Origin of the sequence: Methylobacterium hispanicum (assembly GCF_022179285.1) — a bacterium.
Lineage (GTDB): Bacteria > Pseudomonadota > Alphaproteobacteria > Rhizobiales > Beijerinckiaceae > Methylobacterium > Methylobacterium hispanicum.
In genome coordinates, this window is sequence record NZ_BPQO01000016.1 from 54044 (window position 1) to 145936 (window position 91893).

At 72.5% G+C, this 91893-nt stretch carries 88 protein-coding genes and 1 pseudogene (1 of these 89 running past the window's edge); 46 read left to right on the forward strand and 43 right to left on the reverse strand.

The genetic code is table 11. The features are described from left to right. The 3 genes in view from MFF56_RS18190 to MFF56_RS18200 are tightly spaced (at most 40 nt apart) and all read right to left on the reverse strand, a layout consistent with a single transcriptional unit that may run on beyond the window. On the reverse strand, positions 1-545 hold the 5' portion of the coding sequence (locus MFF56_RS18190; protein ID WP_066927048.1) for a rhodanese-like domain-containing protein. It extends 40 nt beyond the left edge of the window; only the first 545 of its 585 coding nucleotides appear in the window; its start codon is at positions 543-545; its stop codon lies beyond the left edge, outside the window. Between the two features lie 3 nt (positions 546-548). Further along, on the reverse strand, positions 549-1361 hold the full coding sequence (locus MFF56_RS18195; protein ID WP_066927047.1) for a quinoprotein dehydrogenase-associated SoxYZ-like carrier: 813 nt from the start codon (positions 1359-1361) through the stop codon (positions 549-551). 40 nt (positions 1362-1401) lie between these two features. After that, positions 1402-2376 (reverse strand): quinoprotein relay system zinc metallohydrolase 2, encoded by a 975-nt coding sequence (locus MFF56_RS18200; RefSeq protein WP_238230542.1) that lies wholly within the window; start codon positions 2374-2376, stop codon positions 1402-1404. A gap of 301 nt (positions 2377-2677) precedes the next feature. Between MFF56_RS18200 and MFF56_RS18205 the strand changes: the two genes are divergently transcribed. Beyond that, positions 2678-4375 carry a methyl-accepting chemotaxis protein gene (locus tag MFF56_RS18205; protein ID WP_066927045.1) on the forward strand — a complete coding sequence of 566 codons (1698 nt, stop codon included), beginning with the start codon at positions 2678-2680 and terminating at the stop codon, positions 4373-4375. A 58-nt stretch (positions 4376-4433) separates the two neighbouring features. Here the strand turns inward: MFF56_RS18205 and queC are convergent, their stop codons facing one another. From queC to cobT, 3 genes are all read right to left on the reverse strand, one after another. Beyond that, positions 4434-5198, reverse strand: coding sequence for a 7-cyano-7-deazaguanine synthase QueC (queC, locus tag MFF56_RS18210; protein ID WP_238230543.1), 765 nt, complete (start codon positions 5196-5198; stop codon positions 4434-4436). Continuing rightward, entirely contained in the window at positions 5191-5547 is a 357-nt protein-coding gene (queD, locus tag MFF56_RS18215) for a 6-carboxytetrahydropterin synthase QueD (protein ID WP_066927049.1), read from the reverse strand. The genes queC and queD overlap by 8 nt, the downstream gene beginning before the upstream one ends. An 89-nt stretch (positions 5548-5636) precedes the next feature. Beyond that, positions 5637-6656: a nicotinate-nucleotide--dimethylbenzimidazole phosphoribosyltransferase gene (cobT, locus tag MFF56_RS18220; protein WP_066927041.1), complete on the reverse strand. Its 1020-nt coding sequence runs from the start codon at positions 6654-6656 to the stop codon at positions 5637-5639. A gap of 138 nt (positions 6657-6794) precedes the next feature. Here cobT and cobS point away from each other — a divergent pair, with 138 nt between their 5' ends. The 3 genes from cobS (at position 6795) to MFF56_RS18235 (ending at position 8741) form a co-directional block, all read left to right on the forward strand. Continuing rightward, complete coding sequence (gene cobS / locus MFF56_RS18225; protein ID WP_238230544.1) at positions 6795-7616, forward strand: adenosylcobinamide-GDP ribazoletransferase; 822 nt, start codon at positions 6795-6797, stop codon at positions 7614-7616. A gap of 229 nt (positions 7617-7845) precedes the next feature. Beyond that, positions 7846-8055: a DUF1289 domain-containing protein gene (locus tag MFF56_RS18230; protein WP_066924506.1), complete on the forward strand. Its 210-nt coding sequence runs from the start codon at positions 7846-7848 to the stop codon at positions 8053-8055. Beyond that, a complete protein-coding gene (locus tag MFF56_RS18235) occupies positions 8052-8741 on the forward strand; it encodes a retropepsin-like aspartic protease family protein (RefSeq protein ID WP_373324119.1) in 690 nt (229 codons plus the stop codon). The genes MFF56_RS18230 and MFF56_RS18235 overlap by 4 nt, the downstream gene beginning before the upstream one ends. A 5-nt stretch (positions 8742-8746) precedes the next feature. Here the strand turns inward: MFF56_RS18235 and map are convergent, their stop codons facing one another. Then, entirely contained in the window at positions 8747-9499 is a 753-nt protein-coding gene (gene map, locus MFF56_RS18240) for a type I methionyl aminopeptidase (RefSeq protein ID WP_066924504.1), read from the reverse strand. 175 nt (positions 9500-9674) lie between these two features. Here map and panB point away from each other — a divergent pair, with 175 nt between their 5' ends. Both panB and MFF56_RS18250 read left to right on the forward strand, forming a co-directional pair. Then, positions 9675-10499 carry a 3-methyl-2-oxobutanoate hydroxymethyltransferase gene (gene panB / locus MFF56_RS18245; protein ID WP_066924502.1) on the forward strand — a complete coding sequence of 275 codons (825 nt, stop codon included), beginning with the start codon at positions 9675-9677 and terminating at the stop codon, positions 10497-10499. A 136-nt stretch (positions 10500-10635) separates the two neighbouring features. Beyond that, positions 10636-13722, forward strand: coding sequence for a PAS domain-containing protein (locus tag MFF56_RS18250; protein WP_238230545.1), 3087 nt, complete (start codon positions 10636-10638; stop codon positions 13720-13722). Positions 13723-13770: 48 nt separating this feature from the next. Here MFF56_RS18250 and MFF56_RS18255 read toward each other — a convergent pair whose 3' ends face one another. After that, positions 13771-14772 (reverse strand): NUDIX hydrolase, encoded by a 1002-nt coding sequence (locus tag MFF56_RS18255; RefSeq protein WP_238230546.1) that lies wholly within the window; start codon positions 14770-14772, stop codon positions 13771-13773. A 184-nt stretch (positions 14773-14956) separates the two neighbouring features. On the opposite strand from MFF56_RS18255, the gene thiE reads away from it, so the two are divergent. From thiE to MFF56_RS18270, 3 genes are all read left to right on the forward strand, one after another. Further along, positions 14957-15640: a thiamine phosphate synthase gene (gene thiE, locus MFF56_RS18260; protein ID WP_066921411.1), complete on the forward strand. Its 684-nt coding sequence runs from the start codon at positions 14957-14959 to the stop codon at positions 15638-15640. Then, on the forward strand, positions 15637-16434 hold the full coding sequence (gene thiD, locus MFF56_RS18265) for a bifunctional hydroxymethylpyrimidine kinase/phosphomethylpyrimidine kinase (protein ID WP_066921412.1): 798 nt from the start codon (positions 15637-15639) through the stop codon (positions 16432-16434). The genes thiE and thiD overlap by 4 nt, the downstream gene beginning before the upstream one ends. Positions 16435-16524: 90 nt before the next feature. Next, a complete protein-coding gene (locus tag MFF56_RS18270) occupies positions 16525-17154 on the forward strand; it encodes a helix-turn-helix domain-containing protein (protein WP_066921425.1) in 630 nt (209 codons plus the stop codon). Between the two features lie 25 nt (positions 17155-17179). On the opposite strand, the gene MFF56_RS18275 is transcribed toward MFF56_RS18270, so the two are convergent. The 5 genes from MFF56_RS18275 to MFF56_RS18295 form a co-directional block, all read right to left on the reverse strand. Then, positions 17180-17767, reverse strand: coding sequence for an ABC-type transport auxiliary lipoprotein family protein (locus MFF56_RS18275; protein WP_066921415.1), 588 nt, complete (start codon positions 17765-17767; stop codon positions 17180-17182). A gap of 132 nt (positions 17768-17899) precedes the next feature. Then, positions 17900-18982 (reverse strand): MlaD family protein, encoded by a 1083-nt coding sequence (locus tag MFF56_RS18280; protein WP_066921417.1) that lies wholly within the window; start codon positions 18980-18982, stop codon positions 17900-17902. A gap of 69 nt (positions 18983-19051) precedes the next feature. Then, positions 19052-19846 carry an ABC transporter ATP-binding protein gene (locus MFF56_RS18285; protein ID WP_238230547.1) on the reverse strand — a complete coding sequence of 265 codons (795 nt, stop codon included), beginning with the start codon at positions 19844-19846 and terminating at the stop codon, positions 19052-19054. Between the two features lie 7 nt (positions 19847-19853). Continuing rightward, a complete protein-coding gene (locus tag MFF56_RS18290) occupies positions 19854-21005 on the reverse strand; it encodes an ABC transporter permease (protein WP_066921427.1) in 1152 nt (383 codons plus the stop codon). 85 nt (positions 21006-21090) lie between these two features. Continuing rightward, on the reverse strand, positions 21091-22293 hold the full coding sequence (locus MFF56_RS18295) for an MFS transporter (protein ID WP_238230548.1): 1203 nt from the start codon (positions 22291-22293) through the stop codon (positions 21091-21093). 130 nt (positions 22294-22423) lie between these two features. Between MFF56_RS18295 and MFF56_RS18300 the strand changes: the two genes are divergently transcribed. Together MFF56_RS18300 and MFF56_RS18305 are read left to right on the forward strand one after the other, a co-directional pair. After that, a complete protein-coding gene (locus tag MFF56_RS18300) occupies positions 22424-23593 on the forward strand; it encodes a hypothetical protein (RefSeq protein WP_066922313.1) in 1170 nt (389 codons plus the stop codon). A gap of 97 nt (positions 23594-23690) precedes the next feature. Next, a complete protein-coding gene (locus MFF56_RS18305; RefSeq protein WP_238230549.1) occupies positions 23691-24152 on the forward strand; it encodes a DUF1489 family protein in 462 nt (153 codons plus the stop codon). Between the two features lie 69 nt (positions 24153-24221). Here MFF56_RS18305 and MFF56_RS18310 read toward each other — a convergent pair whose 3' ends face one another. Next, complete coding sequence (locus MFF56_RS18310; RefSeq protein ID WP_238230550.1) at positions 24222-32360, reverse strand: apolipoprotein A-IV repeat region-like domain-containing protein; 8139 nt, start codon at positions 32358-32360, stop codon at positions 24222-24224. A gap of 276 nt (positions 32361-32636) precedes the next feature. Here MFF56_RS18310 and MFF56_RS18315 point away from each other — a divergent pair, with 276 nt between their 5' ends. Beyond that, the gene (locus MFF56_RS18315) at positions 32637-32969 is read left to right on the forward strand and encodes an Hpt domain-containing protein (protein ID WP_066919776.1); all 333 of its coding nucleotides are present in this window, start codon (positions 32637-32639) and stop codon (positions 32967-32969) included. A 167-nt stretch (positions 32970-33136) separates the two neighbouring features. Beyond that, entirely contained in the window at positions 33137-33457 is a 321-nt protein-coding gene (locus MFF56_RS18320) for a 2Fe-2S iron-sulfur cluster-binding protein (RefSeq protein WP_066919778.1), read from the forward strand. 91 nt (positions 33458-33548) lie between these two features. Here MFF56_RS18320 and MFF56_RS18325 read toward each other — a convergent pair whose 3' ends face one another. After that, positions 33549-34724: a vWA domain-containing protein gene (locus tag MFF56_RS18325; RefSeq protein ID WP_066919779.1), complete on the reverse strand. Its 1176-nt coding sequence runs from the start codon at positions 34722-34724 to the stop codon at positions 33549-33551. Between the two features lie 220 nt (positions 34725-34944). Here MFF56_RS18325 and MFF56_RS18330 point away from each other — a divergent pair, with 220 nt between their 5' ends. Beyond that, positions 34945-35358: a hypothetical protein gene (locus MFF56_RS18330; protein WP_066919781.1), complete on the forward strand. Its 414-nt coding sequence runs from the start codon at positions 34945-34947 to the stop codon at positions 35356-35358. Between the two features lie 52 nt (positions 35359-35410). Here the strand turns inward: MFF56_RS18330 and MFF56_RS18335 are convergent, their stop codons facing one another. Further along, on the reverse strand, positions 35411-37261 hold the full coding sequence (locus MFF56_RS18335; RefSeq protein ID WP_066919783.1) for a cation:proton antiporter domain-containing protein: 1851 nt from the start codon (positions 37259-37261) through the stop codon (positions 35411-35413). 309 nt (positions 37262-37570) lie between these two features. Here MFF56_RS18335 and MFF56_RS18340 point away from each other — a divergent pair, with 309 nt between their 5' ends. The 6 genes from MFF56_RS18340 to MFF56_RS18365 all read left to right on the forward strand — a co-directional run bounded on the left by MFF56_RS18340 (position 37571) and on the right by MFF56_RS18365 (position 42282). Beyond that, positions 37571-38788 (forward strand): GumC domain-containing protein, encoded by a 1218-nt coding sequence (locus MFF56_RS18340; protein ID WP_066919785.1) that lies wholly within the window; start codon positions 37571-37573, stop codon positions 38786-38788. Further along, a complete protein-coding gene (locus MFF56_RS18345) occupies positions 38785-39432 on the forward strand; it encodes a hypothetical protein (protein ID WP_066919787.1) in 648 nt (215 codons plus the stop codon). The genes MFF56_RS18340 and MFF56_RS18345 overlap by 4 nt, the downstream gene beginning before the upstream one ends. A 199-nt stretch (positions 39433-39631) precedes the next feature. Continuing rightward, positions 39632-39769 (forward strand): hypothetical protein, encoded by a 138-nt coding sequence (locus MFF56_RS18350; protein ID WP_156453554.1) that lies wholly within the window; start codon positions 39632-39634, stop codon positions 39767-39769. 90 nt (positions 39770-39859) lie between these two features. After that, positions 39860-40711, forward strand: a complete 852-nt coding sequence (locus tag MFF56_RS18355; protein ID WP_066919789.1) for an AAA family ATPase — start codon at positions 39860-39862, stop codon at positions 40709-40711. A gap of 66 nt (positions 40712-40777) precedes the next feature. Further along, positions 40778-41758, forward strand: coding sequence for an aldo/keto reductase (locus tag MFF56_RS18360; protein ID WP_066919791.1), 981 nt, complete (start codon positions 40778-40780; stop codon positions 41756-41758). After that, positions 41758-42282 (forward strand): SixA phosphatase family protein, encoded by a 525-nt coding sequence (locus MFF56_RS18365; protein WP_066919793.1) that lies wholly within the window; start codon positions 41758-41760, stop codon positions 42280-42282. The genes MFF56_RS18360 and MFF56_RS18365 overlap by 1 nt, the downstream gene beginning before the upstream one ends. A 174-nt stretch (positions 42283-42456) precedes the next feature. On the opposite strand, the gene MFF56_RS18370 is transcribed toward MFF56_RS18365, so the two are convergent. Next, the gene (locus tag MFF56_RS18370; RefSeq protein ID WP_066919795.1) at positions 42457-43524 is read right to left on the reverse strand and encodes an alpha/beta fold hydrolase; all 1068 of its coding nucleotides are present in this window, start codon (positions 43522-43524) and stop codon (positions 42457-42459) included. A gap of 197 nt (positions 43525-43721) precedes the next feature. Between MFF56_RS18370 and MFF56_RS18375 the strand changes: the two genes are divergently transcribed. Next, positions 43722-44189, forward strand: a complete 468-nt coding sequence (locus tag MFF56_RS18375) for an Hsp20 family protein (protein ID WP_066919797.1) — start codon at positions 43722-43724, stop codon at positions 44187-44189. A gap of 59 nt (positions 44190-44248) precedes the next feature. On the opposite strand, the gene MFF56_RS18380 is transcribed toward MFF56_RS18375, so the two are convergent. Both MFF56_RS18380 and MFF56_RS18385 read right to left on the reverse strand, forming a co-directional pair. Continuing rightward, on the reverse strand, positions 44249-44548 hold the full coding sequence (locus tag MFF56_RS18380; RefSeq protein ID WP_066919798.1) for a hypothetical protein: 300 nt from the start codon (positions 44546-44548) through the stop codon (positions 44249-44251). A 70-nt stretch (positions 44549-44618) separates the two neighbouring features. Next, positions 44619-45077 (reverse strand): RNA polymerase subunit sigma-70, encoded by a 459-nt coding sequence (locus MFF56_RS18385; protein WP_066919799.1) that lies wholly within the window; start codon positions 45075-45077, stop codon positions 44619-44621. 227 nt (positions 45078-45304) lie between these two features. Between MFF56_RS18385 and kdoO the strand changes: the two genes are divergently transcribed. Genes kdoO through hemC form a run of 3 tightly spaced genes read left to right on the forward strand, consistent with a single transcriptional unit; the run spans position 45305 to position 47407 of the window. Then, entirely contained in the window at positions 45305-46162 is an 858-nt protein-coding gene (gene kdoO / locus MFF56_RS18390) for a Kdo hydroxylase KdoO (RefSeq protein ID WP_066919800.1), read from the forward strand. 12 nt (positions 46163-46174) lie between these two features. Further along, on the forward strand, positions 46175-46474 hold the full coding sequence (locus tag MFF56_RS18395) for an antibiotic biosynthesis monooxygenase family protein (protein ID WP_066919801.1): 300 nt from the start codon (positions 46175-46177) through the stop codon (positions 46472-46474). Positions 46475-46483: 9 nt separating this feature from the next. Next, positions 46484-47407: a hydroxymethylbilane synthase gene (hemC, locus tag MFF56_RS18400; RefSeq protein ID WP_066919803.1), complete on the forward strand. Its 924-nt coding sequence runs from the start codon at positions 46484-46486 to the stop codon at positions 47405-47407. Between the two features lie 275 nt (positions 47408-47682). Here the strand turns inward: hemC and MFF56_RS18405 are convergent, their stop codons facing one another. After that, entirely contained in the window at positions 47683-48021 is a 339-nt protein-coding gene (locus MFF56_RS18405; protein ID WP_066919805.1) for a DUF6460 domain-containing protein, read from the reverse strand. Positions 48022-48279: 258 nt separating this feature from the next. Between MFF56_RS18405 and MFF56_RS18410 the strand changes: the two genes are divergently transcribed. The 3 genes from MFF56_RS18410 to pdeM are packed head-to-tail and all read left to right on the forward strand — an operon-like array spanning position 48280 to position 52535. Continuing rightward, positions 48280-49236: an alpha/beta hydrolase gene (locus MFF56_RS18410; RefSeq protein WP_066919807.1), complete on the forward strand. Its 957-nt coding sequence runs from the start codon at positions 48280-48282 to the stop codon at positions 49234-49236. After that, complete coding sequence (locus MFF56_RS18415) at positions 49233-51779, forward strand: ligase-associated DNA damage response DEXH box helicase (protein ID WP_066919809.1); 2547 nt, start codon at positions 49233-49235, stop codon at positions 51777-51779. The genes MFF56_RS18410 and MFF56_RS18415 overlap by 4 nt, the downstream gene beginning before the upstream one ends. Positions 51780-51821: 42 nt before the next feature. Next, complete coding sequence (pdeM, locus tag MFF56_RS18420; RefSeq protein ID WP_066919821.1) at positions 51822-52535, forward strand: ligase-associated DNA damage response endonuclease PdeM; 714 nt, start codon at positions 51822-51824, stop codon at positions 52533-52535. A gap of 64 nt (positions 52536-52599) precedes the next feature. Here the strand turns inward: pdeM and MFF56_RS18425 are convergent, their stop codons facing one another. The 3 genes from MFF56_RS18425 to MFF56_RS18435 form a co-directional block, all read right to left on the reverse strand. Next, entirely contained in the window at positions 52600-53187 is a 588-nt protein-coding gene (locus MFF56_RS18425) for a histidine phosphatase family protein (RefSeq protein WP_066919811.1), read from the reverse strand. Between the two features lie 56 nt (positions 53188-53243). Continuing rightward, a complete protein-coding gene (locus tag MFF56_RS18430; protein ID WP_066919813.1) occupies positions 53244-53639 on the reverse strand; it encodes a VOC family protein in 396 nt (131 codons plus the stop codon). 123 nt (positions 53640-53762) lie between these two features. Next, complete coding sequence (locus tag MFF56_RS18435) at positions 53763-54827, reverse strand: GSCFA domain-containing protein (protein ID WP_066919815.1); 1065 nt, start codon at positions 54825-54827, stop codon at positions 53763-53765. 81 nt (positions 54828-54908) lie between these two features. On the opposite strand from MFF56_RS18435, the gene MFF56_RS18440 reads away from it, so the two are divergent. Then, entirely contained in the window at positions 54909-55934 is a 1026-nt protein-coding gene (locus MFF56_RS18440) for a WcbI family polysaccharide biosynthesis putative acetyltransferase (RefSeq protein ID WP_082772906.1), read from the forward strand. 105 nt (positions 55935-56039) lie between these two features. Here MFF56_RS18440 and MFF56_RS18445 read toward each other — a convergent pair whose 3' ends face one another. Further along, positions 56040-56435 (reverse strand): response regulator, encoded by a 396-nt coding sequence (locus tag MFF56_RS18445; protein ID WP_066919817.1) that lies wholly within the window; start codon positions 56433-56435, stop codon positions 56040-56042. A gap of 407 nt (positions 56436-56842) precedes the next feature. Between MFF56_RS18445 and pal the strand changes: the two genes are divergently transcribed. From pal to glmM, 5 genes are all read left to right on the forward strand, one after another. Continuing rightward, positions 56843-57361, forward strand: a complete 519-nt coding sequence (gene pal, locus MFF56_RS18450) for a peptidoglycan-associated lipoprotein Pal (protein ID WP_066919819.1) — start codon at positions 56843-56845, stop codon at positions 57359-57361. A 124-nt stretch (positions 57362-57485) separates the two neighbouring features. Next, positions 57486-58454 (forward strand): tol-pal system protein YbgF, encoded by a 969-nt coding sequence (gene ybgF / locus MFF56_RS18455; protein ID WP_066919574.1) that lies wholly within the window; start codon positions 57486-57488, stop codon positions 58452-58454. Then, positions 58451-59461, forward strand: a complete 1011-nt coding sequence (gene tilS / locus MFF56_RS18460; protein ID WP_373324124.1) for a tRNA lysidine(34) synthetase TilS — start codon at positions 58451-58453, stop codon at positions 59459-59461. The genes ybgF and tilS overlap by 4 nt, the downstream gene beginning before the upstream one ends. 81 nt (positions 59462-59542) lie before the next feature. Next, entirely contained in the window at positions 59543-61465 is a 1923-nt protein-coding gene (ftsH, locus tag MFF56_RS18465; RefSeq protein WP_066919570.1) for an ATP-dependent zinc metalloprotease FtsH, read from the forward strand. A 182-nt stretch (positions 61466-61647) separates the two neighbouring features. Continuing rightward, positions 61648-62988: a phosphoglucosamine mutase gene (gene glmM / locus MFF56_RS18470; RefSeq protein WP_066919568.1), complete on the forward strand. Its 1341-nt coding sequence runs from the start codon at positions 61648-61650 to the stop codon at positions 62986-62988. A 157-nt stretch (positions 62989-63145) separates the two neighbouring features. On the opposite strand, the gene MFF56_RS18475 is transcribed toward glmM, so the two are convergent. The 6 genes from MFF56_RS18475 to MFF56_RS18500 all read right to left on the reverse strand — a co-directional run bounded on the left by MFF56_RS18475 (position 63146) and on the right by MFF56_RS18500 (position 69049). Further along, the gene (locus MFF56_RS18475; protein ID WP_066919576.1) at positions 63146-63772 is read right to left on the reverse strand and encodes a TPM domain-containing protein; all 627 of its coding nucleotides are present in this window, start codon (positions 63770-63772) and stop codon (positions 63146-63148) included. Continuing rightward, the gene (locus MFF56_RS18480) at positions 63762-64562 is read right to left on the reverse strand and encodes a TPM domain-containing protein (RefSeq protein ID WP_373324125.1); all 801 of its coding nucleotides are present in this window, start codon (positions 64560-64562) and stop codon (positions 63762-63764) included. Before MFF56_RS18480 ends, MFF56_RS18475 begins: the two co-directional genes overlap by 11 nt. Before the next feature lie 13 nt (positions 64563-64575). Beyond that, on the reverse strand, positions 64576-65205 hold the full coding sequence (locus tag MFF56_RS18485) for a LemA family protein (protein ID WP_066920226.1): 630 nt from the start codon (positions 65203-65205) through the stop codon (positions 64576-64578). 95 nt (positions 65206-65300) lie between these two features. After that, positions 65301-67580: a xanthine dehydrogenase family protein molybdopterin-binding subunit gene (locus MFF56_RS18490; RefSeq protein ID WP_066920228.1), complete on the reverse strand. Its 2280-nt coding sequence runs from the start codon at positions 67578-67580 to the stop codon at positions 65301-65303. Positions 67581-67796: 216 nt separating this feature from the next. Next, on the reverse strand, positions 67797-68336 hold the full coding sequence (locus MFF56_RS18495) for a GcrA family cell cycle regulator (protein WP_066920230.1): 540 nt from the start codon (positions 68334-68336) through the stop codon (positions 67797-67799). A gap of 299 nt (positions 68337-68635) precedes the next feature. Beyond that, positions 68636-69049: a hypothetical protein gene (locus MFF56_RS18500; protein WP_066920232.1), complete on the reverse strand. Its 414-nt coding sequence runs from the start codon at positions 69047-69049 to the stop codon at positions 68636-68638. 326 nt (positions 69050-69375) lie between these two features. On the opposite strand from MFF56_RS18500, the gene MFF56_RS18505 reads away from it, so the two are divergent. The 3 genes from MFF56_RS18505 (at position 69376) to MFF56_RS18515 (ending at position 73390) form a co-directional block, all read left to right on the forward strand. Next, positions 69376-70065 (forward strand): PRC-barrel domain-containing protein, encoded by a 690-nt coding sequence (locus MFF56_RS18505; RefSeq protein WP_373324126.1) that lies wholly within the window; start codon positions 69376-69378, stop codon positions 70063-70065. Then, entirely contained in the window at positions 70062-71411 is a 1350-nt protein-coding gene (locus MFF56_RS18510; protein ID WP_238230551.1) for an MFS transporter, read from the forward strand. The genes MFF56_RS18505 and MFF56_RS18510 overlap by 4 nt, the downstream gene beginning before the upstream one ends. A 215-nt stretch (positions 71412-71626) precedes the next feature. Then, positions 71627-73390, forward strand: coding sequence for an ABC transporter ATP-binding protein (locus tag MFF56_RS18515; protein WP_066922758.1), 1764 nt, complete (start codon positions 71627-71629; stop codon positions 73388-73390). Positions 73391-73515: 125 nt separating this feature from the next. Here MFF56_RS18515 and MFF56_RS18520 read toward each other — a convergent pair whose 3' ends face one another. After that, positions 73516-73911: a response regulator gene (locus MFF56_RS18520; RefSeq protein ID WP_066922760.1), complete on the reverse strand. Its 396-nt coding sequence runs from the start codon at positions 73909-73911 to the stop codon at positions 73516-73518. 430 nt (positions 73912-74341) lie between these two features. On the opposite strand from MFF56_RS18520, the gene MFF56_RS18525 reads away from it, so the two are divergent. Together MFF56_RS18525 and MFF56_RS18530 are read left to right on the forward strand one after the other, a co-directional pair. Continuing rightward, entirely contained in the window at positions 74342-75145 is an 804-nt protein-coding gene (locus MFF56_RS18525; RefSeq protein ID WP_066922762.1) for a class II glutamine amidotransferase, read from the forward strand. Positions 75146-75231: 86 nt separating this feature from the next. Beyond that, the gene (locus tag MFF56_RS18530; RefSeq protein ID WP_197430596.1) at positions 75232-75393 is read left to right on the forward strand and encodes a hypothetical protein; all 162 of its coding nucleotides are present in this window, start codon (positions 75232-75234) and stop codon (positions 75391-75393) included. Positions 75394-75426: 33 nt separating this feature from the next. Here the strand turns inward: MFF56_RS18530 and MFF56_RS18535 are convergent, their stop codons facing one another. Both MFF56_RS18535 and MFF56_RS18540 read right to left on the reverse strand, forming a co-directional pair. Further along, the gene (locus MFF56_RS18535; RefSeq protein WP_238230552.1) at positions 75427-76878 is read right to left on the reverse strand and encodes a DEAD/DEAH box helicase family protein; all 1452 of its coding nucleotides are present in this window, start codon (positions 76876-76878) and stop codon (positions 75427-75429) included. Positions 76879-76884: 6 nt separating this feature from the next. Further along, positions 76885-79677 (reverse strand): ATP-binding protein, encoded by a 2793-nt coding sequence (locus MFF56_RS18540; RefSeq protein ID WP_066922671.1) that lies wholly within the window; start codon positions 79675-79677, stop codon positions 76885-76887. Positions 79678-79941: 264 nt separating this feature from the next. Here MFF56_RS18540 and MFF56_RS18545 point away from each other — a divergent pair, with 264 nt between their 5' ends. After that, complete coding sequence (locus MFF56_RS18545; protein ID WP_082773065.1) at positions 79942-80568, forward strand: metallophosphoesterase; 627 nt, start codon at positions 79942-79944, stop codon at positions 80566-80568. 32 nt (positions 80569-80600) lie between these two features. Next, the gene (locus MFF56_RS18550; RefSeq protein ID WP_066922669.1) at positions 80601-81341 is read left to right on the forward strand and encodes a Crp/Fnr family transcriptional regulator; all 741 of its coding nucleotides are present in this window, start codon (positions 80601-80603) and stop codon (positions 81339-81341) included. Between the two features lie 9 nt (positions 81342-81350). Here the strand turns inward: MFF56_RS18550 and MFF56_RS32135 are convergent, their stop codons facing one another. Both MFF56_RS32135 and MFF56_RS18555 read right to left on the reverse strand, forming a co-directional pair. Continuing rightward, entirely contained in the window at positions 81351-81473 is a 123-nt protein-coding gene (locus tag MFF56_RS32135) for a hypothetical protein (protein WP_280949079.1), read from the reverse strand. Continuing rightward, entirely contained in the window at positions 81421-82254 is an 834-nt protein-coding gene (locus MFF56_RS18555; RefSeq protein WP_238230553.1) for an NAD(P)H-hydrate dehydratase, read from the reverse strand. The genes MFF56_RS32135 and MFF56_RS18555 overlap by 53 nt, the downstream gene beginning before the upstream one ends. A gap of 191 nt (positions 82255-82445) precedes the next feature. Between MFF56_RS18555 and MFF56_RS18560 the strand changes: the two genes are divergently transcribed. Beyond that, positions 82446-82604, forward strand: a complete 159-nt coding sequence (locus tag MFF56_RS18560) for a hypothetical protein (RefSeq protein ID WP_197430594.1) — start codon at positions 82446-82448, stop codon at positions 82602-82604. A 9-nt stretch (positions 82605-82613) separates the two neighbouring features. On the opposite strand, the gene MFF56_RS18565 is transcribed toward MFF56_RS18560, so the two are convergent. The 4 genes from MFF56_RS18565 to MFF56_RS18580 all read right to left on the reverse strand — a co-directional run bounded on the left by MFF56_RS18565 (position 82614) and on the right by MFF56_RS18580 (position 85292). Then, positions 82614-82973 carry a DUF1476 domain-containing protein gene (locus tag MFF56_RS18565; protein WP_066922667.1) on the reverse strand — a complete coding sequence of 120 codons (360 nt, stop codon included), beginning with the start codon at positions 82971-82973 and terminating at the stop codon, positions 82614-82616. 380 nt (positions 82974-83353) lie between these two features. Continuing rightward, complete coding sequence (locus tag MFF56_RS18570; protein WP_066928152.1) at positions 83354-84139, reverse strand: N-acetylmuramoyl-L-alanine amidase; 786 nt, start codon at positions 84137-84139, stop codon at positions 83354-83356. Further along, positions 84136-84861, reverse strand: a complete 726-nt coding sequence (locus MFF56_RS18575; protein ID WP_238230554.1) for a TerB family tellurite resistance protein — start codon at positions 84859-84861, stop codon at positions 84136-84138. The genes MFF56_RS18570 and MFF56_RS18575 overlap by 4 nt, the downstream gene beginning before the upstream one ends. 161 nt (positions 84862-85022) lie before the next feature. Beyond that, positions 85023-85292: a YMGG-like glycine zipper-containing protein gene (locus MFF56_RS18580; RefSeq protein WP_066922238.1), complete on the reverse strand. Its 270-nt coding sequence runs from the start codon at positions 85290-85292 to the stop codon at positions 85023-85025. 269 nt (positions 85293-85561) lie between these two features. Between MFF56_RS18580 and MFF56_RS18585 the strand changes: the two genes are divergently transcribed. From MFF56_RS18585 to MFF56_RS18600, 4 genes are all read left to right on the forward strand, one after another. After that, the gene (locus MFF56_RS18585; protein WP_238230555.1) at positions 85562-86197 is read left to right on the forward strand and encodes an urease accessory protein UreE; all 636 of its coding nucleotides are present in this window, start codon (positions 85562-85564) and stop codon (positions 86195-86197) included. A 113-nt stretch (positions 86198-86310) separates the two neighbouring features. Continuing rightward, on the forward strand, positions 86311-87789 hold the full coding sequence (locus MFF56_RS18590) for a protein adenylyltransferase SelO (protein WP_066922232.1): 1479 nt from the start codon (positions 86311-86313) through the stop codon (positions 87787-87789). A gap of 137 nt (positions 87790-87926) precedes the next feature. Further along, a complete protein-coding gene (locus MFF56_RS18595; protein ID WP_066922234.1) occupies positions 87927-88232 on the forward strand; it encodes a hypothetical protein in 306 nt (101 codons plus the stop codon). Positions 88233-88306: 74 nt separating this feature from the next. Beyond that, positions 88307-88594 (forward strand): MTH1187 family thiamine-binding protein, encoded by a 288-nt coding sequence (locus MFF56_RS18600; RefSeq protein ID WP_066922236.1) that lies wholly within the window; start codon positions 88307-88309, stop codon positions 88592-88594. A 9-nt stretch (positions 88595-88603) separates the two neighbouring features. Here the strand turns inward: MFF56_RS18600 and MFF56_RS18605 are convergent, their stop codons facing one another. Then, the gene (locus MFF56_RS18605) at positions 88604-89089 is read right to left on the reverse strand and encodes a Ros/MucR family transcriptional regulator (RefSeq protein WP_238230556.1); all 486 of its coding nucleotides are present in this window, start codon (positions 89087-89089) and stop codon (positions 88604-88606) included. Positions 89090-89410: 321 nt separating this feature from the next. Here MFF56_RS18605 and MFF56_RS18610 point away from each other — a divergent pair, with 321 nt between their 5' ends. Continuing rightward, a complete protein-coding gene (locus tag MFF56_RS18610) occupies positions 89411-89959 on the forward strand; it encodes a PAS domain-containing protein (protein ID WP_197430598.1) in 549 nt (182 codons plus the stop codon). A gap of 29 nt (positions 89960-89988) precedes the next feature. On the opposite strand, the gene MFF56_RS18615 is transcribed toward MFF56_RS18610, so the two are convergent. The 3 genes and pseudogenes from MFF56_RS18615 to MFF56_RS18625 all read right to left on the reverse strand — a co-directional run. Continuing rightward, positions 89989-90492 (reverse strand): YciE/YciF ferroxidase family protein, encoded by a 504-nt coding sequence (locus MFF56_RS18615; protein ID WP_066922794.1) that lies wholly within the window; start codon positions 90490-90492, stop codon positions 89989-89991. A 623-nt stretch (positions 90493-91115) separates the two neighbouring features. Beyond that, positions 91116-91367: a hypothetical protein gene (locus MFF56_RS18620; protein WP_066921071.1), complete on the reverse strand. Its 252-nt coding sequence runs from the start codon at positions 91365-91367 to the stop codon at positions 91116-91118. Positions 91368-91638: 271 nt separating this feature from the next. Beyond that, positions 91639-91893 (reverse strand): annotated as a pseudogene (locus tag MFF56_RS18625) (porin family protein); the annotation flags it as partial.

The window sequence follows — 91893 nt, forward strand, 5'->3', positions numbered from 1 at the left end:
GGATCGGGCTTGGCGACCGCGGTCTCGTGGTCGTCCTGCCAGCCCTCGACGCCCTCGGGAAACCAGTAGACCCGGCTGTACCCGGCCAGGACGAGACGGCGGCCGGCGTTCCAGCTGCCCCAGCATTCGGGACGGCAGAAGGTGACGACGGGCCTGGTGCGGTCGCCGCCGGTCAGCTCCGCCACGCGCCGCAGGAACACGGCCTCGCGCTCCGGGCTGAGCGGCGCGACGCCGGCGCCCGGCATCCAGACGGCGCCCGGAAGCGAGCGGTGGGTCGGCAACCAGGGCCGGTCGGGGGGGAAGTTTGCGGGCTTGCGGTCGGCCAGCACGACGTCGAGGAGCACCGGCTTGTCCGGCAGCAGCGCGGCAAGCCGCCCGGCGTCGAGGACCGTGGCGCCGGTCAGCGTGGCGGGGGTGTAGCCGCGCTGCGGCCCGGTCCAGAGGCCGTCCGGTTCCGGGACGCCGACCGGCGAATCCGCGGGCCCGGCCGCCGCCAGCAGGACCAGAGCGGCAAGGGCCGCCGCGCCTCTGTGCGGGAGCCGCACCGCCTAATTGCTCGCGCTCGGCACGGTGAAGCTGTGCTCCCAGCGCCCGCCCTGATTGTCGGTGGCCGTCACCTTGACCGGGCCCGCCGGCAGGAAGGCGAAGTTGATCACCGGGTTCGAGGCGATCGAGATATCGCCGTCCATTACGAACACGTTGCGGTTGCCGGTATCGACCGTGACCGTGTTGATGTAACGCGCAGGTGTATAGTCGCGGGTGACCTGGTTCATCTGCATCCCGGAGAAGTTCGGGTGGCGGATCATCAGGGTCGCCTCGACGGGCTTGCCAGCCTGCGCCTCGCCCGCAAACTTCATCCGCATCTCGCCCATGCCCTTCATGGCCTCCTCGTCGCTCATCCCCATCGGGGCCGAGCAGCCGCCGGAGGCCTTGACGAACTTCGTGGCCTCGTAGAGCGCGCCGTCCTTCGTCTCGGCGACCGCGTGGATGTTGGTGTAGTTGTTCACCCGCACCCGCAGGCGCAATTCACTCGGGTCGGCGGCCGGACCGAAGCGGAAATGGGCGGCGTAGGGCGAGGGGTTGTCGTCGATCACGAGGTGGACCGCCTGCACCCGGTCCTTCTCGGGCATGGTCAGGGTGATCGGCACGAGCGCGGCGTCCTCCGCGCGCTTCGGGGCCTCGACTTTCACGAGGGTCTCGGTCGGCTGGATCGTCCGGTCCTTGAAGATCGAGGCGGCGACGTCACGCCAGCGCGCCTCGCGCTCGGCATCGCTGTCGGAGGAGCCGGCGGCGTGGGCCACGCCGGAGGCGGCGAGCGCCACACTGACGGCGAGGGGGGCGAGCTTCGTTGCGAGCGTCATGGCGTTCCTCCTGAGTAGACTTATGTAAGCTCTCTTCCGGCTATTCCCACTCCAGTTCCTTGTAGGCGACGGTCACGTTTCGGGCATTGTAGTCGTCGAACAGGTCCCACTTGGCCCTCTCCGACTGCGCCACGGTGCCGACGGCCTTCTCGATCGGGACGTCGGCGGCGATCGCCCGGCGGGTCTCGTCGCGCAACGTGCCGAGGTAGCGGGCGAGATCGGCCAGCGCCGGTGCGAGATCGACGCTGACGGGGCCGTGACCGGGCACGGCGCGCGCTGCCCCGAACCCCTTCAGCCGGTCGATCTCCTTCAGCCAGCCGTTGAGGCTGCCGTCGAGGGAGGGGATGCGCCCGACCGAGAGCAGGTCCCCGGTGAAGAGGAGACCGCTGCCGCTGTCGATCATCGAGAGGTCCGTCGGCGTATGCGCGCTCGGATGGGCGGTGAAGCGCAGGGTGCGGTCGCCGAGGTCGATCACCGCGCCCTCCGTCACGCCCAGCGTCGGGTAGACGACGGAGCCGGCCTTGTCGGCTCCGAGCACGTCCGCCAAGCGCTTGCGGTAATACTCGCCCCGCGCCTCCAGCGCCGCCCCGAGGGCGTGGTGACCGATGAAGGTCGGCCCATCCTCCGCGAAGGCCGCCGCGCCGAAGCAGTGGTCCGGGTGGACGTGGCTCATCACCACGTGGCGGATCGGCTTGTCCGTGCGCTTGCGGATCTCGCTGCGCAGCCACTGACCGTCCGCGAGGCTGCCGCCCGATTCCGTCACCAGCACGCCGTCGCGGCCGACGATGAAGCCCGTGTTGGCGATGGCGTCGGCGTTGTCGGGAGAGGCCTCAGCGTTCGGCCCGCGTCGCACGAAGACGCCCGGGCCGACCTCCTCCAGCGCAAGGGCCTCGGCGCGCGGCCGACCCGGCAGGCAACAGAGGCAGAATCCGCCGAAGGCAGTCAGAAGGGCCCGGCGACGCGAGAGCGCGGCACGCGCCTCGAGCCCCGGGGCGGCGGCATCGCCCGCGCGCATGCGTGACCTCCCTGATCGTTGCCGACCATTGAGCCGCAAGCCCCCGCGGCGTCAAGCGACGGGCCGCGAGGCGCGCCGAGCGCTCGACGAGGCGATCGGCGCGCGAACCGGCCGGTCCGAACGCCGTTCGAAACGCACCGGGCCCGGCCCAAACCACGCCAGCCTTGAAACCCCTGATTACAAAGCAAAAAACCACAACTCTTAGTTGATAATATTTCACAGACTCTGGAATTTACCCGGCTTTAGTGCACGCCAGGAGATGAATTCGAAATAGGCACTGTGCCCGCCATCGAGGACGACGATGCGATTCCTGGACGACCGATCCTTCCTCTTCAAGCTTGCGATGCCATTCGTGCTGGTCGTGCTGGTCGGAGCTGGCCTGATTCTGTACGCCCAGGACGTGATGCAGCGCATCTCCGTTCGCAGCGCCGGGCTGATCGACGTTCAGGTCGCCCGGCAGGAAAGCCTCGCCCGCATCCGGTTCGGCCTCGCGGAGGCTGCGGCGATGGACCGCAACATGCTGCTCGAGCCGGATCCGCAGAAGAAGGTGCGGTTCAAGGCTCCGCAGGACGCGGCGATGCAGGCGGCGAACGGCGCGGTCGAGAAGCTGCTCGCGATGTCGGAGACGCCCGAACGCCGCACGATGAATCTGTCGATGCAGCGCGACATCGAGGCCTTCTTCTCGGTCCTGCGCCGGACGACGGCCCTCGGCCTCGAGGGTCGCCGCGACGAGGCGTTCCAGATCGCGCGCGACGTCGGCATGGTGAACCGCCACAAGCTCAACGCCTGGCTCGAGGAACGCGAGGCCCGTGTCGCGACGGAGCTTCAGGCGGCCAAGCTGATGACCGCCGAAGAGGTGACGGACGCGACGCGCACGTTGGTCGCGACCGGGCTCGCGGGGCTCGCGCTCATCCTCGCCCTCGCGGCGGCGATCGTGGTTGTGTCGATCGCCCGGCCGCTCGCCCGGCTCGTCGCGGTGCTGCGGCGCATGGCGGCGGGCGAGATCGACGCGGAGATCCGCGAGGCCGCGCGCGGCGACGAGATCGGCGCCGTGGGCAGGGCGGTCGAGGGCATCAAGGCGATGGTGGCGCGCAAGGCCGCCGAGCAGGCCGAGATCGCGCGTGTCGCCGACGCGGCCGCCGCGGCCGAGCGGCGGCGCACGATGATCGATCTGGCCGACAGTTTCGAGCACGCGGTCGGCGGCATCGTCGGCTCCGTTTCCGCCTCGGCCACCGAGTTGCAGGCCACCGCCCAGCAGATGACGTCGACGGCGAACGAGACGGCGGGCCGCTCGAGCACGGTCGCGGCCGCCGCCGGCCAGGCGGCCTCGAACGTGCGGACCGTCGCGGCCGCGTCGGAGGAACTGGGCTCCTCGGTGCGGGAGATCGGCCGGCAGGTCGCGGGCTCGGCCGGGCTCGCCCGCTCGGCGGTCGGCGAGGCGGAGGAGACCGCCGATCTGGTGAACACGCTGAGCCGCGCGGCCGCGCGCATCGGTGACGTGGTCGGGCTGATCTCGACCATCGCGGGCCAGACCAACCTGCTCGCGCTCAACGCCACGATCGAGGCGGCGCGCGCTGGCGAGGCCGGCCGCGGCTTCGCGGTGGTGGCCAGCGAGGTCAAGGAGCTGGCCTCCCAGACCGCCCGGGCGACCGACGAGATCGCGGCGCAGATCCAGCAGATCCAGGGCTCCACGCACGGGGCCGTGCGGGCGATCGAGGGCATCACGGATCGGATCCGCGAGATCGACGCGGTGGCGGCCCAGATCGCGGCGGCCGTCGAGGAGCAGGGCGCCGCGACCCAGGAGATCGTCCGCAACGTCGCCCACGCCTCGGCGGGGACCGGCGAGGTCACGGCGAACATCGCGGGGGTCGCGGGCGCGGTCGAGGAGACCGGTGCGGCGGCCGCCCAGGTGCTAGCGTCCGCCTCCGAGCTGTCGCGTCAGTCCGAGCATCTCGGCGCCGAGGTGCACCGCTTCCTCGCGACGGTGCGGGCGGCCTAAGCCGGCCTGACCGGGGGCCCTGGACGCCCTCGCCTCCCGGCGCGGGTGGAGGCCGGCCTCAGGCTGGTTGGTCCGGGCCCGGTCCGGCGGTCTCGGCCGCGACGAAGCGGGCGTGACCCTCCGCGCGCAGGCGGCAGGCCGGGCAGGTGCCGCAGCCGTAGCCCCAGGCGTGCCGGGCGCCGCGCTCCCCGAGATAGCAGGTGTGGCTCTCCTCCACGATCAGCTCGACGAGCCCGCGCCCGCCGAGGTTCTGCGCGAGCGACCAGGTCCGCGCCTTGTCGATCCACATCAGGGGCGTGTGCAGCACGAAGCGGCGGTCCATGCCGAGGTTGAGCGCCACCTGCATGGCCTTGATCGCGTCGTCGCGGCAGTCGGGATAGCCCGAGAAATCCGTCTCGCACATGCCGCCGACGATATGGCGGATGCCGCGCCGGTAGGCGAGCGTCGCCGCGAAGGTGAGGAAGACGAGGTTGCGGCCCGGCACGAAGGTGTTGGGCAGGCCCGAGGCCGCGTAGCCGATCTCGGCCTCGCGGGTCAGCGCCGTCTCGGAGACCTGGCCGAGCGCGTCGAGGGCGAGCGTGTGGTCCTCGCCCAGGCGGCGGGCCCAGGCCGGCACGAGGTGGGCGAGGCCGGCGCGCAGGCGGGCGCGGGCGTCGAGCTCGATCCGGTGGCGCTGGCCGTAATCGAAGCCCAGCGTCTCGACGCGGGCGAAGCGGTCGAGCGCCCAGGCGAGACAGGTGGCCGAGTCCTGTCCGCCCGAGAACAGCACCAGCGCCCGGTCGCCGCCGCTCTCGTTCCCGCGTCCTCGGCCGCCCTCACTCACCCGCATACTCCGCCCAGGACAACGGGGTCTCGTAGACCCGCACCGCCGCCAGGCCCGGCAGGCCCGCCTTCGCCCGATGCCAGATCCAGGCCGCGATGTGCTCGGCGGTCGGGTTCTCCAGCCCCTCGATGTCGTTGAGGGTGTGGTGGTCGAGGCGCTCCAGCAGGGGCCGGAAGATCTCCTCGATGTCGTAGAAGTCGATCACCCAGCCGGTCCGGGGATCGATGTCGCCCGCCACCGTCAGCTCGACCCGGTAGGAATGGCCGTGCATCCGGTGGCAGCGATGCGTCGCGGGCACGTTCGGCAGGCGGTGGGCCGCCTCGAAGGTGAAGGCCTGGGTGATCTTCATGGGGTTCGTCTTCGTCAGCGATGCCGGTTCGGGGCCGGCCTCCGGTCGGCCCCCATAGCGCGTTCAAGCCCTTCCGGGCAAAGCACGTTTCAGGACGCTGCCCTGCCCGAGACGCCGGCCTGCGCGAAGGTCGCCATGTCGCGGTGGCAGGCGAGCGCCCCCTTCAGGAGGCCGATCGCCAGGGCGGCGCCCGAGCCCTCGCCGAGGCGCATGCCGAGCGCGAGGAGCGGTTTCAGGCCGAGCCGCTCCAGCACCTCCGCGTGCGCGCCCTCCGCCGAGACGTGGCCCGCGAGGCAGTGGTCGAGGGCGCTCGGGTCGAGGGCATGCAGCACGGCCGCCGCCGCGGTCGAGACGTAGCCGTCGATCACCACCGGGACCCGCTGCATGCGCGCGGCCAGGATCGCGCCCGCCATCGCGGCGACCTCGCGCCCGCCGAGCCGGCGCAGGACCTCGAGCGGGTCGTCGAGATGCCCGGCATGGTGGGCGAGCGCCGCCTCGACCGCCGCGACCTTGCGGGCGTAGCCCCCCTCGTCGACTCCCGTGCCGCGCCCGACCCAGTGCGCGGGCTCTCCACCGAACAGGGCGGCGTAGATCGCCGCCGCGATGGTGGTGTTGCCGATGCCCATCTCGCCGACCCCGAGGCAGTCGGTCCCGGCCGCGATCGATTCCATGCCGAACGCCATGGTGGCGACGCAGCCGCGCTCGTCCAGCGCCGGGCCCTCGCAGATGTCGCCGGTCGGCACGTCGAGGGCGAGGTCGAAGACCTTGAAGCCGAGGCCGTAGGTCGCGCAGATCTGGTTGATCGCCGCTCCCCCGGCAGCGAAGTTGTCGAGCATCTGCCGGTTGACCGCGTCAGGAAAGGCCGAGACGCCCCGCCGCGTCACGCCGTGGCTCGCCGCGAACACGCAGACGAGCGGCCGGTCGAGGGAGGGCGGCGCCTTGCCCTGCCAGGCGGCGAGCCAGGCGACCAGACCCTCCAGCCGTCCGAGTGCGCCCGCGGGCTTCGTCAACTCGGCGTCGCGCGCCGCGACCGCGCCTGCGGCCTCCGCGTCGGCCTCGGGCATCGCGGCGACGAGGCGGCGGATGTCGTCGAAGGGGCTCTCGGTCATCTGTGCAATCCTGTGGGCGGCCCGCGCGGGGGCTGCGGCGGCGCCCGGTCCGCACGCTATAGTGCCGCCGGGGCAGGGGGTGAAGGCGCCGGCAGCGGTGGGGCCGGCTGACGGCACTCTGGCGAAGGGACGCGGGCTATGAACGGGCGACCCTCGGGCGGCGAGGCCGACTGGCCGGGCCGCTTCCTGCTGCGGGATCTCGCCGCCTGCCTGCGCTTCTACTCGCGCCTGCCGGTGCCGCATCTCGGCGGCGGCGATCCGCACGCGGCGCCCGATTTCACGACCGTGCCGCGGGTGCTGCCGGTCGCGGGCGTGATCCTGGCGCTCCCTTCGGCGGCCGCGCTGCTAGCCGCCTGGGGCCTCGGCCTCGGGCCCTTTCTCTCGGCGGTGCTGGCGCTCGCCGTCTCGGTCGGGGTGACGGGGGCCCTTCACGAGGACGGGCTCGCCGACGTCGCCGACGGGTTCGGGGGTGCGACCCCGGAGAGGCGCCTCGAGATCATGCGCGACAGCCGCATCGGCGCCTACGGGGCGACGGCGCTCGTTCTGGCGCTGGCCCTGCGGATCGGTGCCCTCGCGACCATGCTCGACCGGGCGGCGGCCTCGGCCGCGATCGCGCTGCTGCTGGCCGCCGCGCTCTCGCGGGTGGCGGCGCTCCTGCCGATGGTACTGCTCGGGCCGGCACGGCCGGGTGGCCTCAGCGCCTCGGTCGGCCGACCGACCCGGGGCACGCTCGGCACCGCGGCCGGCTTCGGCCTCGCGCTGGCCCTGCTTGCCCTGCCACTCGGACTCCCGGCGCACGGCGTCCTCGCGATGGTTCTGTCGTCCGGCCTCGCCGCCCTGGCCCTGACCCGGCTCGCCGACCGGAAGATCGGCGGGCAAACCGGCGACGTGGTCGGCGCCTGCCAGCAGGTCGCCGAGATCGCGGGCCTCCTCGGCCTCGTCGCCTGCCTGCCGGCCTGACGACCGGTGGCGGCCTGACGACCGGTGGCGGCCTGACGACCGGTGCCGGCCTGACGCACAGCAAGGAAAGCGCGGACCTCGGCCTTTCACCGCCATGATCCCGGGCTCGGCTGTGCGGCCGCGGGATGACGGGATCGGGAACGACACCGGACGGACCATCCGGAACCGACGCGCGCCCCTGGCCCGATCCGCCCTTGATCTCCCGGCCGATCGGCGGACAAGTGGGGCCATGTCACAGAAGCCGTCGAGTCCCTGTACCAAGGTCTGCATCCTCGATGCCGGGACCGGCCTCTGCCAGGGCTGCGGTCGCACCCGCGACGAGATCGCCGCATGGGGCGGCCTCGGCGAGGCGCAGCGGCGCGCGATCATGGCGCGGCTCGAGGCACGGCTGCAGGCGGCCTACCCGGCCCCCGGGGCCGGGCGGGCGACCTCGCGATGATCCCGTACCTCGCGATCGCCGCGATCGTCGCCGTCGTGGCGCTCCTCGTCCTTACGGACGGGAGCGGCAGCGTGGGCGGCGTCGAGCCGGACACCCTGGCGGGCGTCGCATTCGGCGTCGGCACCCTGGTGCTCGTCACCGCCGGCTACTGGCGCCGCTTCGGCAGCGGCCTCGGCGTCAGCCTCCGCCACGCGCTCGTCTGGCTGGCGCTCGGCCTCGCCTGCGTCGTCGGCTACAGCTACCGCGAGGAGATCCAGGGCGTTAGTTCCCGGGTCGTCGGCGAGTTGCGGCCCGGCAGCGCCGTGGTCTCGGGCCAGACCGTCACGATCGTCCGGCGGCAGGACGGGGATTTCGAGGTCGAGGCCGAGGTGAACGGGCGCGTCCAGGCCTTCGCCTTCGACACCGGCGCCAGCGCGGTGGTGCTCACCGCCGAGAACGCCGCCGCGCTCGGCATCCGGCCGGCCGAGGCCGCCTTCACCGCCCGGGTCTCCACCGCCAACGGCACGGCCTACGCGGCACCGATCCTCCTCGACGCGATCGGCATCGGCCCCATCACCGAGCGGCGCGTCCCGGCCCTCGTCGCCCGCACCGGGGCCCTCGGCCAGAACCTGCTCGGGCAGAGCTTCCTCACCCGGCTGCCCGGCTACGAGGTGCGCGGCGACCGGCTGATCCTGCAGGGACGCTGAGCCGCCTACTGGCCCGGCATGGTCAGGACCAGCGGCCCGTTGCGGGTGGCGACGACCGTGTGCTCGTACTGCACCGTGAGGGCGCGCGGGCGGCTGTAGAGCGTCCAGGGATCGTCCCCGTCCTCGGCGAAATCGGCCCCAAGCGACAGGAAGGGCTCCACGGTGAGGACCAGCCCCTCGCCCATGATCCGGCGTTCCGAGGCGTCCGGCCAGGTCGCGATCGCCTTGGGCTCCTCGTGCAGCGACAGGCCGACGCCGTGGCTCGCGAGGTTGCGCACCAGGGTGTAGCCGTTCTTGCGGGCGAAGGCGCCCACCGCTCGGCCGATGCCCGCCAGCGGCTTGCCGGCGCCGACCTCGCGCAGGCCGGCCCACATCGCCCGCCGGCCGTCCTTGCAGAGGCGCTCGACCCGGCGCGTCGCGGGCGGCACGGCGAAGGAGGCGCCCGTGTCGGCGAAGTAGCCGTCCTTCTCGGCGGAGACGTCGACGTTGACGAGGTCGCCCGGCCGGATCGCGCGATCGCCGGGAATGCCGTGCGCGATCTCCTCGTTGACGCTGATGCAGGTCGCGCCGGGAAAGCCGTAGACCATCTCGGGCGCGGGGCGCGCGCCCGCATCCTCCATGACACGCCGCCCGATGCCGTCGAGCTCGCGGGTCGTCATGCCGGGCTCGATGGCACGTCCCATCGCCTCGAGCGCGTCGGCGACGATGCGCCCGATCATTTTGAGGGCCGTGAGGTCGTCCTCGCTCGACACCGTCATGTCCGCTCCTCCCGTGCGAAGATCTCAGCGCCGCGATGCCCGGAGACGGGCGACAAAACCAGGGCTTTCTCGGCCGCCCGGGTTTCCACGCCCGCGCGCGCTCTATAAGCCGCGCCTCACGCCGCGAGGCGGGCGCGGACCCGCCTCGGGAAGCCGTGCCAAGGACACCGTGCCAATGTCGCAGGTCGTGCAGTCCCGCCGCCTCCGGGCCACCGACATCGCCAAGGCCAAGGCCGAGGGGCGCAAGATCATCTCGCTCACCGCCTACCACGCTCACACCGCCTCGATCCTGGACGCGTACTGCGACTTCATCCTGGTCGGCGATTCGCTCGGCATGGTCATGCACGGGATGGAATCGACCCTGCCCGTCACCCTGGAGATGATGATCCTGCAGGCGCAGGCGGTGATGCGGGGCACGAGCCGCGCTCTCGTCGTCGTCGACATGCCGTTCGGCTCCTACGAGGCGAGCCGCGAGCAGGCCTTCATGAGCGCGGCGCGGATCCTGAAGGAGACCGGCGCCGGCGCGGTGAAGCTCGAGGGCGGCGCGCGCTTCGCCGAGACCGTCGCCTTCCTGACCCAGCGCGGCGTGCCGGTGATGGGCCATATCGGGCTCACCCCCCAGTCGGTGAACACGATGGGCGGCTTCCGGGTGCAAGGCAGGGGGCCGGACGGCGAGCGGCTCCTCCTCGAGGACGCCCGCGCGATCAGCGAGGCGGGCGCCTTCGCGATCGTGCTTGAGGGCATCGTCGAGCCGGTGGCCCGCGCCATCGCGGCCGCGCCCGAGGTGACCGCCGCGACCATCGGCATCGGCGCCTCCTCGACCTGCGACGGGCAGATCCTGGTCCTGGAGGACATGCTGGGCCTCTCCGAGCGCACACCGAAATTCGTCAAGCAGTTCGGTTCGCTGCGCGCCCATATCGAGGGGGCGGTGAAGACCTACGCCGAGGAGGTCCGCGCCGGTCGCTTCCCCGAGGACGCGCACACCTACGGGGATACCTGACGCCTCTAGCGATCCGATCGGGCCAGCCCGGCATTCCGCGGGCCCTTCTCCGCAAGCCTCCACGTCCGACGGTCGGCGGAAACGTGATAGGGTATCGCGCCGCGCGGGCCGATCGGCTGCGATCGACCGCTGCGTCATGGGCGCACGGACGCGCCGTCCGAATCCCATCGAGCAGTGCCGGGACGTGATGTACGGGAGATCCACCGCGACGACGTGCGTCCCAGGCTTCCTCCTCGGCGGCGGCGAGATGGGCTCCCTCATCCGTGCGCACGATTGGGACACCTCGGCGCTCGGGGCCCCCTCGACGTGGCCGCAATCCCTGGCGACGCTCGCGGGCGTCATGCTGGGCTCGGAACAGCCGGTCTGCGTGATCTGGGGTCCGGACCGACGATTGCTGTACAACGATCCTTACGCCCGCCTCCTCGGCGACCGGCATCCCGCCGCGCTCGGCCGAGACTACCTGGATGTCTGGCACGACCTCAGGGACGTCCTCGAACCCGTCCTGGACGCAGCCCGGGCGGGTCACGCCGTCCGGAGTGTCGATGTCGAGCACGTCCTGGGGCGGGGCGACGGCGGGCACGAGGCCCGGTTCCGGCCCGCCTACGCGCCCGTACGCGATGCGGCCGGAGATGTGGACGGGCTGTACGGCACCTGCACCGGTATCCCGGATCGGGCGCCGGCGGCGCACGACCGGGTCGAGCCGGACCTGTCGTTCCGCCCCAACGAGGAGAGGCAGTCGTTCCTGCTCGATCTCAGCGACCGGCTCCGGCCGCTGACCTCGTCGGCCGAGATCGTCGAGATGGCCTCACGTCGACTCGGTGAGCGCGTCGGCGCGAGCCGCGTCTTCTACGCCGAGATCGGCGGCTCTCTGATGAAGGTCGAGCAAGAGTACGTCCACGGCGTCGACTCGATCGTGGGCGAGCACTCGCTGGCGGCCTTCGGTCCCGACCTGCTCGCCGCCTATCGCGACGATGCGGTCGTCGCCGTCGAGGACGTGGCCTCGGATCCCCGCTTCAACGTCGAGGCCAGGGCCGGCCTGCGGTCGCGACAGGTCGGCGCCTTCGTCGACGTCGTGCTGTTCCGCGGGGAGGAATGGGTCGGCCTGCTCGCCGTGCAGAGCGCGGTGGCGCGCGCCTGGACCTCGAGCGAGGGGAACCTGATCCGGGAGGTCGGAGAGCGGGTCAAGGCGGCGATCGAGCGGGCTCGCGCGGAGTCCGCCCTGCGCCAGAGCGAGGAGCATCTCGCCGCGATCTTCGCCGGCGCCACCGTCGGCCTGTCCGAAGTGGATGCGGACGGTCGCTTCGTGCGGGTCAACACCGAGTTGTGCCGCATCCTGGGACGGCCGGCCGACGCGCTGCTGCGGCTCGGCATCGCGGATGTGACCGATCCCGCCCATGTCCGGCAGAGCCTGGAGACGATCGCCCAGGTCGTCGATGCGGGGCAGACCTCGGCGCTCGACAAGCTCTACCGTCGTCCCGACGGCACGCCGGTCTGGGCGAACAGCAGTATCCGGCGCCTGGACGACGCGCAGGGCCGGTTCAAGACCCTGCTCGTCGTCACCGTGGACCTCAGCCAGCGCCGGGAGGCCGAGCAGCGGCTGGCCGAGAGCGAGCGCCGCCTCCAGCATCTCAACGAGACCCTGGAACTGCAGGTCTCGGAGCGCACGGCGGAGCGCAACCTGTTCGCCACGATCGTCGAGAGAACCGACGTCATGGTGATGGCTGCCGATCTCGACTACAACATCCTGGCCATCAACAAGGCCAACGCGGACGAGTTCGAGCGCATCTACGGCGTGCGTCCGAGGGTGGGCGACAACATGCTTGACCTCCTGGCCGACCAGCCCGAGCACCAGGCCCAGGTCAGGGCGGGCTGGGGACGAGGCCTTGCGGGCGAGGAGATCACCTTCGTCCAAGAATTCGGCGCCTCCGAGCGCGTGCGCCCCGCCTACGAGATCAGCTTTCGCACGCTGCGGAACGCCCGCGGCGAGCGCACGGGCTGCTACCAGTTCGTCATGGACGTCACGGAGCGGCTGCGCGGCCAGGCCGAGCTGGTCCAGGCGCAGGAAGCCCTGCGTCAGTCCCAGAAGCTCGAGGCGGTCGGCCAGTTGACGGGCGGCGTGGCGCACGATTTCAACAACCTGCTCACGATCATCCGCTCGTCGGTGGACTTCCTGCGCCGGCCGGATCTGCCGGAGGCCCGCAAGCGCCGCTACCTCGACGCGGTGTCCGACACCGTCGACCGGGCGGCCAAGCTCACCGGCCAGCTCCTCGCCTTCGCGCGCCGCCAGGCTCTCAAGCCGGAGGTGTTCAGCGTCGGCCAGAGGGTGCGCGCGATCGCCGAGATGCTCGACACGCTGACGGGCGCGCGGGTCCAAGTGCTGATCGAGGTGCCGGACTCCTCCTGCCACGTCCGGGCGGACGTGAGCCAGTTCGAGACCGCCCTGGTCAACATGGCGGTGAACGCGCGCGACGCGATGGACGGCGAGGGCACGCTCATCCTGCGCGTCACCTGCGGCGCGGCGCTGCCGGCGGTGCGCGGCCATGCCGGCTCCGCGGCGCCGTTCGTGGCGGTGTCCCTGACCGACACCGGAACGGGAATCCCGCCGGACCGGATCGGCCGGATCTTCGAGCCGTTCTTTACGACGAAGGAGGTCGGCAAGGGCACGGGCCTCGGGCTCAGCCAGGTGTTCGGCTTCGCCAAGCAGTCGGGCGGCGACGTGGACGTGCGCAGCACCGTCGGCCACGGCACCACCTTCACGCTCTACCTGCCCGAAGTCGCGGTCTCGGACCTCTCTCCCGACATGCGGGTCCAAGATGTGGAGCCGGCCCCGCTGGGTTCCGGCCAGCGCATCCTGGTCGTCGAAGACAATGTTGGCGTCGGCCAGTTCGCGACGCAGATCCTGAAGGATCTCGGATATCGGACCGCGTGGGCCGGCAACGCCGAGCAGGCGCTGGACAAGCTCGGTCGCGACGGAGGCGGGTTCGACCTCGTGTTCTCGGATGTCGTCATGCCGGGGATGGGCGGCGTCGCGCTGGCGCGCGAGCTGCAGAGACGCCTGCCGCACCTGCCGGTGGTCCTCACGTCGGGCTACAGCCACGTGCTCGCCCAGGAGAGCGACCACGGGTTCGAGCTGCTGCACAAGCCCTACTCGGCCGATCAGCTCGGGCGCATCCTGCATCAGGCCCTCGGGATCCAGGCCCGGCTCGCCTCGCCGGCGGCCTAGCCGACCGCGCCTCCCGGCGGCGCCTCATGGGGCCTCACGAGGCAACCGTCATGGCCGCCGCGAGGGCGTCAGCCTCAGGCCCGGGGCCGGGCGCTCCAGCAGCACCTCGCGGCGGAAGCGGACGAGGCGGGCGGGGCGGCCCGCCGTTCCGCTGGTGACGTCCTCCGTCTCCTCGACCAGCCCCTGCTGCGCCACGAGGCGGCGGAAGTTCTGCTTGTGCAGCGGCGTGCCGGCCAGTGCCTCGACCGTGCGCTGAAGCTGGAGCAGGGTGAAGGCCGGCGGCATCAACTCGAACACGACCGGGCGGTACTTGATCTTGCCGCGCATCCGCCCGATCGCGGTGGCGAGGACCCGGCGGTGATCGAAGGCCATCGGCACCCCCGTCGGGTCGTTCGGCTGCGCCTGGCCCGCATTGCCCTGAGCCTCCGGAATCAGCCCGGCCTCGAACAGCAATTCGTAGCGCTCCAGAACCCGCTCGTCGCTCCAGGTGCCGCCGCCGAGCCCGAAGGTGAGCCCGAGCCGGTCGGCGCGCAGGCGGCGCAGCTTCGCCTCGGCCGGCTCCGCGGCCCAGGCCTCGAGTCGCGCCGCGATCGCGTCGAGTTGCGGCGGGCGGCTGCGGCGGAAATCCTCGTAGGGAAGGTAGCGGTACCAGTTCTGCCACGCCGCCTCGGCGAGCCCTGCCGGGCGCTCCTCGCGCACCAGGGCGAGGTAGGCGACGGAGAGCGAGTGCATGCCGCCGCCGCCGTCGCCTGAGCGGTCGCGGTCGCCGAAGGTGTAGAGCTGCTCGACATAGCCGAGGCGCTGGTGCGTCTGCCGCTCGACCCAGGCGCGCAGGCCGCGCTCCAGTGTGGCGTGTTCGGAGACGAGCGGACCGGCGGGCAGGCCGTCGCCGCGCCCCGGCGCCTGTCCGGGCACCCGGACGGTCAGGGCGCGCGGCTCGCCCTCGGTCGCCGCGACGATCACCGCGACGAGGCCGACGGAGGAGGGGTTCTCCACCGTGCGGGGAGGCTCGCGCCCCTCCGTGAACCGTACGCTCTCGACTCCGGACATGCTCGACATCGACAGGGAACGCGCAGGGCGAGACCTGCGAAGCTCTTAGCCGTACTTTGCCGGGTGGCGTCAACAAAGCGCAGGGCCAGCCTTGCAAAGCGCTCCCGCGCGAACCAAACCGCCCGAGGGTGCCGGGCGGCCGGGTCCCGCACGTTTCCCACAGCCAGCCCGCAGGAAGGCCGCGATGCACGTCAGCCCCCCCGTCGATCTGAGACTCTACGGGCTTCTCGACGTCGGCGTCTGCGGCGGCGACGGCGCGCGACTGGCCGCTATGGCGGCCGCCGCCGCGGCGGGCGGCTGTACCCTGCTCCAGTACCGCGAGAAGGATATCCCGGACGCTCGGGCCGCCCTGGCGCGGATCCGCGCGATCCGGGCGGCGCTCGGCGGCCGTGTGCCGCTCCTCGTCAACGACCGGGTCGATCTGGCGCTCGCGGCGGGCGCCGAGGGCGTGCACCTCGGCCAGAGCGACATGCACCCGTCCGACGCGCGGGCGCTCCTCGGCGCGGGCGCCATCGTCGGCCTCACCCTGAAGACCGCCGCGCAGGCGGACGAACTCTACCGTCTCCCGGTCGATTACGCCTGCATCGGCGGCGTCTTCGCGACTGGCAGCAAGGACAATCCCGATCCGCCGGTCGGCCTCGAAGGACTCACGCGCATCGTCTTCCGCGGTCGCCTTGCCCGGGGGGCCGCCTTCCCGCTCGGCGCCATCGCGGGGATCGATTCGAGCAACGCGGCCGCGGTGATCGCGGCGGGGGCCGACGGCATCGCGGTGATCTCGGCGCTGTTCGGCGCCGAGGCGGTCGAGGGCCGCGCGCGGGACCTGCGCGCCCGCGTGGACGTGGCACTCGCCGAGCGGGGCGCGCGATGATCGCCCTCACCATCGCGGGCTCGGATTCCGGCGGCGGTGCCGGCATCCAGGCCGACCTCAAGACCTTCTCGGCGCTCGGCGTCTACGGCGCCAGCGTGATCACTGCGCTGACCGCCCAGAACACGCTGGGCGTCCAGGCGATCCACGACGTGCCGCCGGATTTCGTCGGGGCCCAGTGCGACAGCGTCTTCTCCGACCTCGCGGTCGCCGCCGTGAAGATCGGCATGCTCGCGCGCGCGCGCGTGATCGACGCGGTAGCGGACGCGCTCGCGCGCCACGCCGCCGCGATCCCGGTCGTCCTCGATCCGGTGATGGTGGCCACGAGCGGCGACCGGCTCGTCGGCGACGACGCGGCGGCGGCGCTCCGGAGCACCCTCATGCCCCGGGCCGACCTGATCACCCCGAACCTGCCTGAGGCCGCAGCCCTCCTCGACGAGCCCGTGGCGAAGAGCGAGGCGGAGGCGGAAGCACAGGGCCGGCGGCTCGTCGGACTCGGCGCGCGGGCGGTCCTGATCAAGGGCGGCCATGCCGGGGGCAGCGAGAGCGTCGATCTTCTGGTGACGCAGGCCGGCATCCGGCGCTTCTCCGCGCCGCGCGCGCCCACGCGCAACACACACGGCACCGGCTGCACCCTGTCCGCAGCGGTCGCCGCCGGCCTCGCCCGTGGGCTCGCCCTGCCGGAGGCGGTCGAGGCGGCCAAGGCCTACGTGAGCGGCGCGATCGCGGCGGCCGACCGGCTGGCGATCGGCGCCGGGCACGGACCGGTCCACCACTTCTTCGCGCAGTGGCGGTGAGGCCGGCTCCCTCGCCTGGACGCCGGGGGGACGTTTGAACTATCGTACGTTCGTTCGAAGAACGGAACGAAGTGCGGGTTGTCGGCGGTCATGCAGGAACAGGCGGAACGGATCGAACGGGGTCGCACGCGCGACCTGCTCACCGGCGCCCAGGCCCTGTCGGGCCAGCTCGGCAAGACGATCCAGCGGCTGCGCAAGGCCTACAACCTCTCGCTTTCGGAACTCGCCGAGCAATCGGGCGTGGCGAAATCGATCATCAGCCAGATCGAGCGCAACGAAACCAACCCGACGCTGGCCACGATCTGGCGCCTGAGCCAGGCACTGGACGTCTCGATCGAGCGGGTGCTGGCGACCAACGACGAGGAGCCCTTCATCGAGAAGGCCTCCCGAGCGGACACGCCGATCCTCGTCTCGGAGGACGGGCGGGTGCGCCTCGCCATCATCGGCTGGGTCAAAACGATCGAGTGGCTGCAATGGTACGACGTCTCGGCCGATCCCGGCGGCGTGCTCGATTCCGACCCGCACCAGCGCGGCTCCGTCGAGTCGCTGTCGGTCCGCGAGGGCGTGTTCGAGGTCGAGGTCGCGGGCGTCGTGCAGACTGCGCGAGCGGGCGAGACCCTGCGCTACCGCTGCGACCGGCCGCACACGGTCCGCTGCGTCGGCGAGTTGCAGGGCCGCGCCACGATGGTGGTGATCATGAAGGCCGCGGTGATGGAGTAGGGGGCCCACCCCTCTCGATCGGGGCTCAGCGCCCGCTATTCACCCAGCGCACCACGTCGGCGAGCACAGTCCCCAGCGCCGCGTCGAGCGCCGCCGCGCCGTTGCCGGCATTGACCGCCTTGACGGGCACGCGCGCCGTGAAGACCCGGGCGGCGGTGACGCGGCCGGTGCCTTCCGCGATCAGCTTGGCCGAGAGATCGACCACCGCTTCGCCGGTGCCGGCGGAGACGTCGAAGGCGCGGATCTCGCTGATGAGCTGGTAGTCGGACGCCACCTTGTCGCTCGGCCGGCTGACCGAACGCAGGCGGCCGGAATTCTCCAGGCTCTGGATGAGACGCGTCTGGATCAGGCGCGGCAGACGGTCGGCCCACTGCCCGCCGCCGAGGAACGAGAGGGAGCCGCCGGGCTCGCGCACGATGATCCGGTCGGATTCGAAGGGCTGGATCCCGACGGGCTCGGCGACCACGATCGCGCGCCCCGCCATGGCGGGGCGGCCCGAAGGGGGGAGGGCGGCGAGATCGAAGGTGAGCGGCGCGCCGCCGCCGCCGCAGCCGCCGAGGAGCGGCGCGACCAGCGCGGCGGCCAGCGCGAGGGCCGGGAGGTTCTGCGTCATCCGGATTACCTAGCGGGATACCGGGGGCACCTGTGGACGGGCGCCGCACCGGCTGCAAGCTGTGCCATATAACGGCCCGGATTCACCGCCGGTGCCGTGCGTGCGGACACATGAGGCCGCACCGGGCCGGCTCTAACGGCCACCGTTGTATTCGGGCAACGACGGCTTGCCACCGAAGATGACCTGCGAGGGGTCGCGCTCGAGGCTCTTCACCGTGCGGTTCAGGGCGCCGAGCGTGCGCTGGCCGTCCGTGGACAGGGCCTCGACCTCGCGCCTGCCCGAGCCGGAGAGCCGGTTGAAGCTCGTCGCGATGTTGGCGGTGCGCTTGTCGAGGTTCTCCGATAGCGTCCGGAAGGCGCGGCCCGCGTCACGCACCGAGATCGCCGCCTCGCGCACCTCCGTGAAGGTGGAGGAGCCCTGCTGGCCGGAGGCCGAGCCGAGGAAGCCCTCGGCGCCCTTCAGCACGCCGTCGATGCGATCGGCCGAGGCACTCAGCTTGGCCGCCAGCGCCCGCGCGTCGTGCAGGCCGGCCTCGATGTCGGGGCTGGCATTCGCGAGCGCGCCCGAGAAGCGGTCGGCATTCTGGATGACGTGGTTCAGGCGCTCGCCGTCCACCGCCTTGACGAGGCCGGCGATCGAGGGACCGGCATCGGCCAGCGTCTTCGAGAAGGCCTCGACGTTGGCGAGCGTGCGGTTGATCGCGCCCTCGTTGCCGGCCACCACCTTGTCGAGGCGCTGGAGCACGTCGTCGGCGCGCTGGGCGATCTGCTTGGCCGCCGCCATCATGTCCTGGATATCGGAGGAATCGGCGAAGATCGTCGGCGGCTCGCCGTTCTGGCCGGGCTTCAGCGCGGGCGCGTCGGCGTTGCCGCCCGAGAGCGCGATCACCGAGACGCCGGTCAGCATCGCCGAATCGAGGCGGGCACGGGTGTCAGCGCGCAAGGGGGTCGCGGGCTCGACCTTGATCTGCGCGATCACGCGCCGCGGGTCCTGCGGCAGCAGGCTCACCTCCGTGACCTCGCCGACCTTGATGCCGTTGAAGGTCACGCTGGAGCCGCGCGACAGGCCGCCGACGCTGCCCGAGAACACGATCCGCACGCCCTGCGCGACCTGACGGGAGGAGCCGCCCGAGAGCCAGAACACGAAGCCGAAGCCGGCCAGGATCACCGCGAGGGTGAAGGCGCCGATGAGGGCGTAGTTCGCGCGCGTCTCCATGCTCAGCCTTTCATCCGAAGGTCGCGGACGGCGCGGTGCGGGGCCGCACGAAGCGCGGCATTCATCGGATCACACATGGACGTCACCCCCCGTGACGATCGCGCGGGCGCGCTTCCCGTGGAAGTAGGAGCGCAGCCAAGGGTGGTCGTGGGCCAGCATCTGGTCGATGGACCCCGCCGCGATGATCTGGCCATCGCCGAGCGCCGCGATGCGGTCGCAGGCGGTGTAGAGGCTGTCGAGGTCGTGCGTCACCATGAAGACGGTGAGGCCGAGGGTGCGCTTCAGCGTCGCGACGAGGTCGTCGAACTCGCCCGCGCCGATCGGGTCGAGGCCCGAGGTCGGCTCGTCGAGGAACAGGATCTCGGGGTCGAGCGCCAGCGAGCGGGCGAGCGCCGCGCGCTTGATCATGCCGCCCGACAGTTCCGACGGGTACTTGTCGGCGGCCTCGGGCTTCAGGCCGACCATCTCGATCTTCAGCCGGGCGAACTCGTCGAGCAGGCGCTCGGAGAGGTTCAGGTGCTCCCGCATCGGCACCTGGATGTTCTGCTTGACGGTGAGCGCCGAGAACAGCGCCCCGTGCTGGAACAGCACGCCCCACCGCTGCTCGACACGGCGGCGCTCGGCGAGGCTCATCCCGTCCATGTCCTGGCCGAAGACCCGGATCGTGCCGGAGCGCTTCGGGATGAGGCCCAGGATGGTGCGGGTGAGGACCGACTTGCCCTGGCCCGAGGGGCCGACGAAGCCCATGATCTCGCCCCGGCGGATATCGAGGTCGAGGCCCTTCAGGATCGTGCGGTCGCGAAAGCCCACGACGAGGTCGCGTACGCTGATGATCGGCTCGGGCTGTGGGGAGGTCGCCTGCACGCTCGCCTCAGAAATCGATGGCCGCGAAGAAGACCGCGAACAGGCCGTCCAGCACGATCACCATGAAGATCGACTTGACCACCGAGGCGGTGACGTGGCGCCCGAGCGATTCGGCCGATCCCTCCACGGCGAAGCCCTCGATCGTCGCGATGATGCCGATGACGAGGGCCATGAAGGGCGCCTTGATCAGGCCGACGAAGACGTGGTGCAGGCCAACCGCCGCCTGAAGCCGGGCGAGGAACTGGTCGACGGTCAGCCCGCCATAAAGCATCGCCGTCAGCCCGCCGCCGAGCAGCGCCGAGAGCGCGCCGATCAGCGTCAGCATCGGCAGCCCGACGACGAGGGCCAGGATGCGCGGCACGATCAGGACCTCGACCGGGTCGAGGCCCATGACGCGCAGCGCATCGACCTCCTCGCGCATGCGCATCGAGCCGATCTCGGCGGTGAAGGCCGAGCCGGAGCGGCCCGCCACCATGATCGAGGTGAGCAGCACGCCGAGCTCGCGCAGGATCAGGAGGCCGATCAGGTTGACCACGAAGGTCTGCGCGCCGAAGCGCTGCAGCTGGAAGATGCCCTGCTGGGCGACGATGCCGCCGACGAGGAACGAGATCAGCACGATGATGGGCGCGCCGCTCAAGGCGACCTGCTCGACCTGGTTGACGAAGGCGCTGGTGCGGAAGCTGCGCGGACGGGCCGCGACGCGCCCGCAGGCCGCCACCACCTCGCCCAGGAAGGCGACGCCCGTGACGAGGTCCTGGCCGGCGCCCACCACGCGCCGGCCGAGCCCGTCGAGGGCGCCGTGGATCCGGCCCATCGGCGCGCCCGCGCCTACCTCCGGCTCGCGCAGCGACATCTCGCCGAGCAGGATGCGGTACTCGGGCGTGGCGCCCGCGTAACTCAGGCGCCCGCCCGCGGCCTCGATCTCGGCCCGCGTCCGCTCCAGGACCCAGGCGCCCAGCGTGTCCAGCCGCTCGATCGGCGCGAGATCGACGACGACCGCGCGCCCGGCCGCCGCCTCGGCGATGCGCCGGACCGCGAGCTCGACGGAGGCACCCCGGTCGGCCGTCCAGCGGCCGGCGAGCGCGAGGCGGCCGTCCGCGACGTCCGAGACGCGCGCGGCCGAGACATCCTCGACGTTCCGGGTCCGTGCGACGCTCAGCACGCGCGGCCTCCGCTGGCTGCCCCTCGGGCTCTCGTGTTCATCACGCCGCCCTTCCTGCGCCCCTGTTATGACGAGATTAGGGTTACGCTCCGGTGTTCATTCCTGGGCCGCGCGTGCCCTGGCGCACATGCCGACGCGCGGCCATCGCCGTGAGCGCGAGCCCGGCGACCGCGAGCGGCGCCATCAACGCGAAGGCGAGGGGGCCCCCGGCCCGATAGGCGAAGCCGGTGAGGATCGTGGCGCTGGCCGAGACCGTGGCGTTCACGGCGCTCAGCGTCCCCTGGGCGCGGCCGCGGGCGCCCTCGGGCGCGAAGCCCGAAACCGCCGCCATCGCGCCGAGCTGGGTCGCCCCGAACGTGAAGCCGTGCAGCGCCTGGAGTGCGACGAGGGCCGGCAGCCAGTCGCCGAGGGCGTAGAGCCCGAGCGACCGCACCAGCGCGGCGGTCCCCCCCATGGCGAGCAGCCGGAACGGCGTGCGCCAGCGCCCGGGCAGGCGCCCGATCAGGGCGAAGAGCAGGATCTCCGAGAGCACGCCGACGCCCCAGAGGCCGCCCACCGTCGCGGTCGACAGGCCCTGGCCGGTCCAGTGGATGCTGCCGAAGCTGTAGATCGCCGCATGGCTCGCCTGGATCGCGGCGGCCGCGCCGATGCAGAGCCAGAGACGGCCCGGCAGAGGGGGCCGGGCGCCCCCGATCGCGCGTGCGGGCGCGGGGGCCACGTCCCGGCTCGCGTAGGCGACGCCGCTGGCCACGAGCGCGAGGCCGGTGAGCAGAAGCGGCACCGCGACCTGCCCGCCGAGCCCGCCGAGCAGGGCGCCGCCCGCGAGGTTGGCCACGAGAAATGCCACCGAGCCCGCCATGCGGATGCGGGCGTAGTCGAGCCGCGGCCGGGCGCGCACGGCGGCCAGCGTCAGGTAGTCGATGCTCGGCACGAGCGGCGCGCCGGCCACCGCGTTCAGCACCGTCAGCGCGGCGAGCAGCCCCCAGCCCAGAGGCGCGGCCGCCGGCATCAGCCCGTAGGTCAGCGCCAGCCCGAGGCTCCCGGCGAGCAGCAGCGCGCGGGCGCCGACGCCGCGGTCGATCAGGCTCATCAGCGGCGCGGTCGCGACGATGCGGGTGGCGATCGGCAGGGCGAGCAGCAGCCCGATCACGGCCGGGTCGAGACCGAGCGCGTCGAGCCAGACCGGCATGAACGGCATGGCGATGCCGATCTCGACGAAGACCACGGCGTAGAGCAGCGCGAGGCGCGGCGCGCCGGTCTCGGCGGGGGCGGGGGCCTGGGACAAGGGGTTCCGGGACTTCGGCGGGGCGGAGGCGGCGCGGGTTCGTAAGCGCGCGTTAAACCCACTCTGTCAAATGTGCGGGGTTCGCCGCGGCCGCTCCCGCCGCGCCGGGCTCCCGTGCGAGGACGCGTTCATGTCCGGATACCAGTCGCTGACGCCCTACGAGCCCGATGCCTACGAGGTGATCGCCCGGGCCATGGCCGAGAGCGAGCGCGGGCGCTGGTTCCTCGACGAGCACGCCCGGCGCAACCGCGGGCCCGACACCGGCACTCTGCTCGACGCGATTGCGCGGCTGGAGAGCGCCGTGACCGCGCAGCGCCCGCCCGACGACCTCGCGCACCTGCGCGGCAACCTGCTCGACATGGCCAACGCGATCAGCCGGACCAAGGCCGAGATCGCCGCGATCAGCGCGCCCGGCCAGGACCAGACCCGCCTCGGCTCGGCCTCCGAGGCGCTCGACGCGATCGTGCGCACCACCGAGCGTGCGACCTCCGACATCCTCGGCGCGACCGAGCAGATGCAGGAGGCGGCCTGGCTTCTGCGCGAGCGCGGCGTCGAGCCGGAATTCTGCGACCGGCTCGACCGGCACGCCACCCAGATCTACACGGCCTGCTCGTTCCAGGACCTGACGGCGCAACGCACGGGGCGCATCGTCCACACCCTGCGCTACCTCGAGGATCGGCTCGCCTCGATGATCGCGATCTGGGATGCGGAGGGCGAGCGCGTCCCGCAGGCGCCGGAGCGGGCGGAGGTCGCCGCCGACCTCTGCCAGAGCGACGTGGACCGCTTCATCGACGCCGAGGGGCCGGCCATCCCGGTCTCGCCGCTGCTCGGCGCCACCGCCCTGGACGACGACCTCGCCTTCGTGCAGGCGCCGGACTCCACCGAGGCGTTTCCCGCGGACGTCATGGACGCGGAGCCGGCGGCCGACGCGATCGCGTTCGCCGCCCGCGAACCGGTCGTCGCGGCCGTGTCGGAGACCGCCGAGATCGCGCAGGCGGAGACCGCCGAGGCCGACCTCGAGGTGGCCGAGATCACCGTGACGGAGATCGAGGCGGACGTTGCCCCGAGCTTCGACATCGCCGATTCCCTCACGGCGCTCGAAGAGTCGATCCTCGAGACGCCCGAGCCGGCCGATGTGTTCGCGTCCGAGGGTGAGCTCGAAGAGATCGAAGCCCTGACCCTGCCGACAGCCCTCGAGGCGGAGGCCCCGGCGCAGGCCGAAGCCCGCAAGGAAGAGGCCACCAGCCTCGACGACATCGACCTCCTCAGCATCGAGGAGAAGCTGGCGCTGTTCTCCTGAGCGGACGACGCGTCGCGGTCGCCGCCGCGCGCGGATCGGTCTATGGGGCTTGGCCCGGGTAGCACGCCCGGTCCGAGCCCCCGATCGTCTCAGCCCCGTGACCAAGCCCATCGCCCAGCCCGCCCTCCACCTGCTCAAGCTCAGCGTCGGCACGACCTCGATCGCCGACCTCGCCGCCTGGCAGGCGCAGCGCCTCCGGGAGGCCGCGCTCGCGGGACGCGCGCCGGCCCCGTTCCACGTCACCCGCATGGTCCCCTCGCGCCGCGCCGAGATCGTCGGGCGCGGCTCGATCTACTGGGTGATCAAGGGGACGCTGTGCTGCCGCCAGCCGGTGACGGCGATCGAGCCCGTGACCGGCGCGGACGGCGTGCCGCGCTGCCGCCTCGTCCTCGGCGAGCCGCTGGTGCCGGTCGCTCCGCGGCCCTGCCGTCCGTTCCAGGGCTGGCGCTACCTCGCGGCGGCCGACGCCCCCGCCGACCTCGATGCGGCGGCGGCGGGCGACCTCGCCGAGATGCCCGAGGCCCTGCGCCGGGAACTTGTCGGCCTCGGGCTCCTCTGAAGACTGCCTATACGAAGATGAGAAGGGGGCGGGCCTGCCGGCCCGCCCCCCCGCACAGCGCGAATCGCTTCAAGCCCCCTCGAAGCGTCCGCTCGCGTGGGCCAGCAGGGTGTAGACCTTGCCGGTCTCCGAGGTGAGGTAGGCGTCGGCCCGGCGCGTGTCCGGATCGTTCTTCATCACGTCGCCGAGCAGGCGCTCGAACTCGCCGACGTAGCGATCGACCGTGCGGCGGAACTCCGCGTCGGACCGGTAGCGGCGCTGCACGTCCGCGAAGGTCTGACGGCCCTGCGCCGTGTAGATGCGCGGGTCGAACAGGTTGGGTTCGCCGCGCCGGTAGCGCTCCCAGAGATCGACCGCCGTGCGGTGCTCGATCGTCCGGGCGATGTCGTTGGAGATGCTCTCCAGCGTCCGGTTCGGCTCGCCCGCGGCGACGGGCGCGCGGGCGGCCGGCTCGTCCTCGTCGAGCGAGGCGCGGGTCAGCAGGTCCGAGAGCCAGCCGCTCTTGTCGCCCGCTGCCGGGCGACCGGCCGGCTTGACGGTCGCGGGGCGGGTCGCCGCCGCCGTCGCAGGGCGTCCCGCCGCCGCGTTGGCGCCCGTGCGCGGCGCCGCGGCCTGGGCCGGAGCGGTCGCCGGCGCGGGCGCCGTCGCGGCCGGCAGGGAGGCTGCCGGGCGCGGCGCCGGCTGCGGCCGAGCGGCCGCCTCGGCCTCGCGGCGCGGCTCCGCAACGGGGACCGCCGGCCGCGCCGCGGGTTGGGCGGCATCGACGGCGCGGCTCGACTTGGCGACCAGGGCCGAGAGCTCGTTGAGAGCCTTGATCTGGTCGGAGACGACGCGGCGCATCTCGCCCGCCGCGTCCTGGGTCTCCCGCGGGAGTTCCAGCACGCCCTTGGCGAGGTCGGCACGGGTCTCCTCCAGCTCGCCCCGGATCTGTGCGGCCATCTCGCGCAGCGCCGTCAGCGACTCGCCGAAGCGGCCCTGCGCGGCCTCGAAGCCCGCGCGGATGTCGCGGGCCGCGGCGTCGAGGGCGGCACGCACCGCCTGCGCGGTCTTCTCGCCCTCCGCACCCGCCCCCGTGCCGAGGCCCGCGAAGGCCTCCGTGACGGCGTCGCCCGCGGCCTGGGCCGAACGGGCGAGGCTCTCGCCCACCGTGCGCGCCCGCTCCTCGGCGGAGGTCAGGCTGCGCTCGATCCCGTCCGCGAAGGCGCGGGTCCGGGCCTCGAGCACCTCCGAACGCTCCTCCATACCGGCGAGCGCGGCCTCGACGGCGCCCTCCCGGCCGTGGAGGGCGGCGGCCAGCCGCTCCTCGATGGCCACGAGCGCGCCCGCCGACCGATCGAGGTCCGCGACGTGGCCGCGGGTGATCGCGCCGAGCGCGCGGCCGCGCCCGTCGAGGGCCTCGGCGAGGCCGGCGGCCTCGCGCAAGGCGCCCTCGGCCACGGCCTGGAGGGCGCTCACCTGGGCGGCGACGCCGTCGCCGGCCTGGCCCGTCTGCCGGGCGACCTCCGCCAGGGCCTCCTGGATCTGGGCGATGCGGCCGGCAAGCCCCTGCTCGATCGCGCCGAGGTTCTCGCCCGCGTTGCCCAGGAGGTCGCGCAGGGCCTCGTTGGCCGAGTCGATGCGCACGAGCACGCCGCCGAGGTCGCGGCGCAGGCGCTCGTTGGTCTGGCCGAGATTCTCGATGGCTCGCGCGGCGCCGTCCTCGACCGCCTCGCGCAGGAGGCGGGCCGATTCCCGCGACTGCGCGGCCAGCGCCTCCGTGCGGGCCTGCAGCGCCTCGATCAGCGGCGCGCCGCTCTCGGCGAGCGCCCGCTCGATCGCGGCGCCGCGCTCGCCCAGCGCGTCGGCGAGTTGCAGCACCGGCCCGTCGATCGTGGCGCGCAGGCGCTCGACGTGGTGCCCCATCGCGGACTCGACCGCGCCGCCGCGCTCGTCCACGCTGGTGATGAGGGCGCCGCCCTTCTCCTCGATGGCGCGCACGAGGGATTCGGCGCTCTCGGCGAGGCGGCGGGACAGGGCTTCGCCGCGGGCATCGACCAGCTTGCCGAGCGCGTCGGCCCGCCGCTCGAAGCCCATCGACATCTGTCCGGCGCGCTCGTCCATCAGCTTGGCGACCGCGGCGTTGCGCTCGTCCAGGGCGGCGGCGAGCGCCGCCGTGTGCGCCTCGGCGAGGTCGGCGTGGCGCTGCGCCCGCTCGTCCAGGGCCGCGACGAGGCTCGCCATGCGCTCGTCCACGAGGCTCGCGAAGGCGTCGTGACGGTCGTCGAAGGCCGTGGCGAGCGCGTCGCCGCGGGCGGCCACCAGCGTCGCGAACAGCTTCATGCGGCTGTCGATGCGGCTGGTGAAGGCCTCGCTGCGGGCATCGACCGCCTCGGTGAGCGCCGTGCCGCGCTCGTCCACGTGGCGAACCAGGGCCTCGGTGCGGCCCTCGACCAGGGTGTCGAGGTCGTTGAGCCGCGCGTCGAAGGCCTCGGTGAGCGCACGCACGCGGGTCTCGACCGCGTCCGCGAGGTTGAGGGCCCGTCCGTCGAGCAGGCCCTCGATGGTGCCGCGCGCCTCCTCGAACAGGGTGCGCAGGGCATCGACCCGGGCATCGACCGTCTCGGCAAGGGCGCGGCCGCGCCCCTCGACGATCGCGTTGAGGCCGGCATGAGCCTCCTCGAACAGGGCACGCAGGCTCCGGGTGCGCTCCTCAACGCTCGCGGCGGCCTGGCGCTCCTGCGCCTCGACGAGACCCGCGATGGCGGCGGGCGCCTCCAGCAGCAGGCCGCGCAGGGCGCCGATCCGGCCCTCGATCTCGGCGGCGAGGCGGTCGCCGTGGTCCTGCGCCGCGGTGTCGAGCGCGGCGCGCGCCTGATCGAACAGGCCGCTCAGGCGGTCGGTGCGGGCCTCCAGGCTCTGCACCATCTGGCGCTCGCGGCTCTCCATGAGGCCCGCGATGGCCGCGGGGGCCTCCTCGAGGACCGCCCGCAGGGTCTGGACCCGGGTATCGACCGCGCCGGTCAGGCGGCTGCCATGACCCTCCACCAGCGCGCCGAGGGAGGCGTGCGCCTCGTCCAGCAGGCTGCGCAGTGACTGGATGCGGGCATCGACCGTGCCGGCGATGCGTGCGCCCTGCTGCTCGACGGCGGCGTCGAGGGCGCTGCGCGCATCCTCCAGCAGCCCCTGCAGACGCTCGGTGCGCCGGTCGAGGCTCTCGCCGAGTTCGCGCTCGCGGATGTCGAGCAGGCCCGCGATGGCGGCGGGCGCCTCGTCCACGAGGCTGCGCAGGGCGTGGACGCGTTCCTCGATCGCTCCGGCGAAGTGCTCGCCCTGGCGATCCGTCGCGGCATCGAGGGCCCCGCGCGCCTCCTCGAAGAGGGCGCGCAGGCGCTCGGCGCGCCGGTCGAGACTCTGCCCAAGCTCGCGCTCGCGGGCATCCAGCAGGCCGGCGATCGCCGCGGGGGCCTCGTCCACGAGGCTCCGCAGGGCATGGATCCGCTCGTCGATCGCCCCGGCGAAGTGCTCGCCCTGGCGCTCGACGGTGGCGTCGAGGGCGCCGCGCGCCTCCGCGAACAGACCCTGCAGGCGCTCGGCGCGCCGGTCGAGGCTCTGGCTCAACTCGCGCTCGCGCGTCTCCAGAAGGCCGGCGATGGCGGCGGGCGCCTCCTCCACCAGCGACCGCAATGCCTGGACGCGGCTCTCGACCGTGCCGGCGAGGCGCGTGCCCTGGTCGGCGAGCGCGCTGTCGAGGGCGCCGCGCGCGTCCTCGAACAGGGCGTGAAGGCGCTCCATGCGCTGCTCCAGGCTCCGGGCGAGCTCGCGCTCGCGGGTCTCCAGCAGGCCCGCGATGGCGGCGGGTGCCTCCTCCAGCAGGGCGCGCATGGCCTGCATCCGGTCATCGACCGAGCCGAACAGGGTGCGGCTGTGCTCGCCGACGGTGGTATCGAGGGCGGCGTGCGCCCGCTCGAACAGGGTCTCCAGGTAGCGGGTCCGGGCCTCCATCGACTGGCCGAGCTGCTCGCCGCGGCCGTCCACCAGGGTTTCCAGGTCGCCCAGGCGCTGCTCGAACAGGGCGGCGAGATCGCGGGTGCGGGCCTCCAGCGCCGCGGCGGCGCCACCCACCGACGCCTCGATGGTGGTGACGACCTCGCGGCCGCGGTTGTCGAGAGCCTCGCGCAGCGGTCCGATCTGGCCGTCGAAGCTCTGCGCCACGCTGGCGGCGTGCTCGCCGAGCAGCCCGCGGATCTGACCGGTGCGGTCGTCGAGCAGGTCGTGCACCGTGCGCACGCCCTCGTCGAGCAGGCTGCTGATATCGGAGGTGCGCGTCGTGAGCGTCCGCCCGAGGCGGCCCTCGCCGTCCTCCAGCATGCGCTCGGCATCCGCGATGGTCTGCTGCAGGCGGGCGAGCACGCTCTCGCCGCGCTGGTCGATCAGGCTCGCGAGCGCGGCGCCGCCGCCGTCGAACAGGCGTCCGAGCTCCGTGATGCGGCTGCCGACCGCACCGAACACGGTGCGGCCCTTCTCGTCGAGCTCGCCCGCCATCGCGGCGACGCGCTCGTCGACGAGGCGCGCGAGCTGCTCGGCGGCGTCGGAGAAGGCCGCACGCACGGCCTCCGTGCGGGCGGCGAGGTCCGCGTCGGCAGCGCGGGTGCGCTCGTCGACCAGGGCGGCGAGCTCGCGCACCCGCCCCGCCATGGCGGCGTCGGCGCTCTCGGTGCGCTCGGTCAGCGCCTGCATCAGGCCCGAGACGCGCTCGGCGAGCGCGGCGTCGATGCCGCCGGTACGGCTCTCGATCAGCGCGACCAGCTCGCGGGTGCGGGCCGAGAGGTTCTCGTCCACCGCGCCCGTGCGGCTCTCGATCAGGCGGATCGCCTCGAAGGCCTGGGCGCCGAAGCGCTCGTCGAGCAGGCGGCCGCGCTCCTCCAGCGCCGCACCGATCGCCTCCAGGCGACCCAGCACGCCCGTGTCGAAACGGCCGGCCCCCTCCTCGAGCTGACGGGCGAGTTCGGCGGTCTGGCGCTCCAGCCGGCCCGCGATCTCCTCGGCCCGGGCGGAGAGCATCGCGCCGACCCGGCCGCTGCGCTCCGACACCTCGTCGGCGAGGCTGCCCATGCGTCCGTCGAGGGTCTGCACGAGGTCGCGCCCGCCCTCCGCCATGATGCGTGCCATCTCGCCGGTGCGCACGATCAGCGCCTCGTTGAGCGCCGTGGCGCGCGCGCCCAGATGCCCGTCGATGTGGTTGACGAGGTTGGCGAAGGTCTCGCCGATCTCGCCCGAGCGCTTGGCGGTGCGCTCCTCGAGGGCTGCCAGATGCGTGTCGACGGCGGCCTGGGCGTCGCGGGTCCGCTCGGCGATGCGGTCGGCGAGCGCGGGACCCGCGACGGTGACGATCCGGTCGATCTCGGCGAGCCGGGTGCCGACGGTCTCGCCGAAGCCCGCGGTGTCGCGGCCGATCCGGTCGGCCAGGATGTCGCCCTTGGCGATGGTCTCCTGCAGGGCGGCGAGGCGGTTGCCCAGCGTCTCCTCGATCGCCCGCACGCGGCCGTCCGCGGTCTCCGCGAAGGTGGCGCCGCTCTGGCTCAGGGTGTCGGCGATGCGCGCGCCCTGCGTGGCCACCGCCAGCACGATGTCGCGCCCGGTCCCCGCGATGCGGTTGTGGGTCTCCTCGGCGTGGCTGGAGAGCAGATCGACCACGCCGCGGCCGTGGTTGCCGAGCGCGGTCTCGATCGCCTGGAGGCGGTCGGCCAGCTCGCCGCCGACCTGCTCGGCGGTCCGCGCGAGGGTGCCGGTGGCGGCCTCGGTGCGAGCCGCCATCTCGGCTTCCAGACGCTCCATGGCGGCGCGCAGCGCCGCAACGGCGGCGTCGGCCTGGCCGCCGAAGGCCTGGCCGGTGCGGGCCTCGGCCTCGCCGAGCCGGCGCAGGGTGCCGGTGGCGCGCGCCTCGATCGTGTCGCCGACCTCCTGCGAGATGCCGCGCAGCGCCTCGATGCTGGCGGCGACAGCCGCGGTGAGCTCGGCCGTGCGGGCGGCGGTCGCGCCGTGCGCACCCTCCGCGCTGGCCCGCAGCGCCTCGGCGGCGGCGTCCGCGCGGGCGGTGAGCTCGCCCGCGAAGGCGGCGAGCCGCCGCTCGAAGATCTCGACGACCTCGACGGTGCGGGTCTCCAGCTCGCCCGTCGTGCCGGCGGCGGCACGGCGCAGGGCCTCGCCCGCCTCGGCGCCGCCGCTGCCGAGCGCCGCCGCCGTCTCGGCGACGTTGCGGCGGATCGCCTCCACGGTCTCGGCGGTGCTGGCGTCGAGCTCGGCCTTGAGCCCCTCGACCGAGCCGCGCAGCGATCCGACCGCTTCGCCGGCGCCGCTCTCGAACGAGCGGCCGAGATCCGCGAAGGCGGTCTCGAGCGTCCGGGCCGCGTCCTCGGAGCGGGCCGCCATCAGGTCGCCGGCGCGGGTCCCGGCGGCGTCGAGGCGCGTCTCGAGATCGGCGCCCTGCACCGCGATGGTGGCGTGGAGGCGGGTCGCGACCTCCTCCATGCGCCCGGCGATCTCGGCCCCGCGCCCGACGACGATCTCGCCCGCGCGCTCGGCCGAGCCGACGAGATCGTCGCGCAGGGCCTCGGTCCGGGCCGAGAAGCTCTCGACCACCGCGCCGGCGGCGAGCGCCAGGGCGGCCTGCGCCTCGCGCCCGCGGTTCTCGATGGATTCGGCGACGCCGCTGCCGGCCGCCTCGATCGCCCCGCGCAGGGCCGTGCCGCGGGTCTCCAGATCCTGCGTGAAGGCGGCCCCGGTCTCGGCGAAGCGAGCGGTGATCGCGCCGCCCGTGGAGGCGAAACGGTCGGCGAGCTCCCCGCCGGTCGCCGCGAAGCGCTCGGTCAACTCGCTGCCTGTGGCGGCGAAGCGATCCGTCAGCTCGCCGCCGCGGGCCAGGAAGGCGCTTTCCAATGCGCCGGCGGAGCGCTCGAAGCTCTCGCGCACCGCGCTGCCCTGGCGGTCGAGCGCCTCGGCGACTCCGGCGCCGGTCTCGGCCAGCGTGCGGGCGACGAGGGTCGCATTCTCGGACAGCCGCTCGCTCACGCCGCTGCCCGCGGCCTCGAAGGCCTGCGTGACCGCGTTCGCGCGGGTCTCGAAGGTGCGGGTCAGGCTCTCGCCGACCTCGCCGAGGCTGCCGCGCACGCCGTCGCTCGTGGCGACCAAGCGCTCGATCAGGTCGTCACCCCGGCCCGTCATGGCGCCGACGACGCGCTCGCCCGCCTCGCCGAGCGAGGCGGTGATCGCGTGGCCGCGCGCGTCGAGCGCCTCGGTAACGCGCTCGCCGGCACCCGTCATCGCCGCGACGATGCGCTCGGAGGCGCCCTCGAGTTCCTGGCTGAGGCTCTGATGCGAGCCCGTGATGGCACCACGCACCCGCTCCGCGTTGGCGACGATCGCCTCGCGCTGGGCGACCAGCTCGTCCACGAGCGCGCGAATACGGATCTCGTTGTCGGAATATGCGCGCTCCAGCGTGGCGATCTCGCCGCGCACCAGGGTTTCCAGTTCGCCCGCACGGGCGAGCGCGCGCTCGACGCCGTCGCCGACCGCGGCGACCTCGCGGCGGACCGTCTGCGACATGGTCAGCACGGCGTCGGTGGAGAAGCTCTCGGGTTCGGCCAAGCGGACCGCCACCTCGCCGACCGCGCGGGCGACGAGGCGCATCTCCTGGGCGCGCACCGCCAGCATCGCGGCGATGAGGAAGAGGAAGACCGGCCCGGCGAGCGCCGCGGCTCCCACCGTGGCCTGGAGGGGCGTGAGGTTGGCCAGGAAGCCCTTCAGCTCGCCGCCCGACTGGATCCAGGCGATCAGCAGGAGGCCGTTCAGCCAGAGCGCAGCGCCGACCGCCGCGAACAGGTAGGGCTTGCGCGAGGGCCGGACCCGCAGGGTCTGCTGCAGGATGCCGATGTTGCGCCGGTCGTCGTTGGCGACCAGCGAGCGGTCGGGCGGCAACAGGCCGCCCTCGCGGCGGGCGCGCTCGCGGCCGGGCGGCGGCAGGTCGGAGGGGAGGGGCTGGTCGAGGTCGAGGCGCGGCGGCATCTGCCGGCCGGCCGGGTCCATCAGCGGCTCGGCGTCACCGATGTCCGGCAGGCGCGGCTCGGCCCGCTGGTCAATCCCGGGGGGCGTCAGGGCGTCGAGGTTCAGCGCCTGCTCGATCGCAGAGAGCGCCGCCTCGGCCGGATCCTTCAGCTTCTTGTCCGTCGCCATGCAACGCGCCCCGTTACGCCTCGCGCCTGCGGCCAGCGGAAATCCGGCCTCCGGGCGCGATTACCCGTTTACCAATGAAGTCTAGACGGCGCGGCAGGGCCCGGATACCCGAGCCTCCCGGCCGCCCCCCGAAAACCTTAACGGAATGGTTACCACGCCGCATCGGCGCCCTGTCCGCCCCGCTAACCGCATGATGCCTCAAGGCATCGCCCGGCGCGACCGAGCGGCCACCGCGACTGTGGATAGCGGGCGCCGGCCGGAGACGAGGAGATCGCGATGACCGGCCCGAGACCCGAGCCCCGCATCGACCGGGCGCATCTCGCGGAGCAGACGGGCGGGGACGCGGACCTCGCCGCCGAGATCCTCGGCCTCTTCGCCGGCCAGTGCGACCGGCTGCTGCCGATGATCGCCGACACAGCGGCCGACCGGAGCGCGCGCGCCGACGCCGCCCACACGCTCAAGGGTTCGGCGGCCGGCGTCGGGGCGGGGGAGGTCCACGCGCTCTGCGAGGCGGCCGAAGCCGCTTTGCGCGCCGGCTCGGAGCCCGGGGCGGCGGCATTGCGGGAGGCGGTGGCCCGCGCCCTCGCCGAGATCGCGGACGCGGCGTGAGGGCGCAGGCATTCGTGAGGCGGCGCGGCATCCGGCACACTATCTGCCTGGCTGCACCCCGCGCGCGCTTGCATTCCGCGGTCCCTGCCGCCAAGCAGGCGCGCCGCCGTGCGACGGACCCTGGCGACAGACATCGGCGAAACGCCTGACGACCCCCGGAGCCTGAGATGCCCAAGATCACCTACATCGACGCCGCCGGTACGGCCCGGACCGTCGAGGGCAGCGTCGGTGCGACCGTGATGGAGACGGCGCTGCGCAACAACGTGCCGGGCATCGATGCCGAGTGTGGCGGCGCCTGCGCCTGCGCCACCTGCCACGTCTACGTCGCGGACGACTGGGCCGAGCGGGTCGGCCCCGCCGAGGACATGGAGCAGGACATGCTCGACTTCGCCTCCGACGTGCGGGCGACCTCGCGCCTCTCCTGCCAGATCAAGATCGCGCCGGAGTTCGACGGGCTCACTGTGCACACGCCGGCCCGCCAGGGCTGAGAGCCTCTCACGGAACTCCCTCTGTACCGTCGCGTGCAGAGGGAGGGCTCCCTGTATCGGGAGTTTCGTGAGGTGCTCTCAGGCGGCAGGCCTATCGCAGCAGCGACCGTGTCGCGCGGTCGATCCCGTCGGGCGTCAGCGGGAACATCCGGCCGCCGAGCAAGCGCTGCATCATGCCGATCGATTGCGTGTAGGCCCAGTGGCCTTCCGCCACCGGATTAAGCCACGCCGCCTTCGGGAAGTGGTCGAGAAGGCGCTGCATCCAGGCCGCGCCCGGCTCCTCGTTCCAGTGCTCGACCGAGCCGCCCGCCATCGCGATCTCGTAGGGGCTCATCGAGGCGTCGCCGACGAAGACGAGGCGGTAGTCCGGGCCGTAGGTACGGATCACGTCGAGGAGCGGCGTGCGGTCGTCGTGGCGCCGCGCGTTCTCGGTCCAGACCGCCTCGTAGGGGCAGTTGTGGAAGTAGTAGTGCGCGAGGTGCTTGAACTCGGAGCGCGCCGCCGAGAACAGCGTCTCGGCGAGCTCGATGTGCCAGTCCATCGAGCCGCCGACATCGAGGAAGAGCAGCACCTTCACGGCGTTGCGCCGCTCCGGACGCAGCTTCACGTCGAGATAGCCCTGGCGGGCGCTCGCGCGGATCGTGCCGTCGAGGTCGAGTTCCTCGGCGGCACCCGTGCGGGCGAAGCGGCGCAGGCGGCGTAGCGCGACGCGGACGTTGCGGGCCCCGAGTTCCACGGTGTCGTCGAGATCGCGGAAGTCGCGCCTGTCCCAGACCTTGACCGCGCGGAAGTTGCGGTTGCCGTCCTGGCCGATGCGCACCCCTTCCGGGTTGTAGCCGTAGGCGCCGAAGGGCGAGGTACCGCCCGTGCCGATCCATTTCGAGCCGCCCTGGTGACGCCCCTTCTGCTCGGCGAGGCGCTCTTTCAGGGTCTCGAACAGCTTGTCCCAGCCGAGCGCCCGGATCTCGGCCTTCTCGGCCTCGGTGAGGTGTTTCTCGACGAGCTTGCGCAGCCATTCCTCGGGGATGGCGCTCGGCGCGACCGTCTCGCCGACGCTCTCGAGGCCCCGGAACACCTGTCCGAAGACCCGGTCGAAGCGGTCGAGATGGCCCTCGTCCTTCACGAGCGCCGTACGGGCCAGGAAGTAGAACTCCTCCACCCGCTTCGCGGCGAGGTCGCGGTCGAGGGCATCGAGGAGGGTCAGGTACTCGCGCAGGGTGACGGGCACCTTCGCGTCGCGGAGCGCGGTGAAGAACTGCAGCAGCATGGGCCGATAACGCGCGGGCCGGGCGTCCGGGTCAAGCGCCGCCCACGCGGCGTCGGCCCGCGTCGGGGCCCGACTCCCGACCTCGTTTCCTGTGCATAGGCGCGATGACCTGTTGATAGCCCTCTATCGGCGCCGCAGCAGGTCACGAAAGCTGATGCGGGCATCACCACATTCGGTCGCGCGCTTTCTCGCGAGATACGGCTCCTGCGGAGGATCGGCGATGTCTGTTGTCCTGCGCGACATGCGCGACTTCAAGCGGTTCCTGGGGCGGTCGGGCGCGGTGATCGAGATCGTGCGCAACACCTTCATCGAGCGCCAGCCGGCGGCGACCCGGGAGGCCTACCGGGACAAGGGCATGCTGGCCCCACGCCATCTCCACTCAATGACCCGCAAGGCCGCGATCTTCCGGCTGGAGGGATATCCGGGCACGGTCTGGCTCTATTGGGATAAGGGCGCCCGCGGCTGGCGCTTCGAGGGCGACACGGTGACGGTTCCGCTGGACACCGGCCTCGGGCCGCCGGACGCGGTGACCTACCGCTGCCGCTTCGCGGACGGGGTCGAACCGGAGGAGCGGGCCGGGAAGACGGAGCGGCGCCGCGTGCCGACGGACCTGTTCGAGGCGGCCCCGGCCTGAGGCGCGCGACACGCTCCCTTCCCCTCTGCGGGGGAGGGGAAGCGGCCGCCGCTCACGCCGTCCGGCTGACCGGCTTCTCCTTCCCGTCCTTCGCCTCGCGCGCACCTTCCCGCGGCTCGGCGTGCTTGCCCACGGTCCGGCGGGCCCGGAAGACCGGCCGCGTGTCCGTCTCCTTCCGGCGCAGCATGGCGCGGTACTCGTCCCGCCGCTCGTGGATCGACGCGATGACGAGCCCCATCGGCACGCCGACATCGACCAGCACCGCTTCCGAGAGCTGGAGCGATGCCTCGATCGTCTCGGGCACCGCGTCGTCCACGCCCAGGTCGTAGAGGGCGGTAGCGTGGCGGGCGTCGCGGGCGCGGGCGACGATGGTCAGGTCCGGCCGCTCGGAGCGGGCGGCGGCCACCACCGCCTCGACGGCGCGCGGGTTGTCGAGGGTGACGACGAGGGCGCGGGCCGTGGCGATGTCGCAGCGGCGCAGCAGCTCCGGGTTCGCCGAGTCGCCGAAATAGACCGGGTTGCCGAGACGGCGCTGCTCGGCGACGCGGGCGGCGTCCGCGTCGAGGGCGAGGTAGGGGATCTTGTGCCGGGCCAGCATCTCGCCGACCTGGCGTCCGACGCGCCCGTAGCCCGCCACGATCACCCGGTTCTGCTGGCGGTCCGGCGGCGGCTCGGCCCGCGCCCGGCCGAGCTGGTGCTTCGCGGCCCGCTGCCCGATCCGACGGCCGAGGGCGGCCAGCCCCGGAATCATGATCATGGTGACGGTGGTGACGATGAGCGCCGCCGCCCCGACCTCCTCGGGCACGAGCCCCGTGGCCACCGCGCCGCCGATCAGCACGAAGGCGAACTCGCCGCCGGGGCCGAGCAGGAGCGCCGTCTCCAGCGCGACCGGCCGCGCGATCTTGAGCGCGGGCGCGGCCATCAGCACCACCACCGCCTTGATCAGGAGGAGGGCGAGCGACAGGCCGAGGATCGCGCCCGGCGCCGCGACGAGCTGGGCCGGGTCGAGGTTCATGCCGACCGAGACGAAGAATACGCCGAGCAGCAGCCCCTTGAACGGGTCGATCGTCGCCTCGATCGCCCGACGGTACTCGGTCTCGGCCAGAAGAAGCCCCGCCACGAAGGCGCCGAGCGTCATCGAGAGGCCGCTCGCCGCAGCCGTCAGCGCGGTCGCCACGATGACGAGCAGGCAGGCCGCCATGAACAGCTCGGTCGATTTGGTGCGGGCGACCAGCTGGAAGAGCGGGCGGAGCGCCAAGCGCCCCGCCACCACGATCAGCACGATCGCCACCGCCGCCTGGGCCAGCGCCAGGGCCAGGGCGCCGCCCATGTTGGCTCCGTCGCTGCGTCCGAGCACCGCGATGGCGAAGAGCGCGGGGGCGACCGCGAGGTCTTGGAACAGCAGCACCGCGAAGCTTGCCCGGCCGGTCGGCGTGTTGAGCCGCTTCTGCTCGGCCAGCACCGGCAGGACGACCGCCGTGGAGGAGAGCGCGAGCCCGATGCCGACGATCGCGGCGCCCGCGAGCGGCACCTTCAGGCCGAACAGGATCGCGCCGATCACCAGCGCGGAGCAGATCACCTGCAGCGAGCCGAGGCCGAAGACCAGCCGGCGCAGCGTGCGCAGGCGCTCCCAGGACAGCTCGATCCCGATCATGAACATCAGGAAGATCACGCCGAACTCGGCCAGATGCGCGATCTCGGTCCGGTTGCCGATGGTGAAGAGCGAGACCCAGCCGTACTGCTCGGACAGCCGGCCGAGGCCGAAGGGCCCGAGCAGGGCGCCCGCGCCGATGAAGCCCAGCACTGGGCTGATCCGCAGGCGATGGAACAGCGGCACCACGATCCCCGCCGTGACGAGGAATAGGATCGCCTCCTTGTAGGAGCCGGTATGGACCTCTGGCATGGCGCTCCGGTTCCGGCCCCGCGTCCGGTCGTCGTTCGGCCGGGATCATGGGCGGACCCTCGGGCAACCGCAATCCGGCCCGGTCCCGGCGGGGCGCCCTCGAGCGCATCCCACGGATGGGGCGTGGGGACAACCCAGGCAGGCCGCTTGCCTGCCCCACGCCCGGGTGAGGCATATGGGTCACCGCACGGCTCTTTCGGTGGATCCCCCGGCCGCGGCGCAAAATCGGCACATTATGCGCATACCGCGGCCGGTTAACGAACGGTAAAGCTCCAGCCCTCGACGCCTCGTCCGAGCCCCGGGAACCCCATGTCGAAGACACCTCCGAGCCGGGACGTCCAGCGCGAGCGGCGCGCCTGGTCACTCGAGTCCCAGCGGTGGAAGCACGAGCGCGACGTCGAGAAGGGCTACCGGATCAAGTGGGGCTACGTCGCGATCGCCTACCTCGTCGAGTTCATGGTGATCGGCGCCTCGCTCGCGGGCGCGTGGCTGTTCGCGGGCGTCTACAGCGACGGGGACTGGCACGCCTTCTACTTCATGCTGCTGGCGCCGCTGGTCTACGCGGCGGTCGAGCTCTGCCGCGTGCCGCTCGGCATCCTGGCCCGCACGCAGCGCTCCTGGTTCGTGCGGGGGCTGGCCATCGTCGGCATCATCTTCGCGGCGGGCGTGACCACGAAGTCGGTCTCGCAGCTCGGCGAGATGATGTTCCATCCCCGCCTGATGGAGGCCGCCCGCACCAAGACCGCACTGAAGGACGCGCAGGCCGACCGCGACAGCCTCGACAACCGGATCGGCGCGGCAGACGCGCGGGTGCAGCAGTACACGACGGAGCTCGACCAGATCGAGCGGCGCTCGACCGAGAACGCCGCGCAGCTCGCGAGCCTGCCGGCCCAGCGCTGCGAGAAGGTGTTCGGCACCAACAGCCGCGGCGTGCGCTACCAGAACCTGAAATGCGTCACCGACCCGCGCACCCAGACGCTCGCGGCGAGCGTGGCCAAGGCCGGCACCGACCGCGCCGCGCTGACCAAGGAGCTGGAGGAGGCCCGCAAGGCGCGCGCCGCCCTCGACCGCGGCCAGGCCGACCGGCGCGTGGCCGACGCCGAGCAGGCCTACCGCACCGCGGTCAACCGCTCGCAGCTGCACTCCTTCACCGCGATGGTCTACGGCGTCGATCCGATCGACGTGACGGACGCGCAGGTCCACGCCTTCCTGCGCATCTTCGTGTTCGTGCCCGCGCTCTGCGCCGCCTTCGCCTCGACGATCCTCGCCCTGTCGGCGGTCTCGGTGCGCAAGACCTTCATGGACGAGGACGACCTCGGCGCGACGATCGACCCGGCCGCGAGCCCCTACCTGATCGAGCAGCTCACCGAGGGCCTGCGCCAGGAGATCGGGCTGGTGCAGGCCCGGCCGCAGCGTGAGGCGCCCTCCGGAGCCGTGATCCCGCTCGACCGGCGCCAGCCCACCCAATCGGGGGCGCAAGGCCCCGCTCAGACTCCCGTCACCGCCAGCGCCGGAGCCGGTGCATGACCATCCACGCCGCGGGCACCCCCGAGAACATCGTGCTCGCCCAGCACGTCAACGGCCGCTTGCGGGCGGAGGCCCGCATCGTGGCGGCGCGCGCCTTCCTGTTCCGGGCGGCGGGCGCGGGGATCTTCGCGGCGCTCGCCGGCATCGGCGTCGGCGCGGGCGCCTACGGCTGGGCCTATCTCAGCCAGTACGAGTCGGCCGCCGAGCGCATCGCCCAGGCCATGCAGGCCGCCCTCGCGGACGTGACGATCAAGACCAAGGGCGAGGTCACGCTGACCGACAACGTGCTGAAGCTCGACCAGCCCGTGGCGGCCCCGCCCCAGACGCGGCCGGACATCGCCCAGGTGGTGGCCGCCCAGGCCAAGGGCGAGGACGGCAACGCGGCCGTGCGCACCACCTTCACGGTATTCAAGGCGGTGCCCTATCTCGACGGCAACATCGTCACCGGCTGGCAGTTCAAGGGCGACGAGAAGGTGCCGGAGTCGCAGTACTGCTACTTCTCCCATCCGCAGAAGTTCGGCAGCGACGTGCTGACCCAGGTCAACATCGCCATCAACGGGCAGGTGGCGCCGCAGACGAGTTCGCAGCTCAACCTGCAGCAGCTCTCGAAGAGCTGCATCTGGTTCGATCCGAAGAAGGTCTGACGCGGGCCGGGCGCGGCGGCATCGACGCGACGCGCGGCCGCGCATCCCGGGCAGGACCGGCTCTCCGATCCCGGGGTCTCGCGGACGTCCGGCCGTACGGCGACCCTGAAGGGCCGAATGCTGCATGTTGAGGATTTGTTAACCATAAACCGCAGAGGATCGTCTCTATTGACCGCTCAACGCGGCTTTGGGGGTGGGGATGATCATTGTTGTGGCCCTCGTCGGCATGCCGGTCGCGCTGATGGCGGTGACGCTCGCGGCCGACGCGATGCTGAAAGCCCATCCGAGCAAGGACGACCTCTGGCGACTTCCCAAGGTGTCGTCCCTGCGCGCGTGACCCCTCACCCCCGAGACGGTACAGCGCTTGCTCCCGGCCCACGCGCCGCCTAACTCGAAGGCGGACGACCAGAGCAGCAGGGACAGCCGGATGCGCTTCACCGGAACCGAGACCTACGTCGCGACGCCGGACCTGACCGCGGCGGTCAACGCCGCCATCGTGCTGGAGCGCCCGCTCCTGGTGAAGGGCGAGCCCGGCACCGGCAAGACGGTTCTCGCCGAGGAGATCGCCCGGGGCCTCGGCGCGCGGCTGCTGACCTGGAACGTCAAGTCGACGACCAGGGCGCAGCAGGGGCTCTACGAGTACGACGCGGTCTCGCGCCTGCGCGACTCGCAGCTCGGCGACCCGCGGGTCTCCGACATCGCGAACTACATCCGCCGCGGCAAGCTCTGGGAGGCCTTCGCGGCCGACGAGCGCCCGGTCCTGCTGATCGACGAGATCGACAAGGCCGACATCGAGTTCCCGAACGACCTGCTGACCGAACTCGACCGGATGGAGTTCCACGTCTACGAGACCGGCGAGACGGTCCGGGCCCGCCGGCGGCCGGTCGTGATCATCACCTCGAACAACGAGAAGGAGCTGCCGGACGCCTTCCTGCGACGCTGTTTCTTCCACTACATCCAGTTCCCGGACGCCGAGACGCTCCGGCGCATCGTCGAGGTGCATTATCCCGGCATCAAGCACCGGCTGGTCGAGGAGGCCCTGCGCGTCTTCCTGGAGACGCGCGAGGTGCCGGGGCTCAAGAAGAAGCCCTCGACCTCGGAACTGCTCGACTGGCTGAAGCTCCTAGTCTCCGAGGACGTCTCGCCCGAGACCCTGCGCGAGCGCGACGGCCGCAAGCTGATCCCGCCCCTGCACGGGGCGCTCCTGAAGAACGAGCAGGACGTGAGCCTGTTCGAGAAGCTCGCCTTCATGATGCGGCGCGACGGGCGCGGCGGCTGAACCCTCGCATTCGCGAGACCTCGGCCCAGATAGGGGGCCGGACGCGGGGGCGACCGGAGCCAGACCATGAAGACGAAGAAGCTCGGCCTCACCGGCCTCGACGTGTCGCCGCTCTGCCTCGGCTGCATGACCTACGGCGTGCCGGAGCGCGGGCCTCATCCCTGGACCATGCCGGAGGCCGAGAGCCGGCCGCTGCTGCGCCGCGCGCTCGACCTCGGGATCAACTTCCTCGACACGGCGAACTACTACTCGGACGGCACCTCCGAGGAGATCGTCGGGCGCGCGCTGAAGGACTTCGCCCGCCGCGACGACATCGTGCTCGCCACGAAGGTCTTCTACCCGCTCACCGACGCGCCGAACGCGGGCGGCCTCTCGCGCAAGGCGATCTTCCAGGCGATCGACGCCTCGCTGAAGCGGCTCGGCACCGACTACGTCGATCTCTACCAGATCCACCGCTGGGATTACGGCACGCCGATCGAGGTGACGCTGGAGGCGCTGCACGACGTCGTGAAGGCCGGCAAGGCGCGCGCCATCGGCGCCTCCTCGATGTACGCCTGGCAGTTCGCCAAGGCGCAGTACACCGCCGACCGCCACGGCTGGACGCGCTTCGCGACCATGCAGAACCACCTCAACCTGCTCCACCGCGAGGAGGAGCGCGAGATGATCCCGTTCTGCGTCGATCAGGGCGTGGCGCTGCTCCCCTGGAGCCCGCTCGCCCGCGGCCGGCTCACCCGCGACTGGGACGCGGCCTCCGCCCGGCAGGAGACCGACGAGGTCGGCAAGAACCTCTACGACGCCACCGCGGAGGCCGACCGAAAGGTGGTCGAGGCGGTGGCGCGCGTCGCCGAGGCCCGCGGCGTGCCCCGCGCGCAGGTTGCGCTGGCCTGGGTGCTGGCGCAGCCGAACGTCGCCGCCCCGATCGTCGGCGCCTCCAAGCCGCAGCATCTCGACGACGCGGTCGCGGCCCTCGACCTCCGGCTCACGCCCGAGGAGATCGCGACGCTCGAAGGTCCTTACGTCCCGCACGCCATCGTAGGTTTTCGCTGATGCGCCGCCTGATCCTCCTGCGCCACGCCAAGTCCGATCGGCCGCCGGGCGTGGCCGACCGCGACCGGCCGCTCAACCCGCGCGGCCGGCAGGCCGCCCCGCGGATGGGCGCCTACATCGCGGAAGCGGGGCTGCGCCCGGACCATGTGCTGGTCTCGCCCGCCCGGCGCACCCTGGAGACCTGGGACGCCGTGCGGGGGCCCCTCGACGGCAATCCGGGCGAGACCGTTCCGGCGCTCTACGAAGCCGGCGCGGCGCAGATCCTCGAGGTCGTGCGCGGCGCGCCCGACAACGCCGGCACGCTCCTCGTCGTCGGCCACAATCCGGGCCTGCAGGATTTCGCCACGGAGGCCGTCGGCAGCGGATCGAAGGCCGACCGGCGCCGCCTCGCCACGCAATTCCCCACGGCGGCCCTCGCGGTGATCGATTTCGAGGTCGGCGGGTGGGACGAGGTCGCCTCCGGGACGGGGCGGCTCGAACGCTTCGTCAAGCCGAAGGATCTCGGCGACGACGACGAGGACTGACACCGCCTCCGTTCGATCGCCGCGAAGGCGATCGGATCCCCCCTCTCCCCGCCGTGCCGGGAGAGGGGGATCCTCGGTACGCGAAAGAGATCGACCCGGTGCACCGTGGGCCGGATCATGGGCCGGATCATGGGTCGGATCATGGGTCGGCCCGCAAGCGGTTGCCCGCGGGTCCTATCCCTCCACCGGGGCCACCCGCCTTGCCTCGCCCTCCACCCGAGGCACGGGGCTCCCCGGCACGAAAGCGTCGAAGGCGGCCCAGAAATCCTCCCGGATCGGGTCGCGCTCGTGCAGGATCTCGTGGCGCGCGTCCGGCAGGACCAGGATCGTGCCGGCCTTGAGCCGGGCGGCGAAGCGCTCGGTCGCCGGCGTGCCGCAGACCGGGTCGGCACCCGCTCCGAGGATCAGGGTCGGCGTCGCGATGCGCGCCGGCAGCCGCGGGTCGCGCAGGCGCGCCATGGCCCGGAAGGCGCCCGCGAGCCACGCCACCGTCGGATCGCCCACCGCTCCCGCACCGACCGCCCGCGCCGCGGCGGCGTTTCGGGCGTAGCGGGCGGGATCGCGCGAGAGCCGGTTGCCCGGATAGGGCATCGTGGCGATCGAGGCGCCGGGATCGTGCGGGACGTAGCGACGGCCGCGCAGCCGATGTCCCAGGCCGAGCAGTGCTCCGACGCCCGGCACGTGCGACAGCCGGGGCACGAAGGCGCGACCGAGGCGCAACGCCTGGAGCGAGCGCGCCACCGCCGAGGCCGCCGCCGGCCACGCGACCATGCGGATCGAGAGCATCGGCGCCACGGTGACGATGCGGCCGAAGGGCAGCCAGCCCTCCGCCGCGCCCGTGAGGGCGACGCAGCCGCCCATCGAGTGGGCGAGGCAGTGGTAGGGCTCGGGCATGAGCGGCACGAGCACGCTCTCCTCGATCGCCTTGAGGTCGAGACGGTAATCGTCGAAGCGCGCCACGTGACCTTTACGCGGATCGTCGACCTGCCGGCCGGATTCGCCCTGGCCGCGCCAATCGAAGGCGACCACGCCGAAGCCCCGCGCGATCAGCTCGCGGATCACCTCGTAGTATTTCTCGATGAACTCGGCCCGCCCCTGCAGCAGGCAGACCGTCCCCCTGCCGCGCCGGGCCGGCGCCCGCCAGTAGGCCGCCCGCAGGGTCAGGCCGTCCCGCGTGCGCACGCCGATCAGCGTGCCGCCCGGCGGGACCGGGTTGTCGGGCGTCGAATCGAGGGTCAGCATCGGCGGATCCGGCTCTTGGGAGAGGATGCGAAAAAATTGCCGCGCGGTGGCATCGAGCGGTCTTGCGGGCCTTGAAGGCAGATCGGGCCGCTCCGATATCCTTGTCGTGCCGGCCAGGCGGCGGCACGACAACGGTCCGGCCCTCGGGCGGACCCTCTTGAATGCAGAGAAGCATGTTGCTCCACGGAGGATATGTTATGCGTCAGTTCGATCTTGCTCCCCTCTACCGCTCCACCGTCGGCTTCGACCGGCTGTTCTCGGCCCTCGACCAGTTCGTCAGCGCCGACAGCGTCCCGAGCTACCCGCCCTACAACATCGAGCGCACCGGCGAGAACGCGTACCGGATCACGGTCGCGGTCGCCGGCTTCACCGAGGCCGATCTGTCGATCGAGGTCAAGGAGAACGCGCTGACCCTGAAGGGCGAGCGCAAGGGCGACACCGCCCGCCGGGTGGAAGTGCTGCACCAGGGCATCGCCGCCCGCGGCTTCGAGCGCCGGTTCCAGCTCGCCGACTACGTCCAGGTGACGGGCGCGGCGCTGGAGAACGGCCTCCTCCACATCGATCTCGTCCGCGAGATCCCCGAGGCGAAGAAGCCGCGCCAGATCCAGATCGCCACCGGCCAGAAGACCGCGGCGATCGAGGGCGAGGTGCAGCAGGCGGCCTGAGCCGCCGGCACCGCGTGAGGGAGCGCCCCGGCCACCGGCCGGGGCGTTCTCGTGCGCGCTCAGTAATCGCCGAACCAGTCGCCGACGCCGGGCTCGAAGCAGGTGTAGCCCACGAAGCAGCGCGGCGCGTCGCGCGTCGGCACGAAGCCGGCGCGGGTCACCTCGGTCGGCGCGCAGAAATTGCGGTCGCGGACGTAGCGGTCGTAGGTCGGCCCGCCCGTGCCCAACACGATGCCGCCCGCCCGCAACACGGTCGCGCGGGCCTGCGCGCAGGTCATCGTCGTGCTGTCGGGCCGACCCTGCGCGCTCGCGGCGGTCGCCGCGCAGGTCAGCAGAAGGGCGGTGTAGGCGTGGCGCATGGGTGATCCCGCTCCCGGTCGGGCAGGAGGGGAACGCCGCCACGGGCGCAGGTTTCCGGTGCGCCGGCCTTCAGAAATCCCCCAGCGCGAGTTGGCCCTGGTTGCCCCGGCGCGGGGCGGGGGCCTTGCGCTCCTTCGGGGCAGCGGCCTTGCGGGGCTTCGCCTCGGCGCCCGCGGCCGAGCGCGGCGTATGCGACTTCGCCATCCGCTCCTTCGCCTTGTCGCGGGCGACCGCCTCGGGCGCCTGCGGATCGTCGCTGAGCCACTTGCCGCGCTTGATCACCTCGTTGACCCGGCCCTGGTTGACGCCGACCTTGAAGGCGATCTCCTGCTGGGTCATGCCCGTGGTCGCGTGCAGGTCGAGGATGGTGCGGGCGAGCTCCGGCGTCATCTTCTGACCCGTGAGCCGGCGGGCGGGCTTCACCGTGCGGGTGGCGCGGTCGCGCTCGCGCAGCCGTTCGAGGAGGGCGAGCGCCATGTTCATGCCGTGCTCGCGCAGGGCCTCCTCGAATTCCTTGAGCGTCGCCATCGACGAGTTCTCGCGTCACCGGGACGGGTGCGGGGCACCCGGAACATTCCTCGAACGTGCCGGATCCGGCCCCGGTTGCGCAACCCGCGCGCGGGCGCTCCGCCCCGGGCGTATCGCGGATCGCTGCGTCATCCACCGCTAAATCGGCTCGCTGGCGCCGGAACGGATGCTCGGCTACATCCCGGATCCGTTCACGCGGTGTCACAGCGGCAGGAATCGTCCGGGACATGATCAGCCCCATCCTCACCGTCTCGCAGTCGGACGCGCCGCACTCGCTGGCGTCGGCCCTGGAGGACGGCGCGGTCCTGCTCTTTCCCGATCTCGCCTTCCCGTTCAGCGATTTCGAGCGCCGCTTCGTCGAACGCCCCTTCGCGGACGGCAAGGCCAAGAACGTCAACATCCGCGGCGAGAACGCGGAGCTGCGCGGGGCGGCGGGCACCCCGGAGGAGCAGGAGGCCCTGCGCCAACTCCTCCTGCGCTACCGCGGCTTCGCGCAGGGGATCGTAGATCGCTATCTGCCCGATTACATCGGCCGGGTGAGCCTCGCCGGCACCTCCTACCGGCCCTTCGACGTGGACAAGCGCAAGCTGAGCTGGCGCCGCGACGACACGCGGCTGCACGTCGATGCCTTCCCGTCGAACCCGATCGGCGAGAAGCGGATCCTGCGCGTCTTCCGCAACATCAACCCGAGCGGCCAGCCGCGGCGTTGGCGCGTCGGCGAGGATTTCGGCTCGATGGCGGAGAAGTTCCTGCCGAAGCTGCCGGGCTACTCGCCGCTCTCGGCGCGGTTGCTGGCGGCCTTGCGCATTACCAAGGCGCGTCGCTCCGAGTACGACCACCTGATGCTGCACCTGCACGACGCGCTCAAGCAGGACGAAGCCTATCAAGCCCACGGCCCCCAGGCCGACGTGAACTTCCTGCCCGGCCAAACCTGGGTCACCTTCTCGGACCTCGTGATGCACGGGGCGATGGGCGGCCAGTACATGCTGGAACAGACCGCCTACCTGCCGGTCGCCGCCCAGGCCGACCCGGCCAAGAGCCCGCAGCGCATCCTGGCGGCCAAGCTCGGCCGCCCGCTGCTCTAGGAGACACCCGCTATGATCCTCGAGATCGCCCAGATCGACGTGAAGGCCGGAAGCGAGGCCGAGTTCGAGGCCGGCATCAAACAGGCCGCCGAGATCTTCCGCGCCGCGAAGGGCTGCGTCAGCTTCGCGGTGCGCCGCTCGGTCGAGAAGCCGCAGCGCTACCGCCTTCTGATCGAGTGGGAGACGCTGGAGGCGCACACGAAGGACTTCACCGGCTCGCAGGCCTGGAAGGATTACCGGGCCCTCGTCTCGCCCTGCTTCGAGGCTCCGCCGAGCGTCGAGCACACCGAGCTCGTGCTCCGGGCCTTCTGAGGATCGAGGATGCTGAACCGCCCCCTGCGCATCGGCACCCGCGGCAGCCCGATGGCGCTCGCCCAGACCGGCATGGTGCGCGACCGGATCGTCGCGGCCAATCCCGGGTTGGAGACCGAGATCGTCGTGATCACGACGGTCGCCGACAAGGTGCTCGACCGGCCGCTCTCCGAGATCGGCGGCAAGGGTCTGTTCACCAAGGAGCTGGAGCAGGCGCTCTTCGCCGACGCGGTGGACGTCGCCGTCCACTCGATGAAGGACGTCGAGACCTGGCTGCCGGACGGGCTCGTGATCGCCTGCATCCTGGAGCGCGACGATCCGCGCGACGCCTTCCTGTCGCCGCACGCGGACGGGTTCGCGGGGCTCAAGCCCGGCGCGCGCGTCGGCACATCCTCGCTGCGGCGGGGCGCGCAGGTGCTGATGCGCCGGCCGGACCTGCAGATCGTGCCGCTGCGCGGCAACGCCAACACCCGCATGCGCAAGCTCGAAGCCGGCGAGTGCGACGCGACGCTGCTGGCCATCGCCGGCCTGCAGCGGCTCGGCCTGGAAAGTATGGCGCGCTCCGTGCTGGAGACCGACGACATGCTGCCGGCGGTGGCGCAAGGAGCGCTCGGCATCGAGTGCCGCGCGGACGACGAGGCGGTGCGGGCGCTGCTGGCGCCGGTCGCCTGCGCGCGCACCACGGTCGCGGTCGGCTGCGAGCGGGCGCTGCTGGCCGAGCTCGACGGCTCCTGCCGCACCCCGATCGCGGCGCTGGCGCGGATCGACGGGGATCGGCTGCAGCTCGACGGGCTGCTCTTCCTGCCGGACGGCAGCCGGCACTGGGCGGTGGCGCGCAGCGGCTCGGTCGCGGACGCGGACGCGATCGGCAGGGAAGCGGGCGCCGCGCTGAAGGCAGCGGCGGGCGAGACCTATACGCAGCACCTGCAATAGGCGGAGACCGACCCAGTCACGTCCCAAAGAAGGTGAGGCGCGATGTCCCTCCCCCCTCTGCGGGGGAGGGTGGCTCCTGCGTCAGCAGGGGCGGGATAGGGGAGCAACGGTGCCGGCCCGTGCTCGGTATCGACGCTGGGCCTCTTCCGGAAACTGTCGTCCCCTCACCCGACCCGCTTCGCAGGCCACCCTCTCCCGCGGGGGAGAGGGATGGGCGGACGGGAGGCGATTGATCGAGCAGTCGCACGGCCACCGCTCTTGATCGCCACACCCGCCTACTTCGACGTGGCGAACAGGCGCGAGACGAACCAGAGCGGCACCACCACCACGGCGCCGGCCAGGATCCAGCCGCCGAAATCGTGGAAGGTCGCGAGGCCGAGGTCGATCAGCGCGCGGGCCGAATCGTAGGCGTGCCAGAACAGCTGCCCTGGCGTCAGCCCGAGCATCGCCATCAAGGCGCCGACGAGGACCGACAGGAAGAGAAGCCGTAGGAACACCGCGGTCGGCGAGCCGCCGATGAAGCGGCGCAGGGCGTTGTCACGGCTGCGCGGGGGCTCGCCCGGATAGGCCTGGTACGATCCGCCCGCGCGGTGCCTGTCGTGCTCGACCATCATCTGCCTGCGACCTCAGGATTCAAGTCCGGTGCCATTCGGGATCCCTCGACTGAAGAGACCCCGAACCCGGCGGAAGCGTGACGCGAGCGTCACACCCCCGGCGAAACTCCCCTCCAACTCGGGCGTTGGGCGGTTTCACGGCTCGGCCGAGATGGCAACGCAAGCCCGGGCCGCCAAGATATCTGCAAGCAGCGCGCACGACAGACGCGGGCCGCACGCCCCAACCTGTGCGGCCGAACACACGGAACGACCGAGACGATGATCGACCACGCCCTGTTCGACCCGGCGACGATCGATCCGGAAACTCTGCGGCTCAACGCCGAGATCGTGGCCGCCCACGCGGCGCAGGCGGACCCGTGGACGCTGCCGATCGCCGAGGTGCGCGCGCGCCGCCGGGCCGGAACGCAGGCCTCGCCCGCGATGCCGCGCAGCGCCCGGGCCGAGACCATGCTGATCGACGGGCCCGGCGGCGCGCTGCCGCTGCGGGTGATCCGTCCGCGGCCGGGCGTGAAGCTGCGCGGCGCCTACCTGCACATCCACCGCGGCGGCTGGATCTGGGGTGGGGCGGACGAGCAGGACCCCTGGCTGGAGCGTATCGCCGACACCTGCGGCTTCGTCTGCCTCTCGGTCGAGTACCGGCTGGCGCCGGAGCACCCGTATCCGGCCGCGCTGCTCGATTGCGAGGCCGCCGCGCTCTGGCTCGCCGGGCCGGGCCGGGCGGAGTTCGGCATCTCCGCGCTCACCATCGGCGGCGAATCGGTCGGCGCGCACCTCGCCGTGATGGTGCTGCTGCGCCTGCGCGACCGCCACAAACTGCCCCGCGCCTTCCGGGGGGCCAATCTCAACGCGGGCTTCTACGACCTCGGACTGACGCCCTCCGTGCGCAACTGGGGTTCGGAGCGCCTCGTGGTGAACACCGAGGACCTCACCCGCTTCGCCGACGACTACGTGCGTGAGGGCATCGATCGGCGCCGCCCGGACGTCTCGCCGATCTACGCCGAGCTGAAGGGCCTGCCGCCCGCGCTCTTCACCATCGGTACGGCCGACCCGCTGCTGGACGACACGCTCTACATGGCCTCGCGCTGGGCGGCGGCCGGCAACGGCGGCCACACGGCCGTCTACGCGGGCGGCTGCCACATCTTCGTGCGCTATCCGGGCGCGATGAGCGAGCGCGCGCTGGAGCTGATCGACCGCTTCCTGATGGCGCTCGCCTGAGCGCGGATCGTCTTCCCCCGGCCTTCCGGGACTGGTTCGCGGGCCGCGGCTGGAGCCCGCGCCCGCACCAGCTCGAACTCCTGCGGATCGCGGGCGAGGGTCGCTCGGCGCTGCTCGTCGCGCCGACCGGGGCCGGCAAGACGCTGGCCGGATTCCTGCCGAGCCTCGTCGCCCTGAGCGGCACGAAGGCCGCGCAGCGCCGCGGCCTGCACACCCTCTACGTCTCGCCCCTCAAGGCGCTGGCGGTCGACATCGCCCGCAACCTGGAGGCGCCGGTCGCCGAGATGGGGCTGCCGGTCCGCATCGAGACCCGCACCGGCGACACGCCGGCCCACAAGCGCACCCGCCAGATCGCGAGGCCGCCGGACATCCTGCTGACCACACCGGAGCAGCTGGCGTTGCTGATCGCGCACCGCGAGGCGGCGGACCTGCTGGCGAACCTGCGCTGCGTCATCCTCGACGAGCTGCACGCGCTGGTCACCTCGAAGCGGGGCGACCTGCTCTCCCTGGCGCTCGCGCGGCTGCACCGGCTGAGCCCGGGGCTCACCGCGATCGGGCTGTCGGCCACCGTGCGGGAGCCGGACGAGCTGCGGCGGTATCTGGTGCCGCAAAGACCGAGCCTGACGCTCCCGGAGGCTTTCCCGTCCTCCCCTGCGGGGGAGGGTGGCAGGAGAGCCGAGGCCATGGCCGACCTCGTCGTGGTGAAGGGCGGCGCCCGGCCCGACCTGCGCCTGCTCGAATCCAACCGTCCCCTGCCGCTCGCCGGGCACACCGCCCACCAGTCGATGCCGGCGATCTATGAGCTCATCCGCCAGCACCGCACGGTGCTGGTCTTCGTCAACACCCGCCTGCAAGCCGAGTACACCTTCCAGGAACTCTGGCGACTCAACGACGACGTGCTGCCGATCGCGCTCCACCACGGCTCCCTCGACGCGCAGCAGCGCCGCCGGGTCGAGGCCGCGATGGCGGCGGGGCAGCTGCGCGCTATCGTCTGCACCGCGACGCTCGATCTCGGCATCGACTGGGGCGATGTCGATCTCGTGGTCAACATCGGCGCGCCGAAGGGCGCGAGCCGGATCATGCAACGGATCGGGCGGGCCAACCACCGCATGGACGAGCCCTCGAAGGCCTACCTCGTCCCCGCCAACCGCTTCGAGATCCTCGAGTGCCGCGCCGCGCTCGACGCCGTCGAGGCGGCCGCGCAGGATACGCCCGACGCGCGGGTCGGCGCCCTGGACGTGCTGGCCCAGCACGTGCTCGGCATGGCCTGCGCCGACGCGTTCGATCCGGTGCACCTGTACGAAGAGATCGTCTCGGCGGCGCCCTACGCGGGCCTCGCCTGGGAGGATTTCGAGGCGGTCGTCGACTACGTGGCGACCGGCGGCTACGCGCTGCGCGCCTACGAGCGCTTCGCCAAGATCCTGCGCGGGCCGGACGGGCTCTGGCGGGTGCGCGATGCCCGCACCGCCCAGCAGTACCGCATGAACGTCGGCACCATCGTGGAATCCGCGAAGGTGAAGGTGCGCCTCGTCCGCTCGGTGCGCGCCAAGCCCGGGACCATCCTGCCGAAGACCGGCCGGGTGCTCGGCGAGGTCGAGGAGGATTTCGCCGAAACGCTCTCCGCGGGCGACACCTTCCTGTTCTCCGGCGAGGTGCTGCGCTTCGAGGGTCTGATGGAGGACGAGGCCATGGTCACGCGGGCGGGACCCGGCACCGACCCGGCGATCCCCTCCTATGCCGGCTCCAAGTTCCCGCTCTCGACCTTCCTGGCCGCCCGGGTGCGGGCGCTGATCGCCGACCCGTTCGAATGGGACCGCCTGCCGAGGCAGGTCGCCGACTACCTCGTGCAGCAGCGCAGCCGTTCGGTGCTGCCGGGGCCGCGCGACCTCCTCGTCGAGACGTATCCGCGGGCGAAGCGCCACTACATCACCGCCTTCCCGTTCGAGGGACGGCTCGCCCACCAGACCCTCGGCATGCTGCTGACCCGCCGTCTGGAGCGGGCGGGCCTTCGCCCGCTGGGCTTTGCTGCCAACGATTACGGCCTCGCGATCTGGACGACGCGGGACATCTCGGAGCGCATCGCCCACGAACGGAATTTTCTGGCCGAGCTGTTCGCACAGGACATGCTGGGCGACGACCTCGAGGCGTGGCTCGCCGAATCCGCGATGATGAAGCGGACCTTCCGGCAATGCGCGGTGATCGCCGGGCTGATCGAGCGGCGGCATCCCGGCCAGAAGAAGACCGGGCGGCAGGTCACGATCTCGACGGATCTGGTCTACGACGTGCTGCGCAAGCACCAGCCCGACCACCTGCTCCTGCGCGCGGCGCGCCAGGATGCGGCAACCGGACTCCTCGACGTGAGGCGCCTCGGCATGATGCTAGAGCGCATCCAGGGGCGAATCATCCACCGGGCGCTCGACCGCGTCTCGCCGCTCTCCGTCTCCGTGATGCTGGAGATCGGGCGCGAGAAGGTCTACGGCGAGGGCGCGGACGAGATCCTGGCCGAGGCCGAGGCGCAGCTTCTCGAAGAGGCGCTGGGCTAGAGGCCGATGGCGCGCCCCGCTCCCCCGGATGAGGATGCGATCTTGGCGCTCGGCCAGAGACTTGAGAAGACGAGTAAGCCCACCGGCCTCACGCTCGCCGGCGAGGCGGCGGTGCTGGACCTGTCCGGCGCGCTCTGGCTGCCCGCGCACCGCACGCTTGTGGTCTCGGACCTGCACCTGGAGAAGGGCTCGGCGTTTGCCGCTCGCTCGGGCCAGTTCCTGCCGCCCTACGACACCCGCGAGACCCTGGCGAACCTGCACGAGGCTGTGCTGCGCCACGAGCCGGAGCGCGTGGTGGCGCTCGGGGATTCCTTCCACGACGCGCGCGGGCCGGAGCGCATGGAGCCCGGCGACCGGGCGATGGTGGCGGCCCTGCAGGCGGGGCGCGACTGGGTCTGGATCGCGGGCAACCACGATGCGGCGGTGCAGGAGGGCGTCGGCGGGCGCTACGCCGAGACGCTGACCCTCGGCGCTCTGACCCTGCGGCACGAGCCCGTCCCGGGGCCCGCGCCCGGCGAGGTGGCCGGCCACCTCCATCCCTGCGGCAAGGTGGCGATGCGGGGCCGTGCCGTGCGCCGCCGCTGCTTCGTCTCGGACGGTGCCCGCCTCGTCATGCCCGCCTTCGGCGCCTTCACGGGCGGGCTGAACGTGCGCGACAAGGCCTTCGAGCCGCTCTTCGCGACCGGCTTCACGGCACATCTCCTCGGCGACGGCCGGGTCTTCGCCATCGGCCGACAGATGCTGGCGCGGGACTGAGATCCAGGGGACCCCGAAGGATCTGCGGGCCCTTAGGCGGGGTTCGGGGCAGCGCTCCGAACCCTCAGGCCGCGGCCGGCCGGGCCGCGAGATCGAGCTCGGTGAAGTCGCAGTTGTCGAGCCAGATCCCCGTCAGATGGAAGAAGAACGTCCCGTGCCCGACCACCGCGATGGTGCGCTCGGGGCGCTGCCGCAGCCACGCCCGAAAATCCGCGACGCGCGCGTCGAACAGGTGGCGCGGCTCGACCGGATAATCGCCGACCTGCGAGCCGGCTTCCGCGTGCCACCACACCTCCGGCAGGTGCCCGACATCGAGGTGCGGGAACTCCGCCGCGATCTCGGAGGCCGCGCGGCCGACGTCGCAGCTGCTCTCCTGGCACTCCCGGTGCAGCACCTCCACCAGCACGCGCGGCGTGCTCGGATGCTCGCCGAACACGATCGCGCTGGTCTGGATCGCCCGGGTCAGGGGCGAAGTCACCACGAGGTCGAAGGGCACGTCGCGCAGGCGCTGGCGGGCGGCCTCGGCCTGGGCGTGGCCACGCTCGGTCAGGCGGGCATCGCGGTGGCCGGGATCCCGGCCGGTGGCCCGGTGGGCGGCGTTGAAGGTCGATTCGCCGTGGCGGAGGCAGACGATGCGGGTGGGGCTGCTCATCGGGTCTCGGGATCGCGGGGGAGGGCACCCCGGCGCGGCGGCCGGGGCGGGAAGCGTCAGGCGAAGCGGCCGCCGCGCTGGATCACCTCGATCTTGTAGCCGTCCGGGTCGGTGGCGAAGAAGAAGGTCGCGAGCGCCCGGTCGCCGTGCTTCAGCGTCTTCAGGTCGGTGGCGGGCAGGCCGGCCTCCTTGAAGCGGGCGTGCTCGGCCGCGACGTCATCGACCGTCACCGCGAGGTGGCCGTAGCCGTCACCGAGATTGTAGGCCTCGCTCCGGTCCTTGTTCACCGTGAGCTCCAGCTCGAACGGGGCTTCCGAATTGCTGAGATAAATCAGCGTGAAGTCCGGAAAATCGAGCCGCTCGGCCACGTCCAGCCCGAAGGCCGTGCGATAGTAGTCCACGGAGCGCGCCTCGTCCCGGACGCGGACCATGGCATGGACGAGCTTCGACATCGGATCCTTCCTGCGCGGGGGCGGTGATACGCCTCATGTGGCGCAGGAGACCGGAAGCGGAAGGGCCGGGGTCGTCGCAGGCGCGATCATCCCTCCGCCGCAGAGGGGGAGGGGACGCTCGTCTCACGCCACGCTCCGCTCGATCTGCTCCTCGTCGCAGATCACGCCCGCGCTGCCCTCGAACTCGGCGGTGATGTCGGTGGCGGCCTGTGCGGGAGCCGGAGCGGCGCGATCCTTGGCGAAGGTCTGCAGGAACAGGCGCATGACGTGGCGCACGCCCGCGTCGTTGATGGTGCGCTGGTCGTCGTTGTAGTAGCGGCCAGCATTCACGTTGCTGGTGACGATGTCGTAGGCCGGGAAGTACACCGCCCGCGGGTCGCCGGTGCAGGCCTCGCCGGCGGCCACCCGCAGCACCGACTTGGAGTAGCTGTTCGACTCCATCACGTGCCGGTCCATGTAGGTGGCGATCATCGGCACGGGCGAGACCGTGAAGATCACGCGCGCCGCCGGGTTCACGCTCCAGAGCCTGTCGAGGAAGCCGCGCAGGTCCCCCAGCACCTCGGCCGCGCCCGCGTTGACGCATTCGTAGAGGTCGGGGTCGAAGGTGCCGCCCGCCACGCCCGGCGCCAGCGGCAGCGCCGCTCCGTCGGCGCGCCAGCGCCAGCCCTCGGTGAGGCCCAGCGTCAGCACGAAGACGTCCAGCGTCTCGAAGAGGCGGCGCACCTCGGCGAGATGCGCGTCGCGGGCGGCGATCACCTCGGCCTCGCTGGCGAAGCCGTCGGGCTCGACGGTCGGGCGGAACGGATCGACGTAGCGTCCGTCCTCGCGCAGCCACGCCGTCAGCTCGGGCTCGAAGCGGCCGTAGGCCCGGTCGAAGAGCTGCACGAACTGGCGCGTGTAATAGAGGTTGCCGTAGCGGGCCGAGAAGGTGCCGAACTGGCGGGCATTGGCCTCGTTGCCGCTCATGCCGGGCGCGGGCGCCTCGGTGAGATAGTAGTTGAACCCGGCCTCCCGAAGGGCCTCGGCGACGCGCTGGGCGAAGCAGGAGCCCCCGGTCGCCACCTTGTCGGTCCGGGCGATCGCGAAGGTCTCCCTCGGATGCGGGTTGACCGCGAAGGGCGGCACGTTGGTGACGACCTTGCGCCAGAATCGCTCGGCCGGTAGACCCGTATACGGATTTGAAGCCAACTTCCCGATCCTTCGCCCGATGCGGTAAGAGCGTCTCGCATAGACCGCGAAATCCGCTCCCGCGAGACCCCCGGCACAGCCTTGGCCATCAGCGATCTGCCCCGGCGCGCCCGCAGCGCGTTCTCCTTGTCGGCGCCATCCTGGGCAAGACCGTGGCGTGCCAAGGCTGCGGACGACGGCCGCAAGGGTCCGAGCATCGCGGTTCTGGGCAATTGCCAGGGTCGCGGCGTCGCGCAGGCGATGCGGCTGCTCGCGCCCGGGAGCCCGGTCCGCTACCTCTCGATGGGCACGCTGCGGCGCGACCACGGCACGCTGGACGGGCTGGCGGCCACGCTCGCGGGCTTCGACCACGTCTACTCCCAGGCCTTCCCGGGCGGCCTGCTGCCGGGGGGCGACAGCGGCACGCTGTTCGCGCGCGAACGGCGCCTGAAGATGTTCCCGACGATCGTGTTCTCGGCCTTCCACCCGGACATGGTCTATGCGGGCCGCACCCAGAACCTCGCCGACCAGAAGCTCGCCGCCTCGCCGCTTGGGCAGTACCACTCGGCGATCGCGCTCTGCGCGCATCGCCTCGGCCTCACCGTGGCCCAGACCGCGGGCCTGTTCCGCGAGGACGTGTTCCAGCGGCTCGGCTACTTCGACCACTGGGACCCGGCAGTGCGCGAGCTGGTCGGCAACTCGGCGGCGGTCGGATTCGGCCTGGAGCGCGAGGTCGGCCGCTGGAGCCGGCGCGGCGCCTTCATGCACGTGATCAACCACCCGAAGGCCTTCGTCATCGGCGACATCGCCCGGCGGCTGCTGGCCGAGAGCGGTTTCACCCCGGAGCCCGTCGCCGTGGAGGACTATCTCGGCGACGAGCTGGTCCACGACGTGGTCTGGCCGGTCTACCCGCCCGTGGCGGAGCAGTTCGGCATCGCCGGCTCCTACCTGTTCAAGCGCAAGCCCCGCGGGGCGGCCTTCCCGGTCCTCTACGATCTCGAAGGGTTCATCGCGGCGAGCTTCGCGCTCTACGACGCCGCCGCACCGGGCGACCTCTCCTGCCCGCGCGTCGAGACCTGGGCGACCTCGCCCTGGATCGCCGAGATCTTCCTGGCGGCGAAGGGTTAGAGCGCTCTCCGCCGAAGTGGACGCCGGTTCGGCGCAAGAGAGCGCGTCAAGGCAAGAGCTCGGAGCCGTTTCCGATCGCAGCGCGATCGGAAACGGCTCCGGGGCTCAGCCCGCCGCCCGAAGGCCGTCGTCCGACACGCCGTCGCGCATCATCCGCACCAGGGCGTTGACCTCGCGGATCTGGAAGGGCTTGCGCAGGTAGAGGCTGCCCGGCACCGCCCGCGGCGGCAGCTTCGCGGCCGTCGAGGTGTAGACCACCGGCCGGTCGGGATGGGCGGCCCGGAAGGCCTCCGCCACGGTCCAGCCGTCGATCAGACCCGGCAGGTTGATGTCGGTGAACAGCCAGTCGATCGTCGCGCCGCGCTCGCGCAGGATCGTCAGCGCGGCCTCGCCGCTGGACGCCTCGATGACCCGCGTGCCCTGCGAGGCGCAGAGCTGCGCGATGATCTCCAAGAGCATGAAGCTGTCCTCGACCACGAGGACGTTGTGTACCGGGCGCATCGTTCGAACCATTCCGTCGATCCGACCGAATTCGCGTCCGTCTTGGTTGAGGAAGGGTTAAACCCCTCGACGAGGACTGTTCTCCAGCCCCTGTACTGTAGCGTCGGCGCAACGCTCGACCCGTGTCGAGACGAGAGAGCGCCGCGCCGCCGCCGCGATGCCGCATTCGGGGCCTGTAAGCGCGGCCGTGATGCGCCGCCGAAGGGCCGGCGACGCGCTCCGTGCCGGACGGGGTGCGCGGGCACACGGCGGAGCGCCGCGAAGCCTGATCGAAAGCTCCTGTCAAGGTTGACGGAACCTCTGCTTAACCGGGCCGGCCTATGAGGGTCGGGAGACACACGCCGCGGATGCGCCTTGGAGTCCGGCTGCCGGCCTCGGGTGCCCGCCTCAAGGAGTTGAGACCAGCCATGACCGTTTCCCCGCGCCTGCGCGCCGTCTCCCTCGGCCTCGCGCTCTGCGCGGCGCTGGGCCTCGGCGCCTGCTCGAAGGACTCGAACCTCGCCGACGCCTCGGGCTTCGGCGCCGGTGCCGGCGGGGCGGGCGGCGCGGGCGTGCCCGGCAGCGCCCAGGACTTCGTGGTGAACATCGGCGACCGCGTCTTCTTCGAGTCGGACTCGACCGACCTGACGCCGACCGCGACCGCCACCCTCGACAAGCAGGCCGCATGGCTGCAGCGCTACCCGCGCTACAGCTTCCTCATCGAGGGCCACGCCGACGAGCGCGGCACGCGCGAGTACAACTTCTCGCTCGGCGCCCGCCGCGCCCAGTCGGTGACCGACTACCTCGCCTCCCGCGGCATCGCGGCCGGCCGGATGCGCACCGTGTCCTACGGCAAGGAGCGCCCGGTCGCGGTCTGCAACGACATCTCGTGCTGGTCGCAGAACCGCCGCGCCGTCACCGTGCTCGACCGCGGCGCCGGTTCGTAGGCCAGGCATGCAAGCTTTGCCGCGCCGCCGCATTTTTGCCGCGGCGCCACGCATCTGCTACCGGCAGGCCGCGCCGGCGCGAGATCGCCGCCGCGGCCTGCCGCAACGTCCGGTGCCGACATCCATGCTCCGCCGCCTCCTGCTCTCGACCTCGCTCATCCTCGCCACCGCGCTGCCGGCCGCGTCCCAGGACGCCTCCGAGTTCGTGGTGCGCCTCGGCCGGCTGGAGAACCAGTCGCGGATGATGGCCGGGCAGATCGAGACGCTCCAGTACGAGAACCGCCAGCTCAAGGAGCAGCTGCGCAAGTTCCAGGAGGACGTGGAGTACCGGCTGAACGAGAAGAGCGGGGCCAAGCCCGCGCCGTCGGGCAATACGGGCCCGGTCAACGGCACGAATCCCGGTGCGGGCAAGCCCCAGAAGCGCGGCGACGCCTTCGACCCCGACCAGAACCCCGGCCGGCCCGGCGCCCCGCGCCAGCTCGGCTCCACCGAGCCCTCCGCGCCGATCGCCGCTCCGCCCGCCGCGCAGCAGCCCGCGCCGGTCGCGCGCCGCATGCCCCAGGGCGCGATCGACGAGGCCGAGGAGGCCGAGGCCGCCGCTCCGGGCTACGACGAGCCCGTCGATCTCGCGCCGCCCGGCCGTGTGGGGACCACCGGTGCCCTGCCGAACCGCCCGAGCGCGAGCGTGGCCGCGACCGGTTCGGGCGATGCCCGCTCGGACTACGAGGCCGCTTTCGCCAACATCCAGGCCCGCCGCTACGAGCAGGCCGAGATGGACCTGCGCCAGTTCATCCAGTCGCACCCGCGCGACACCCACGTGCCGGCCGCCACCTACTGGCTCGGCGAGAGCTACCTGCAGCGCAACCGCAACCGTGAGGCGGCCGAGCAGTTCCTGAAGGTCTCGACAGACTACGCCCGGTCGCCGCAGGCGCCGGAAGCGATGCTGAAGCTCGGCGTCTCGCTCAACGCGCTCGGCGCCCGCGAGCAGGCCTGCGCCACGCTGGCCGAGCTGGAGCGCAAGTTCCCCGCCGCCGGCCAGGGCGTGCGCCAGGGCGTGGCGCGCGAGCAGAAGCGCGCCCGCTGCACCGCTTGAGCCGCGAGGGGGGCGACGCCCTCCTGGCGGCGCTCGCGCCGCACCTGACCCAACCCTGCCTGCTCGCCGTCTCGGGGGGCCCGGATTCGACGGCCCTGATGCACGCCGCCGCCGCCGCGCGCGGGCCCGCCGCCCTCCATGCCGCGACGGTCGATCACGGCCTCCGGCCCGAGGCGCGGGACGAGGCGGAGGCGGTCGCCCGCCAAGCCGGCGCCCTCGGCATCCCTCACACCATCCTGACCTGGTCCCCTCGCGGCCCGCATCCCGGAACCGGCATCCAGGCCGCGGCGCGCGCGGCGCGCTACCGACTGCTCGCGGCACACGCCACGGAGGTCGGCGCCGCGCGGCTCCTCACGGCCCACACCCGAGACGACCAGGCCGAGACGGTATTGATGCGGCTCTGTGCCGGCAGCGGCCCGGCCGGGCTCGCCGGGATGCGGCCCGAGCGGGACCTCGGCGCCGGGCTGACGCTCGCCCGGCCCTTCCTCCGCCTCGCCAAGGCGTCCCTTGTGGCGTGGTGCGACGCCCGCGGCATCGCCTACCTCCGCGACCCTTCGAACCAGGACGAGCGATTCGCCCGGGCCCGGCTGCGGCGGATGCTCCCGCTCCTCGCCGCCGAGGGCCTGACCGTCGAGCGCCTCGTCCGGCTCGCCGAGCGAGCCGCCCGCGACGACGCGGCGCTCGACCGGTTGGCCGCGGACGCGCTCGCCCGCCTCACGCGGGCCGGTGAGGGCGTGATCGACGGCCGTGCCCTCGCAGTCCTCCCGGAGGCGATCGCCCTGCGGGTGCTCGACCGCGCGCTCGACCGGGCCGGCGCACGGCCGGGGCGCCTCGAGCGCCTGGAGCGCCTCGCCGACGCGCTTCTGTCCGCGCTCCGGGAGGGCCGACCGCAGCGCCGTACCTTCCGCGGCTTCCTGATCGCGGCCGATCCGCAGGGGACGATCCGGCTCGCTCCGGCGCCCCCGCGGGCCGCGATCCGCGGCGACGACTTACTTGGCAACGGATAGGCCTCTGCCTACATTGGGCGCTGAGTGCCGGATCGCCCGCAGCGCCGGGCGAGGGGGCCCGCACTCGCTAAGGAATGGTCGATGAACCCGAATTTTCGCAATTTTGCCTTGTGGGTCGTCATCTTCCTGCTCGTGCTCGCCCTCGTGACCCTGTTCCAGAACCCGGGTCATCGTGGCGGCGGTAGCGAGATCGCCTACAGCCAGCTTCTGAACGATGCCGATGCCGGCAAGATCCAGTCGGTGGTGATCTCGGGGCAGGATGTCAGCGGCACCTACGTGGGCGGCGGCAACTTCACCAGCTACGCGCCGAACGACCCGAGCCTCGTCTCGAAGCTCCAGGGCAAGGGCGTGCAGATCACGGCCCGGCCCCCGTCCGACAACACGCCCTGGTTCATCCAGCTTCTCGTGAGCTGGCTGCCGATCCTCGTCTTCATCGGCGCCTGGATCTTCCTGTCGCGCCAGATGCAGTCCGGCGCCGGGCGCGCCATGGGCTTCGGCAAGTCGAAGGCCAAGCTCCTGAACGAGGCGCACGGGCGCGTCAGCTTCGACGACGTCGCGGGCGTGGAGGAAGCCAAGGAGGATCTCCAGGAAATCGTCGAGTTCCTGCGCGACCCCCAGAAGTTCCAGCGCCTCGGCGGCCGCATCCCGCGCGGCGTGCTCCTCGTCGGCCCCCCCGGCACGGGTAAGACGCTCATCGCCCGTGCGGTCGCCGGCGAGGCCAACGTGCCGTTCTTCACGATCTCCGGCTCGGACTTCGTCGAGATGTTCGTCGGCGTCGGCGCCTCTCGCGTGCGCGACATGTTCGAGCAGGCCAAGAAGAACGCGCCCTGCATCATCTTCATCGACGAGATCGACGCGGTCGGTCGCCATCGCGGCGCCGGCCTCGGCGGCGGCAACGACGAGCGCGAGCAGACCCTGAACCAGCTCCTCGTCGAGATGGACGGCTTCGAGGCCAATGAGGGCGTCATCATCATCGCGGCGACGAACCGTCCCGACGTGCTCGACCCGGCGCTGCTCCGTCCCGGCCGCTTCGACCGCCAGATCATGGTGCCGAACCCGGACGTCACAGGCCGCGAACGCATCCTGCGCGTCCACGTGCGCAAGGTGCCGCTGGCCCCCGACGTCGACCTCAAGACCATCGCGCGCGGCACCCCGGGCTTCTCGGGCGCCGACCTGATGAACCTCGTGAACGAATCGGCTCTTCTCGCGGCCCGTCGCGGAAAACGCATCGTCACGATGCACGAGTTCGAGGACGCGAAGGACAAGGTGATGATGGGGGCGGAGCGCCGCACCCTGGTCATGACCGAGGACGAGAAGCGGCTCACCGCCTACCACGAGGGCGGCCACGCCATCGTCGCCTTCAACGTGCCGGCGACCGATCCCGTCCACAAGGCGACGATCATCCCGCGGGGCCGGGCGCTCGGCATGGTCATGCAGCTCCCTGAGCGCGACAAGCTCTCGATGAGCTACGAGCAGATGACCTCGCGGCTGGCCATCATGATGGGCGGGCGCATCGCCGAGGAGATGATCTTCGGCCCCGAGAAGGTCACTTCGGGCGCGCAGTCGGATATCGAGCAGGCCACGCGGCTCGCCAAGATGATGGTCACGCGCTGGGGCTTCTCTCCCGAGCTCGGCACCGTCGCCTACGGGGACAACAACGACGAGGTCTTCCTCGGCATGTCGATGGGCCGGCAGCAATCGGTCTCTGAAGCCACCGCGCAGACGATCGACGCGGAGGTGCGCCGCCTCGTCGAGGCGGGCCTGGAGGAGGCGCGCCGGATCCTCGCGGAGCGCAAGGACGACCTCGAATGCCTCGCGCAGGGCCTGCTCGAGTACGAGACCCTGAGCGGCGACGAGATCCGCAATCTGCTGAAGGGCCAGCCCCCGGTCCGCGACGGCGGCGACGTGCCGCCGACGCCTGCCCGCGGCTCCTCCGTCCCCTCCGCCGGCCGCGGCCGGCCGCGGGAGAACGACGGCGGGCTCGAGCCGCAGCCGCAGGGCTGACGAACCGGGTCCGCTCACGGACAGCGACATCAAAAGGGCGCCTTCGGGCGCCCTTTCCTTTGGGAGGACAGGTGGGTGGCCACACGCGGCCGTTCACCCTGAATCGCAATCCATCGACCGGGCACGGCCGGGATCCGGTACCGTGCGCGTTCAGGAATCCGGTCGCTTGCGCGGAGTAGGACGTGCGGAAATATTTCGGGACCGACGGCATCCGGGGGCGGGCCAACGGTGTGATCACGCCCGAGCTGGCGCTGAAGGTCGGCCAGGCGGCGGGCCTCGTCTTCCAGCGCGGCGACCACCGCCACCGCGTCGTCATCGGCAAGGACACGCGGCTGTCCGGCTACATGATCGAGACCGCGCTGGTGGCGGGCTTCACCTCGGTCGGCATGGACGTGCTGCTGCTCGGCCCCGTGCCGACGCCGGCCGTGGCCATGCTGACCCGTTCCATGCGGGCGGATCTTGGGGTGATGATCTCGGCCTCGCACAACCCGTTCGAGGACAACGGAATCAAGCTGTTCGGGCCTGACGGCTTCAAGCTCAACGACGAGGTGGAGCGCGAGATCGAGGCGTTGATCGACGGCGACCGCAACAAGAAGCTCGCGGGCGCGAACGACCTCGGCCGCGCCAAGCGCATCGAGAGCGTGCACGCCCGCTACATCGAGTTCGCCAAGCGGACCCTGCCGCGCCACGTCACCCTCGACGGCCTGCGCGTGGTGGTCGATTGCGCCAACGGCGCCGGTTACCGCGTCGCGCCCGAGACCCTGTGGGAACTCGGCGCCGAGGTGATCGCGATCGGCACCGAGCCGGACGGCTTCAACATCAACCGGGCGGTGGGATCCACGGCGCCCGCGGCCCTGGTCGACATGGTGCGCGAGCGGCGGGCCGACATCGGCATCGCGCTCGACGGCGACGCCGACCGGGTGCTCATCGTGGACGAGAAGGGGCAGGTGGTGGACGGCGACCAGCTCATGGCGGTGGTCGCCCGCTCGTGGAAGGAGGACGCGCTGCTGGCCCAGCCCGGCATCGTGGCCACCATCATGTCCAATCTCGGCCTGGAACGGTACCTGGGCGGCCTCGGCCTCTCGCTGGCGCGGACCGCGGTCGGGGACCGCTACGTGCTGGAGCACATGCGTGAGCACGGCTACAACCTCGGCGGCGAGCAGTCCGGCCACATCATCATGTCGGACTACACCACGACCGGCGACGGCCTGGTGGCGGCGCTCCAGCTCCTCAGCGTCGTGCAGCGCCAGAACCGGCCGGTGAGCGAGGTCTGCCACTGCTTCGATCCGCTGCCGCAGATCCTGAAGAACGTCCGCTACCGCTCGGGCGAGCCGCTACGCCAGGACAGCGTGGTCACGGCCATCGAGCACGCCCGCGAGCGTCTCGGCAATGCCGGCCGCCTCGTGATCCGGCCCTCGGGCACCGAGCCGGTGATCCGCGTCATGGCGGAAGGCGACGACCGGGAACTGGTCAACGAGGTGGTGGACGAGGTGGTGGACGCCGTCGCGAAGGCCGCCGCGTAGAGCCGTTCCCGATCGCGTCGCCATCGGGAACGGCTCCGACCTCCTGTCGTGACGCGCTCTCTTGCGCCGAACCGGCATCCACTCCGGCGCGAGAGCGCTCTGGCCGGCCTGTCGGCTCGCGACGGGCGGACCACCGTCGCGAGGCCGTGGACGCGCCTCAGACCTCCACGATGACGCGGTTCGGCAGTTCGTCGACCGCGTCCGGCCCGGCCGGCACGTGCTCGGCGAGGCAGGCGCCCAGGCGCTCGACCGCCTGGGTCAGGCCCGCCTCGATCTCGCCGCGGGCGAGCGCCGCGGTCAGCTCGGAGAGGGTGCCGCACCAGGATTGCGAGCCGACGCGGGCCACGATGCCGGCGTCGGCCACGATCTCGGCGTGGTGCTCGGCCAGCGCCACGTAGAGGAGGAGCCCTGTCCGGGCGCGCGTTCGGTCGAGCCCGCGCGCGTGGAAGGCGCGCACCGCCGCATCCCGCGCCCGGGCTCGCCGTACGGGACGCGGCACCAGGGCGAGGCGCAGCCGCTCGCTGAGGCCGGCGGCCAGCAGGCAGGCCACGAAGGCGCCCTGGGCGAGCAGGATCGTGGCCACGCTCCACCGCGTCAGCCAGAGCAGGAGCCACGGCAGGACGAGGCCGCCCACGAGGGCCGCCGCCAGCGGCGCCGAGCGGTAGAGCCCGGCGCGCGCGCTCACCAGCACCACGATCTCGCCGGCGGTGCCGCTCTCCGCGCGGGCCACCGCCTCGGCGATGCGGGCGCGCGCCGCCCGGGACAGGCCGACCTCACCAGTCACCGGACGCTCCTCCACCACCCGATGAGCCGCCCCCGCCGGAGAACCCGCCCCCGAACCCACCCGATCCGCCGCCGTCGCCCCAGGTGCCCCCGCTCCAGCCGCCGCCCACGGGGCCGGGCAGCACCACGATGCCGCCGCGCCGGCCGCCCCGGTTCGTGCGCCAGACCACCCACAGGACGACGAGGAACAGCGCGATGAAGAGCGCCACCTGAGTCGGATCGACCTGATCCTCGCGCACCTGCGGTTTGCGCTGCCACTCGTCCGCATCCTTGGAGAGGATCGACAGGATCCCGTCGATTCCGGCCGCGATGCCGCCCGCGTAATCGCCCTGCTTGAAGCGCGGCGTGATCGCGCTCGCGATGATCACCCGGGAGAGCGCGTCGGTGAGCGACCCTTCGAGCCCGTAGCCGACCTCGATGCGCACCTTGCGCTCGCTCGGCGCGACGAGGAGCAGCACGCCGTTGTCGGTCTTCGCCTGCCCGAGCTTCCAGTGCCGGAACAGGCGGTTGGCGAAATCCTCGACCGTGGTGCCCTGCAGGCTCGGCACGGTCGCCACCACGACCTGATCGGAGGTCTTCTCCTCGTAGGCCTTCAAGCGCGCTTCCAGCGCGGCGCGGCTCTCGTCCGGGATGACGCGCGCGGCATCGACCACGCGGCCGCCGAGTTCGGGAAAGGTCAGTTCGGCCGCCCCGACGGGCAGGGCGGCGAGGACGAGGGCGGCGAGCGCGAGGGCGACCGCCCCGAGCAGGGCCGCGAGCCGACGGCTGGGACTGCATGAGGCGTACGGCACGCCGGTCGCGGGCCTAGAACTTCACGTTCGGCGGCCGCTCGGCGTTCGGCGTCGCCGTGAAGGTCTCCATCGGCTTGGCCTCGGGGTAGAAGACGCTCGCGATCCAGCGGCCGGGAATCGTGCGGATCTCGGTGTTGTAGGCCTGGACCGCCCCGTTGTAGTCGCGGCGCGCCACCGCGATGCGGTTCTCGGTGCCCTCGAGCTGGGATTGGAGCGCCAGGAAGTTCTGGTTCGACTTCAGGTCCGGGTAGCGCTCGACGGTGACGAGCAGGCGACCGAGCGCGCCGGAGAGCTGGTTCTGCGCGTCCTGGAATTCCTTCAGCTTCTGTGGGTCGCTCACCGTCGAGGCATCGACCTTGACGCTGGAGGCCTTGGCGCGCGCCTCGGTGACGCCCGTCAGCACGTCCTTCTCCTGTTGGGCGTAGCCCTTCACCGTCTCGACGAGGTTCGGGATCAGATCGGCACGGCGCTGGTACTGGTTCTGCACCTCGCTCCAGGACGCCTTGGCCTGCTCCTCCAGGGTCGGCACGCGGTTGATGGCCCCGCAGCCGGAGAGGCAGACCGCCAGCACGAGCATCGCGAGCGCGCTCGCGAGCCGCGCCGCCACGGAGGTCGGCCCGACGGTACCCTGGATCGACGGCATTCCACGCTTCCTCGACACCGCGGCAGCCACTTTGCCGCACCCTCTAGATAGGCGCGGCCGCCGCGGATCCAGGGCCGCGGGCCGGCCTTCGGGGCTCAGAGCAGGTCCTCGCAGCGGATCGGGAGGCGGCGCAGGCGACGGCCGGTGGCGTGGTGGAGGGCGTTGGCGATCGCCGCGTTGACGCCGATGATGCCGAGCTCGCCCAGGCCCTTCACGCCGAGCGCGTTCACGCCCGCGTCGTCGTCGCGCACGAGGATCGCCTCGACCAGCGGCGGCACGTCCGCCGCCGTGGCGACGAGATACTCGGCGAGATCGGCGTTCGGATAGGTGCCGCGGTCCACCAGCGTCTCCTCGAGCAGCGCCGAGCCCAGGCCCCAGATCATGCCGCCGGTGAGCTGGCTCCGCGCGGTGAGCGGGTTGAGCACCCGGCCCGCCGCAAAGGCTCCCGTGAGCCGGGCGACGCGAATCTCGCCCGTCTCCTCGTGCACCCGCACCTCCGCGAACTGCGCGCCGAAGGCCCAGGACAGGGCGGCGCCGCCCGCGCTCAGCGCGATGTGGCCGGCCCGCACGGCCGCGAGGTCGTCCGGCCCGCCACCCTCCGGCACGAACTCCGCGACGGTCTCGATCCCGGCGGGGTCGAGGCCGGCGACCGCCCGGCCGAGCGCCACCGCGCGGCCGTCCGGCGTGGAGAGGGCGCCGCCCGCGAGCCGGACCGCGGCCGGATCGCAACCCGCGAGCGCCCCGCCCTCCGCCGCCACGCCGGCCGCGAGCCGCCCGCGCAGCGCGCGGCAGGCCTGATCGAGCGCGCTCATCAGGCTCGTGGTGGTGGAGGAGCCACCCGAGAGGCCGGCCGGCGGCAGGTCCGTGTCGCCGAGACGGACCGTCACGGACGCCGCCGGCACGCCGAGCCAGTCGGCCGCGCCCATGGCGAGCAGCGTGGTGATGCCGTTTCCGATCTCGTGGTGGGCGCTCTCGACCGTGACCGTGCCGTCCGGCGCGATCGCCACCCGCATGACAGCGGGCGCGATCTTGACCGGGCGCACCGCCGCCGCGCAGCCCAGGCCGATCCGCCACGGCCCGTCCCGCGCGGGCCCCTGGCGGCGCCGGCCCCAGTCGAAGGCCTCGGCGCCGGCCTCGAAGCAGCGGATGAGCGGGCGCGTCGTGAAGGGCTTGCCCGAGACCGGATCGGTCGCGGTGTCGTTGCGCCGCCGCAGCTCGATCGGGTCGAGCCCGAGAAGGCCGGCCATCTCATCGACCGCGCTCTCCAGCGCGAACAGGTAGGGCACCTCCGGCGGCGCCCGCATCGGCCCCGGCGTGTTGCGGTCGAGGCGCACCGCGCGCTCCTCCGTGCGGATCGCCGGGCAGGCGTAGAGGCTCGCGGTGACGTCCGTGCCCTCCATGGCGAAGGGATCGAAGCGCGAGGCGCCCATCTCGGCCTCGTGCACGAGCGCGGTGAAGCGGCCGGCCCGGTCCGCCCCCAGATGGATCTCGTGGCGCGTCTCGGGGCGGTGGTTGGCGATGGTGAAGCATTGCCGCCGCGTCGGCACCAGCGAGACCGGTCGCCCGAGCCGGCGGGCGGCGAGCGCGACCAGCGCCGTGTGCTGCGACAGCGCCAGCTTCGAGCCGAAATGCCCGCCGATCGGCCCCGACACCACCCGCACGTTGCCCGGGTCGAGCCCGAGCTGCTCGGCGAGCCCGTGCCGCAGGGCGCCGACGTAGCGGGTCGGCTCGTGGACGACGAGGCGCTCGCCCTCCCAGATGCAGGTGGTGGTGAACAGCTCCATCGGGTTGTGGTGCTGCACGGGGGTCCGGTAGAGCGCCGTGACACGGTGGGCGGCCGCGAAGAGCGCCGCGTCGGCATCGCCCCGGCGCGGGTCGGTGTGCTTGGCCTTGAGGTCGGCGAGCCGAACGGTCTCGGCGCCGGGCGCGTCGAGGCTCGCCGCGTAGGCCTCCGGCTCGCAGGTCACCGCGACCAGGGAAGCGGCCGCCCGCGCCGCCTCGACCGTCTCGGCCACGACGAGGGCCACGATCTGGCCCGCATAGGCGATCCGGTCGGAGCCCAGCGGCAGGTGCGAGCTGTTGGCGTAGCCGCCGGCCATCAGGTGCTTCACCGGCCGGACTGCGCCGGCGAAATCCCGGTGCGTGAAGATGCCGAGCACGCCGGGACGCGCGGCCGCGACGGCGCTGTCGATCCCGGAGATGCGCCCCCGCGCGATCGCGCTGGTCACCAGGGCGGCGTGCGCGCGGTTCGGGAAGCGGCGGTCCGAGGCGTAGAGCGCGGCGCCCGTGACCTTCTCGGCGCCGTCGAGGCGGACATGGGCGCGTCCGAGCAGCGCGGGGTCGGCCGAGGGGGCGGAGCGGTCCTGTTCTGCCATGGCGGGTCTCCTCGTCGGAGACCGGGAGGTGTGGCCGGTCGGCGCCCAGACAATCCCCGCGACAAGGCGCCCCGATCGGCGGACGCGTCGCCGACGGGCCGGATCAGAACCGCGGAGGATGGGCCGTTTCGCCGGCCGTCGAGCGGTCCCGGCCCGGGCGTGGCGGGGCCGGCGCGGGGCCGGGGAGAGCCGCGCGCGATCCCGGGCCGCCCCGCCTCAGCGAAAGCCCGCGACCCGGCGCTCGCGCTTGCGCTCGGCGGCGGGCTGGTAGGCGATCTCGGCGTGGTGCGTGCAGTAGGGCAGGCCGGTGATCGAGCGCGCGCCGCAGAAGCGGAAATCGGGCGTGGTCGGATCGCCGAGCGGCCAGCGGCACATCGAGTCCCGCAGGTCCATGATCGTGACGCGCTGCGAGACGGCGAGCGCCACAGGGGCCGCGGCGGGTGTGGGCAGGGGCAGCGGGAAGTCCGGCGCGGGGCGATGCGACACGATGGCGACGGGCTCGGGCGCCTCGGCCTCCACCACGGCGATCGCGGTCTCGATCTCGGCGACGGGCGGGCGCGCCGCGCGGGCGGCGCTCTGCGCCTCCTCGCCGGGCTTGGCCCGTCCGGCGAGGCCGAGCCGGTGCACCTTGCCGATCACGGCGTTGCGGGTGACGCCGCCGAGCTGGGCCGCGATCTTGCTCGCGCTCTGTCCGTCCTCCCAGAGGCGGCGAAGCAGCGCCACGCGCTCATCGGTCCAGCTCAGGCCCGCTTCCATCGTCCCCCTCCCAGCCCTGCGCGCATGCGTGCCGCCCGTAGGGACGGTCGGCATGGGTGAGCGCGCGAAGGGCCGCGTCTTCCGGCCCGCACGCCCCGAGCGGGCCCGCGGAACCGGTGCGGAAAACCTCTACGCACGCCGGTGGTCATGGTCGGCGAAGGCGGCTCGCCTGCGCCGACCACCGAACCCTACAAGAGGGCTCGCGGCGGAGGCAAGGGTTGCGAAACGGGGCCCGCGGCCGGTTCCGGAGGCTGTCCACCGGCAATGGCCGGGCCGCGGCCGGAGGACGGGCCGGAGCCCTAGAAGCGGCCGCCGACGCCGACGCCGCCGCCCGGCGTCAGGGCGGGACCGACCGAGCCGGAGCCGGATCCGCCCGCGGCGTTGCCGCCCTCGATGTCCTCGCGGCGGATGCGCCGCTCCGCCTGCGCGGAGGCGCGCGCCTCGCCGCGCGCGTTCTTGGGCAGGTCGAGGGAGCGGGTCGGCGCGGTCTGGAGCGGACGGCCATCCTCGTCGATGTTGGCGCTGCGCACCGGCCGGTTCGGCAGGCTGCTGCGGAGCGAGGGCGGCGGGCCGACATCGCCGGCCGGCATCACGCCGCCGCTGCCGCTGAGCGCCTGGCAGCCCCCGAGCGCGGCGAGGCAGGCCGCCAGCAGCGCGGCGCGCGTCGGCGTGAGACGGGACGGCTGCGCCTGGGAAACGGGCGACGGTGACATGGCAGATCCTCGGGATCACGGCCGCACCGAGGTCGTCGCGGCCGCATCGTTGCTTCGGCCTGTCTATGACCGAGATTGCGCGAAAACCAAGACATCCTGGGACATCTGTCGCCATCGTCCTGCGCATTTTGATGCCCGGCGTTGCGGCCGGGCCCGGATCCTGCGTCCGGACCGCGCCGGGACCGCGTCCTCCCCGCGCCGGGCGGCCGATCCATAACTTCGCCTTGGTCGGCGTGCAGAGCGAGACCGCCGGCGGACCGGAACCCGCCGGAACGGCCGCGGTTGTGCCGGCAACCCGAACGACCCCGAGACTCCGAGGCCTCCGCGTGTTCAGACTCGACCGGATGATCGCGACCGCCACGATCACCCTCTGGGCGGCCGTCGCCGCGGCGCAGACGCCCCCCGGCGGCGAGGGACCGGCCACGCAGGCGCCCGGCTCACAGGCGCCCGGGGCACAGGCGCCCGCCACCCCGCCGCCGGCAGCGCCGATGGCGCCCGCGGCGCAGAACCCGCCGGCCGTGCCGGCTCCGACCGGCCCCCAGCCCCAGGCCCAGCAGCAGGGCACCCCCGCCACCGTGCTCGACACGCAGGACTACGAGAGCCTGCTCGGCAAGGGCGTGCGCGGCGCCAACGGCGACGAGTTCGGCCGGATCATCGACGTCGTCATCGACAAGGACGGCCGGCCCCGCGCCGCGATCATCGATTTCGGCGGCTTCCTCGGCGTCGGCTCGCGCAAGATCGCCGTCGACTGGCGGGCGCTGCGCTTCAACACCGACGGCAAGCCGGGCCGCATCTCGCTCCAGCTGAGCCGCAACCAGGTCCGCGTCTCGCCCGAGTACAAGGCCGGCGAGCCGATCGTGGTGCTCGGCCCCGCCAGTCCCGCCACCGCCGAGGGCGAGCCGGCAGCCCAACCGCAGCCGCAATCGCAAACCCAGCCCTCCGCCGCGGCGCAGCCCGCGCCGGCGCCCGCCGTCCAGACGCCGCCCTCAGCGCCCGAGAAGGCGCCCGATAAGTGACGGCGGTCCGGACGAAGAACCGACGGGTGATCCCCCACCGCGAGCGCGAGGCGCCGCGCCACGAGGTCCGTGCGCGAGCCGTCCGCCTCAAGGACGCCGCGGCCGAGCCGGCGCCGTCCGCGATGCCGGAGCCCGCCCCCGCACCCGGCGCGGTCTCCCGCGGAAGCCGGCGCGGACTCGATGCCTTCGCGTTCTTCGTCGCGAACCTCCAGACGGGCTTCGGCCCCTTCCTCGCCGTCTACTTCTCGCAGGCGCAGTGGACGCAGTCCGACATCGGCTTCGCCCTCACGGTCGGCAGCCTCGTCAGCCTGTTGGGGCAGGTGCCCGGCGGCGCCTTCGTGGACGCGGTGCGCTCCAAGCGCTTCGCGGCCGGCGTCTCGGTGGTGGCGATCTCGGCGAGCGCGCTCGCCCTCGTGGTCTGGCCGAGCTTCCTCATCGTGCTGCTGGCCATGGCGGCGCACTCGGCGGCGAGCTGCATCCTCACCCCCGCCATCGCGGCGATCAGCATCGGCCTCGTCGGCCATGCCCGCGCGGGCGAGCGCCTCGGCCGCAACGCCAGCTTCCAGGCGATGGGCAACGCCTGCGCGGCCGCCGTGATGGGCGCCTGCGGCTACTACCTGTCGAACGGCGCCGTCTTCTACCTCACCGCCGCGCTGGTCCTGCCGACGATCATCGCGCTCTCCTTCATCCGCGCCGACGAGATCGACGCGAACGTGCGCACGCAAGGTGCCGCGGCGCCCGCCGAGAGCGGCGGCCTGCGCGCGCTGCTCACCAACCGCGGGCTCCTCGCCTTCGCGGCCTGCATGACGCTGTTCTTCCTGGCCAACGCCGCGATGCTGCCGCTCGTCGGCAGCGCCCTGACGCTGCGCGCCAGCGAGACCGCGACCGCGCTGGTCGCCGCCTGCATCATGGTCCCGCAGGCTGTGCTGGCGGTCTGCGCGCCGGCGGTCGGGCGCGCCGCCGAGCGCTACGGGCGCTATCCGGTGCTGCTCGTCGGCTTCGCGGCCCTGCCCGTGCGCGGCCTGCTCTTCGCCTACACCACCGACCCCTACCTGCTGGTCGCGATCCAGGTCCTCGACGGCGTCTCGGCCTCGGTGCTCGGCGTGATGGTGCCGCTCGTCGTCTCGGACCTCACCCGCGGCACCGGACGGTTCAACCTCGCCCTCGGGGCGGTCGGCACCGCCATGGGCATCGGCGCGGCGCTGTCCACGTCGCTGGCCGGCGTCATGGCCGACCGGCTCGGCAGCCAGACCGCGTTCCTGGGCCTCGCCGTCGTCGGGCTGGCCGCCTTCCTGCTCGTCTCCCTCGCCATGCCGGAGACCCGGCGCGGTCCGGAGCCGGCGTGAGCGCGGCGCGGCACCGGAATCGCATATCGGTCAAGCGCCGTTCAGATTCCGCGGTTAAAACGGGGTAGGGGGCCTGCTCGCCGCGGCCGCGTGCAACATATGGTAACGCTGTCGCGTTGCCGCCTCGTGCCGGCCCGCCCTCGCCCGTGATCATCCGCACCGCAACACCCTGTCCGCCGCGCATCAGCGTCGTTCGAAATCGAGATCTCATCGCGATGGAAGACCTCTGCCAATACGCCGACAGGCCGTTCGCCTTCGTGGGGCGCTACCTCCGGCGCCGCTGGCTGCCGCATCTGGTGATCCTGGTCTCGGTGCTGGGCGCCGTCGGCTTCTCGGTAAGCACGGATTACGCGCTGAAGGGCGTGGTCGACGCGCTCGGCAAGGGGCCGGAGGCCAACCTCGTCTGGGGGGCGCTCGCCGTCCTCATCGCCTTCATCGCCGCCGACAACCTGCTCTGGCGCGTGGCCGCGCTGGTAGGCGCCTTCACGTTCGTGGGGGTGACCGGCGACATCCGCCGCGACCTGTTCCGGCACATGACCGGCCACTCGCCGACCTTCTTCTCCGACCGGCAGCCGGGCACGCTGGCGTCCCGCATCACGGCGACCTCGAACGCGATCTTCACGGTCGAGAACATGTTCGTGTTCAACGTGATGCCGCCCTGCGTCGCGGCCGTGGGCTCACTGATCTACATCAGCACCGTCAACGTCACGATGGCGGCGGTGCTCGCCGCGGTCTTCGCCTCCGTCGTCGTGCTGATGTTCAAGATGGCGTCCGCCGGCAAGCCGCTGCACCACGACTTCGCCGCCAAGGCCGCGAGCGTGGACGGCGAGATGGTCGATCTCGTCGGCAACATGCCGCTCGTGCGCGCCTTCTCGGCCTTCAAGCGCGAGGGAATCCGCTTCGAGGGCACGATCAAGACCGAGATGAGCGCGCGCCGCTCGTCGCTGCTCTATCTCGAGAAGCTGCGCATCGTGCACGCGGTGCTCACCGTGCTGGCGATCTTCGGCCTGCTCTACTGGGCGATCTCGATGTGGCAGATCGGCCAGGCCACGAACGGCCAGGTCGTGCTGGTCTGCACGCTCGGCATCCGCATCCTGGCCGCGACCCGCGACCTCGCGGTCGCCCTGGTCGATGCCACCCAGCACACCGCCCGCCTGTCCGAGGCCCTGCACACCCTGCTGCAGCCGCACGATCTCGTCGATCACCCGGAAGCCAAGGCGCTCACCGGACAGGGAGCCCGGATCACCTTCAACCACGTCGCCTTCGATTACCCGGACGGCCGCTCGGTCTTCACGGATTTCGACCTCGGCATCGAGCCGGGCCAGAAGGTCGGCCTCGTCGGCAAGTCGGGCGGGGGCAAGTCGACCCTGTTCTCGCTGATCCAGCGCTTCTACGACGTGAAGGGCGGGCAGATCCTGATCAACGACCAGAACATCGACCGCGTGACCCAGGAATCGCTGCGCGAGGCGATCACGGTGGTGCCGCAGGACGTGTCGATGTTCCACCGCTCCCTGCGCGAGAACATCCGCTACGGCCGGCCCGACGCGACCGACGAGGAGGTCTGGAAGGCGGCCGAGGCCGCGCACTGCACCGACTTCATCAAGGCCCTGCCGGAGGGCTTCGACACGATCGTGGGCGACCGCGGCGTGAAGCTCTCGGGGGGCCAGCGCCAGCGCATCGCCATCGCGCGCGCCATCCTGAAGAACTCGCCGATCCTGCTCCTCGACGAGGCGACCTCCGCGCTCGACGCCGAGTCCGAGGAGGCGATCCGCCACGCGCTCGCCAACCTGATGGAGGGCCGCACCGTGATCGCGATCGCCCACCGCCTCTCGACGCTGAAGGACTTCGACCGGATCGTCGTGCTGGAGGGCGGCCGGATCATCCAGGACGGCTCGCCCGAGAAGCTCACGCATCTCGACGGCTTCTACCGCGAGTTGATCAAGAAGGAATCGATGTCGCTGGCCCAGGCCGCGGCCTGAGCCGGCGCGTCGGCGCGCTGTCCGTCGGGGGCAGTGCGGGCCATCCTTGCCGCCGTCATCCCAGGGCGCCGAAGGCGAACCTGGGATGACGGCGGGGAAGCCGGACCGGGGCGGTCGCCCTCGGCTCAGGCCGCCCGCGCAGCAGCCAGCGTCGCGTGCTCGGCCTGCACCAGCACGTCGAGGGCGCCCCAGGGCTTCTGGATGAAGACCGCCTCCTTGGGCATCCGAGCGTCGCCGCGCGCATCCTCGCCCGACGTCACGACGACCCGGACATCCGGCCAGCGGTCCTCGACCGTGCGGGCGAGCGAGATGCCATCCATCGCGCCCGGCAGGCGGACGTCGGCGAAGAGCAGGGCGACGTTGACGTCGCTGCGCTCCAGGATGGAGATCGCGTCCTCCGCGCTCGCGCACGCGATGACGTCGAGGTCGGTCTCCTCCAGGACCGCGGCGGCGAGGTTGCGGACCGCGTCGTCGTCCTCCACCACGAGGGCGACGGGACAGTCTGGCAGTGCTTGACCCATGGGGTCTCCTTCGATCTTCGAGATGCCTGTCGGTAGCCTCCACGGTGCGGCCTCGTTGCTGGGCCGCTGATTCCCCGATTCGGCGATGGTGCGCCGCCTGGAACGCAGGAACAAGAGTCGTGCGCGGCCGATGCGCCGGAGGCGGGACTGATCGGCGCGTTCGACCGTGCGTGCGGGTTGCCCGCTGTGCCGGCAACGCACCAGGCCGGCACCTGTTGCGCCGCGTTAAGAACCTGTTCACCCTGTCAGGCCGTAAATGACCGTTCCATGACGGCGGGTGCCGTGACGGTACGCCCCTTGCGTGTCGGATGGGCTCGGAACGGAGCCGCGGGCCGAATGGGCGTCTCGATTGCGCCGCACCCGCGTCACGCGGTGGGCGCGAACGGCGTGCTCCATCACGGATCGCGCGAATTGGGGGTGTGCGTCAGCCATGTGCCGCTTTCTCGCCTACAGCGGTGAGCCGGTCTTCCTGTCCGAGCTGGTCTGCGCGCCCGCGCATTCCCTGGTGCACCAGTCGCTGCACGCCGACGAGGGGAAGACCGAGACCAACGGGGACGGCTTCGGCATCGGCTGGTACGGCGAGCGGGCCGAACCCGGCGTCTACCGGGACATCTCCCCGGCCTGGTCGGACGAGAACCTCGTGAACCTCTGCGGGCAGGTCCGCGCCCGGACCTTCTTCGCCCATGTGCGCGCCGCCACCGGCACCGCCACCGCGCGGGCGAACTGCCACCCCTTCGCGCACGGCCCCTACCTGTTCATGCACAATGGCCAGATCGGCGGCTATCACCGGATCAAGCGGCGCCTGGAGGCGCTGATCCCGGACGCGCTCTACGACCGCCGCCGCGGCAGCACGGATTCCGAGGCGATCTTCCTGCTGGCGCTCGCCAACGGGCTGGCCGACGACCCCGTCGGCGCGATGGCGGAGACGCTGGCCCAGGTGCGCGGCCTGATGCAGGGCGCGGGCGTCTGCGAGCCCCTGCGCTTCACCGCGCTCCTCACGGACGGCGAGACCCTGACGGCCTATCGCTGGGCCTGCGACGGGCGCCCGCCGAGCCTGTACTACCGCGAGACCGAGACCGGGCTGGTGGTGGTCTCCGAGCCGATCGACGGCTGCCGCGAGGGCTGGACCGTGGTGCCGAAGGGCGGGACCCTGCGAGCGCGCCGCGGCGGACCGGTCACGGTGCAGGGCCCCGAACTCGGCGCGTCGGCGGCGCGGGCACGCGTGGCGGCCTGATCCGGCGCGCGGGCCAAGCGCCGCACCCGGCAGCGTGAACGGACGCGGCGGCGGCGCGTTCCCCCGGCCGGAGACAGAGGAACCCCATGCAGCAGACCGAGTACGGCCGGACCGCGGCCAACGCCCCCACCCACCGCGTCGGCGAGGACGTCAACGAGGTCGATCAGCTCTCCAGCGTCACGCTGCTGGGACTGGCCGTCGCCGGAGCGGTGGTCATGCTGCTGCTGGTGCGCCTCGCGGGGGGCTGAGGCGTCCGTCCGCGGACGCCCGATGCTGCCGCGCTAGTCCGCCCGGGCGATGCAGTCCGCGATCGCCTCGAGCAGGCCCGCATCCTCGCCCGCCATCGCGTCCATCGCCGCCATGCGGCGCAGCACGGTCGCGGCGATCGCCTCCTCCACGGTATCCTCCGCGTAGGCGTAGTGGATCACCGCGGCCTCGCCGTCGCGGTGGCAGCGGCCCTCGATCTGGGCGAGCTGGATCGCGCTGTGGCGCATGTCGTGGACGACGAGCGCGCGGGTCCGCTCGCCGCCCGGCAGCTCGTTCCGGTGCAGCGAGATCGATTCGGTGACCGTGAAGACGACGGCATCGAGCGCGCCCGTCTGGAAGGCGAGGCGGGCGGCCTCGTTAGCCTCGCTCGTGCGCGTGCCGTCGATCGCGTCGACCCGCCAGCCGCGCCCGCGCAGGGTCTCGGCGAGCGCCGCGCCGGTCTCGAGGAAAGCCACCGAGAGTGCGACCTGCTCGCCGGCCTCCAGAAGGATCTCGGCGAAGTCACTGGTACCGGCGACCCGCAGCAGGCTCGCCTTCTGACGGAAGCGCAGGTCGGCGGCCCAGCCGGCGGGCCGGCGGGTGCTGCCGCCGGCCAAGCCGAACTCCCGGCGAAATTCCCGCCAGGTCGCGTCGTAGAGGCGGCGCTCGTCGGGCTTCAGAGCGGTCGGGGCCAGCTCCCGCTGCACCTCAGGCCAGCCCGCGATGTCGGCCGGGCGGCGGCGCAGGCCGATCGCGTCGGCGCCCGTGTAGAGCAGGTCGGCCATCACCGCGCAGTCGCGGGCGTTGGCGCTCCACGACCAGTTCACCCAGCGCCCCTTGGCGCGCCCGATGCCGAGCCGCTGCATCAGGGCGCGGAAATCGGCGAGCGTCTCGGTCGGGCTGCCGACCGCGTGGCCGAGCAGGCGCCCGAGATAGCCGAGTTCGTGCGGCGCCTGTCCGGCGGTCGCGCTCATGTAGACCGTGAACGTCGCGGCGTCCGCGAGCTGGCGGCAGACCAGGGTCTGCTGGGCGTAGGGGTTGCGGAGCCTGTGGCTCTCGTCGAACACCACCAGCGGCCAGGCCCGCTTCAGGCTGCCGTGCTTGGCGAGCGCGTTGTTCCGCGCCCGGGTCGAGCGGCGGCGGATCGCCTCCGGGGGCGCCATCAGCGCCTTGGTGCGCTCGTAGTTCACGAGCGTCACCTCCTTGGGCGCCAGCCCCGCATCGCGGATCGTGCGGCGCCATTGCGGCATCGCTCCCTTGGGGCAGACCACGAGCACGGACGCCTCCGGCATCGCCGCGAGCGCCGCCCAGACCGAGAGGGTCTTGCCGAGGCCGGTCATGTCGCCGAGCAGGAAGCCGGGCCGCCCGGCCGCCCGGGCCGCCAGGATGGCGCGGGCCGCCTCCGCCTGATGCGGACGGGGCACGAGCGGGCCGGCTGCCGGCACGGCCGCGGGCCGCGAGGACGCGGCGGGGCGCGGGGTCGCCACGCCGCCTCAGGCCGCGCGCAGCTGCGCGATCTCGTCGATCACCGCCCGGCGCATGACGTGCAGGCGGGCGAGGATCGCCGCGTAGCTGCGACGCTCCTCGCAGGCCAGCTCGACCTCGCGGCAGAGCACGGCGAACTCCGTGAAGCCCAGCACGCCGCTCGCGGAGATCATCGCGTGGGCGTCGTGGGCGAGCTGCTCGCGGTCGGGCAGGGCGCCCTCGGTCCCGAACCGCTCGGTGAGTTCCTTGGCGAGGGTGGCGAGGAGCTGGCGCATGCGCTCGGGCCCGACCACGGCGGCGACCTCGCGATAGGTGCCGAGATCGAGGGTTCCGGTCACGGCCGGCGCGGGCAGGTCCCGGGGGGTCCAACGGTCGATCATCGCGTAGAGGGCCGCGCGCTTGAAGGGCTTGCCGATATGGTCGTTCATGCCGGCCTCGCGGAACGCGACCACCTGCTGCGGCAGGACGCTCGCCGTCATGGCAACGATCGGCACCGCGGCGCACGGCTGGGCGAGCGCGCGGATCGCCCGCGTCGCCGCGAGCCCGTCCATGCCGGGCATCTGCACGTCCATCAGGACGAGGTCGTAGGTCTCAGCCTGGACCGCCGCGATCGCCTCGGGACCGCTCGACACGGCATCGACCCGGTGGCCGGCATCGCGCAGTACGGCGAGCGCCAGCTCCCGGTTGAGTGCCACGTCCTCGACGAGAAGGAGGCGCCGCGCGCGCCGGGACTGTGCATGCTCCGCCTGGGCGCGGACCGGCTCGCACGGTTCGGCCACGGGCAGCGGCAGGCGGAACCAGAAGGTCGAACCCTGGCCGGCCGCGCTCTCAAGCCCGATCGCACCGCCCATCAGCTCGACGAGCTGCTTCGAGATGGCGAGCCCGAGCCCGGTGCCGCCGTATTCGCGCTGGATCGTCCCGTCCATCTGCGAGAAGCGCTTGAACAGGGACCCGTGCTTCTCCGCCGGGATGCCGATGCCGGTATCGCGCACGGCGAAGCGCAGGTGCGGCCCGCCCGCGAGGCCGTCCGCGCGCGCCACGCTCAGGGTCACGCTGCCGGCCGCCGTGAACTTCACGGCGTTGTTCAGGAGGTTGAGCAGGACCTGACGGAGCCGGTCCGGATCGCCGACGACGCGCTCCGGCAGGCCGGGTTCGACCGTGACGGCGAGGCGGAGCCCCTTCTGCTCGGCCCCCGCCCGCATGATCGCGACGGCCTGGTCGGTGACCTCGCCGAGTGAGAAGGGCTCGGCGGCAAGCTCGACCTGCCCGGCCTCGATCTTCGAGAAGTCGAGCACGTCGTTGACGACGGTGAGCAGGCTCGCGCCGGCGCCGCGGATGCGCTCGGCATGGAGCCGGGCCACCGTGCCGGGCTCCAGCTCGTCGACCAGGAGGTCGGCGTAGCCCAGCACGCCGTTGAGGGGCGTGCGGATCTCGTGGCTCATCGTGGCGAGGAAGTCGCTCTTGGCGGCGCTCGCCCGCTCGGCCTCGCCCTGCGCGGCCTCGGCCGCGGCCTTGGCGCGCACCAGGGCCGCCTCGGCCGCCTTGCGGGCCGTGACGTCGATGTTGAGGCCGATCACCCGCTGCGGCCTGCCGTCCGCGTCGTACAGGGCCCGGCCGGTGCCGTGGATCCAGCGGACGCCGCCGTCGGGAGCCGTCACCCGGAACTCGATCGAGAAGCTGGTGTGCTGCTCGGCGGCGGCCGCCGCCGCGGCGAGCGCCGCCTCGCCGTCCGCGCGCTCGACCATCGCGAGCCACGCGTCGGTGCTCAGGGTGTATCCGTGGGGGGCGTCGATCCCGTGGAGCTTCGCGCTCTCGGCCGACCACGTGATCCGCTGGGAAGCGAGATCGAAGTCCCAGGTGCCGGCGCCGGCCGAATCCTGCGCGAGTTGGAGGAGCTTGCCGGTCTCGGCGAGCTTGCGCCGGGCCGTGATGATGTCGTCGATGTCGAGCGCGGTGCCCAGCATCGCCACCATCTCGCCGCGCTGGCGGATCGGGATCATCACGAGCCGGTGCCAGCGGTAGACCCCGTCGTGGCGGCGCAGGCGCCCCTCGATCTGGTAGGGGCTGCGGGTCCGGATCGCGGTCCGCCAAGCCCGGCTCATCCGCTCCGCGTCGTCCGGATGGTTGTTGGCGAGGCGCGCGGCGCGGGTGGGGCCGATCGGCCCGTAATAGCGCTCGAACTGCTGGTTGACGTAGGCGTTCTCGCCCGTCTCGACGGAGAAGATCCAGATCAGCTGGGGCAGCGCGTCGGCGAGCGCGCGATAGCGGGCCTCGCTCGCCTCGCGGGCCGCGATCTCCTGCTGCTGGCGGATGTTGGCCTCGTGCAGGCGCAGCTGGCCCACCACGATGCCGGCCAGATCCTGCAACTGGCGGCGCTGCGCCTCCGTGAAGCCGCGCGGCCGCGTGTCGAGCACGCAGAGGGTGCCGACGCGAAGCCCCGGCGCGACGATGAGCGGCGCGCCGGCGTAGAAGCGGATCGCGGCCGGGCCGACCACCAGGGGACTGTCGACGAAGCGCGGATCGCGCAGGGTGTCCTCGACCACCAGGGGATCGTCGGACTGGATGGTGTGGGCGCAGAAGGCGCCCTCCCGCGGCATCGGGTTCGTGTCGGTCCCACAGGCGGCGGCGGGGCGCAGCTCCGTCCTCTCGACCAGCGGCACGACCGCGATCGAGACGTCGAACAGGCTCGCGGCCGTCCGGCAGATCGCCTCAAGATGGAGCGCCGCCTCGCCGCCGAGGTCGCCCAGAGCCTCCAGCGCGGCGAGGCGCCGGGCTTCGTCGGCCGCGACAGGAACCGTCATCTCGCCCGCCCCTTCCGCTGCCCGCCGCCGACGCGGCGCGCGCCCGCGCCGGGCGCCCGTCGTGCGGAGCAAATCATGAATCGAGCCTTAATACCGCGCCGGGAGCCGGAGCTTTGCGTGCTGGTGTATCGAAAGGACGACCGCACGGAGGAGGAAATCCAGATCTGGGAAAGATGTCGCGATCTCGATCCTCGATCCTGGCCCGCGCGCCGGCCCGCGCCATCTTCGGCCGACCCTTGCGAGCACGAGGCCCGGCCGGACGGCATGCGCGTCTTCTTCACCGCCGACACCCATTTCGGGGATGCCCACATCCTGCGCCAGCGCGGCGCGCGCTTCGCGACGATCGAGGCGCACGACGCGGCCCTGATCGCGCGCTGGAACGAGACGGTGGCGCCCGAGGACTCGGTCTGGCACGTCGGCGATTTCGCAGCCCACGCGGACCGGGCCTATTGCGCCGCCGTGTTCGAGCGGCTCAACGGGGTGAAGCGGCTGGTCAGGGGCAACCACGACAGCAAGCGGGTGCTCGCCCTCGCCTGGGCGGACCCGCCGGTCGAGAGCGCGCGCATAACCTTGCCTGACGGGGCGGGCGGCCTCTGCCGCCTGTTCCTGGCCCACTACGCCCACCGGGCCTGGCCGGGCCTGTGGCGGGGCACGCGCCACCTCTACGGCCACACCCACGGCACGCTCGCGGACACGCGCCGCTCCTGCGACGTGGGCGTCGACGCCTGGGACTACCGTCCGGTCGCGCTGCCGGCGATCATCGCCCGCCAGGAGGCGGCGACGCTCCTGCCGGAGGAACTCGCCCGGGACGCCGCGCGCGCCGTCAGCCGGCCGGATGCGGGATCGGATCACCCGGCGGGCTTGGAAACCGCGGGCCGCGCTGCAGATTGAGGACGGACGCTCCGAACCGATCGACGAGCCGAATGCTGAACGCCAACCGCCTGCACAGGCCAGAACTCACCGCGCCGCTCGCCGGCGGCGACCGCAAGCTCGACGCGCTGACCGCGCCGAACCCGCGCGCCTTCCCGGCCGGCGGGACGATCGTCGAGCAGGGAACGGAGCACGGCTTCGTCTATCGCCTGCGCACCGGCTGGGCCGGCCGCGTGCGCGCGCTGCCGGACGGGCGCGCGCAGTACCTGATGGTGTTCCTGCCCGGCGACCTCTTCGCCATCAAGAGCGCCTTCGTCGCGGCCCATCCGGACGCGGTGGTCGCCCTCTCCGACGTGACGGTCGAGCGGCTGGAGCAGCAGCGGCTGCGCGAGGCCTTCCAGACCGATCCCGAGATCGCCCTGCGCTGCACGTGGCAGATCGTCGAGGAGGAGCGCCGGCTGCACAACTGGGTCGTCAGCCTCGGCCAGGGCAGTGCCGAGGAGCGCATCGCCCACGTGCTCCTCGAGTTCAGCCTCCGCCTGGGGCCCGCCCAGGGCACGTCCCGGAGCCTCGAATACGGCATGCCGCTGACCCAGGACCAGCTCGGCAACGTGCTCGGCCTCACCTCCGTCCACGTCAATCGGGTGCTGCGGCGCCTGCGCGAGGACGGGCTCGTCAGCATCCGCAACCGCGTCGTCGCCATCCACGACCCGGAAGCGCTCGAGCGCCTCGCCGAGCCCCTGCGGGACGCCACGCTCAAGGCCAAGGCCCGACCCGAGCTCGCCGTCGGCTGAGGCGGCCAATCAGGCCGGGATCTCGGCCAGGATCTCGGCCAGGATCTCGGCGATGATCGGCGGCACGACGGCCGGGATCTCACGCGCCAGGAAGCCGACGCCGCCGGAGGCCGAGCCGTCGTCCCGCCGCACCGTGCAGGTAGACGCCCCAGAGCGCCGCCTCGCCGGGGCCCGTCCCCCGCGCCAGCAGGCCCGCGATCAGGCCCGCGAGGACGTCGCCCGAGCCCGCGGTGGCGAGGCCGGCATGACCCGCCACGTGCAGGTAGGCTTCGCCGTCCGGCACGACGATGTGGGTTTGGGCGCCCTTCATCACCGTGACGGTCCGGAAGCGGGCCGCCGCCTCCCGCGCCGCCGCCAGCGGATCGGCCTCGATCGCGCTCCGCTCGACACCGAGCAGCCGCGCCATCTCGCCCGCGTGCGGCGTGATCACCGCGGGCCGCTCCAGCCGGTGCGTCCGCGCCGGATCCCCGGCGAGCGCCGCCATCGCGCCCGCATCCAGCACGAGGGCCCCTGCGGGCGGATCGGCGAGCAGCGCGCGCACGAGACCGGAGGTCTCGCCATCGTCCATCATGCCGGGTCCGATCAGCGCCGCGTCGCAGGCCCGCGCCTGTTCGATCACCACGCCGGCGGCCTCCGCCGAGACGCGTCCATCCGGCGACTGGGGCAGGGCGAGCACGCGCGCCTCCGGCATGGCGAGCCCCACCGGCACCGCGAGGTCCCGGCAGGTCGCGATCCGGACCTTGCCGGCGCCCGCCCGCAGGGCCGCCTCCGCGCTGAGCAGGATCGCGCCCGGAACCTCGAGGCATCCGGCCACCACGAGGACGCGCCCGCGCGCATCCTTGCTGTCGGCCTCCGGCGGCGGCAGGCCGCGTTCGCGCAGCAGGTGCGGGGTGACCGGAATGCACGCATCCACGCCAGGGATCCTCCGAGGGCCGGCCGAAGCCTTCCCCCGGCCCGCCTCACGAGAACCCGCCCCGGGCGGAATCGTCCCCTGGATTCGTCCCCTGGAATCGCCTCGTGGCGCGCGCCCGGCGATGGAAGCGGCGGAGACACAGGGTTAACACTTTCCCGGCTAGTCTGCGTCCCGTTCAGCCGGAGTAAACCATGACGCTGCTGCTCGTCGTCCTCCTGGCCCCGCTGGTCGCCGCCATCGTGCTGGCCGGCGGGCGGCCGGGCCCGATCCTCGGCTGCCTCTGCCTGATGGGGATCGGCTGTCTGATCGCCTGTTCGGGTCTCACCCGCCTGGTGCGTCAGCGGGCCTGAGCGAACCGCTCAGCGCGGCGCGGCGGAACGGGACGCGGCCTCGGGCGTCGCCTCCGGCGGCGGTCCGTCCTGGGCCGCCGTGGCGCGCAGCATCACGCCCCGCAGTTCGCCCGCGGGAACGTCGATGCCGTTGGCGCGCAGGTCCGCCTGGACGCGCTCGATCAAGTCCTCGTCGTGCTGCCCCTCGATCATCGCCGCGATGAGCACCCGCGCGTAGGCCTCGGCCGTGCGGCCGTCCACGCCGAGCTTGGCCATCGCGAAGATCGCGAGCGCGCGAATGCCCCCGCAATGCGCCGCGAAGCGCGCCTCCTCGGTCCGTGCGAACAGGTATTCCGCCGCGCGCTCGCGGTCCTCGAACGCCTTCAACATGCGTCTGGCTCCCTGATCCCGGGTCCGCGCGCCGCGCGTCCGGTCGGGGGTCAGGTTGCGCCCCGGGCGCGGGCGGCGACAACGTCATATGATAGAGGCCGGTCCCCGGCGGAGCCCCCGAGCCGCGGCCTTCCCTCGCTCCGCCCGGCAGGCAGGGCGATCGCATATGCCGAGCGGGCCTAACCCCGGTCAGGCGCGGGTCCCCTCTCATGTAGGGAGAGGGACAGGGTGAGGGGTATGAGGCTTTCGGATAAACGCGGTGCTGAACGCGCGTCGATGGCGTGCTCAGCTCTGAAAGGTCATACCCCTCACCCCAACCCTCTCCCTATGGGAGAGGGGGCGCGGGGCGGTTCCAGTGGCGATCTCGGAGACGACCCCCGTCATATGCGATCGCCCTGGCCCGGCAGGGCGGCGATCAGGTCGCGCAGCGTCGTGATGGTCGAGGCGTCGGCGACGCCGTCCACGCGGGCGGGGCGGAAATGCCGCTGGAAGGCGGCGACGACCGCTTGCGTGCGGGCGTCGAACACGCCCGTCACCGGCTGGTCGTAGCCGTAGAGGCCGAGCATCGCCTGCAGGGCCTCGATCGGCTGGCCGGCATCGCCCCGGGCGAAGAAGCGCCCGTCCCGGATCGGCACGGGCGGCACGAAGTGCCCCACGCCCTCGGCCGCGAGCCGGGCCCAGGGAAAGACCTCGCCCGGATCCTCCTTGCGCTCGGGCGCGACGTCGGAATGGGCGAGCACCCGCTCGGGCGGGATGGCCCAGCGCGCACAGAGGTCGCGCGCCAGCGCGGTCACCGCCGCCACCTGCGCCTCCGGGTAGGGCGGCAGGCCGCCGACATGCCCGGGATGGACGATCTCGATGCCGAGCGAGCGGGAGTTGACGTCGCGCTCGCCCTTCCAGGCGGCGGCGCCAGCGTGCCAGGCGCGGCGGGCCTCCGGAACCATCTGGGCGACGGCACCATCCTCGAACACGAGGTAATGCGCCGAGACCTCGGCGCGCGGATCGCGCAGCCGGGCGACGGCGGCCTGCGCGCTCTCCATGCCGGTGTAGTGCAGGATCAGCATGTCGGGCCGTGGGACGGCCGCGCCGTCGGGCCCTCCGCCGCGGCGCTCGCCGTGGTTCGGCGAGGGCAGGACGCGCCGCGCAACCGGGCTGTCGGGCGTCACCGGAGGCCCCGCTCGGCCGCGATCCGGTCGTAGGCCGCGTTGATCGCCGCGAGCCGCCTCGTCGCGATGGCGATCGCCTCGGGCGGGAGGCCGCGGGCGATGGCGCGATCCGGGTGGTTCTCCGCCACGAGCCGGCGGTGCTGCGCCTTCACGGCCGCGTCGTCGGCGGCGTGCTCCAGGCCCAGCACGAGATAGGGGTCGTCGGCGAGCCGGACATGGCGGGCGGCGATGCGCCGGAAACCGGCCTCCTCCAGGCCGAAGATCGCGGCGACCGCGCGCAGGTAGCGCTCCTCGCCCTCGTGGATCGCGCCGTCGGCGGTCGCGATGTGGAAGAGGCCGTCGAGCACGTCCTCCAAGAGCGCCGGCTCGTCCCGGAAGGTCGCGGCGAGCTGGCCCGCATAGGCCTCGAAGCCGGCCGTGGTCGTCTTGGCGAGGTCGAAGAGCCGCTCGACCCCGGCGCGCTCGGCCGCCTCGACCCGCACCACCCGGCCGAAGGCCTCGATTTCGGAGGGGACCACCACGCCGTCGGACTTCGCCATCTTGGCGGCGAGCGCCACAAGTCCCGTCGTGAACACCACCTCGCGCGGCGTGCGGCCGAAAGGCGCACCCTCGCGATCGAACAGGTAATGCCCGGCGACGCTGCCCGCGAGCGCCCCGAGCGGGCCGCCGACCGCCATGCCGATGCCGGCGCCGCCGATCTTGCCCCAGAGACCCGAGGTCATCGCGGCGGCGTCCGGGAGAGGCGGGAAGGGGAGGGCATCGTCGGGGCTGCGCGGGCGAGGGGGCCGCATGCGATAGCGGCTCGCGCCCCAACGGAAAAGGGCCGGAGCGTCGACGCTCCGGCCCCCGACCATGCGGCCCGCGCAGGGTCGATCAGGCTCGCTCAGCGGCAGTACACGTCGCCGTAGGCGTCGCGGTAGGTGCCGTAGGGGCAGCGGGGCGCGGTGGCGGCACCCGCGATGGCGCCGCCGGCGCCGCCGATCGCCGCGCCCGCGAGCGCGCCGCCGGCCCGGCCCGTGGCGAGACCGCCGACCGCCGCGCCGAGGCCCGCGCCCAGGACGCCGCCGCCGAGCGCGCGATCCTGCGGCGTGTTGCAGGCGCCGAGCGAGAGGGCCAGGGTGCCGGCGAGCGCCGCGGCAACGAGCTTCTTCATCATGGGGTCTCCCTTGTGCGGTCCGGCGTTCCGCCGCGACGATGGTGCGGAGCGAGCTTAGCCGTTATGGTCCTTGAACGCGAACCGAACGGCCAAGGTTCCGCCCGGCCCGAGGTTCCGCCCGGCATAAGCTTCCGGACGAGCCAGGGCTCAGGTCGCGCGGGCGGCGCCCGCACGGCTTCCCTTCGGCCGTCCGCGTTCCGACATGCGGAGGACCGCGCGTCCCCGCGCGGACCGACGCGATCCTTCGAGCCCCTTCCGAGGACCCCATGCAGAGAGCCACGACCCTGGTGCGCAAGCCCGCCGTGCGGCCGGATGCCGTCGTCGACACGGTCGTGCTCGACCATGCCGCCCGCGGCCGGGCGAGCGGACATCTGCACGCCCAGGGCGGGCTCGCCTTCGACCTCGCCCTGGCGAGGTCGGCCACGATCGAGGACGGCGACGCCCTGCGGCTGGAGGACGGGCGCCTCGTGGCCGTGCGCGCCGCGCCCGAGGCGCTGCTGGAGGTGCGGGCCGAGAACCCGGCCCGCCTGATGCGCCTCGCCTGGCAGCTCGGCGGGAACCACGTGGCCACCGAGGTCGCGGCGGACAGGCTCTACGTGCCCGACACGCCGGCGAATGCCGAGCTGATCCGGGGCCAGGGCTGCGCCGCCGCCGCGGTCTCGCGCGCCTTCCGCCCGGAGCGGGAGGCCCACGACCACAGCACCTGCGGGCACGACCACGGCCATCAGCACGCGCACGCTCATCACGAGCACGACCACGCCCATTCGCACGATCATGGACACGACCATGGACACGGGCACGACCACGATCACGGCCACGAGCACGGCCACGAGCACGGCCACGAGCACGGCCACGAGCACGGCCACCATGTGCACGGTCCCGGTTGCCGGCACGGGCACTGAGCGCGCCGGCCCCCTCCGCGCCGCCGGCCTCGCGGCGGCGCCTTGAACCCGGGGCCCGCGTCCCCATTGGTCCTGAGGACCCCCGAGAGGACCCGAGAGGACCAGCCAGCCCCATGTCGGCCCCGCTCCCCTTCGACAACAGCTACGCCCGCCTGCCCGACCGCTTCTTCCGGCGGCTCGCGCCGACCCCGGTCGCGGAACCGAGCCTGATCACGCTCAACCGCGACCTCGCTCTGGAGCTGGGGCTCGACCCCGGCTGGCTCGGCGGCCCGGAGGGCCTCGCGATGCTCGCGGGCAACCGCCTGCCGGAGGGGACCGAGCCGCTCTCCGCGGCCTATGCGGGCCATCAGTTCGGAAACTTCGTGCCGCAGCTCGGCGACGGGCGGGCCATCCTGCTCGGCGAGGTCATCGACCGGGCGGGGCGGCGGCGCGACATCCAGCTCAAGGGAGCCGGCCCGACCCCGTTCTCCCGCCACGCCGACGGCCGGGCGGCGCTCGGGCCGGTGCTGCGCGAGTACCTCGTCAGCGAGAGCATGGCGGCGCTCGGCATCCCGACCACCCGGGCGCTCGCGGCTGTCAGGACGGGCGAGCGCGTGGTGCGCGAGACCGTGCTGCCGGGCGCGGTGCTCACCCGGGTGGCCGCGAGCCATATCCGCGTCGGCACCTTCCAGTTCTTCGCGGCGCGCGGCGACACCGAGGCCCTGCGGGCGCTCGCCGACCACGTGATCGCGCGGCACGATCCCGAGGCGGCCGCGGCCGGGAATCCCTACCGCGCGCTGCTGGAGGGCGTGATCGGCCGGCAGGCGGAGCTCGTCGCGCGCTGGCTGCTGGTCGGCTTCGTCCACGGGGTGATGAACACCGACAACATGTCGGTGGCGGGCGAGACGATCGATTACGGCCCCTGCGCCTTTCTGGATGCCTACGACGCCCGCGCGACGTTCAGCTCGATCGACCAGCACGGGCGCTACGCCTACGGCAACCAGCCGCGCATCGCCCTCTGGAACCTGACCCGGCTCGCCGAGGCGCTGCTGCCGCTGCTCGCCGCGGACGAGGAGGCGGGGGTGAAGGAGGCCGAGGCGGCGCTCGGCGGTTTCGCGCCCCGCTTCGAGGCGGCCTATCATGGCGGGCTGGCGCGCAAGATCGGCCTCGCCGAGATGCGCGCGGGCGACGCGGAACTGGCCGGCGACCTCCTGCGGCGCATGGCCGAGAACCAGGCCGACTTCACCCTCACCTTCCGGCGCCTCGCGGACGCGGCCGCGGATCCGGCCGCGGACGGACCGGTGCGCGACCTCTTCGTCGATCCGACCGCCTACGATGCCTGGGCCGCGCGCTGGCGCGAGCGCCTGGACCGCGCGCCGCGCGGACCGGCCGAGACGGCGGCGGCGATGCGGGCGGTCAACCCGGCCTACATCCCGCGCAACCACCGGGTCGAAGCGGTGATCGAGGCGGCGGTCGAACGGGGAGACTTCGCGCCGTTCGCGGAGCTGCTGGGCGTGCTCGCCCGGCCCTACACGGATCAGCCGGGCCTGGCACGGTACGGCGAGGCGCCGGAAGGCGGCGGGATCGGCTACCGGACCTTCTGCGGAACGTGACGCCGCGCGAGGGCCCGAGATCGCGGATCCGGCCGCGAACACAGCCCGGCGCAAGCGAAGCCTGTTCGACCTGTCGGTGATGACCACGACAATGCGGGCCGCCGACGGCGCCCCCCGACGAACCATCGGAGCCCGGGATGTCCGAACTCTCGAACGAGGATCGGCGCGCGGTCGAGAGGCTGAGCTTCTTCATGCTGAAGGAGGTCTGCTGCTCGACGGCCGACGCCATGGCGAAGATGGACCCCGAGGCCGCACGCACGCTCCTCACGGGGATCGAGACCCTGCTCACGGGCGCCATCGCCCGCATCGACGCGCAGCAATCCGAGGGCGCGAACTCGACGGCGATCGCCCTGGAAGTCGGCGCGCGGATCGCTGACGTCCTCGATCAGGCGCGCGCGAGCCTGAGCGCCGGCGCCGCGCGGGCGGCGGCGCGCGCGGGCTGAGGCGGGCGACGCGGCCGGCGGCCGCGGCCCGCATCCCCGCGACGCCGCAAGACCTTGCCGGAGAGGAGTGTTCCATGAGGGTTGCGGCGGATCTCTGCATCGTGCCGATGGGCGTGGGCCCCTCGGTCTCGCCCTACGTGCGCGAGATCAAGGCGCTGATCGAGGCCAGCGGCCTCGACGCGACGATGCATCCCAACGGCACCAACATCGAGGGCGAACTCGGCGCCATCTGCGAGCTGGCCGAGCGCTGCGAGGCGCGGCTCGCCGAGATGGGCGTGCAGCGCACGTTCTTCACGCTGATCTTCTCGACGCGCCGGGACAAGGAGCAGTCGATGGCCGACAAGCTCGCCGCCGTCTCCTGAGGCGGCGCCTCAGCCTTTCCGCCGGCGGCCGGCCGGCGCCGCCGGGGCCTCCGCGGGCTTCGCCCGCTCGGCGAGGGCGCCGGGACGTCCGAGGCCGATCTGCTTGGCCAGCGCCGAGCGCTGAGCGGCGTAGGCGGGAGCGACCATGGGGTAGTCGTCGGGCAGGCCGTAGCGCTGGCGGTAGGCGCGCGGGTCGAGGCCGTGGGTGGTGAGGTGGCGCTTGAGCGTCTTGTAGGTCTTGCCGTCGATGAAGCTGATCAGCCCCTCGTCGGTGACCGACTTGCGGATCTGGGCGGGGCTCGGCTTCTCGACCGGCGCCTCGACCTCGGCGGCCGCCGGGGCGGCCCCGCTCAGGCGCAGCAGGGCCGCGTGCACGCCCGCGATCAACCCGCCCAGCTCGGCCGCCGGCACGGAGTTGTTCGACACGTAGGCCGATACGATGTCGACAGCCGATTCGACGAGGTTGGACCGCAAATCCGATGCTTCTTCTGCCATTGCCACGACCCGGTTACGATATCTACGGGCGCTAGATTTGTGAGTATCGCGGCAGGATCAAGTGCCAATGTCTCCTTTTGCACACAATCTTCCTCTCAAAATTCCGAGAAAGACGAAAGAACGAACATGCGGAGGTCTTCGGAATCATTTCTGTAAAACTTTAGGTTGTTTCTGAGAGACTCCGGACATAGCCTGGCGCGCTCGAATTTCTGCCCAACTTACATGATCAGGCTGCCCGATCGTCCCGCGCGGTGCGGCGGCATGGATCCGCGCGAGGGCCGGCGCCGCGATTCGACACGACAGGCTGGACGGGACATCGCCATGATCTTCGTCACGGACGCTGCCGGGAAGGCGATCTATCTGGGCGCGGAATGGACCGTCCTGACCGGCCAGACGCTGGCGGAGGCGGTCGATTACGGCTGGGTCCGCGTCGTGCATCCCGAGGATCGGGCCGTCGTGCGCGGCATCGTCGCCGAGGCGATCCTGCGGCAGGAACCGTTCGGCGTGCGCTACCGCCTGCTGGGCCTCGACGGGCGCCCTGTCCGGGTGCTCGGCGGCGCCGTGCCGTCCTTCGGACCACCCGGACGAAGCTTCCTGGGCTTTCTCGGCTCGATCACGCGGTTCGCCGAGGCCGGGGACGAGGGAGCACGAGGAACGATCGGATCGTTCGCGTTGCCGGACCAGCTCGGCGATCCCGCCGCGCGATCCGGCCTGGAGGCCGCGGCCGACCATCTGATCATGGCGCACGCGCTCCTCGACCGGAGCGGCGGCGAGCACATCCTGACGGCCCTGCGCACGGTTCTCTATCAGGTCGGCCTTGAACTCGCCGAAGGCGGAAGCCCGGCGGGTAAGCCGGATCGGGTCCATTAGGCCCCCACCCGGCGCCCCCTCACCGAGGTTCAGGCGGCCTTACGGTTCACCTTGCTCTCGGCCATCGCCGTCAGGGCCCGGTCGGTGGCCTTCTCCTCGTCCAGGGTCTGCTGCAGGACGCCCGCGCAATCCTCCCGCCCGAGGCGCCGCGCCCAGGCGATCAGGCTGCCGTACCGGGTGATCTCGTAGTGCTCCACCGCCTGCGCCGCCGCCAGCAGGGCGGCGTCCAGCACCTCGGCGTCGGCGATCTCGCCCGCGGTCTCGTTCGCTTCCTTGATGATGCCGTCGATGGCCGGACAATCCACCGCCTTCGGCTGATGCCCGTGCATCTGGAACACCTGCTCCAGACGCCTGATCTGGTTCTCGGTCTCGCGCAGATGCGTCTCGAAACCCTGCTTGAGCTGCGGATCGGTCGCCTTGGCGATCATCTTCGGCAGCGCCTTCGTGATCTGGTTCTCGGCGTAGTAGACGTCCTGCAGCGTATGCACGAACAGGTCGTCGAGCGACTTGATGTCCTTCGTGAACAGACCCATGGCGTCCTCCTCCGGCTGCGGGCGCGGTCTCCCGGACCTCGCCCGCGGTGCGGCTCATCCCGGGGGAAGCCGCCGCAGGCGTCGGAGTTCCTATCCAAGGGGCGATAGGCGCCGCCGGATCACGGAACGCAAAGTCAATCGAATCGAAGCGGGCAGGAAGCCGCTGGAGCCTGCTGCGTTCTCACGGAAACGACAGCGGGCTCTCGGCTATCGTGTTCGCACGATGGTTTCGGGAAACCGGATTCCACGGTCCCGCATCAAGCTCCAAGGCCGCGCTGAAAACGTTACCATGCGGTCAGGACATGCCCGACCTCGTGCCGATGCGATGGTGCGGCGCGGGAGCCTGTGGCACAAGGATATCGCGCAGCCGCGATGGCGTCGCGGTCGCGCAGCCCTCTTTTGGGCGTTTCCTCCCTAGACTTCGGGCCGCTCCTTCGGGAGTGGCCTTTTTTATGGCCCGTCGTCCGTGGCAGCTTGTAGTCTCCGCCGCCCGGATCCGGCAAGCCGTATGATGCGCCCCGCCTGTATCGACGGCAATGTTCCGCGGTCAGTCCCTCGGCGGACTTCCAGGGACGGCCTGTCCCGGAGCAGGCATCGTTACGCGGCCGGGCGTCTCCGATCCCCTACGCCTGCTCGGCGATGATCGCCGCGACGAAGGCGAGGATGCGCTGCGCGTCGTCCGGCTCGTGCACCTTCGCCCACAATCGCAGCAGCTCGGCGGTCTCCCGGAGTCGCGGCTCGACGGCGAGACCGCTCGTGAAGATCGTCGCGGGATAGCCCAGAGCAGCGGCGATCCGCTCCAGCGGCGTGCCGGCCGCATCCATCTCGCTCGCCTCGTCCGCGCGGCCCGGCCGGCGCCCGTTCTCTCCAGACATGCGAGCACCCTAGCGCGATCGCTGCCGCATCGAGAAATCGATTGCGCGCAATGCAGATCTGCGAATGCGCGCGGGATCGCGGGCGAACGCTCCGTTCGACGCGAAAGCCCCGGGAGTTTCCTCCCGGGGCTCTCAGGGACCTGGCGACCAGTCGATCGGGCTGGGGACGCCGGACCTGTCCGTGCGGTCTCAGAGCACCTCACGCGACTCCCGATCACCGGGAGTCCTCCCTCTGCGCGCGGTGGCGCAGGGGGAGTTCTGCGAGAGGCTCTTAGTACGAGCCGAACTTGTAGTTGACGCCGGCGCGGACGACGGCGAACTCGGTGTCGCGGCGGCTGTTGGTGACGCCGGAGACGAGGGCGACGCCCGGGGAGCCGATGCCGACGAGGCCGCCGGCCGGGGTGGTGGCGAAGATGCCGTTGTTGCGGTTGCCCTGGTCGAGGTTCACGTAGAGACCTTCCACCTTCAGCGTCACGGCCGAGGAGCGGAAGAAGTTCAGGAACGAGTCGGTGGGCAGGGCGTACTC

Excerpts from the sequence above, each read along its gene's own strand:
- MFF56_RS18195 (WP_066927047.1), bottom strand. The coding sequence starts at position 1,361 with ATGACGCTCGCAACGAAGCTCGCCCCCCTCGCCGTCAGTGTGGCGCTC.
- MFF56_RS18200 (WP_238230542.1), bottom strand. The coding sequence starts at position 2,376 with ATGCGCGCGGGCGATGCCGCCGCCCCGGGGCTCGAGGCGCGTGCCGCG.
- MFF56_RS18205 (WP_066927045.1), top strand. The coding sequence starts at position 2,678 with ATGCGATTCCTGGACGACCGATCCTTCCTCTTCAAGCTTGCGATGCCA.
- queD (WP_066927049.1), bottom strand. The coding sequence starts at position 5,547 with ATGAAGATCACCCAGGCCTTCACCTTCGAGGCGGCCCACCGCCTGCCG.
- cobT (WP_066927041.1), bottom strand. The coding sequence starts at position 6,656 with ATGACCGAGAGCCCCTTCGACGACATCCGCCGCCTCGTCGCCGCGATG.
- cobS (WP_238230544.1), top strand. The coding sequence starts at position 6,795 with ATGAACGGGCGACCCTCGGGCGGCGAGGCCGACTGGCCGGGCCGCTTC.
- MFF56_RS18230 (WP_066924506.1), top strand. The coding sequence starts at position 7,846 with ATGTCACAGAAGCCGTCGAGTCCCTGTACCAAGGTCTGCATCCTCGAT.
- MFF56_RS18235 (WP_373324119.1), top strand. The coding sequence starts at position 8,052 with ATGATCCCGTACCTCGCGATCGCCGCGATCGTCGCCGTCGTGGCGCTC.
- map (WP_066924504.1), bottom strand. The coding sequence starts at position 9,499 with ATGACGGTGTCGAGCGAGGACGACCTCACGGCCCTCAAAATGATCGGG.
- panB (WP_066924502.1), top strand. The coding sequence starts at position 9,675 with ATGTCGCAGGTCGTGCAGTCCCGCCGCCTCCGGGCCACCGACATCGCC.
- MFF56_RS18250 (WP_238230545.1), top strand. The coding sequence starts at position 10,636 with ATGGGCGCACGGACGCGCCGTCCGAATCCCATCGAGCAGTGCCGGGAC.
- MFF56_RS18255 (WP_238230546.1), bottom strand. The coding sequence starts at position 14,772 with ATGTCCGGAGTCGAGAGCGTACGGTTCACGGAGGGGCGCGAGCCTCCC.
- thiE (WP_066921411.1), top strand. The coding sequence starts at position 14,957 with ATGCACGTCAGCCCCCCCGTCGATCTGAGACTCTACGGGCTTCTCGAC.
- thiD (WP_066921412.1), top strand. The coding sequence starts at position 15,637 with ATGATCGCCCTCACCATCGCGGGCTCGGATTCCGGCGGCGGTGCCGGC.
- MFF56_RS18270 (WP_066921425.1), top strand. The coding sequence starts at position 16,525 with ATGCAGGAACAGGCGGAACGGATCGAACGGGGTCGCACGCGCGACCTG.
- MFF56_RS18275 (WP_066921415.1), bottom strand. The coding sequence starts at position 17,767 with ATGACGCAGAACCTCCCGGCCCTCGCGCTGGCCGCCGCGCTGGTCGCG.
- MFF56_RS18280 (WP_066921417.1), bottom strand. The coding sequence starts at position 18,982 with ATGGAGACGCGCGCGAACTACGCCCTCATCGGCGCCTTCACCCTCGCG.
- MFF56_RS18300 (WP_066922313.1), top strand. The coding sequence starts at position 22,424 with ATGTCCGGATACCAGTCGCTGACGCCCTACGAGCCCGATGCCTACGAG.
- MFF56_RS18310 (WP_238230550.1), bottom strand. The coding sequence starts at position 32,360 with ATGGCGACGGACAAGAAGCTGAAGGATCCGGCCGAGGCGGCGCTCTCT.
- MFF56_RS18315 (WP_066919776.1), top strand. The coding sequence starts at position 32,637 with ATGACCGGCCCGAGACCCGAGCCCCGCATCGACCGGGCGCATCTCGCG.
- MFF56_RS18320 (WP_066919778.1), top strand. The coding sequence starts at position 33,137 with ATGCCCAAGATCACCTACATCGACGCCGCCGGTACGGCCCGGACCGTC.
- MFF56_RS18325 (WP_066919779.1), bottom strand. The coding sequence starts at position 34,724 with ATGCTGCTGCAGTTCTTCACCGCGCTCCGCGACGCGAAGGTGCCCGTC.
- MFF56_RS18330 (WP_066919781.1), top strand. The coding sequence starts at position 34,945 with ATGTCTGTTGTCCTGCGCGACATGCGCGACTTCAAGCGGTTCCTGGGG.
- MFF56_RS18335 (WP_066919783.1), bottom strand. The coding sequence starts at position 37,261 with ATGCCAGAGGTCCATACCGGCTCCTACAAGGAGGCGATCCTATTCCTC.
- MFF56_RS18340 (WP_066919785.1), top strand. The coding sequence starts at position 37,571 with ATGTCGAAGACACCTCCGAGCCGGGACGTCCAGCGCGAGCGGCGCGCC.
- MFF56_RS18345 (WP_066919787.1), top strand. The coding sequence starts at position 38,785 with ATGACCATCCACGCCGCGGGCACCCCCGAGAACATCGTGCTCGCCCAG.
- MFF56_RS18350 (WP_156453554.1), top strand. The coding sequence starts at position 39,632 with ATGATCATTGTTGTGGCCCTCGTCGGCATGCCGGTCGCGCTGATGGCG.
- MFF56_RS18355 (WP_066919789.1), top strand. The coding sequence starts at position 39,860 with ATGCGCTTCACCGGAACCGAGACCTACGTCGCGACGCCGGACCTGACC.
- MFF56_RS18360 (WP_066919791.1), top strand. The coding sequence starts at position 40,778 with ATGAAGACGAAGAAGCTCGGCCTCACCGGCCTCGACGTGTCGCCGCTC.
- MFF56_RS18365 (WP_066919793.1), top strand. The coding sequence starts at position 41,758 with ATGCGCCGCCTGATCCTCCTGCGCCACGCCAAGTCCGATCGGCCGCCG.
- MFF56_RS18370 (WP_066919795.1), bottom strand. The coding sequence starts at position 43,524 with ATGCTGACCCTCGATTCGACGCCCGACAACCCGGTCCCGCCGGGCGGC.
- MFF56_RS18375 (WP_066919797.1), top strand. The coding sequence starts at position 43,722 with ATGCGTCAGTTCGATCTTGCTCCCCTCTACCGCTCCACCGTCGGCTTC.
- MFF56_RS18380 (WP_066919798.1), bottom strand. The coding sequence starts at position 44,548 with ATGCGCCACGCCTACACCGCCCTTCTGCTGACCTGCGCGGCGACCGCC.
- MFF56_RS18385 (WP_066919799.1), bottom strand. The coding sequence starts at position 45,077 with ATGGCGACGCTCAAGGAATTCGAGGAGGCCCTGCGCGAGCACGGCATG.
- kdoO (WP_066919800.1), top strand. The coding sequence starts at position 45,305 with ATGATCAGCCCCATCCTCACCGTCTCGCAGTCGGACGCGCCGCACTCG.
- MFF56_RS18395 (WP_066919801.1), top strand. The coding sequence starts at position 46,175 with ATGATCCTCGAGATCGCCCAGATCGACGTGAAGGCCGGAAGCGAGGCC.
- hemC (WP_066919803.1), top strand. The coding sequence starts at position 46,484 with ATGCTGAACCGCCCCCTGCGCATCGGCACCCGCGGCAGCCCGATGGCG.
- MFF56_RS18405 (WP_066919805.1), bottom strand. The coding sequence starts at position 48,021 with ATGATGGTCGAGCACGACAGGCACCGCGCGGGCGGATCGTACCAGGCC.
- MFF56_RS18410 (WP_066919807.1), top strand. The coding sequence starts at position 48,280 with ATGATCGACCACGCCCTGTTCGACCCGGCGACGATCGATCCGGAAACT.
- MFF56_RS18425 (WP_066919811.1), bottom strand. The coding sequence starts at position 53,187 with ATGAGCAGCCCCACCCGCATCGTCTGCCTCCGCCACGGCGAATCGACC.
- MFF56_RS18430 (WP_066919813.1), bottom strand. The coding sequence starts at position 53,639 with ATGTCGAAGCTCGTCCATGCCATGGTCCGCGTCCGGGACGAGGCGCGC.
- MFF56_RS18445 (WP_066919817.1), bottom strand. The coding sequence starts at position 56,435 with ATGCGCCCGGTACACAACGTCCTCGTGGTCGAGGACAGCTTCATGCTC.
- pal (WP_066919819.1), top strand. The coding sequence starts at position 56,843 with ATGACCGTTTCCCCGCGCCTGCGCGCCGTCTCCCTCGGCCTCGCGCTC.
- ybgF (WP_066919574.1), top strand. The coding sequence starts at position 57,486 with ATGCTCCGCCGCCTCCTGCTCTCGACCTCGCTCATCCTCGCCACCGCG.
- ftsH (WP_066919570.1), top strand. The coding sequence starts at position 59,543 with ATGAACCCGAATTTTCGCAATTTTGCCTTGTGGGTCGTCATCTTCCTG.
- MFF56_RS18485 (WP_066920226.1), bottom strand. The coding sequence starts at position 65,205 with ATGCCGTCGATCCAGGGTACCGTCGGGCCGACCTCCGTGGCGGCGCGG.
- MFF56_RS18490 (WP_066920228.1), bottom strand. The coding sequence starts at position 67,580 with ATGGCAGAACAGGACCGCTCCGCCCCCTCGGCCGACCCCGCGCTGCTC.
- MFF56_RS18495 (WP_066920230.1), bottom strand. The coding sequence starts at position 68,336 with ATGGAAGCGGGCCTGAGCTGGACCGATGAGCGCGTGGCGCTGCTTCGC.
- MFF56_RS18500 (WP_066920232.1), bottom strand. The coding sequence starts at position 69,049 with ATGTCACCGTCGCCCGTTTCCCAGGCGCAGCCGTCCCGTCTCACGCCG.
- MFF56_RS18515 (WP_066922758.1), top strand. The coding sequence starts at position 71,627 with ATGGAAGACCTCTGCCAATACGCCGACAGGCCGTTCGCCTTCGTGGGG.
- MFF56_RS18520 (WP_066922760.1), bottom strand. The coding sequence starts at position 73,911 with ATGGGTCAAGCACTGCCAGACTGTCCCGTCGCCCTCGTGGTGGAGGAC.
- MFF56_RS18525 (WP_066922762.1), top strand. The coding sequence starts at position 74,342 with ATGTGCCGCTTTCTCGCCTACAGCGGTGAGCCGGTCTTCCTGTCCGAG.
- MFF56_RS18530 (WP_197430596.1), top strand. The coding sequence starts at position 75,232 with ATGCAGCAGACCGAGTACGGCCGGACCGCGGCCAACGCCCCCACCCAC.
- MFF56_RS18540 (WP_066922671.1), bottom strand. The coding sequence starts at position 79,677 with ATGACGGTTCCTGTCGCGGCCGACGAAGCCCGGCGCCTCGCCGCGCTG.
- MFF56_RS18545 (WP_082773065.1), top strand. The coding sequence starts at position 79,942 with ATGCGCGTCTTCTTCACCGCCGACACCCATTTCGGGGATGCCCACATC.
- MFF56_RS18550 (WP_066922669.1), top strand. The coding sequence starts at position 80,601 with ATGCTGAACGCCAACCGCCTGCACAGGCCAGAACTCACCGCGCCGCTC.
- MFF56_RS18560 (WP_197430594.1), top strand. The coding sequence starts at position 82,446 with ATGACGCTGCTGCTCGTCGTCCTCCTGGCCCCGCTGGTCGCCGCCATC.
- MFF56_RS18565 (WP_066922667.1), bottom strand. The coding sequence starts at position 82,973 with ATGTTGAAGGCGTTCGAGGACCGCGAGCGCGCGGCGGAATACCTGTTC.
- MFF56_RS18575 (WP_238230554.1), bottom strand. The coding sequence starts at position 84,861 with ATGACCTCGGGTCTCTGGGGCAAGATCGGCGGCGCCGGCATCGGCATG.
- MFF56_RS18580 (WP_066922238.1), bottom strand. The coding sequence starts at position 85,292 with ATGAAGAAGCTCGTTGCCGCGGCGCTCGCCGGCACCCTGGCCCTCTCG.
- MFF56_RS18585 (WP_238230555.1), top strand. The coding sequence starts at position 85,562 with ATGCAGAGAGCCACGACCCTGGTGCGCAAGCCCGCCGTGCGGCCGGAT.
- MFF56_RS18590 (WP_066922232.1), top strand. The coding sequence starts at position 86,311 with ATGTCGGCCCCGCTCCCCTTCGACAACAGCTACGCCCGCCTGCCCGAC.
- MFF56_RS18595 (WP_066922234.1), top strand. The coding sequence starts at position 87,927 with ATGTCCGAACTCTCGAACGAGGATCGGCGCGCGGTCGAGAGGCTGAGC.
- MFF56_RS18600 (WP_066922236.1), top strand. The coding sequence starts at position 88,307 with ATGAGGGTTGCGGCGGATCTCTGCATCGTGCCGATGGGCGTGGGCCCC.
- MFF56_RS18605 (WP_238230556.1), bottom strand. The coding sequence starts at position 89,089 with ATGGCAGAAGAAGCATCGGATTTGCGGTCCAACCTCGTCGAATCGGCT.
- MFF56_RS18610 (WP_197430598.1), top strand. The coding sequence starts at position 89,411 with ATGATCTTCGTCACGGACGCTGCCGGGAAGGCGATCTATCTGGGCGCG.
- MFF56_RS18615 (WP_066922794.1), bottom strand. The coding sequence starts at position 90,492 with ATGGGTCTGTTCACGAAGGACATCAAGTCGCTCGACGACCTGTTCGTG.
- MFF56_RS18620 (WP_066921071.1), bottom strand. The coding sequence starts at position 91,367 with ATGTCTGGAGAGAACGGGCGCCGGCCGGGCCGCGCGGACGAGGCGAGC.